This is a genomic window from Pseudomonas reactans, from assembly GCF_013385825.1.
Classification (GTDB): Bacteria; Pseudomonadota; Gammaproteobacteria; order Pseudomonadales; family Pseudomonadaceae; genus Aquipseudomonas; species Aquipseudomonas reactans.
This window is the reverse complement of record NZ_JACAPG010000011.1, coordinates 8950-124292: the sequence shown is the minus strand read 5'-3', so window position 1 is coordinate 124292 and position 115343 is coordinate 8950. Positions and strand designations below refer to the sequence as shown.

At 61.0% G+C, this 115343-nt stretch carries 95 protein-coding genes (1 of these 95 running past the window's edge); 51 read left to right on the top strand and 44 right to left on the bottom strand.

The annotated features are described in order from the left end of the window. Window positions 1-169: the final stretch of a GGDEF domain-containing protein gene (locus tag HX868_RS12010; RefSeq protein ID WP_016976404.1), read on the top strand. It extends 758 nt beyond the left edge of the window; the window shows 169 of its 927 coding nt (coding positions 759-927); its start codon lies beyond the left edge, outside the window; its stop codon occupies window positions 167-169. Window positions 170-314: 145 nt separating this feature from the next. Here HX868_RS12010 and HX868_RS12005 read toward each other — a convergent pair whose 3' ends face one another. The 5 genes from HX868_RS12005 to trhO form a co-directional block, all read right to left on the bottom strand. Then, window positions 315-1082, bottom strand: coding sequence for an iron-containing redox enzyme family protein (locus tag HX868_RS12005; RefSeq protein ID WP_218168663.1), 768 nt, complete (start codon window positions 1080-1082; stop codon window positions 315-317). Window positions 1083-1161: 79 nt separating this feature from the next. Beyond that, the gene (locus HX868_RS12000; protein WP_177003003.1) at window positions 1162-3624 is read right to left on the bottom strand and encodes an EAL domain-containing protein; all 2463 of its coding nucleotides are present in this window, start codon (window positions 3622-3624) and stop codon (window positions 1162-1164) included. Window positions 3625-3695: 71 nt separating this feature from the next. Then, the gene (locus HX868_RS11995) at window positions 3696-5498 is read right to left on the bottom strand and encodes an ABC transporter ATP-binding protein (RefSeq protein WP_033900940.1); all 1803 of its coding nucleotides are present in this window, start codon (window positions 5496-5498) and stop codon (window positions 3696-3698) included. Then, window positions 5491-6093, bottom strand: coding sequence for a DsbA family protein (locus tag HX868_RS11990; RefSeq protein ID WP_177003264.1), 603 nt, complete (start codon window positions 6091-6093; stop codon window positions 5491-5493). The genes HX868_RS11995 and HX868_RS11990 overlap by 8 nt, the downstream gene beginning before the upstream one ends. Window positions 6094-6129: 36 nt before the next feature. Further along, window positions 6130-7071, bottom strand: coding sequence for an oxygen-dependent tRNA uridine(34) hydroxylase TrhO (trhO, locus tag HX868_RS11985; RefSeq protein ID WP_122725778.1), 942 nt, complete (start codon window positions 7069-7071; stop codon window positions 6130-6132). Window positions 7072-7307: 236 nt separating this feature from the next. Between trhO and HX868_RS11980 the strand changes: the two genes are divergently transcribed. The 3 genes from HX868_RS11980 to HX868_RS11970 are packed head-to-tail and all read left to right on the top strand — an operon-like array spanning window position 7308 to window position 11812. After that, window positions 7308-9755: a Tc toxin subunit A gene (locus HX868_RS11980; RefSeq protein ID WP_177003002.1), complete on the top strand. Its 2448-nt coding sequence runs from the start codon at window positions 7308-7310 to the stop codon at window positions 9753-9755. Between the two features lie 36 nt (window positions 9756-9791). Next, window positions 9792-11075, top strand: coding sequence for a neuraminidase-like domain-containing protein (locus tag HX868_RS11975; RefSeq protein ID WP_177003001.1), 1284 nt, complete (start codon window positions 9792-9794; stop codon window positions 11073-11075). Continuing rightward, window positions 10988-11812, top strand: coding sequence for a hypothetical protein (locus HX868_RS11970; protein ID WP_177003000.1), 825 nt, complete (start codon window positions 10988-10990; stop codon window positions 11810-11812). The genes HX868_RS11975 and HX868_RS11970 overlap by 88 nt, the downstream gene beginning before the upstream one ends. Before the next feature lie 57 nt (window positions 11813-11869). Here the strand turns inward: HX868_RS11970 and HX868_RS11965 are convergent, their stop codons facing one another. From HX868_RS11965 to HX868_RS11955, 3 genes are all read right to left on the bottom strand, one after another. After that, window positions 11870-14575: an RHS repeat-associated core domain-containing protein gene (locus HX868_RS11965; RefSeq protein WP_177002999.1), complete on the bottom strand. Its 2706-nt coding sequence runs from the start codon at window positions 14573-14575 to the stop codon at window positions 11870-11872. Window positions 14576-14730: 155 nt separating this feature from the next. After that, a complete protein-coding gene (locus HX868_RS11960) occupies window positions 14731-15024 on the bottom strand; it encodes a BolA family protein (protein WP_177002998.1) in 294 nt (97 codons plus the stop codon). Window positions 15025-15030: 6 nt separating this feature from the next. Further along, on the bottom strand, window positions 15031-15549 hold the full coding sequence (locus HX868_RS11955; protein WP_016976397.1) for a DUF2059 domain-containing protein: 519 nt from the start codon (window positions 15547-15549) through the stop codon (window positions 15031-15033). Between the two features lie 193 nt (window positions 15550-15742). Here HX868_RS11955 and HX868_RS11950 point away from each other — a divergent pair, with 193 nt between their 5' ends. Continuing rightward, window positions 15743-17125, top strand: a complete 1383-nt coding sequence (locus HX868_RS11950) for a class II fumarate hydratase (protein WP_177002997.1) — start codon at window positions 15743-15745, stop codon at window positions 17123-17125. On the opposite strand, the gene HX868_RS11945 is transcribed toward HX868_RS11950, so the two are convergent. The 5 genes from HX868_RS11945 to HX868_RS11930 form a co-directional block, all read right to left on the bottom strand. Continuing rightward, the gene (locus HX868_RS11945) at window positions 17122-18078 is read right to left on the bottom strand and encodes a DMT family transporter (RefSeq protein WP_177002996.1); all 957 of its coding nucleotides are present in this window, start codon (window positions 18076-18078) and stop codon (window positions 17122-17124) included. The genes HX868_RS11950 and HX868_RS11945 overlap by 4 nt on opposite strands. A 70-nt stretch (window positions 18079-18148) precedes the next feature. After that, on the bottom strand, window positions 18149-19333 hold the full coding sequence (locus tag HX868_RS11940; RefSeq protein ID WP_177002995.1) for a thiolase family protein: 1185 nt from the start codon (window positions 19331-19333) through the stop codon (window positions 18149-18151). A gap of 206 nt (window positions 19334-19539) precedes the next feature. After that, window positions 19540-21054 carry a polyphosphate:AMP phosphotransferase gene (gene pap / locus HX868_RS11935; protein ID WP_177002994.1) on the bottom strand — a complete coding sequence of 505 codons (1515 nt, stop codon included), beginning with the start codon at window positions 21052-21054 and terminating at the stop codon, window positions 19540-19542. 100 nt (window positions 21055-21154) lie between these two features. Next, window positions 21155-21949, bottom strand: a complete 795-nt coding sequence (locus HX868_RS30730) for an NEL domain-containing protein (protein ID WP_246355519.1) — start codon at window positions 21947-21949, stop codon at window positions 21155-21157. 43 nt (window positions 21950-21992) lie between these two features. After that, the gene (locus tag HX868_RS11930) at window positions 21993-24638 is read right to left on the bottom strand and encodes a dermonecrotic toxin domain-containing protein (RefSeq protein ID WP_246355518.1); all 2646 of its coding nucleotides are present in this window, start codon (window positions 24636-24638) and stop codon (window positions 21993-21995) included. Window positions 24639-24828: 190 nt separating this feature from the next. On the opposite strand from HX868_RS11930, the gene mnmC reads away from it, so the two are divergent. Continuing rightward, window positions 24829-26811, top strand: coding sequence for a bifunctional tRNA (5-methylaminomethyl-2-thiouridine)(34)-methyltransferase MnmC2/FAD-dependent 5-carboxymethylaminomethyl-2-thiouridine(34) oxidoreductase MnmC1 (gene mnmC, locus HX868_RS11925; protein WP_177002993.1), 1983 nt, complete (start codon window positions 24829-24831; stop codon window positions 26809-26811). Window positions 26812-26823: 12 nt separating this feature from the next. On the opposite strand, the gene HX868_RS11920 is transcribed toward mnmC, so the two are convergent. After that, window positions 26824-27306, bottom strand: a complete 483-nt coding sequence (locus HX868_RS11920; RefSeq protein ID WP_343048157.1) for an NEL-type E3 ubiquitin ligase domain-containing protein — start codon at window positions 27304-27306, stop codon at window positions 26824-26826. On the opposite strand from HX868_RS11920, the gene HX868_RS11915 reads away from it, so the two are divergent. The 8 genes from HX868_RS11915 to HX868_RS11885 are packed head-to-tail and all read left to right on the top strand — an operon-like array spanning window position 27250 to window position 34595. Then, window positions 27250-27957: a metallophosphoesterase gene (locus tag HX868_RS11915; RefSeq protein WP_177002991.1), complete on the top strand. Its 708-nt coding sequence runs from the start codon at window positions 27250-27252 to the stop codon at window positions 27955-27957. The genes HX868_RS11920 and HX868_RS11915 overlap by 57 nt on opposite strands. A 35-nt stretch (window positions 27958-27992) precedes the next feature. Beyond that, window positions 27993-28148 (top strand): hypothetical protein, encoded by a 156-nt coding sequence (locus HX868_RS11910; protein ID WP_177002990.1) that lies wholly within the window; start codon window positions 27993-27995, stop codon window positions 28146-28148. Between the two features lie 35 nt (window positions 28149-28183). Next, on the top strand, window positions 28184-28528 hold the full coding sequence (locus HX868_RS31075; protein ID WP_343048156.1) for a hypothetical protein: 345 nt from the start codon (window positions 28184-28186) through the stop codon (window positions 28526-28528). Then, a complete protein-coding gene (locus tag HX868_RS11905; protein WP_343048192.1) occupies window positions 28423-29550 on the top strand; it encodes a tyrosine-type recombinase/integrase in 1128 nt (375 codons plus the stop codon). Before HX868_RS31075 ends, HX868_RS11905 begins: the two co-directional genes overlap by 106 nt. A gap of 38 nt (window positions 29551-29588) precedes the next feature. Further along, the gene (locus HX868_RS11900) at window positions 29589-31361 is read left to right on the top strand and encodes an N-acetylglutaminylglutamine amidotransferase (RefSeq protein ID WP_177002988.1); all 1773 of its coding nucleotides are present in this window, start codon (window positions 29589-29591) and stop codon (window positions 31359-31361) included. A gap of 3 nt (window positions 31362-31364) precedes the next feature. After that, a complete protein-coding gene (gene ngg / locus HX868_RS11895; protein WP_028617245.1) occupies window positions 31365-33098 on the top strand; it encodes an N-acetylglutaminylglutamine synthetase in 1734 nt (577 codons plus the stop codon). Between the two features lie 24 nt (window positions 33099-33122). Further along, the gene (locus HX868_RS11890; RefSeq protein WP_016976388.1) at window positions 33123-34307 is read left to right on the top strand and encodes an osmoprotectant NAGGN system M42 family peptidase; all 1185 of its coding nucleotides are present in this window, start codon (window positions 33123-33125) and stop codon (window positions 34305-34307) included. Between the two features lie 60 nt (window positions 34308-34367). Beyond that, a complete protein-coding gene (locus HX868_RS11885) occupies window positions 34368-34595 on the top strand; it encodes a YheU family protein (RefSeq protein WP_003192759.1) in 228 nt (75 codons plus the stop codon). Between the two features lie 7 nt (window positions 34596-34602). Here the strand turns inward: HX868_RS11885 and csrA are convergent, their stop codons facing one another. Together csrA and HX868_RS11875 are read right to left on the bottom strand one after the other, a co-directional pair. Beyond that, window positions 34603-34806, bottom strand: coding sequence for a carbon storage regulator CsrA (gene csrA / locus HX868_RS11880; protein ID WP_095017055.1), 204 nt, complete (start codon window positions 34804-34806; stop codon window positions 34603-34605). A gap of 129 nt (window positions 34807-34935) precedes the next feature. Further along, window positions 34936-35751: an SDR family oxidoreductase gene (locus HX868_RS11875; RefSeq protein WP_028617248.1), complete on the bottom strand. Its 816-nt coding sequence runs from the start codon at window positions 35749-35751 to the stop codon at window positions 34936-34938. 328 nt (window positions 35752-36079) lie between these two features. On the opposite strand from HX868_RS11875, the gene HX868_RS11870 reads away from it, so the two are divergent. Next, window positions 36080-36232 carry a DUF3309 family protein gene (locus tag HX868_RS11870; protein ID WP_015885095.1) on the top strand — a complete coding sequence of 51 codons (153 nt, stop codon included), beginning with the start codon at window positions 36080-36082 and terminating at the stop codon, window positions 36230-36232. Window positions 36233-36398: 166 nt separating this feature from the next. On the opposite strand, the gene HX868_RS11865 is transcribed toward HX868_RS11870, so the two are convergent. The 5 genes from HX868_RS11865 to HX868_RS11845 all read right to left on the bottom strand — a co-directional run bounded on the left by HX868_RS11865 (window position 36399) and on the right by HX868_RS11845 (window position 42060). Then, entirely contained in the window at window positions 36399-38486 is a 2088-nt protein-coding gene (locus tag HX868_RS11865) for an LTA synthase family protein (protein ID WP_016976384.1), read from the bottom strand. 288 nt (window positions 38487-38774) lie between these two features. Then, window positions 38775-38966 (bottom strand): PLDc N-terminal domain-containing protein, encoded by a 192-nt coding sequence (locus HX868_RS11860; protein ID WP_003172956.1) that lies wholly within the window; start codon window positions 38964-38966, stop codon window positions 38775-38777. Window positions 38967-39034: 68 nt separating this feature from the next. Beyond that, window positions 39035-39565, bottom strand: a complete 531-nt coding sequence (locus tag HX868_RS11855) for a hypothetical protein (protein WP_177002987.1) — start codon at window positions 39563-39565, stop codon at window positions 39035-39037. 41 nt (window positions 39566-39606) lie between these two features. After that, window positions 39607-40122: an ankyrin repeat domain-containing protein gene (locus HX868_RS11850; RefSeq protein ID WP_177002986.1), complete on the bottom strand. Its 516-nt coding sequence runs from the start codon at window positions 40120-40122 to the stop codon at window positions 39607-39609. Between the two features lie 111 nt (window positions 40123-40233). Then, the gene (locus HX868_RS11845; protein ID WP_177002985.1) at window positions 40234-42060 is read right to left on the bottom strand and encodes a long-chain-acyl-CoA synthetase; all 1827 of its coding nucleotides are present in this window, start codon (window positions 42058-42060) and stop codon (window positions 40234-40236) included. A 352-nt stretch (window positions 42061-42412) separates the two neighbouring features. Between HX868_RS11845 and HX868_RS11840 the strand changes: the two genes are divergently transcribed. Further along, window positions 42413-42691, top strand: coding sequence for a DUF3509 domain-containing protein (locus tag HX868_RS11840; RefSeq protein ID WP_010208870.1), 279 nt, complete (start codon window positions 42413-42415; stop codon window positions 42689-42691). Between the two features lie 60 nt (window positions 42692-42751). Here the strand turns inward: HX868_RS11840 and HX868_RS11835 are convergent, their stop codons facing one another. The 4 genes from HX868_RS11835 to aroC form a co-directional block, all read right to left on the bottom strand. Beyond that, window positions 42752-43021, bottom strand: coding sequence for a response regulator transcription factor (locus HX868_RS11835; protein ID WP_177002984.1), 270 nt, complete (start codon window positions 43019-43021; stop codon window positions 42752-42754). Window positions 43022-43231: 210 nt separating this feature from the next. Further along, on the bottom strand, window positions 43232-43762 hold the full coding sequence (locus tag HX868_RS11830) for a 1,2-dihydroxy-3-keto-5-methylthiopentene dioxygenase (RefSeq protein WP_177002983.1): 531 nt from the start codon (window positions 43760-43762) through the stop codon (window positions 43232-43234). Then, entirely contained in the window at window positions 43759-44919 is a 1161-nt protein-coding gene (locus HX868_RS11825) for an MFS transporter (RefSeq protein ID WP_177002982.1), read from the bottom strand. Before HX868_RS11825 ends, HX868_RS11830 begins: the two co-directional genes overlap by 4 nt. A 10-nt stretch (window positions 44920-44929) precedes the next feature. Then, complete coding sequence (gene aroC / locus HX868_RS11820) at window positions 44930-46021, bottom strand: chorismate synthase (protein WP_016976377.1); 1092 nt, start codon at window positions 46019-46021, stop codon at window positions 44930-44932. 143 nt (window positions 46022-46164) lie between these two features. On the opposite strand from aroC, the gene HX868_RS11815 reads away from it, so the two are divergent. Both HX868_RS11815 and HX868_RS11810 read left to right on the top strand, forming a co-directional pair. Next, window positions 46165-47127, top strand: a complete 963-nt coding sequence (locus tag HX868_RS11815; protein ID WP_016976376.1) for an alpha/beta hydrolase — start codon at window positions 46165-46167, stop codon at window positions 47125-47127. A gap of 99 nt (window positions 47128-47226) precedes the next feature. Further along, a complete protein-coding gene (locus HX868_RS11810) occupies window positions 47227-48033 on the top strand; it encodes a hypothetical protein (RefSeq protein WP_038847446.1) in 807 nt (268 codons plus the stop codon). A gap of 99 nt (window positions 48034-48132) precedes the next feature. Here the strand turns inward: HX868_RS11810 and prmB are convergent, their stop codons facing one another. After that, on the bottom strand, window positions 48133-49041 hold the full coding sequence (gene prmB, locus HX868_RS11805; RefSeq protein WP_016976374.1) for a 50S ribosomal protein L3 N(5)-glutamine methyltransferase: 909 nt from the start codon (window positions 49039-49041) through the stop codon (window positions 48133-48135). Between the two features lie 239 nt (window positions 49042-49280). Here prmB and HX868_RS11800 point away from each other — a divergent pair, with 239 nt between their 5' ends. From HX868_RS11800 to HX868_RS11780, 5 genes are all read left to right on the top strand, one after another. Then, a complete protein-coding gene (locus HX868_RS11800) occupies window positions 49281-49871 on the top strand; it encodes a cysteine hydrolase family protein (RefSeq protein WP_016976373.1) in 591 nt (196 codons plus the stop codon). 141 nt (window positions 49872-50012) lie between these two features. Continuing rightward, window positions 50013-50333 carry a hypothetical protein gene (locus HX868_RS11795; RefSeq protein WP_028617257.1) on the top strand — a complete coding sequence of 107 codons (321 nt, stop codon included), beginning with the start codon at window positions 50013-50015 and terminating at the stop codon, window positions 50331-50333. Window positions 50334-50408: 75 nt separating this feature from the next. Beyond that, entirely contained in the window at window positions 50409-50966 is a 558-nt protein-coding gene (locus HX868_RS11790) for a Smr/MutS family protein (RefSeq protein WP_177002981.1), read from the top strand. 78 nt (window positions 50967-51044) lie between these two features. Continuing rightward, on the top strand, window positions 51045-51590 hold the full coding sequence (gene folE / locus HX868_RS11785; protein WP_003236739.1) for a GTP cyclohydrolase I FolE: 546 nt from the start codon (window positions 51045-51047) through the stop codon (window positions 51588-51590). 101 nt (window positions 51591-51691) lie between these two features. Next, the gene (locus HX868_RS11780; protein WP_095017066.1) at window positions 51692-52063 is read left to right on the top strand and encodes a glutathione S-transferase N-terminal domain-containing protein; all 372 of its coding nucleotides are present in this window, start codon (window positions 51692-51694) and stop codon (window positions 52061-52063) included. 95 nt (window positions 52064-52158) lie between these two features. On the opposite strand, the gene HX868_RS11775 is transcribed toward HX868_RS11780, so the two are convergent. The 3 genes from HX868_RS11775 to HX868_RS11765 are packed head-to-tail and all read right to left on the bottom strand — an operon-like array spanning window position 52159 to window position 55092. Continuing rightward, window positions 52159-52476: an AtuA-related protein gene (locus tag HX868_RS11775; protein ID WP_177002980.1), complete on the bottom strand. Its 318-nt coding sequence runs from the start codon at window positions 52474-52476 to the stop codon at window positions 52159-52161. Next, entirely contained in the window at window positions 52473-53798 is a 1326-nt protein-coding gene (locus HX868_RS11770; RefSeq protein ID WP_177002979.1) for an acyclic terpene utilization AtuA family protein, read from the bottom strand. The genes HX868_RS11775 and HX868_RS11770 overlap by 4 nt, the downstream gene beginning before the upstream one ends. Window position 53799: 1 nt before the next feature. Next, a complete protein-coding gene (locus HX868_RS11765) occupies window positions 53800-55092 on the bottom strand; it encodes a CitMHS family transporter (protein ID WP_016976366.1) in 1293 nt (430 codons plus the stop codon). A gap of 125 nt (window positions 55093-55217) precedes the next feature. Between HX868_RS11765 and HX868_RS11760 the strand changes: the two genes are divergently transcribed. Continuing rightward, window positions 55218-56105: a LysR family transcriptional regulator gene (locus HX868_RS11760; RefSeq protein ID WP_177002978.1), complete on the top strand. Its 888-nt coding sequence runs from the start codon at window positions 55218-55220 to the stop codon at window positions 56103-56105. A gap of 74 nt (window positions 56106-56179) precedes the next feature. On the opposite strand, the gene HX868_RS11755 is transcribed toward HX868_RS11760, so the two are convergent. Both HX868_RS11755 and HX868_RS11750 read right to left on the bottom strand, forming a co-directional pair. Continuing rightward, window positions 56180-56782: a glutathione S-transferase family protein gene (locus tag HX868_RS11755; protein WP_095017071.1), complete on the bottom strand. Its 603-nt coding sequence runs from the start codon at window positions 56780-56782 to the stop codon at window positions 56180-56182. Between the two features lie 10 nt (window positions 56783-56792). Beyond that, the gene (locus HX868_RS11750) at window positions 56793-57959 is read right to left on the bottom strand and encodes an aminotransferase-like domain-containing protein (RefSeq protein WP_177002977.1); all 1167 of its coding nucleotides are present in this window, start codon (window positions 57957-57959) and stop codon (window positions 56793-56795) included. Window positions 57960-58040: 81 nt separating this feature from the next. On the opposite strand from HX868_RS11750, the gene HX868_RS11745 reads away from it, so the two are divergent. The 3 genes from HX868_RS11745 (at window position 58041) to HX868_RS11735 (ending at window position 60643) form a co-directional block, all read left to right on the top strand. Beyond that, window positions 58041-58472, top strand: coding sequence for a MarR family winged helix-turn-helix transcriptional regulator (locus HX868_RS11745; protein ID WP_177002976.1), 432 nt, complete (start codon window positions 58041-58043; stop codon window positions 58470-58472). Window positions 58473-58649: 177 nt separating this feature from the next. Further along, window positions 58650-59996: a solute carrier family 23 protein gene (locus tag HX868_RS11740; protein ID WP_177002975.1), complete on the top strand. Its 1347-nt coding sequence runs from the start codon at window positions 58650-58652 to the stop codon at window positions 59994-59996. 11 nt (window positions 59997-60007) lie between these two features. After that, window positions 60008-60643, top strand: coding sequence for a LysE family translocator (locus HX868_RS11735; RefSeq protein WP_177002974.1), 636 nt, complete (start codon window positions 60008-60010; stop codon window positions 60641-60643). Here HX868_RS11735 and HX868_RS11730 read toward each other — a convergent pair. Next, complete coding sequence (locus HX868_RS11730) at window positions 60630-65885, bottom strand: dermonecrotic toxin domain-containing protein (protein WP_246355517.1); 5256 nt, start codon at window positions 65883-65885, stop codon at window positions 60630-60632. The two genes, HX868_RS11735 and HX868_RS11730, sit on opposite strands and share 14 nt — an antisense overlap. A gap of 154 nt (window positions 65886-66039) precedes the next feature. Next, complete coding sequence (gene uraH / locus HX868_RS11725; RefSeq protein ID WP_028617268.1) at window positions 66040-66393, bottom strand: hydroxyisourate hydrolase; 354 nt, start codon at window positions 66391-66393, stop codon at window positions 66040-66042. A gap of 345 nt (window positions 66394-66738) precedes the next feature. On the opposite strand from uraH, the gene puuE reads away from it, so the two are divergent. From puuE to HX868_RS11685, 7 genes are all read left to right on the top strand, one after another. Then, window positions 66739-67665, top strand: coding sequence for an allantoinase PuuE (gene puuE, locus HX868_RS11720; protein ID WP_177002973.1), 927 nt, complete (start codon window positions 66739-66741; stop codon window positions 67663-67665). Continuing rightward, complete coding sequence (gene uraD / locus HX868_RS11715) at window positions 67662-68177, top strand: 2-oxo-4-hydroxy-4-carboxy-5-ureidoimidazoline decarboxylase (protein ID WP_177002972.1); 516 nt, start codon at window positions 67662-67664, stop codon at window positions 68175-68177. The genes puuE and uraD overlap by 4 nt, the downstream gene beginning before the upstream one ends. 41 nt (window positions 68178-68218) lie before the next feature. Next, entirely contained in the window at window positions 68219-69214 is a 996-nt protein-coding gene (gene alc / locus HX868_RS11710; RefSeq protein ID WP_028617271.1) for an allantoicase, read from the top strand. A 121-nt stretch (window positions 69215-69335) separates the two neighbouring features. Next, a complete protein-coding gene (locus tag HX868_RS11705; RefSeq protein ID WP_028617272.1) occupies window positions 69336-69839 on the top strand; it encodes an ureidoglycolate lyase in 504 nt (167 codons plus the stop codon). Window positions 69840-69890: 51 nt separating this feature from the next. Beyond that, on the top strand, window positions 69891-71192 hold the full coding sequence (locus HX868_RS11700; protein ID WP_177002971.1) for a urate hydroxylase PuuD: 1302 nt from the start codon (window positions 69891-69893) through the stop codon (window positions 71190-71192). Window positions 71193-71380: 188 nt separating this feature from the next. Further along, window positions 71381-72727, top strand: a complete 1347-nt coding sequence (locus tag HX868_RS11695; RefSeq protein ID WP_016976352.1) for a nucleobase:cation symporter-2 family protein — start codon at window positions 71381-71383, stop codon at window positions 72725-72727. 436 nt (window positions 72728-73163) lie between these two features. Continuing rightward, a complete protein-coding gene (locus tag HX868_RS11685) occupies window positions 73164-73949 on the top strand; it encodes an outer membrane protein OmpK (RefSeq protein WP_028617274.1) in 786 nt (261 codons plus the stop codon). Window positions 73950-74018: 69 nt separating this feature from the next. Here the strand turns inward: HX868_RS11685 and HX868_RS11680 are convergent, their stop codons facing one another. Both HX868_RS11680 and HX868_RS11675 read right to left on the bottom strand, forming a co-directional pair. Further along, a complete protein-coding gene (locus tag HX868_RS11680; protein WP_177002969.1) occupies window positions 74019-75152 on the bottom strand; it encodes a patatin-like phospholipase family protein in 1134 nt (377 codons plus the stop codon). A 30-nt stretch (window positions 75153-75182) separates the two neighbouring features. After that, entirely contained in the window at window positions 75183-76118 is a 936-nt protein-coding gene (locus HX868_RS11675) for a lipid A biosynthesis lauroyl acyltransferase (protein ID WP_177002968.1), read from the bottom strand. 119 nt (window positions 76119-76237) lie between these two features. Here HX868_RS11675 and minC point away from each other — a divergent pair, with 119 nt between their 5' ends. From minC to HX868_RS11635, 8 genes are all read left to right on the top strand, one after another. Further along, window positions 76238-76975 (top strand): septum site-determining protein MinC, encoded by a 738-nt coding sequence (gene minC, locus HX868_RS11670; protein WP_033900844.1) that lies wholly within the window; start codon window positions 76238-76240, stop codon window positions 76973-76975. Window positions 76976-77140: 165 nt separating this feature from the next. Then, complete coding sequence (minD, locus tag HX868_RS11665; RefSeq protein WP_034099397.1) at window positions 77141-77953, top strand: septum site-determining protein MinD; 813 nt, start codon at window positions 77141-77143, stop codon at window positions 77951-77953. A gap of 3 nt (window positions 77954-77956) precedes the next feature. Continuing rightward, window positions 77957-78211, top strand: coding sequence for a cell division topological specificity factor MinE (minE, locus tag HX868_RS11660; protein WP_010208824.1), 255 nt, complete (start codon window positions 77957-77959; stop codon window positions 78209-78211). A 95-nt stretch (window positions 78212-78306) separates the two neighbouring features. Beyond that, window positions 78307-78942, top strand: a complete 636-nt coding sequence (locus HX868_RS11655; RefSeq protein ID WP_017737534.1) for an RluA family pseudouridine synthase — start codon at window positions 78307-78309, stop codon at window positions 78940-78942. A 171-nt stretch (window positions 78943-79113) separates the two neighbouring features. Next, window positions 79114-80403, top strand: a complete 1290-nt coding sequence (locus HX868_RS11650; RefSeq protein WP_177002967.1) for a M18 family aminopeptidase — start codon at window positions 79114-79116, stop codon at window positions 80401-80403. A gap of 100 nt (window positions 80404-80503) precedes the next feature. Next, window positions 80504-80680 carry a hypothetical protein gene (locus tag HX868_RS11645; RefSeq protein WP_016976345.1) on the top strand — a complete coding sequence of 59 codons (177 nt, stop codon included), beginning with the start codon at window positions 80504-80506 and terminating at the stop codon, window positions 80678-80680. A gap of 52 nt (window positions 80681-80732) precedes the next feature. Further along, entirely contained in the window at window positions 80733-82898 is a 2166-nt protein-coding gene (locus HX868_RS11640) for a mechanosensitive ion channel family protein (protein WP_095017083.1), read from the top strand. 17 nt (window positions 82899-82915) lie between these two features. Further along, complete coding sequence (locus tag HX868_RS11635) at window positions 82916-84262, top strand: amidohydrolase (RefSeq protein WP_177002966.1); 1347 nt, start codon at window positions 82916-82918, stop codon at window positions 84260-84262. Window positions 84263-84387: 125 nt separating this feature from the next. On the opposite strand, the gene HX868_RS11630 is transcribed toward HX868_RS11635, so the two are convergent. The 5 genes from HX868_RS11630 to HX868_RS11610 all read right to left on the bottom strand — a co-directional run bounded on the left by HX868_RS11630 (window position 84388) and on the right by HX868_RS11610 (window position 89128). Next, window positions 84388-84612, bottom strand: coding sequence for an MbtH family protein (locus HX868_RS11630; RefSeq protein WP_177002965.1), 225 nt, complete (start codon window positions 84610-84612; stop codon window positions 84388-84390). Between the two features lie 82 nt (window positions 84613-84694). Next, on the bottom strand, window positions 84695-86089 hold the full coding sequence (locus tag HX868_RS11625; RefSeq protein WP_177002964.1) for an aspartate aminotransferase family protein: 1395 nt from the start codon (window positions 86087-86089) through the stop codon (window positions 84695-84697). Between the two features lie 141 nt (window positions 86090-86230). Further along, window positions 86231-87004, bottom strand: coding sequence for an N-acetylmuramoyl-L-alanine amidase (locus HX868_RS11620; RefSeq protein ID WP_177002963.1), 774 nt, complete (start codon window positions 87002-87004; stop codon window positions 86231-86233). 124 nt (window positions 87005-87128) lie between these two features. Next, complete coding sequence (locus tag HX868_RS11615; protein WP_095017087.1) at window positions 87129-88451, bottom strand: ATP-binding protein; 1323 nt, start codon at window positions 88449-88451, stop codon at window positions 87129-87131. Then, window positions 88448-89128, bottom strand: coding sequence for a response regulator (locus HX868_RS11610; protein WP_177002962.1), 681 nt, complete (start codon window positions 89126-89128; stop codon window positions 88448-88450). The genes HX868_RS11615 and HX868_RS11610 overlap by 4 nt, the downstream gene beginning before the upstream one ends. Window positions 89129-89289: 161 nt before the next feature. On the opposite strand from HX868_RS11610, the gene dsbD reads away from it, so the two are divergent. The 3 genes from dsbD to dsbG are packed head-to-tail and all read left to right on the top strand — an operon-like array spanning window position 89290 to window position 92597. Beyond that, window positions 89290-91017, top strand: a complete 1728-nt coding sequence (gene dsbD / locus HX868_RS11605) for a protein-disulfide reductase DsbD (protein ID WP_177002961.1) — start codon at window positions 89290-89292, stop codon at window positions 91015-91017. Continuing rightward, window positions 91018-91860, top strand: a complete 843-nt coding sequence (locus HX868_RS11600) for a TlpA disulfide reductase family protein (protein WP_177002960.1) — start codon at window positions 91018-91020, stop codon at window positions 91858-91860. Further along, entirely contained in the window at window positions 91836-92597 is a 762-nt protein-coding gene (gene dsbG / locus HX868_RS11595) for a thiol:disulfide interchange protein DsbG (RefSeq protein WP_177002959.1), read from the top strand. The genes HX868_RS11600 and dsbG overlap by 25 nt, the downstream gene beginning before the upstream one ends. Window positions 92598-92684: 87 nt before the next feature. On the opposite strand, the gene HX868_RS11590 is transcribed toward dsbG, so the two are convergent. Together HX868_RS11590 and HX868_RS11585 are read right to left on the bottom strand one after the other, a co-directional pair. After that, complete coding sequence (locus HX868_RS11590) at window positions 92685-105566, bottom strand: non-ribosomal peptide synthetase (RefSeq protein WP_177002958.1); 12882 nt, start codon at window positions 105564-105566, stop codon at window positions 92685-92687. 54 nt (window positions 105567-105620) lie between these two features. Beyond that, window positions 105621-106373: a thioesterase II family protein gene (locus tag HX868_RS11585; protein ID WP_177002957.1), complete on the bottom strand. Its 753-nt coding sequence runs from the start codon at window positions 106371-106373 to the stop codon at window positions 105621-105623. Between the two features lie 302 nt (window positions 106374-106675). Between HX868_RS11585 and HX868_RS11580 the strand changes: the two genes are divergently transcribed. Then, window positions 106676-107227: an RNA polymerase factor sigma-70 gene (locus tag HX868_RS11580; RefSeq protein WP_005789991.1), complete on the top strand. Its 552-nt coding sequence runs from the start codon at window positions 106676-106678 to the stop codon at window positions 107225-107227. A 104-nt stretch (window positions 107228-107331) separates the two neighbouring features. Here the strand turns inward: HX868_RS11580 and HX868_RS11575 are convergent, their stop codons facing one another. Both HX868_RS11575 and HX868_RS11570 read right to left on the bottom strand, forming a co-directional pair. Then, on the bottom strand, window positions 107332-108123 hold the full coding sequence (locus tag HX868_RS11575) for a substrate-binding periplasmic protein (protein ID WP_177002956.1): 792 nt from the start codon (window positions 108121-108123) through the stop codon (window positions 107332-107334). Between the two features lie 94 nt (window positions 108124-108217). Then, window positions 108218-108841, bottom strand: coding sequence for a TetR/AcrR family transcriptional regulator (locus tag HX868_RS11570; protein WP_095017095.1), 624 nt, complete (start codon window positions 108839-108841; stop codon window positions 108218-108220). Window positions 108842-108993: 152 nt separating this feature from the next. Between HX868_RS11570 and HX868_RS11565 the strand changes: the two genes are divergently transcribed. From HX868_RS11565 to HX868_RS11545, 5 genes are read left to right on the top strand one after another with little or no spacing between them, the layout of a single operon-like run. Next, entirely contained in the window at window positions 108994-110772 is a 1779-nt protein-coding gene (locus HX868_RS11565; protein ID WP_177002955.1) for an acyclic terpene utilization AtuA family protein, read from the top strand. A gap of 13 nt (window positions 110773-110785) precedes the next feature. Beyond that, entirely contained in the window at window positions 110786-111658 is an 873-nt protein-coding gene (locus HX868_RS11560; RefSeq protein WP_177002954.1) for an SDR family oxidoreductase, read from the top strand. Window positions 111659-111661: 3 nt separating this feature from the next. Further along, window positions 111662-113278 carry a geranyl-CoA carboxylase subunit beta gene (gene atuC / locus HX868_RS11555; RefSeq protein WP_177002953.1) on the top strand — a complete coding sequence of 539 codons (1617 nt, stop codon included), beginning with the start codon at window positions 111662-111664 and terminating at the stop codon, window positions 113276-113278. A 45-nt stretch (window positions 113279-113323) separates the two neighbouring features. After that, complete coding sequence (gene atuD / locus HX868_RS11550; RefSeq protein WP_177002952.1) at window positions 113324-114481, top strand: citronellyl-CoA dehydrogenase; 1158 nt, start codon at window positions 113324-113326, stop codon at window positions 114479-114481. Then, a complete protein-coding gene (locus tag HX868_RS11545; protein ID WP_177002951.1) occupies window positions 114478-115239 on the top strand; it encodes an enoyl-CoA hydratase/isomerase family protein in 762 nt (253 codons plus the stop codon). The genes atuD and HX868_RS11545 overlap by 4 nt, the downstream gene beginning before the upstream one ends. The last annotated feature ends 104 nt before the right edge of the window (window positions 115240-115343 follow it).

The following is a 115343-nucleotide window of genomic DNA, read 5'->3' as shown; positions in this document are numbered from 1 at the left end:
GCAGGCCCAGGATTATTGGGCGGATGACACGCGGATCGAATTGACGGTGAGCCTGGGTTGCTCGACCTTGCTGGCCGCCGAGTCTGCCGAAAGCCTGCTGCGTCGGGCCGACAGCGCCTTGTACGTGGCCAAGCGCGAAGGGCGCAACCGCCTGGCAATGGCGGGGTAACCCTCCTTTAGCTGTAGCGCACTGGACTACTGTGGCGAGCGGGCTTGCCCCGCGTTGGACTGCGCAGCAGTCCCCTGCTCTTGAATAAAAAGCGGGCCGCTTCGCGGCCCAACGCGGGACAAGCCCGCTCGCCACAACGGTTGCATCACGCTTCGCTGGCGACCCGCGCCTGGCGCTCGCGCACCACGGCTGGGGCTTTTTCTTTCTCCAGGCGCATGCAGCTTTCCAGGAACAGGTACATATAGTCGTAGCTCTTGCACACGGCTTGGCGCAGCTCGGCCTGCAGTGCCTTGGTCGGGTTCATTCCGGCCAGGGTGCAGATGATTTCCAGCGCTTCCCAGGGGTGAGCGTCATCATACTGCGCGTGCATCTTCAGCCACTTCATCGCACGCTTGCGCTCTTCCTCAGGGAAAGCCGCCGCGTAGACGCCGGTAGAACACACCACCGCGGACCATTCCCCGGTGGCGCCCTCGATCGCATAGTTGGTTGCGGCGATGGCCACGATCAGCGAATCGGCAGAGCTGGTGTGCCAGCACCAATGGCTCAGCGCGTGCAGTTCCGGTGGTACGTTCTGGGCCTGCAACTCCTCCAGGCTCACACCGTGGGCACGGGCCCAATGCACCCAGTAGTCGGCGTGGTTGAGTTCCACGCGAATATTGCGCATCAGCCAGCGGCGCGCCATGTCTTCCCCAGGATGGCGGGCAAATTTGGTCTTGGTGAGGTTCTGTGCCATGTACAAGGCAAACTGTTCCACCACGGGCCATCCACCGATCAGGTAGTGGCGCATGGTCTTGGCGCTGAGCGTGTTGTCGCGCATGCGCTGGTACAGTTCGTGTTCGACAACGCGGCGCTTGCTCTCGCTACAGTCCAGGATCAGTTTCTGAGCCCAGGCGGGGTAACTGGAGGCTTCCATAAGCGGGCCGGTTCTGATGAATGTGTCGATCACTGTTAAGGCTCCTTTTTAAGTGTGATTGTACAGACCAGCAAATGTTTCAGCGGAATGTGCCGGGCGCCTTGAATAACAGAGGCTGCGGCCGCACAGGTCGACACTGCAAGCTATCAAAGGTAAACAATTGCGGTCGTTCAATCAGGTAGCCCTGAGCGTAATCCACACCAATTTCGAGTAATGCCTGTTCGATTTGCGGTGTCTCGACAAATTCAGCAATTGTGCGCTTACCCATGACATGGCCGATGTGGTTGATCACTTCGACCATTGCGCGGTTAATCGGGTCGTCCAGCATATCCTTTACGAAACTTCCATCGATCTTCAGGAAGTCTACAGGTAAATGTTTAAGATAGGCGAATGAGGACATTCCGGCACAAAAGTCATCCAACGAAAAATGACAGCCTAAGGCTTTGAGTTCATTAATAAAGCGGATCGCACTGCCCAAGTTTGCGATAGCACTGGTCTCGGTTATTTCAAAACAGATCATGCCCGGCGGAATATTGTATGTATGAAACTTCTCACGCAAAAAGCCGAGAAAGTCATCGTCACCAATGGTGATGCCTGACAGATTGATCGCACACATGGCCATGGGACGACCCGGCCGCTCCTGCATACACCGGTTGATGATCTTGAACACATTCTCGACCACCCAACGGTCCAGGGACGTCATCAGACCGTAACGCTCGGCCGCCGGGATAAAGCTGTCGGGCAGGATGATACGGCCAGCCTCGTCATGCAGGCGCAACAGGATCTCGATATGCCCATTGCCCCCGTCGGTATGCCCCAGCGGTGAAATCTCCTGGGCGTACAGGCAGAAGCGGTTCTCCTCCAACGCCATGTGCAGACGCTGCACCCAAGCCATTTCGCCAAACCGCAGGGACAGTTCCGAGTCATCGGCGTGGTACACCTGCACGCGGTTGCGGCCTTTTTCCTTGGCCATGTAGCAGGCCATGTCGGCGGCGCGCAGTGAGGTTTCCAGCGTCGTCGGGGTTTGCCCCAGATGCACCAGGCCAATGCTGACGGTGGTCATGAACGGCCGGCCCTTCCACACAAAGTGCAGGCTTTGCACCGTGTGGCGCAGGCTCTCGGCGATCTTCTCTGCCACCGCCGCCGGGCAGTTCTCCAGCAGGATGCCGAACTCATCACCGCCCAGCCGCGCCAGGGTATCGCCCTCGCGCAGGTCCGACTGCAGCAGCGCACAGATATGCCGCAGCAATTCGTCACCGGCCGCGTGGCCACAGGTGTCATTGACCAGTTTGAATTGGTCCAAGTCGAGGAACATCAACGCATGCCGCTCGCCCAAATGCTGCGCTGTGGGATGCAGCACCTGCTCCAGACGGAATTCGAATTCGCGTCGGTTGGCCAGGCCGGTCAGGGCGTCGTGGGTCGCCTGCCAGGACAGGTTGGCGATGTATTGACGCTCCTGGGTCATGTCATGCAATACCAGCACCGCCCCCGTGACCTTGCCGGCGCTGCGGATCGGCGCACCCACCAGCGTCACCGAAACCGTGCTGCCATCCAGGCGCTGGATGGTTTTGGAATGCTCGCTGCCGCCACTGAGCTGGCCCTTGACGATGTGTTCAATAAGCGTAAAGCCGTCGGGCTGGGCGTTGTCGTCCAGCAGGTTGAACAGCCCCGCCAGGGGCAGCCCATGGGCCTGGGCCGAATTCCAATGGGTCAGCGCCTCGGCCGCAGGGTTCATGTAAGTGATGGCGCCGTCGACATCGGTGGTGATCACCCCATCGCCAATCGACTCCAACGTGATCTGCGCTCGCTCCTTCTCTTGCTGCAAGGCGTCGGCAAACGCGTGACGCTGGGTCAGCAGCTTATGGGTACGCAGCAGCGCCAATACGATCAGGCCCAGAGCCGTGGCCAGGTTGGTGGTGAGCAGCAACCGCAGGATCATCCGCGAGCCTTCGCCCAAGGCATCACTGAACGCCTTGGCCGCCGGTGTCACGCCTTCGTTGATGGCGGTGATATGGGCTTTCCACTGGCGCACGTCGTTGGCGCTCACCTGGTCGCGGGTGATCGCGCCGTGCATCTCACGGGCGAGATCATCCAGTTGCACCAGGTAGCCATCGCCGACTGTCCATAGTTCGATGGCTTTTTCCAGGTAGCTGAAATGACGGAAATTGAGGTACAGCCAGATCAGGCTGGAGACATCGTCCGGGTGGTTGCCACCTTTGAGGATGCCCAGGCGGGCAGCGCTGAGGTCTGGTGTGGGTTGGTCCAGCGCAACCCGCAATTCATGCCCGCCCTGGGGCACGGCAATCGCCTGCTGGTATTTGAGGTAGGTGGTTTCGTCACGGTTGTCGGCGTAGAGCGTCAGGTAATAGATGGCATCTTTCTGGCCCTTGGACCACAGACTTTCACCTGCCACATAGCCGCGCACTGCCGAGAGCACGTAGAGACTGACGCAGCCTAACAATGCCTGGAACAGTACGACGGCGATAAAAGGCCAGACAATGCCCAACAGCCGTGGCGTTCCGAGAGTCCGCTTTTGCTTCATGAAGCCCCTTGCACATGCACCGCTGGATACGCACGCGAAACACCGCTTCCGATAGCTCAGCCTAGGCTAAATCAACGAACTTGTTGCAAGTGCCCATAAAGTTTGGCGTACAAACCACCGTCAGCGATCAATTGCTGATGGTCACCGTCCTCGGCAATGTGACCGCCGTCGAACACCAATACTCGGTCAGCCTGCTTAACCGCCGACAGACGGTGGGCGATGATCAGTGTAGTACGGCCATTGAGGAACCGCGCCAGTGCCTGGTGCAGGTTGTACTCGGTGGCAGCGTCCAGGGCGGAAGTTGCCTCGTCGAGGATCACCACTTTCGGCTCGGCCAACACCATGCGCGCAATCGCCAGACGTTGGCGCTGCCCGCCGGAAAACCGCACGCCGGAACGCCCCACCACACTGTCCAGGCCCATCGGCAATGCCTTGACGGTAGCATCCAGCTGAGCGATTTCCAGTGCTTGCCAGCAGGCCTGGTCACTGCGTTCGCGACCCATGGTCAGGTTGGCGCGCACGGTGTCATTGAACAGTGCCGGGTGCTGCAGCACCACGGCAACGTTTTCGCGAATGGTCTCCAGGCCGATTTCCTGCTGGGTGGCACCGCCAAAGCGAATAGTCCCGGCTTGGGGCGTGTAGAGCCCGAGCAACAATTGCACCAGGGTACTTTTGCCGCCGCCGCTGGCGCCGACGATCGCGACCTTTTCACCCGGCGCGATAGCCAGGTTCAACTGATCCAGCACCAAATCTTCGCCATAACCGAAATTGAGGCCGCGCACTTCGATGCCGACGGTCTCACGCCCCACGAAGGGATCTTCGCCCCCGGCGTACTGCGGCTCATCGGCACGCGCCAGCAGTTCGTTGATCCGCGTCAGCGCCCCACCCGCCGCGTAGTAGGCGTATTGCAGGTTCAACAACTGCTCCACCGGACCGATCATGAACCACAGGTAGCTGAACACCGCGAGCATCTGGCCGATGGACAGGTCGGAGAACAGCACGGTGAGCATGGCGGCTGCGCGGAAAATGTCGATACCGAACTGAAACAGCAAACCACTGGCGCGGCTGGAGGCGTCGGTTTTCCACTGGGAATGGATAGCGTAGTCGCGCACTTCCTGGGCGCGTTGGCCCAGGCGTCCGAGAAAGAAGCCCTGGCGGTTGCCGGCGCGGACTTCCTGGATCGCGTCCAGGGTTTCAGTCAGGGCCTGGGTAAACCGTGAGGTGCTGTCGTTTTCCAGCTTCTTCAGGTGTTTGACGCGCTTGCCCAACTGCACCGTGGCGTAGATCACCAGCGGGTTGAACAACAGGATCAGCAGCGCCAGTTGCCAATGCATCCACACCAGGATCGCCGAGGTGCCCACCAGTGTGAGCATGGCCACCAGGAAGCGGCTGAGGGTTTCGCCGACGAATTTGTCCAGTGTGTCGAGGTCGGTGACCAGATGAGTCGTGACCGTGCCGCTGCCCAGGCTTTCGTACTCGCCCAGGGAAATGCGCTTGAGCCGCTCGATCAGGCGCACACGGATGCGGTACACAATGTCCTTGGCCAATCGCGCAAACAGCCGCGCCTGCACCACGTTGAACACCAACGCACCACAGCGCAGGAACAGGGTCACCAGCAGCATCAGGCCGATATAGCCGGCGGCTTTCTGCCAACCCAGCGGCAGCGCGTGGTTCATCACTTTGAGCGCCGCGTCGCCATGGCCCAGCAGGACTTCGTCCACCAGCAGCGGCAACAGCAACGGGATCGGTACGCTGCACAGGGTCGCCAGCACGGCGACGCCATTGGCGATCCACAGGGATTTCTTGTGACGCAGGGCCAGACGGCGAATTTCCGCCCAGGTCAGGCGATCGGTGCGCTGGGCGGGTTCATGCACAGGTGGCTCGCTCCAGCCATCGGCTCAACAAAGGCGATAGCTCGGACAGCGGCTGGTAACCGTTGGTCAGCAACGCCAACTGACCATTACGCTCGGCCAGCAGCGTCGGGAAACCGGCGATGCCCAGGTCTTGCACCCAGGTGAAATCAGCCGCCGTGGCGGCGTGCTGCTCGGCGCGGTCAAACTCGCCGGCAAACTCGATACGCGGGATACCCGCCTGCTCGGCCAGCTCCACCAGCACGCTGGCGAGGGTCACGTCGCGGCCTTCGACATAGAACGCACGCTGGATCAGCCCCAGCAGTTTCCAGGCGCAGTCCGGCGCCAGACTCCGGGCGGTGACGATGGCGCGGCACGCCGGCTCCGTGTCATAGACAAAACCGTCGGGCAATGCACCTTCACGCTTGAACGGCTGGCCGGTGGCGTCAGTGACCGCCTGCCAGTGTTCCAGGATATAGCGCCGAGTGGTCGGCTCCAGCGCTGCGCCGCTGCCGGTACGCAAGCCGCCTACCACCAGATGCAGCTCGACGCCGGCCGCCTGGGCCTGCTCCACCAACGCCTCGGCCACCGGGGCAAAACCCCAGCACCAGGAACACATCGGGTCCATTACATAGAGCAGGCGCGCAGACATGGGTCAGGCCTCGGAAGGGGTTTGCTTGTAGTTGAAGCCAATCGGGTGCGGCATGTTGCGGGCCTTGGCCAGCTCGATCTGCTTTTGGCGGTCGATCGCGCTGCGACGGGTCTTCTCCGGCAGCTTATCCCAGCAATGCGGGCAACTGATGCCGGCCACATAATGCTCGGAGGCGCGGTCTTCGACACTGACCGGTGTACGACAGGCATGACATTGATCGTAGTCGCCTTCGCTCAGGTCGTGGCGCACGGTCACGCGATTATCGAAAACAAAACAGTCGCCCTGCCATTTGGTTTCTGCCTGCGGCACCTCTTCGAGATACTTCAGGATGCCGCCCTTGAGGTGATAGACCTCGTCAAAGCCTTCGCTGAGCATGTAGCTCGACGCCTTCTCGCAACGAATGCCACCGGTGCAGAACATCGCGACTTTCTTGTGCTTTGCCGGGTCGAAGTTGGCTTTGATGTAGTCGGGAAATTCGCGAAAACTGGTGGTTTTCGGGTCGATCGCGCCTTCAAAGGTGCCGATGGACACTTCGTAGTCGTTACGGGTGTCGATCAACAGCACTTCCGGGTCGCTGATCAGCGCGTTCCAGTCCTGCGGGTCGACGTAGGTACCGACTTTCTTGTTCGGGTCGACGCCTTCGACGCCCAGGGTCACGATCTCTTTCTTGAGCTTGACCTTGGTGCGGTAGAACGGCTGGTCGTCGCAGTAGGATTCTTTGTGGTCGATGTCGACCATGCGCGGATCTTGCTTCAGCCAGGCCATCAGGCCATCAATGCCTTCGCGGCTGCCGGAAACGGTGCCGTTGATGCCTTCTTCGGCAATCAGCAAGGTGCCTTTGATGCCGTTGTCGACCATCGCCTGCAACAAGGGCTCGCGCAAGGCGACGTAATCTTCGAGGGTGACGAACTTATACAGTGCCGCCACGACAATCGGTTGAGTCATGGGTGTTCTCTCCAGGTGGCTACCCTCGTAAAGGGTGAACCGGATGCAAAAAAATGCAGGCCAGGCCGTGCGGCGCGCATTCTAACAAAACCGCGACGCCACTGCATCGACACTCAGTCGCCGATATTTCCTTGACACCCTCGCGGCATTGGCTGACCTCGGCCGGCAAGACTTGGGTGATAGCGTCTTTCGATGCCCATTGGATCCACCTGTGGGCTTACAGGAAGATCGTTACCATGACAAAAACCAGCAGTCTATTACTGCCCAAACTGGTGGAAAATCCCGTTGTGCCCCGTGAAGGTAAAGTCGACTTCATCGCGGCCGCGAGCATGCTGAATCTCACCTCCGTCTTCGACATCGCCGACATGCCCAAGGCCGAATTCATCAAGAAATTGGCCATGCTCAACGAGGATAATGGCGCGGTGATCCACAACGCCGCACTGGCCTACGCCAGCCAGTTGCAATGGCTATACGACCAGCAACTGCCAGCCCCCACCCAAACCCCTGCTCGCAGAAAACGCAGCGGGGAATTGGCCTATTCGACCCAGTTCGACGACGACTGGAGCAGCATCTGCGCACCTGACGCCATCGCCGCTATAGATTCTCCGGTAGCCTACCTGCGCGCGCTGTATCTGTTCGCCACACAATTGGAAAAAACCGGCGCGGGCCCAGGGACAAAAAACCTCTTGAGCAAACGGCGCCCGGATCTGAAAACACTGAAGATAGACCACGCGAGTACGTTTGGTCAGCGACCATTGCTCTCGCTCGTCGATGAGATGCTGCGCAAACAGATCGAACTCCATCATAGAAATGAGGAGCTGAACGCTCTGCTGACCAAGCAACACTACCCCTTGATGCTGCCTTACCACCATCATCACCATCAATGCCGCCTGGGGCTGTCAGGCACCCAGCACACCTTGGGTGAATTGAACTATCGAATCAGCTTGCAGCTGCCGTTTGACGAGACCAGCAGCGCACAGTACGGCACCACCAATGGTCATGCGCAATGTCTGCTCAGCGAATTGAGTCCCGAACAGCAAACACTGCTAACGCAGTCACCCATCACCGATGCAAAGCTGCTTGCAACTTACTTGGGCGGAAAAAGCGCACCAGAAAAACTCGACGACTTTCTGAAATGTACGGCGTTGGACAGTACCCAGCTGCAAGCGCTCCTGTCGCAAAACAGTTTCGCCCCCCATACCTCTCGCTCGGTCACAGAACAAGCGTTGGCCACCCATGGTGCCCGCTATATCAATGGCCCAACAAGTGATCCATCCACTAGGATTGAGGTGGGCACATCCGCCCACGAGCCCACCGCGAAACTGCTCAATACCACCCCCGATCGGTTCGACCGTCTGCACCGTATGATTCGCCTGCAAAAATGGCTCGATCTACCGTTTACCGACCTGGATACGCTGATCGTCAGCGCCATGGCCTGTGAGGGCACGGTCAATTTGCAGATAACCCGCAACACGCTGCGTGCCCTGGGGGTTTACCGCTACTTCAGTCGGCACTATCGGGTAAAACCGCTGGAATTTTCGGCATGGCTGGATCTCTTACCGGTGCAGGCCAGCGCCAACGAACAACCGTTGTTCGATCAGGTGTTCAATCGCACAGCGTTGTCCAAGCAACTGCTACCGCTGGACGGCCTGGTCTTCGATTCGCAGACCCGCCAACAGCTATGCACCGCGTTAGGGCTGAGTGACACACCAGATTCGCTGCAACTGCTGATAGAGGCGTTGCCTGTATCTGCCACCCGGAGTCTTGCTACGCACTCCGCGATCTATCGACAGGCACGAATCGCCCAGGTGTTCGGCCTGTCTGTCTTGCACTGCAAACAACTGGCCGACCTGCTCGGCCCGTCCACCTGGAGCACGCTGATCACCCCTGCATTGCGTGCCGGGAGCGGCGCCTCGGTGGATTTTCTCGATGTGCTCATGCAATTGGACTGGGCGGTCACCTGGCTCAAGGACAGCAACACCAGCGTAACGCAGCTGCGCCAGCAATTACTGCTGGAGCCTGTCACTGATAACCCCGCACTGCAACGCTGGAACGACTTGCTGGCTCTAGGAGCGCAGGCGAGCATCAAACAGTTCTTGGGGAGCGCGGTGCCGCCCCTCGACAGCACAGAGCTTATGTCCTACTACGAACGACACTTCATCAGCCCGCAGACTGCGCCCACACCCAAACAGCTGATCCTGCTCGCGCCGGATATCACCACGCTGTTGCGTTTGCCGGTGACCAGCACGTCACTGCGTCAATTGCTGCTCAACCCGCATTGGCTGGACAGCGACAAGCCCCGCCGATCACTGGTCGACCTGAGCCTAGGCACTCTCTATCTATTGCAGCGTTTCAAAGACTGCTGCGATACCTACGGCATGGCCCAGGAAAGCCTCTTGGCGTTTTTCCAGAGCGCCAACAGCAACACGCCTCAAAACATCAACGCCCGGCTAAGTCAATGGTTGGGCTGGAACGAAAAAGAGTTGCAGGTGCTCACCGACTCCTTGCCCCAAAAAAAGCTGACGTCCATGAAGCAGCTGGATTGGATCATGCGCTGCCGACAAGCCTGCACCATCACCCGCCTCTCCAGCCAAACGCTGCTCGACGCCAGCAAACTGGATACCGCCAGCAATTTCAGTCAATGGAAATCCGTGGGCGAAGCCATCATCGCCGCCCGTCAGTAACGGCGCACCCTCAACCGCCAGACTCAAGGAATGACCATGTCTGAGACCCTCGACCATCAGCTCAATGAAGCCTGCCGTGACGCAATGCTCGGCTATTATCTGGCTCACTGCATCGATGCTGACCTTAAAGACTCGCTACGCCCCCCCAACGACCTGTACGACTACTGGCTCCTGGACGTACAGGTCAGCCAGGCTGTACCGACCAGCCCGGTCGCCAGTGCGATCACCAGTCTGCAGCACTACATCAACCGGATCCGCTCAGGCCTCGAACCGGGTTATGAGACCCAGGGCATGTTGCCCCACGAAAGCCTGGCCTGGCAGGAGTCCCTGCACACTTACCCCCTGTGGAGCGCCAGCCAGCAACTGCGCTATCACCCGCAAAATTTCCTCGACCCCACACTGCGTGAGGACAAGAGTGAGAGCTTTGCGCAACTGGAAAACGAGCTCAACCAGCATCGGATGCAACCCAGCACTGTGCAAAACGCCATACAAGGCTATCTGTCACGGTTCGAAGGGATCGCCAGTATTCGTACGCTCAATGGCTATATTGACGGTGATGACTCACAGCTGGCCACCAGCACTTATTATCTCGTCGGCAAGTCGGCCACTGACAACCTCTATTATTGGCGCTCGCTGGACCTGTCCAAACGCTCCACCGTCACACCTAAGACGCCTGCGCCACTGGCGTGGACTGACTGGAAACAAATCCACCTGACGTTCTCCGCCGATACGCCCGACCACAGTATTCGTCCGGTCCTGTTCAATAACCGGCTATTTATTGTTTGGGCCGAGTGCGTCAAGCCTTCGCCCTACAACTCATTCGAGCCAGCGGAAAACGGCAAGGGTGATAACGGGGAGGAGGACGACGACGAAAAACAACGCCAGGCTGAGTGGTTGAGCAGCCAGTTCGTGAAGTTTCGCTTGTGCTTTTCCTATAAAAAACTGGATGGCACCTGGAGCCTTCCACACACGGGCGTGGAAGACTACTGCGTCCCCCGTAGTATCAACACGCTCACGTCGGCGCAACTTTACAGCATCACGCAGACCGTCGCCGTGGTCGATAGTCGTTCCGTTCCGACACTGTTCCTGGGTACTGGTGCCAGGTCATTCAGGTCAAACACCCTGACGACTGCGTCACGCAGGCCGAGCATGACTACCGCCTGCTCCAGCCGGTCAAAATCACCGACTCAAACGGCACAGTCGAGCAAGCCTTGTACGACGCATTCGGGCGATTGCTCGCCACCACCCTCCAAGGGCACGAGTCAGGCAAGACTGTCGGTTTTGGGCCTTTGTCGGCGTATCAACGACCGGAGGATTTAAGTGTCGACAGCGTCATTCAGGCACCCGCGGCACTCCTCGGCAAGGTTGCCAGTGCCTGGCTTCACGACCCGTTCAGTTGGATGGGCTGCATCGACACGGCAGACCGACAGGCAGCCTGGGTTAATAGTGGCTATCTATTGCCCGACGGCTACATACGCGCCACCGCCAGGCTGCGCTTGAAAAAAAACCCAGCGCTGCTGAGTACGAGTGAGAAAGCCTTGTCTGACTTGATCGCTAAGGCCCCACGGGAGCCCGCCCACAGCCTCAGGTTGAGCGCCGACCGCTACAACGAGGATGGGGAGCAACTTATCCAGATGACCCTGACCTGCTGGGATGGCGTTGGGCGCACGTTGCAAAGCAAACAAAAAACCGAGCCTGGACTCGCCTGCTCCGTGGCGGACAGCGGTGACCTGGTGGCCAAGGACGGCGCCATCCAACAGGTTCAGGCCGACCCGCGCTGGTGTGTCAACGAGCACAACGAATACAGCGCCAAAGGCTGGACCATTCGGATTTATCGCCCCTATTACGCCAACGCTCATCGTTATATCCACGGAGAGTCATTGCGCCAGTTCTGGCACAGCGATAAACAGTTTTATGACGCCTTGGGGAGGCCCACCCTAACCCTCACTGCCAGGGCCGCAATGCGACAAACCACCTACTGGGCCTGGTACACCGTCAGCGAGGATGAAAACGACACGCAGGGGAGCTCTCCCAATACCCCATTGACTGAACAGTAAAGCCTGGGCCACCGTGGCCGCCTCACCGTTGCGAGGCGGCCACTCTGATCCGTTCAGTCAGCGTGTGGCCCGCACTGCCCCCCTCGAGCTGTAAGGTTTATAGCGACGCCAAAGGGTCGGGTTGGACTTCCAAGGAGCTTCAACCTGTTGTCGCTGGCGATAGAACGTCACATGGCCTGGCACGCGCGATCGATGCCGATAAAGCCAGCGCAGCTCCGAACCGGCGAAAGAGGTCTCGGTCTTATTGATCACTCCGGCCATGTCCAGATGATCAAGAGCGAAATGCACCTGGCGAATACTCTGAGGGTCCGTCAGAGTCTTCAGAGCTGACTTACTGGCTCGGCTGACCAGCTTACGCTCGAAATTACTCAAGCTCATGCCATAGTCTAAAAGGGTTTCCTCGAACGAATAGGTACCAGAAGAATAGTCACTCACGAATTTCTTCGCGAACTCTCGGTTGGCCGCGGTCGACGTACAGCCCGCATACTTCGACTTAATGGCGTCATAGAACTGCTGTGCAATTGGTGCGCCATGCACCTGGAGTTGTTGCTCAAACTCATCGTCGGTGAGCCTGCCCTTCCCGTACTGAACGTATACGGGGGGGAGTGTTTTTTTCAACCTCGCCATCGCCGCCCCCATTTCTTCAACCCCGAAATAGGTGACCATTGCGTCCCCACGTGCCGTCAACTTTGACCAGAAGCTGCGGTAGCTAGTCACGGTACTCCCCTTACCGAAAATGATATCGCCTCGACTGGGTTGAAATTGTTCGCCAAACGACGCTTGCGTGCCATCGGCGTCGCTGAATCGCAAGGGGTTGCCCAGGGCCATCGTATACAGATTCAAACCGTCCACATCGCCCATGGGGTCCGGGCTGACCCAGCGTTGCAACCACGGCGCGTAATAGCGGGATCCGTAGTAGTACAACCCCGTCGCATCGCGTTCCTTGCCCGAGTAACGGCGTAACTTATAGTCGGCTGCCAGGGTACCGTTGGAAGCCCACCAGGCTGTTGCACCGTAAGGGTAGTAATACTCCTGGCTCAACAGCCGAGCCTGCTCGTCCAACTCCAATGAACTGCTGTTGAGGTGATCGAGGAGGCTGAACTGCAACTGCTCGGCGCTCATTTCACTGGGACGCCCGACTTCCCACTGCACCACCGTAACCTGCCCGCCGCCCGTTTCAATGTCCAGCAGATTGTAGCGTTTGCCCTTGTGTTGATGCAGTTGCACACCCGGCAAGTAAAAGGTGCGCTGGGTATGGGGCTTCCCACCGATCTCCTGGCTTCTGACCTTGATTGCCCGTTGGCCCTGGCCGTCGTAAATATAGCTTTCCACATCAGGGGTACCCTGCGCACGCGGCACCTGGGTCGCGTGGCTCAGTTGGTTGCGTACATTCCAACCAAGCTGCTGGCTGCCCAGCGCTTGTTGATTACCGTTGGCATCAAACAGCGTCGCCCATTGGCCGGAGGCGCCTTCGATAACGGACACGGCACGATTGCTTCCCGCAGCCACACCCATGTCCCGGGTATAGCCTGTTCCGCTGCTCGGTAGGTGGCTCAGACGCGTCAAGTTGCCACTTTCATCGTAGGTATACTGCTGGGTGTAATTGCGCCAGAGCCCACGGTCGGTGGCACCGAACCTCACCTGCCCCGGGTAGGCTTGAGCACCGCTGTTGCCGGCATTTTCCCGACCGCTGGCCTGGATCAATTGATACAGGCTGTCGTACTGGTAATTGCTGAACGCATTGATGAGGGTGTTGCTGTGCCATTGTGTCGGCTGAGCCAGGTCGCGCAGGCTGAGGATGTTGCCCACCGGGTCGTACGCGTACACCAGATCCTGCAAGGGCGTCGCAGCCTGGCCCTTGCGGTACACCGTCAATTGCAGCAAGCGGTTATCCTCAGCGGCGTATTTCGCGACCTTCGTCACTTCATTGCCCGCCCGCTCTGACTCCACTTGCCCGTTGGCGTTGTACACACGCTGGTCCATCAACACTTTGCGCGTCCCCTCCTTGAGGGTCAGCGCAACCTCCTTCAGCCGGCCTTGCATTCCGTAACGCCGATGCTGACGATTGCCTTTGGCATCCGTCTGCTCCAGCAGCGCTCCCACGGCATCGTAGCGCCACCGCGTGGTATGGGCTTGGGGCTCCAACTGCCCGACGTGTTCCTCATCACTCGATGGCCAGTCGCCAGGCGACGTGTCCGCGCGAAATTGTCGCGTCTGCTGGATGACGCTCCCGCCGACACCATACTCATCCATCCGCAGAACGCCGGCCGGGTCGGCATGACGAATCAGCCGACCACAGCGGTTGCCGGCTGTCTCAGCGGGCACCGCCGCCGCATAGGTGAGGCGCTCGACACAACGAGGTCGCGGCTCCTGTGCGGCCTGCTCAAACACCGCCACTGGCCGTAGCGAACGGTCGTAATGATACTCCTGATACGCCACGCGCGAATCCCAGGTATGCAACTGCTGCCCCGCTTCACCGCGCAAAACCAGGCGCCAGCCCGCGTCGGCGCTCTCGGTGCGCACGGCCTCGCCCGACAGGCTGTAAACACTTGAGCGCGACGCCACACCGGAAGTACCGCGTGCGAATTGACGCGGGTCCCACTGTTCAAGCAAAAAACCACTGGCCCCGTAAACCTGACGCGTAACCCGCGCTCGCGGGGTGTCTGTCACGTTCACGCGGTGATATTCAACGGTACGGACTGTCAGCCCGCGAGGATCAACAGCTTTCAAAGAGGGTGTATTTCGATGCAAAGAAGTCGACATGAACGAGTGACCTGATTGGCTAAGGTCAAAAAAGTCTAAGGCGGGCCTTCTCTGCAGAGGCGGTATTGCGAAGGGTTTTATGTATCCAAATACACGTTCGGAAAGGGGACACCTGCGGGCACAGACAACACGCGCCCGCAGGCTTCAAGCAAGACTCAACGCCCGCCGGCGCAGGTCGGCGAAGCCGGGGCTGCGTCGATTTTCGCCCATTCCTCAGGCGTGTAGGTATGCAGCGCCAGCGCATGAAACTCGCTCATCAGGTCACCCAGGGTGGCGTAGACCTTCTGATGGCGCTTGACGCGGTTGAGCCCCTCGAACTGCGGGCTGACCAGCACGGCCTTGAAGTGGGTCTGCAACCCACGGCTGTGCATATGGCTTTCGTCCAGCACGCTCAAGTGGTCGGTGCCCAGGACGGCAAGCGCCGTTTCGATACGCTGTTGCATGGTCATTCCTGCTTACTTCTTCTTGGCCGGAGCGGCGGCTTTAGGCGACAGCTCGTTGGTCATGTCTTCCAGCAGCTTGTTGACTACCGGCACGGCGCTTTCCAGCTTGGCCTGGGTCATCTGGGCCGATTGCTGGGTCAGCTGCGGCATTTTTTCCAGGACTTTCTTGCCCAGTGGCGACTGGTAGAAGGCAACCAGGTCCTTGAGCTCGGACTCGCTGAAGTTGGTGGTGTAGAGCTTGACCATGTCAGGTTTCAGCTTTGGCCAGCCGATGGCCTGGTCCAGGGCGGCGTTGGCCTTGGCCTGGTAGCTGTCCAGGACGGACTGCTTGGCGGCAGGCGCCTTGGTTTGTTCAAAACGCTGGGCGAACATTTGCTGCACTTGCATGTACACCGGGGTACCCAGCTTGTCGGCATGGGCCAGGGTAAGGAAGGCTTCGGCACTGGCGTTGTGGCTGGCGGTATCGGCAAGAACCTGGCCGCTGGCGCAAACCAAAGCAACCGCGGTACAGATGGCACGAAGACGAGTCATCGAGTTTCCTTTTCTAGCAGGCGAGGTCAGACCCCAAGGGCGCCCATTCTGCGCCTAAAAAACCTTATGGCTCAACCCCAAGCCATGTAGGACAAGGATTCTCGAGGGATGAACCCGATGAAAAGTCTTTTAGGGAACCCACTAGGCCGAACACGGCCTAAACTGCGCAAACAGACCTGAAGGAGTGTGCCCGATGAGCCGTATCGAAACCGACAGCCTGGGAGAAGTTCACGTCCCGGATGACGCTTACTGGGGCGCCCAGACCCAACGTTCGCTGGTTAACTTCGCCATTGGCGAACAGCGTATGCCGCTGGCGGTATTGCACGCCCTGGCCCTGGTCAAGAAGGCCGCAGCACGAGTCAATGACCGTAATGGCGACTTGCCCGCCGACATCGCCCGCTTGATCGAACAGGCCGCCGACGAGGTGCTCGCAGGGCAACATGACGACCAATTTCCCCTAGTGGTGTGGCAGACCGGCAGCGGCACCCAGAGCAACATGAACGCCAACGAAGTGATCGCCGGCCGCGCCAATGAACTGGCGGGTAACAAGCGCGGCGGCAAGAGCCCGGTGCACCCCAACGATCACGTGAACCGCTCCCAGAGTTCCAATGACTGCTTCCCCACCGCCATGAGCATCGCAGCAGTGCAGGCCGTGCATCAGCGTCTGTTGCCGGCGATTGCCACGCTTTCCGGCGGCCTGGCTGAACAAGCAGCCAAGCACATGAAGCTGGTTAAGACCGGCCGCACTCATATGATGGATGCCACGCCGATCACCTTCGGCCAGGAGCTTTCGGCGTTCATCGCCCAGCTTGATTACGCCGAACGCGCCGTTCGCGCCGCACTGCCCGCCGTGTGCGAGTTGGCTCAGGGCGGTACCGCCGTCGGCACCGGGCTGAATGCGCCCCACGGTTTTGGCGAGGCGATTGCCTCCGAGCTGGCGGCGTTGTCGGGCTTGCCGTTCGTCACCGCGCCGAACAAATTCGCCGCCCTTTCCGGCCATGAGCCATTGGTGACGCTACACGGCGCGCTGAAAACCCTGGCCGTGGCCCTGATGAAAATCGCCAATGACCTGCGCCTGCTGGGCTCCGGCCCGCGCACCGGGTTGGCCGAGGTGAAGTTGCCTGCCAATGAGCCCGGCAGTTCGATCATGCCGGGCAAGGTCAACCCGACGCAATGCGAAGCGCTGTCGATGCTGGCCTGCCAGGTGCTGGGCAATGACGTGACCATCGGCATCGCCGCCAGCCAGGGGCACTTGCAGTTGAACGTGTACAAGCCGGTGATCATCCACAACCTGCTGGAATCCATCCGCCTGCTGGCCGACGGCTGCAACAACTTCCAGGAACACTGTGTGGCCGGGCTTGAACCAGACCCCGTGCAAATGGCCGAGCACTTGGAGCGCGGGCTGATGCTGGTGACCGCGCTCAACCCGCACATCGGCTACGACAAGTCGGCGGAAATCGCCAAGAAGGCCTACGCCGAAGGGTTGACGCTAAGGGAGGCTGCGCTGGACCTGGGCTACCTCACCGACGCGGAGTTCGACCAGTGGGTTCGCCCGCAGGACATGCTCGGCGCCTAGGACGCCATGCGCAACCGCCGGGCCTTGAGCCCGGCGAGCAACGATGGCGCCAGCGCCACGGTCGCCGAACCCAGCACCACCACCAACGCCCCGGCATAGCCCAGGGCGTTGATCTCTTCGGCCTGCACATATTCCGGCCACAACCAGGCTGACAGGGCGACCGCCACGAAAGTCACCAGCGGTGTAAGCGCCAGGGTCGCACTGACCCGCGAAGCTTCCCAATGGGCAAGCGCCTCGGCAAAAGCGCCGTAGGCCACCAGGGTGTTCATGCAGCACGCCAGCAACAGCCAGCCTTGCAGCGGGCTCAGGTCCAAGGCCTCAAGGGGATGCGCCCAAGGCGTGAGCAACAAGGCGCAGGTGAGGTAGATCACCATCATCACTTGCAGCGAGTTCCACACCGTCAGCAACTGCTTCTGGCCCAGGGCGTAAAACACCCAGATTGAAGTGGCAAGCAGGATGGTCAGCACGCCGGCGGTATAGGCGCCAAGGGACGTCAGCAACTCCTCCAGACGCTGGTTGAAGAACAGCCCAAAGCCTGCAATCAACACGAATAACCCGAGCACCTGCCCGCGACTGAAACGCTCCTTGAACACAAACACACTGGCGATCATCAAGAAAATCGGCCCCATCTGCACCACCAGTTGCGCGGTGCCGGGACTGAGCATTTTCAGGCCCACCAGGTACAACACGTAGTTGCCCACCAGGCCGCACACCGCCATGCCCACCAGCCAACCGCCCTTGGGGCCCAATACCTTGCGGCTGGGCAAGCGTTTGGTCAACGCCAGGTAGATAAACAGGCAACTTCCGGCCACGATCAGGCGAAACCAGGTGACGGTGATCGGGTCCATCACCTGCAGCACCTGCTTGAGTTTGATCGGCAAGATGCCCCAGAGAAACGCGGTCAGCAGGGTCAGGAGAAAACCGTAGACCCAGCGGCCGGAAGAGATGTGCATGAGTGCCCCAGAAGCCAGAGGAAGTGGAGCAGCATTCTAGGGGCACCCGACGCACTTTGTGTAGCGAAGATCAGCGCACCGCTTCGAACAATCCGGTGGCGCCCATGCCACCGCCCACGCACATGGTGACGATGCCATAACGCAGATTGCGCCGCTGCAACTCACGTACCAGATGCCCCACCTGCCGCGAGCCGGTCATGCCGAACGGGTGGCCGATGGAGATCGAGCCGCCATTGACGTTGTACTTGGCGTTATCGATTTCCAGGCGATTTCGCGCATACAGGCACTGGGACGCAAAGGCTTCGTTGAGTTCCCACAGGTCGATGTCCGCTACTTGCAAGCCCTTGGCCTTGAGCAGCTTGGGCACCGAGAACACCGGGCCGATGCCCATCTCGTCCGGCTCGCAGCCGGCCACCGTAAACCCACGGAAAAACGCCTTCGGCTTGAGCCCCAGCGCTAGGGCTTTTTCCAGGCTCATCACCAGCGTCATCGAGGCGCCGTCGGAGAGCTGCGACGAGTTACCCGCCGTCACCGAGCCGTCCTCGGCAAATACCGGCTTCAAGCCTTGCAGGCTGGCCAGGGTGGTGTCCGGGCGATTGCAATCGTCACGGTCGACCACGCCTTCGAGCACCTGCACTTCACCGGTGTTCTTGTCTTCGACTTTGTACTTGACCGCCATCGGCACGATTTCATCGTTGAACAAACCGTCTGCCTGAGCCTGGGCGGTGCGTTGCTGGCTTTGCAGGGCGTACACGTCCTGCTCTTCGCGACTGACGTTGTAGCGACGCGCGACGATCTCGGCAGTCTGGCCCATGGGGAAATAGATACCCGGCACCTGCTCTTTCAGCAGCGGGTTGATCAGGTTGTCGGTGTTGACGCTTTTCATGGTCAGGCTGATGGACTCGACGCCACCGGCAACGATGATATCGCTGCAGCCCGACGCGATCTGGTTGGCCGCGATGGCAATCGCCTGCAAGCCCGACGAGCAGAATCGGTTGAGGGTCATCCCCGCCGTACCGGTGCCCAATTGCGAGAGCACCGCCACATTGCGCCCGATGTTGTAGCCCTGGGCACCTTCGTTGGAGCCGGCACCGACGATGCAGTCCTCCACCGTCGCCGGGTCGATGCCATTGCGGGTAAGCAACGCGTTGACGCAATGGGCCGCCATGTCATCCGGGCGGGTCTGGTTGAACTTGCCGCGAAAGGATTTGGCCAGGCCGGTTCGCACGCTGTCGACGATCACTACTTCACGCATGGGCTACCTCGATCTTGTGATTGTTGGGAGATGGATCGAGGATAGATCCACCTTCCGCCAACCGCGACGATCATTCACCCCGCCTATACAAAAGCATGGCGCCGAACCTATCTGTAGGAGCGAGCTTGCTCGCGAAAACTCGAGAGCACCTCGCTTACCCAGAAAACACGCGTCATCGTTGACGATTTTCGCGAGCAAGCTCGCTCCTACTTCTTGCCTTTCTTGTCGTGCTTGTCGGATTTGCCGAACGCGTCTTCCAGCGCCCGGTTGATCGTGCGCAGCACCTTGACCCGAGCCCAGCGCTTGTCGTTGGCTTCCACCAAGGTCCAGGGCGCGATTTCGGTGCTGGTGCGGTCGACCATATCGCCGACAGCGGCGCGGTAGTCGTCCCACTTGTCGCGGTTGCGCCAGTCGTCCTCGGTGATCTTGAAGCGTTTGAACGGGATTTCCTCGCGGGCCTGGAAACGCTCCAGCTGGGTCTGCTTGTCGATGGCCAGCCAGAACTTGACCACGATCACACCCGCGTCGCGCAGTTGCTCTTCAAAGTCGTTGATTTCGCCATACGCGCGCATCCAGTCCGCTGGGGTGCAAAAGCCCTCGATGCGTTCCACCAGCACGCGGCCATACCACGAACGGTCGAAGACAGTGAACATGCCCCGCGCCGGGATCTTCTGCCAGAAACGCCACAGATAAGGCTGGGCACGCTCGTCCTCGCTCGGTGCGGCAATCGGCACGATGTGGTACTGGCGCGGGTCCAGCGCCGCCGCGACCCGACGGATCGCCCCGCCCTTGCCCGCCGCATCGTTGCCCTCGAACACCGTGATCAACGCGTGCTTGCGCATGCGTTTGTCGCGCATCAGGCCGGAGAAGCGTGCCTGCTCGGTGATCAGCTGTTCTTCGTAATCGTCCTTTTCCAGGCGCTGCGTCAGGTCGAGGCTGTCCAGCAGGCTCTTCTTGTCCACGGAGGCGATCAACGGCGCCGGGTTCATGCCGCTGGCCTTGCCCTTGGGCAGCTTCAACGCATTTTGCAGGCCTTCAAGCAGCAGCTTGCCCACGGTAAGGCTGCGATAGTTACTGTCCACCCCTTCAATCACATGCCACGGTGCATAGTCGCGGCTGGTGCGGCGCAACACGCGCTCGCCGAAATGCACAAATTTGTCGTAGGTCTCAGACTGCTGCCAATCCAGCGGGCTGATGCGCCAGCTGTGCAGCGGGTCGTCGGCCAGGGCCTTGAGCCGCGCCTTCATTTGCTTCTTGGAGAGGTGAAACCAGAACTTGAAGATCAGCGCGCCTTCATCGCACAGCATTTTCTCCAGGCGCTCCGCACCGGCGATAGCCTGGTCCAGGCGCGCGTCCTTGATCTGCCCATGCACGCGGGCCTGCAGCATCTGGCTGTACCAGTTACCGAAGAAGATCCCCATGCGGCCTTTGGCAGGCAGTTGCCGCCAGTAGCGCCAGGCCGGTGGCCGGGCCAGCTCTTCGTCGGTCTGCTGGTCGAAGGTGCGCACCTCGATCAGACGCGGGTCCATCCATTCATTCAGCAACTTGACGGTCTCGCCCTTGCCGGCGCCTTCAATACCGTTGATCAGGATGATCACCGGGAAGCGCTTCTGCTGTTGCAGTTCGTACTGCACCTCCAGAAGCGCCTCACGCAGCGCAGGGACTTCGGCGTCGTAGGTGTCTTTGTCGATGGCGTGACCGATTTCGGCGGATTCGAACATGGGCAGCTCCGTTTCAAGATGGCTCAAGACTAGCGGATTGGGCAGCAACACGCGGGAGGAAATTCCATCGGTCCTTGCTCTGAGTCAATCCCACGGCCCTTTATCGCAGTTCCGGCACATGACAAATGCCCAGGTCCTGATTCCTCATCTGTTGCAGGGTCAGACGCTCAACCACTGCGTTGACCGCCCGACGCCTTGGTGAGCACAACGCTTCCATTTGCTGGAGGTAGTCGCCATCGGTGAGGTTCTGACTGTTTTCAAACAATGCCTGCTGTCGTACCTCAAACGGCTTGGTCGCCGCGCTGAATGAGTGGGGAAATTGCTGCTTGAGATGAGCCCTCCAAAAAGACAGTTGTGTGAGGAAACGCAAAAATGCCGGAGACATTTCGGCGCTGCGCACTTGTTGGTGCGCGGTGTCCAACACGCCTTGGGCAATCAATGCTCCGTAACGCAGGTACTTCGGCTGCCCTGGTAGCGCCAATACGTTAGCCAGCCCACTGCGGTAGGCCAGGCTGACCTCCAGGGGCTCCAGATCCGGATGCTCCGCGGCGTACGTAGCAGCGAGTTTCTCCAGCTCGCTCAGGCGAAACAAGCCGCGCCCCAACTGCAGCAACACGGCTGGGCTAGCCTGCGTCCGCCCAGCCAGGCGTGTTGCCTTTTCGATCTCCATCAACACCTCCAACTGGCTAAAAATGTGCGCAGCCCCATCCCCGCAGTTCACCGGATGGGCAGAGAGTTGGAAGACCTGCTCACGTAGCGCAACGCTCTCATGCGTCGACTGCAAAACTTCCCACACCCGCCGGGTCATATCTTCACGCACATGACGGCTGTCGGCTGTGCCCGACAACTCAGCCAGCAGCACGAACAAGGGTTCCGACTCGGGGTCATCGCGCAAGTTAGACCAAATGCTGCGTTTATTCTCATCCCTGCCGGCCACATCATCCGGTATCCCAACCGGCCAGACGAGGCAGTAGCCGCACAGCGACAGATTGGTTGTCGATGCCCGCCAGCTCCGGTAACTGGAAGCCCGCCAGAGCACGGTCCAAGCGCAGCTCTTCCAGAGCATTGCGCACAGACTCGGCCAAGGCCATAGGGATGCGCTGATGGGTACGCAAGATCTCAAGCTCCGCCGTCGAGGCTTCGGCCACCAACGCTCGCATCAGCGTGCGCGGCAACTGCGGCCACGCCTTGGCAAGCAGCTCCGACACCTGCGGGTTCGACCGGTCATAGGCCAGATACGCTAGTTCAAACAGCGGCCTGCGATCCGCTTTCAGGTGTGCTAGTAACCGGCTCACCAGGACGGCATGTTCCTGATCGTGGGCCACCCCGTCTCCCAGTAGTGCACGCTTTTGCGTGTCATCCATGGCTGACAACACCACATCAAATACCTCACCCGCTTTAAGGTTGTGCTCAGTCACCGTCAAGCGTTGAACCGCGTCAACAGACGTTGTTTCAGGATAACGCGCCGTGACGTTACCCTCAGCATCCAGGCACTCGAAAAAACGTGCCTTGGGCCACTCGGGCAGCAACGGTAGTGCCTGCATTTGCAACGTGGCGGTTTCAGCATTCAGGTAGACACCCCGCTCCAACTGCCAGATCAAGTCTCGAATGGACTGATCCAGTTTGAAGCGTTCGAACAAGTCGCGAAAACGCGCAGGCAATGGCAGGCACTCCTGAGCCAGGTAAATGCCCCAACCGTAAGGCTTGTCCATGATCGTGCTGACCATTTGCAACTTCCTGCTGTCGAGTACCGGTTGGTGGCTGCGCGGTTCCAGACGTGAGAACACATGTTGCGAATCTTCCCACTCTTCAGGGTGCTCAAGCGTAAAACGCCAGGCTCCCTCGCCGTTGTGCAGCAGGGTTGGACGATAGGCCGCCTGGCGCGTTGGATGGACGGCGCGCCACTGGCCCAGTTTTGCGTCGTAAACGACCCGATGGACGAAACCGTTGATCTTGATGCAAGCACCACCCTTCGCCGCATAGAACCCTTGGGCGTCAGGCTCCACCCCCTCGACCAGCGCTTGATCATGACCATAGGAGGAAAAGCTCGGGCGCCACAAACGCGGGCTGCCATCACTCGACTCCACAGATTCCAGCGCCCCGAAAAACTGGTCAAAACTTAACCGTGCTCGCCGCCACATCGGGCTGACGACCTTAACGCCTGCCGCAAACAGCGCCATAGACGTGAGGCTTTGCGCAACCGCGCCCAACTGCATGAGGGCTTCGTCCCGATCATTGCGGCGCCAATCCTCAATGCCTTCGAATACTTGCGACACGATCTGCCCTACGGCCACTCCAGTCATCAGTATGCCCAGCGCCGGCACGACAAAAGCGGCCAGGTTGAGTATCGTCAATCCGGCGTCCAGATACGCCAGCCTGCGCTGCGTTCGTTCTTGCTCATCAACATCCACCGTCGGTACTGCCAGGGTGCGTGCATCGATTTGCAGCTTGCCGACGCAGGTACTGAAAAAGTGGCTGGCCAGACTCGTCGTAATGGGCATGCCTTCAATCACACCCAGCGTGCGGTGCTGATCAAATGCACGGAAGAAGCTCAACCGGTCGACCTCCCCCAGGTAGCGCGTAAAAAACGTTCGGTACGTTGCCACTTCCAACTTCAAATCCAGGTACGTCACATAGTCCTTGAACGTCGGATACTCGAAAAACGGCCGCACCGGCTCGTTCGGCATGTAGACGATGCACGGTTCCAATGGATAGTCAGCAACCGGTCTGCCCGAAAACACCACTATCCCCCACAGGCAACTGTCCCTGGCATTCAGGCCTTGCCATATCACCGGGCGCCCGTTGAACTGCACCTCTTGGGCATTGCCCGGCGCAAGGTTTCTGTCCAGCAGCGCACACACCACCCCATGGGCATCCCGCGTGATATCTGCGCGCATGAGCGCAATATGCGCGTCGATTTTCATGTCCAGGGTTTTCATCCGGCCGATATCGACTGCAGCCGTGTTGACAAGCAACGTGTCATCGGAGTCCGGGGGCGGCAAGTTGAATACATCGCTGATGTGCTGTTGATACAAAGTGCCCAGGTCAAGGCTGCGGCAACCTTCGACGAACGCCTGGGGTGTGATCGCCAAGCGCCCCGTTACAGCCGACTGCAGCATCGACTCCGGCGAAAAATAGCCAACACGTGCCTCACTGAGGGAGAAATTCTGCATGGCCCTCTGCAACAGGCTTTGGTGTTCGAGCGTGAAGGTTTTCACGTAACTCAACGGCATTTGCTCGGTGTGATAGTTAGGTATCGCCACGATGAAAGTGTCTTTTTTTGGGCGCACGGTGATGTTCCAGTTCGCCTGGCAATACGTCGTCAAATGCGCCTCACAAAACGCATCCAGAGGCTGCAAGCGCGCCAACAACCGCGCAAACTCGGCCTTGGGCACCTCCACCAGTGCCGCGTCGCGCTCCAGGGCTGCCAATACGCTGTCTGGCGCATTGATCATCCAGCCAGGCATTTTCTTTTGCAGCACCTGAGCTTTGTCGAGGTCTGCGGTCATCTCCAGGAGCGCGCTTTGCAATTGCTGCTGAGTCAATTGGGTAAATACGTGAGTCAAGTCATCCTGTGTCGACATCGGCGAAGTCCATTTGCTTACTGATTCAGTACGCAGTATTTGCGCCATGGCGGCGAGGTTGGCGTTACCGGGCTAACACCGTGATTTTGCCCGCCAACGCCCGGTGCGGCGACAGGTCCACACCGCCGAGTATGTGATCAGCTAGAATGGCCGCCCTGCCTTTGCCTGCTGTTATTTTTATGAGCCACCCATGACCCCCATCATCCACGCCCAGCTTGACTGGGACGACCAAGGCCGCCCGCACTCGCGAGTGTTTGACGACGTGTACTTTTCCGACAAGTCGGGCCTTGAAGAAACCCGCTATGTGTTCCTGGAACAGAACCGTTTGCAGGAACGTTTTGCCGCCTTGCCGGTGGGTGGTCGGTTGGTGATTGGCGAGACCGGCTTCGGTACGGGCCTGAATTTCCTTTGCGCCTGGCAGCTGTTCGAGCAACACGCCGTGGCCGGCGCACGGCTGCATTTTGTCAGCGTGGAAAAGTACCCGCTGAGCCACGCCGACCTGCAACGCGCCCTCGCCCTTTGGCCCGAGCTTGCGCCGTTTTCAGAACCACTGCTGGCGCAATACATCGTCATCCACCAAGGCTTCCAACGCTTGGTATTGGATAACGGCCGCGTGACCCTCACCCTGTTGATCGGTGACGTGCTGGAACAGTTGCCGCAGCTGGACGCGCAGATTGATGCGTGGTTTCTCGACGGTTTCGCCCCAGCGAAAAACCCGGACATGTGGACCGCCGAACTGTTCGCCGAACTGGCACGGCTGGCCGCACCGGGGGCAACCATCAGCACGTTTACCAGCACCGGTTGGGTGCGCCGACTGATCAATGCCGCCGGCTTCAAGATGAAGCGCACGCCGGGTATTGGGCATAAATGGGAGATCCTGCGCGGGGAATTCCTTGGTTGGCCAACCGATGCGCCTGTGCCGCCTGCCGCCAAGCCGTGGTTCGCACGGCCGCCTGCCATTGATGGCGAACGCCACGCAATGGTGATCGGTGGCGGCCTCGCCGGGTGCACCACCGCAGCAAGCCTGGCCGCGCGCGGCTGGCGCGTCAGCCTGCTGGAGCGTCACGCGGGCCTGGCCCAGGAAGCGTCGGGAAACCCGCAAGGCGTGCTGTACCTCAAGCTATCGGCCCACGGCACAGCCCTGTCGCAGTTGATACTCAGTGGTTTCGGCCACACCCGACGCCTGCTGGAGCACCTGCACCGGGGCATCGATTGGGACGGTTGCGGCGTGCTGCAACTGGCCTTCAACGCCAAGGAGGCCGAGCGCCAGGCGCAGTTGGCCGCCGCCTTTTCGCCCGGCTTGCTGCACCTGCTGGACCCGGCCCAGGCCCAAGCGCGCGCGGGCGTGGCGCTGGAGCACGGCGGGCTGTTTTTCCCCGAGGGGGGCTGGGTGCATCCGCCGGCGTTGTGCGAGTGGCAGGCACGTCATCCGTTGATCACGGTGTTAACACATCACGAAGCCCTTGAGCTGCAACGCGTCGACGGCCAGTGGCACGCCCTGGCGGGTGACACCCGGCTGGCCAGCGCGCCGGTGGTGGTGTTAGCCGGTGCGGCCGAGATCAAGCGTTTTCCGTTCAGCGCCGACCTGCCCCTCAAGCGTATTCGCGGGCAGATCACCCGCCTGGCGCAAACCCCGCAGAGCGAAGCCCTGGCCACCGTGGTCTGCGCCGAAGGCTACGTGGCCCCGGCGCGCCTGGGCGAGCACACCCTGGGCGCCAGCTTCGATTTCAAGAGCGACGACCTGACGCCCACCGTCGCCGAACACACCGGCAACCTGGAGATGCTGCGCGAGATTTCCGTCGACCTGGCGCAACGGTTGGGTGCCGACGCATTGGCCCCCGAACAGCTGGAAGGCCGTGCCGCCTTCCGCTGCACCAGCCCCGACTATCTGCCGATTGTGGGGCCGCTGGCCGAACGCACAGCGTTCGACCAGGCCTACGCAGCGCTGCGCAAGGACGCACGCCAGATCCCAGAGGCCGCCTGCCCGTGGCTTGACGGCCTGTACATCAACAGCGGCCACGGCTCGCGCGGCCTGATCACTGCGCCACTGTGCGCCGAACTGCTGGCGGCCTGGCTCAACGACGAGCCGTTGCCGGTGCCCGCCAGCGTGGCAGAGGCGTGCCACCCCAATCGGTTCGCCCTGCGGGCGTTGATTCGCGGCACGGGTGGGTGATAACACGGGCACCTAGCAGACATTCAACGCGCCGGGTTTGAGTGCGTCCTCGGTCTGGCGCCTGATTTCAGCCGCTTCAACCGGCGTGCGCTCACTGGTAATCGCGTTCATTTGCTCGACGTAGTCGGTATCGGTCAGTGTCTGGCGTTGATCGAATACCCGCTGCGCGCGTTCGTGGAAAGAACCCAGTACGTCTTCAAACCGTCCGTGAAAGCGTCTTTTCAAATAGTCGATCCAGAACGGCAACCCGACTACAAAGTCCAACAACTCGGGTGAAAGCTCGGCCAGCCGGACCTTGTCAGCGGCAGCGACCAAATCCTTATTCGTCACCTCGGCCAATTGCTCAAAGCGCATGTGCCTGGGTTGGCCGGGCAAGTCTAACTTGTCGGCCAGACCTATGCGAAACGCCAGGCTCACTTCCAACGGGTCGGCGCTGGGATGAAGCGCTTCGCCGCAAATACGGCTGGCCGGGACTTCGCGGTTGGCGACATTCACGGGCACTTCACCCGGCTACAGATGGCGCTCGATGCGACCGGGTTCGATCCTGCCGTTGACCGACTGTTCAGCGTAGGCGATCTGGTTGACCGAGGGCCCGAGTGTCGAGCTGTGATCGACTGGCTGGCAAAGCCTTGGTTTCATCCAGTTCGCGGCAACCATGATGACTACGTGGTGCGCTTCGATACCTGCGACGCAGACAACTGGGTCTACAACGGCGGCTCGTGGTTCGCCGGGCTGGCCTGGGACGAGCAGCGTGAGTTCGCTGTGCAGTTCCGCGATATCCCTATCGCCATCGAGGTCGAGACGGCCGGCGGCTTGATCGGAATTCTGCATGCTGACTGCCCGTTCCCGTCATGGGACCAACTTCGCACTGAGCTGGAAGCCCCGGAGAGCAACAAGCGGCTGAAGCTGGTGCAGAACTCCTGCATGTGGTCGCGCAGCCGAATTCAGGATGCTGACTCCTCATTGGTTGCAGGGATCCTCGCCCTGGTGGTCGGGCACACCCCGCTACGTCAGCCGGCAGTCCTCGGCAACGTCTACCACATCGACACTGCTGGATGGATGGACGGGCACTTCACGCTGCTGGATCTCGCCACTCTTCAGTGCACACCACCAATCAACCCGAAGCTCGGCTACGACTGGGACTAACCACCTTCTGCCGCCCAGCGCGGCAAGGACTCCCCATGACCATCACCAAAATCATCAAAGGCCCACACCGCTTTGGCGGTTATTGGTGGGTCATCGCGGATTGCAACGGCATCAAGCAGCACATGTCCTTCCGCACCGAACAGCAGGCACGCGCCGTAGCCCCAGGGCAGGACAGCGTGACCATCCACTGAACACTCTGCCGCCGCGCGCGGCATGGAGCACCACCATGGCAACAGCCGAAAAGCTGGGCGATGAGTCCGGACACGACAAGGTCACCGAAAAGAGGATGGCCGAACTGCTGGGCACCACGCCGAAAGCCCTGCAACGCAAACGAGAACGTAACATCATCCCCGCCGGCGTCTGGTCGAAAATCGACGGACGAATCATGTACAGCAAATGGAGGTACGACGAATGGCTAGAGAGCCAATGGAGCTACCCACCGGAGTTGAGCTTGTCGGGAAATCGATCAGGATCAGGTTCTCCTGGAATAAGAAGCGCCACTGCGAAACGCTCGCTCTCCCGCAAACCGCAAGGGGAATCGCAGCAGCCGAGGCTTTACGTTCTCAAGTGATCCAGCTTGCCAGGCTCGGGGCTCTAACGCAGGAAAAGTACAGGGAGTTGTTCCCAAATAGCCGGCGCGACTCTACCGGGCACATGCCGATATTTTTCGACTACGCCCAGGACTGGCTGAATAGCCTTCAAATCGAAGACAGCACCCGCAAGAACTACCGCAGCACCATGCAGACATACTGGGTGCCTCATCTGGCCACATACCCACTCGACAAGATCACACCGGTCCTGATGCGGAAAATAGTCAACGGCATTACGTGGACATCACCCGTCCGGAGGAAGGGCGCCATCAGGCTAGTGACAGGCTTGCTTACCCAGGCTGTGAACGATGAGCTGATACTGAGGAATCCGGCAAACTCGATCCCGGCGACCAGAGTGACCAAGCGCGAGATCGATCCGTTCAGCCGTGAAGAGGCAGACGATTTGATCGCCAAGCTGTACGAAGTGACGAGCGGTTTGCAGGCTATTTACGCGTGTTTTTTTGAGTTTTCTTTCTATACAGGAATGCGTCCAGGCGAGGCGATGGCCCTGCGGTGGAGCGAGGTTGATACGCGCTCTAGGCGCGCCAAGGTATGCCGAATCAGGCTGTACGGCAAGATCAAGGAGAGGACCAAAACGAAGGTCTCGCGGGAAGTTTTATTGAACGATCGGGCTTTGCAGGCACTCGAAAAAGCCAGACTTCTTACGGCGGCGCGCTCTGATTATGTGTTTGCGCCGGAAGGATCGGGTGAAAGATCAGAGCTGTACATCCGTTCCGAAACAGGGGCCAAGCGTTATTGGTTGGCAGCATTGCGCAAGAGCGGCATTCGATATCGTCGGATGTATGACACCAGGCACACCTATGCAACGATGTGTCTGATGTCTGGGATGAATCCGGCGTTCATCGCTGCGCAGCTTGGGCACAGTGTTCAGGTTTTGCTTTCAACCTATGCCAAGTGGATCAGCTCTTCGAGTGATTTCGCGGAGCTTGAAAAGCTGGATTTACCGAAAAACGGTACGAAACTGGTACTTGATTCACGGTAGATGCGCTTAGGCCCAGTGATTACAAGGCCTTTAGTACTATGTGCGGATTAGCTGGAGAATTACGTTTCGATGCCCAACCTGCCGACCTGGCTGCGATTGAGCGCATCACCCATCATCTGGCCCCCCGTGGCCCCGACGCCTGGGGCTTCCACGCCCAAGGGCCGATTGCCCTGGGCCATCGACGCCTGAAAATCATGGACCTATCGGACGGCTCGGCCCAACCGATGGTCGATGCGCACCTGGGCCTTTCATTGGCCTTCAACGGCGCGATCTATAACTTCCCGGAACTGCGTGAAGAGCTGGAAGCCATGGGCTACGCCTTTTATTCCGGCGGCGACACCGAAGTTCTGCTCAAGGGCTATCACGCCTGGGGCGAAGCACTGCTGCCCAAGCTCAACGGCATGTTTGCCTTTGCCATTTGGGAACGTGACGCCCAGCGCCTGTTTATCGCTCGTGACCGCCTGGGCGTGAAGCCGCTGTACCTATCGCGTACCGGCCAGCGCTTGCGCTTTGCTTCGGCACTGCCGGCGCTGCTTAAAGGCGGCGACATCAATCCGATCCTGGATCCAGTTGCGCTTAACCATTACCTGAACTTCCACGCCGTGGTGCCCGCACCGCGCACCTTGCTCGCCGGCATCGAAAAAATGCCGCCGGCCAGTTGGATGCGCATCGACGCCAGCGGCAAGACCGAGCAGAAAGTCTGGTGGACCCTGCCCTACGGCCCACACGACGACGAAAAAAACCTGACCCTGGAAGACTGGACCGACCGCGTGCTCGACAGCACCCGCGAAGCCGTGGCCATCCGCCAACGGGCGGCGGTGGATGTGGGCGTGCTGCTTTCCGGCGGCGTCGATTCGAGCATGCTCGTCGGCCTGCTGCGCGAAGTGGGCGTACAAGATCTGTCGACGTTTTCCATCGGCTTTGAAGATGCCGGCGGCGAGGCTGGCAACGAGTTCCAGTACTCGGACCTGATCGCCAAGCACTACGGCACCCGTCACCACCAACTGCGCATCGCCGAAAGCGAGATCATCGAGCAACTGCCGGCCGCCTTCCGTGCCATGAGCGAGCCGATGGTCAGCCATGACTGCATCGCCTTCTACCTGCTGTCGCGGGAAGTGGCCAAGCATTGCAAGGTGGTGCAGAGCGGCCAGGGCGCGGATGAACTGTTCGCCGGTTACCACTGGTACCCGCAGGTGGACGGCGCCAGCGATCCGTACGCGGCTTATCGCGATGCGTTTTTTGACCGCAGCTACGACGATTACGCGGCCACTGTCGCGCCGAAATGGCTGACCGCCAACGACGCCGCCGGCGATTTTGTGCGGGAACATTTCGCCATGCCCGGCGCCGACGCCGCCGTGGACAAGGCCCTGCGCCTGGACAGCACGGTGATGCTGGTGGACGACCCGGTCAAACGTGTCGACAACATGACCATGGCCTGGGGCCTGGAAGCGCGCACGCCGTTCTTGGATTACCGCTTGGTGGAACTCTCGGCCCGCGTACCCGGCAAATTCAAGCTGCCCGACGGCGGCAAGCAAGTCTTGAAAGAAGCCGCGCGTCGCGTGATCCCGAGCGAAGTCATCGACCGCAAGAAAGGTTATTTCCCGGTGCCGGGCCTCAAGCACTTGCAGGGCGATACCCTGAACTGGGTGCGCGAACTGCTGCTCGATCCGAGCCAGGATCGCGGGCTGTTCAACCCCACCATGCTCGACCGCTTGCTCACCGACCCGCAAGGCCAATTGACCCCGCTGCGCGGCTCCAAGCTATGGCAGTTGGCGGCGCTGAACCTGTGGCTCAGCGAACAAGGAATCTGATCGATGAAACCCCATGCAGCGGCTTACAGCCAACGCTTGCTCAAAGGCCAGGCGCCCACTTATGAGCGCCTGCAAGCCCGCCTGGCGGAAGATGGCAGCCCCTTGGCTGCCGAACCCATTGCCGTGCATTGCGGTTGGGGCCGGCTGTTGATCGGTCATACATTCCCAGACCCTGCCAGCCTCGCCCAGGAATTGCTCAACGAGCAGCCGGGCGAACGGGATATCGCCCTGTACGTGGCGGCGCCCCAGCAGATTCTGGGGATTGATCCGCAGCAGTTGTTCCTCGATCCGTCCGATACCTTGCGTTTATGGTTCAGCGACTATCGCCCGGCCACTCGGGTGTTTCGCGGTTTCCGCATTCGTCGCGTGCAAACCGAGGCGGACTGGCTGGCAGTGAATCAGCTCTACCAAGGGCGTGGCATGTTGCCGGTTGACGCCGAACGCCTCACCCCGCGCCATCAAGGTGGTCCGGTGTATTGGTTGGCGGAAGATGAAGACAGCGGCGCAGTGATTGGCAGCGTCATGGGCCTGAATCATCAAAAGGCCTTTCACGACCCGGAAAACGGTTGCAGCCTGTGGTGCCTGGCGGTCGACCCGCAATGCACGCGGCCCGGCGTGGGCGAGGTGTTGGTGCGCCATTTGGTGGAGCACTTCATGAGCCGTGGCCTGAGCTATCTGGACTTGTCGGTGTTGCACGATAACCGCCAGGCCAAGAACCTTTACGCCAAGTTGGGCTTTCGCGCGCTGACCACCTTTGCGATCAAGCGCAAGAACGGCATCAACCAGCCGCTGTTTCTGGGCCCGGGCCCGCAGGCGGGGTTCAATCCCTATGCGCGAATCATTGTCGAGGAAGCCCATCGGCGTGGCATCGACGTGCAAGTGGATGACGCCGATGCGGGCTTGTTCACCCTGAGCCATGGCGGGCGTCGCGTGCGTTGCCGTGAATCCTTGAGCGATTTGACCAGCGCCATCAGCATGACCCTCTGCCAGGACAAGAGCCTGACCCATAAAGTGCTGAAAGCCGCCGGTTTGAAACTGCCTTCACAGCAACTGGCGGGCAGCGCGGATGACAACCTGGAGTTTCTCGACGAACACCAGCGCATCGTGGTCAAGCCGCTGGACGGCGAGCAAGGCCAAGGCGTTGCGGTGGATCTGCAGAGCATCGAAGAGGTGCAGCAGGCGATTGAAGCCGCGCGGCAGTTCGACAGCCGTGTGTTGCTGGAGAGCTTTCACGAAGGGTTGGACCTGCGCATCCTGGTGATCGGTTTCGAGGTGGTCGCCGCCGCAATCCGTCGCCCTGCCGAAGTGACCGGCGATGGCCACCATTCCATCGGCGCGTTGATCGAAGCCCAGAGCCGTCGCCGCCAGGCCGCCACCGACGGTGAAAGCAAAATCCCCCTGGATGCCGAAACCGAACGCACTTTGAAAGCCGCCGGTTTCGACTACAGCAGCATCTTGCCCCGTGGCCAGACCCTGGCCGTGCGACGCACCGCCAACCTGCACACCGGCGGGTGCCTGGAAGATGTCACCGCGATCCTGCACCCCACGCTGGTGGACGCCGCCGTGCGTGCCGCCCGCGCCCTGGACATCCCCATGGTGGGCCTGGACCTGATGGTGCCCGCCGCCGATCAACCCGAGTACGTGTTTATCGAAGCCAATGAGCGGGCCGGCCTGGCCAATCATGAACCGCAGCCTACCGCGGAGAAATTTGTGGATTTGCTGTTTCCCCATAGCTGAACGATCCGAACCCCAGGAGTCTTTATGAGCCGAACCATCCCCGAACCGGATCTGAATTACCTGCAAAAAGTCCTGTTGGAAATGCTCGCCATTCCCAGCCCCACCGGGTTTACCGACACCATCGTGCGCTACGTGGCCGAGCGCCTGGAAGAACTGGGCATTCCCTTCGAAATGACCCGGCGCGGCACCATCCGCGCAACGTTGAAAGGCCAGAAAAACAGCCCCGACCGCGCCGTGTCCGCGCACCTGGACACCATCGGCGCCGCCGTGCGGGCGATCAAGGACAACGGTCGCCTGAGCCTGGCGCCGGTGGGCTGCTGGTCGAGCCGGTTTGCCGAGGGCAGCCGCGTCAGCCTGTTTACCGATAACGGCGTGATCCGTGGCAGCGTGTTGCCGCTGATGGCCTCCGGGCATGCCTTCAACACCGCCGTGGATGAAATGCCGGTGAGCTGGGACCACGTGGAACTGCGCCTCGACGCCTACTGCGCGACCCGCGCCGATTGCGATTCCCTGGGGATTGGCATCGGTGACTATGTGGCCTTTGACCCGTTGCCAGAATTCACCGAGAGCGGCCACATCAGCGCCCGCCACCTGGATGACAAGGCCGGTGTCGCCGCCCTGCTCGCCGCGCTCAAGGCGATCGTCGACAGTGGCGAGCCCCTGCTGATCGATTGCCATCCGCTGTTCACCATCACCGAGGAAACCGGCAGCGGCGCGGCTGCCGCCCTGCCCTGGGACGTCAGTGAGTTTGTCGGCATCGATATCGCCCCGGTCGCCCCCGGCCAGCACTCCAGCGAGCACGCGGTGAGCGTGGCGATGCAGGATTCCGGCGGGCCGTATGACTATCACCTGTCGCGGCATCTGCTGCGCCTGGCGTCGGAGAATGAACTGCCCGTGCGCCGCGACCTGTTCCGCTATTACTTCAGTGACGCACACTCGGCGGTCACCGCCGGCCACGATATCCGCACCGCCTTGCTGGCCTTCGGGTGCGATGCGACCCATGGTTACGAGCGCACCCACATCGATAGCCTCGCGGCGCTGAGTCGTTTGTTGGGCGCTTACATCCTCAGCCCACCGGTGTTCGCCAGTGATGCGCAACCGGCCCAGGGCTCCCTGGATCGGTTCAGTCATCAGATCGAGCATGAGACACAAATGGAGAGCGACACACGCGTGCCGTCGGTGGACAGTCTGGTGGGCAACAAGTCCTAGAGGCTGGCAACTCTGATCCCGGCGCAGTAGCATCGCCGGGATCCATCACCCGAGGCCTGTATGCTGATTCCCTACGACGCACTTGAAGTCGACACTCTCACCCGCCTCATCGAAGACTTCGTCACCCGTGACGGCACCGATAATGGTGACGACACGCCCCTGGAAACCCGCGTGCTGCGCGTGCGCCAGGCATTGACCAAGGGCCAGGCACTGATTGTGTTCGACCCGGAGAGCGAGCAGTGCCAGTTGATGCTCAAGCACGACGTGCCCAAGCATCTGTTCGACTGACCGGGTTTCAGGGGTTGGGCACAGGCACCGGATGGGTTCTGGCGTCTTGGCGTTCGAGGATTTTCTGGTACACCTCCGCTCGATGAACCTGCACCCCGGCCGGCGCGCCAACGCCGAATTTCACCTGGTTACCGTTCAACTCAAGGATGTGCACGGCGATGTCATCGCCGATGGAAATGACTTCGCCTACAGCGCGGCTCAATACCAGCATGGCGGTTGTCCTTTTAACAATGAAAGGACCTCGACCATGCGCGCACGAGGTGGGCCGCAGCAATGGCTCGCGGCGAAAACAGGCACTACCTACAACGACAGGTAAATTGCCTGACAGACCACTACCTGATCAGCCCTTTGCCGCCTGCGCTTTGGCGCGCATTTTGTCGGCCATGGTGGTCATCTCGTCATAGAGCAACTGCGGGTTCTTCTGCTTCAATGCCCACGCCATCCGCCCTTGTTCATGGGGTAGGATCATGAACTCGCCCTCAGCCACGCGCTGGTAGATGTAATCGGCAATCTGCGCCGCCGAGATTGGCGAACTCTCAAGCAACTTGCCTACCTGGGCCTTCATCGCCGGGGTTGGCCCACGAAACGAATCGAGCAGGTTGGTCTGGAAGAACGACGGGCACACCACGTGCACGCCGACTTCCTGCTGCTTGAGCTCCACCAGCAGGCTCTCCGACAGCGCGACCACGCCGGCCTTGGCCACGTTGTAGTTGCTCATCGCCGGGCCCTGCATCAACGCGGCCATGGACGCGATGTTGATAATGCGGCCCTTGCTCTTTTCCAGCAGCGGCAGGAACGCCTTGCAGCCCTTGACCACGCCCATCAGGTTGATCGCGATTTGCCAGTCCCAGTCTTCCAGGGACAGTTCGGCAAAGAACCCACCGGAGGCCACGCCGGCATTGTTGACGATCACATCGATGCCACCCAGTTTCACTTCGCACGCCTGGGCGAACGCGGTGAGCTGACTGTAGTCGCGCACGTCGCAACGCTGGATAAACCCGTCGCCACCCGCCTCGCGTACGAGCTTGAGCGTTTCCTGCAAGCCAGGTTCGCTGACGTCCGACAAGGCCAACTGCCATCCTTCACGGGCCCAGCGCAAAGCGATTTCGCGGCCCAGGCCCGACCCGGCGCCAGTGATCATCATGCGATTTTGCATAGAAAGTAGCCTTGTGGTTCACGGAAGAAGTGACCGGCAGTGTAGCGAAGGTTTTTCCTACACCCATCCACCATCAGATTGATGAATGCCCCTGGCAAACCGGGGGCCGGGTCGGAGGTTCGCGTATAGCCTAAGTTCAATATTTTTCAACTAACAACGCGCATTTGCGAACGCATTAAAAGAAATAAGCAAGTTCGCGAAATGCTTTAAAAAAATACTGAATTTTCCGCAGCGGGCAACAGTCGGAGTTGTTAAGGCGTTCGTGAATCAACTAGCGGGCCTATCGTTAATAACCGGTCTTTGCAGAAGGCCAATAAGGAAAAAAACCATGAGCCTCATTCTGATCATTATCCTGATCCTCCTGCTGGTCGGTGGTCTGCCAGTATTCCCTCACTCGCGTAACTGGGGTTATGGCCCGTCGGGTATTCTCGGTGTTGTCCTGGTAGTACTGCTGGTGCTGTTATTGCTCGGCCGGATATAAAAGCCAACCCCTGTAGGAGCGAGCTTGCTCGCGAAGATCGTTAACGGTGACACGGCGTTTCTGAATAAACGCGTTGCCCTTGCGTTTTTCGCGGGCAAGCCCGCTCCTACAGAAAACCAAGCAAAAAAAAGAGGCCTTTAAAGGCCTCTTTTTTATTGCCGGTTAATTAGTCCGGCTTACCGTCAACTACGCCGGCAGTGTTATCCAACAGGCTCTTGGTCGCCGTCTGCAGGAACGACTCCAGTTTCTGTCTTAGTGCACCTTCGTCCGGCGATTCGGCAATCACCTTACCGGTCGGGTTGGCGCCCAGCTCATATTCCCACAGCTTCGGCGGCATTTCCTTCGGCAGTACCAGGATGCGATCGCCGGTGACCAGCGCCACAGTCTGATCGCTGCCCGACGGCTTGATCACACCAAAGCCCTTGTCGCCTTCCGGCAGGTTCAGCAGGTCGCGGCCCCAGCACTGGTGCAGGGTCTCGCCACCGAGGCGGCCCATGATGGTCGGCACGATGTCGATCTGCGTACCGACGGTGTGGTCACGCTCGCCGAACTTCTCCTGCATGCCCGGTGCGATCATCAGCATCGGCACGTTGAAGCGGCCCAGGTCCATTTCAGTAATTTGTTGCTCGTTACCGAAACCGTGGTCACCCACGATCACAAACAGGGTTTCCTTGAAGTATGGCTCCTTGCGGGCCTTTTCAAAGAACTGGCCCAGGGCCCAGTCGGAGTAGCGCATCGCCGTCAAATGCTCGTCGAGGCTGCCACGACCCGTGACCTTCTCCACCGGCAATGGCGTCGGCAAGGCATACGGCGTGTGATTGGACAGCGTTTGCAGCAGGGCATAGAACGGCTTGCCGCCTTCACGGGCTTTCAACTCTTCCAGGCCACGGTTGAACATGTCCTGGTCGGACACGCCCCACGTCGGGTCGGAGAACACCGGGTCGACGAAGTCGTTACGACCGATGAAGTTGGTCATGCCCTGGTTGCTGAAGAAGCCCGACTGGTTGTCCCAGGCGAAATCGCCGTTGTACACATACACATCGTCAAACTTGCGTGCGCTGAGCAACTGCGGCAGGCCCGACAGCTTGTGGCTGCCTTCCGGGGTCTGCATCAGGTATTCGAACGCCGGCAGGTTCGGGAAGCACGCCATGGTGGCAAACATACCCTGGTGGGTGTGGGTGCCGTTGGAGAAGAAGCGGTCGAACAGCAGGCCTTCCTTGGACAGTTTGTCGAAGTACGGCGTGATATTGCCCGGACGGCCCAGGGCGCCTACCGAGTGACCGGCGAAGCTTTCCATCAGGATCACGACGACGTTCTTGATCGGCAGGGTTTTCTCGGCCGGCGGGGTGAACTCACGGCGCACGGCGGCGGTGTCGGTATCCACCAGTTTTTCGGTCGGCAGCACCAGCATGTCACGAACGGTCTGGGTCGCCAGCGGCTGCTCCAGTGTGGCTTTCCAGGTGTTGTCACGGTGCTCGGAGAAACGTGCCTTGGCCGCGCCGATCAACGACAGCGTGCCATTGAGGCCCAGCTGGTTGGCGAAGTTCGAGTCGGTGGTGTACACGTCACCCCAACGCAGCGGCGGGCCCTGGCGCAGGGTGCCACGGATGGCGACCACGGCGATCAGCAGGCAGACCACAAACACCGCAATGCGGGTGTACCACGGCGCCACTTGGCGGGTGCCGATACTGCCACCGCTGAACGGCCCGCGTGGGCGCGTTGCGCGGTCGGCGCCTTTGAAGGCCATGCTCAGGATCAGCGTACCTACGGCCCAGGCCAGCAGGTAGCGCACCACCGGGAAACCGTACCAGAGCATGCTCATCACGGTTTTCGGGTCTTCCTTCACATACTGGAAGACCAGGCCGTTGAGGCGCTGGTGGAATTCACGGTAGAAGTCCATTTCCATCAGGCCCAGGAACAGGGCAATGCTGGACGCAACGGTCAGCCACAGACGGAAGAACCCACGCGCGGCCATGGCGCGGACGCTGAACAGCGCCAGCAGCAGCGGGATCAGCGCGTACATCACGAAGCGGATGTCGAAGCGCGTGCCATTGGCGAACGCTTCCAGGAAGGTCGAGGCCGGCGTGTCGAGGATCATTTCGCGGTTGTACACCAGCAGCGCCAGGCGCAGCAGGGAGAACATCACCATCATGACCAGTGCGCAAAGCAGCGTGTACGCCAGATGGGATTTGACGGTCGGTTGCAGCAAGCGATTTGAAGCTCGCTGCTGATTCAGGGCGTCCGGGTTTGCCATGTCGTTTTAGGACCCATTGGAAGTTTAAGTGACAAAGTAGTGCGGTGGCGCGAATGGTGCCCGATCAATGGCAGCAAGGCTATTAATTACTGAACGCACACCGCAGCCCCGCCTTTAGTGGCGCTTGGAGTAGAGCCCTGGCAGGGAAATAAAGCCGGCGAATTGTCTTGGATGGGATGTGAAAATTCTGTGCAGCGAATATTTCGATACACAAAATGAATTGAAGTGATAAGCCGTGGCCTGGCAACTGTCGAGGCAAGGCTCGAGGTTGCCAGGCCAGGCGTAAGATCAGATCCGCACGTTGCCCCGCGGCCCGGCAATTGCCCAGATGATCAGCCCCAGCACCGGCAGCAGCAGGATCAACAGGATCCACAGCACCTTGGCGCCCGTGCTCGCGCCGCTTTTGAACACGTTGATGATCGCCCAGATATCCAACGCCAGGATGATCAGCCCGATCAAGCCATTAAAAGTGGAACCCATGGTGTTGCTCCTAAAGTGAGGGCATGCACTTGTAGGATAGCCAGCCCTGGTGGGGGTTCCGTTTTATTTCAGACGTGAACGGCGATCTTCAGCGCTTCCAGGGACGGCTCGCCCTTGATGCCCACTTCGGCGCACAGCGCCAGCACGCGTGGCAGATCGTTACCGTACACCAGCACGGCCTGGATCTCGTCATCCAGCAGTTGGCTGAAATTGAGCAGCACATAGCCACCGTCTTCGGGGCTCAGGGCACTCATCTGGATCTGGATGCGGTTCAGCGCCGTGAGGTCCTCAGTCTTCGCAAGCTGTTTGGGCTTGAGGTTGAACGCCACGCCCGGACCGAACGAGGCGACGATCTGCGCGAACAGGTCGCCGTAGGTGTCGGCCTGGAACAACACGGTCTCCGGCAGGCTGCCGACGACGACCCACTCCCCTAACGGAATCGGGAAGCTGTCGTCGTAGTTGATATCGGGGTTGGCCGCCAGAAACGCCACAGGGTCCGCGTAGGCCTGGGCCGCCTCATCGGCAATGCGTGCCACTTCGTCCTCGCTCATGACACCGGCGCTGATTTTGCTGATGAGTTCGACGAGGGCGGTTTTCATGGGTGTTGTCCTGTGGCGGGCGGTTTTCGAGGGCGGGTAGCCTACACCAGTTTCTGCAACTTCGCCGCCGTATCCACTGCGCCCATGGTGTGTGCTGCCGCCAACGCGGTTGCGCCTTGGGCATCAATCGCCTTGGGGTTGGCGCCCTGGCCAAGCAGGTAGTCGAGCATTTCCACGCGGTTGAACATCGCCGCCATCATCAATGCCGTACGGCCATCGGAGGACGACGCATCCACTGGCGCGCCGCCTTCGATCAGTGCCTTGACCACCTCCAGGTTGCCCTTGAAGGCTGCGCCGGCCATTGGCAACTGGTTCTTGTCATTGGCAATCAGCGGATCAGCCTTGAACTCCAGTAGCACTTTTACCGCGTCGGCATGACCGTGATAGGCCGCGAGCATCAGCAAGGTATCACCATTGTGATTACGGAAGTTTGCCGGCAAGCCCTTGGCCAATAGCGCGGCAAGCATGGCGGCGTCGCCTTTGCGGGCGACGTCGAACACCTGCTCGGCAAATTCTGCAGCTTCGTCATCGGTCATCTGTTTGGCTTGGTCTGACATGTGGGGCTCCTTGTCTGGTCCTCTATATGGCGCCCAGTGTCGCGACGGAGTTCCCGCCTGTCATGGCTTTTTTGTCAAAAGGCGCCATAGCCAGAATCAATAACGCTGCTTTTAATAACGGAACTGGCCACCTTGGATCTGCGCCAACAACTGCTCCGTCACCGGCACATAGCAGTCCGAACCTGGCAACCAGGCGTAGACCGGATCATTGCCCGCTTTTTCAGGGTCGAACGCCTCCTCCTTGAGCTTTACCTTCTGGTATTTGAACGTACCGGTGGTTTCCATCTTGACCTTGATACGCAGGAACAACGGCACCGCGTAGTGCGGCAACTGGCCGTGGGCGAATTGCAGCAACTCACGCATATCCAACGAGGCCAGGGATTCGCTCGGGGTGATGGCAACCATGCCGGCGCGGCCGTTGGTGTTTTCGATTTCCACACCGTAGGCCACCACTTCAGCGATCTGCGGGTGCTGCAGCAGCACGTTCTCGACTTCGGTCGTCGAGACGTTTTCGCCCTTCCAGCGATAGGTGTCGCCCAAGCGGTCGACAAATTGCGCATGACCGAAGCCGATGCTGCGCACCAGATCGCCGGTATTGAAGTAGCGGTCGCCTTTCTCGAACACGTCGGTGAGGATCACCTTGCGGTTCTTTTCCGGGTCGGTGTAGCCGTCATAGGGCGACTTTTCATCGATCCTGGCCAGTAGCAGGCCTTGTCCACCCGTCTTCACTTTATTCATGAAGCCATCGCTGCCACGAATCGGCTCACCGCTGTCGTGGGCGTAGTCCACCAGCGCCCAGTGCTGAAGGCAAAAGCCGACGGTGTTATCGAAATTCAGAATGTTGGTGAACCCGATATTGCCGTCACTGGCGGCATACAACTCGCAGACATGCTCAACACCGTACCGCGCCTTGAACTGCGCCCACACGCCAGGACGCAGGCCATTGCCAACCATCTTGGTCACACCGTGATCACGGTCGTTGAGGTTGGCCGGTTGATCGAGCAAGTAACGGCACAATTCACCGACATAACCCAGGGTGGTCGCCTTGAACCGGCGGGCGTCATCCCAGAACTGGCTAGCGCTGAACTTGCGCCGGATGGCGAACCCTGAGGCCCCGACAATCGCCGAGCCCCAGCACACGCAGAGGCCGGTGGCGTGGTACAGCGGCAAGGTGCAATAAAGGACATCGTCCGGGCCCATGTCCAGGGCGATGCTGCCGAAGCTGACGGCGGTCTTGGTCCAGCGGCCATGCTTCATGATGCCGGCCTTGGGCAGGCCCGTGGTGCCGGAGGTGTAGATATAGAAGCAGGGATCGTTGAAGAAGATCTGCGCGGTGCTGGCCGGGTTATCCACCGGGGCGTCGGCGCTGGCGGCCATCAGATCGGAGTACCCATCCGGCAGCGTGCTGGCCTGTTGGTCAGCGACAAACCAGGTGCGCTCGACGGGAATTTCCACTTGATTGCGTACGGCCTCGTATGAAGCCACCAATTCCGCGCCCACCACGATCGCCGCCGGGCTCACCAGGTTCAGGCTGTGCACCAGCGCCGCTTGGGTCTGCGCCGTATTGAGCATGGCGCAGATGCCGCCCAACTTGGCCACAGCCAGCACATTCAGCAGCAACTCGGGACGGTTTTCGATAAACATCGCCACCACATCGCCCTTGCGAACGCCCTGGGCTTGCAAGTGGTGGGCGATACGGTTGGCGGACTGGTTGGCTTGCGTGTAGGTGAGCACGCGGTCGGCGTACAACAAGGCGGTGCCCTGTGGATTGCGCAGGGTGGCTTGCTCGAAGTGCCAGCCCAGGCCGCAGGGCTGCTGAGGGTCGGTGACGTTGGCGGCACGCATGCCGCGCACCACCCGTGGCAGCGCCCGAACAATGGCGGGCACCTTACGCAGCATCATGCCCCAGGTGATCATGTCGTTTTGCGAATGGCTCATGGGAACGTCCTTTTTCTTATTCTTCGTAAACCTTGCAGGAAAGTACGTCAGCCTCTCTTCGGCTGTACACGCAGGATTTGAAAAGTTTTGTATCCCGATGAACGCACGCTGAAAAAAGGAATTCAGCGACGCGGATGCAGTCTTTAGGAATAAGGGCGGGCCCGTTCGGCGCCGTCGAGCCACGCAAAATGCAGGATGCATGATGGCCATTCATGCAAATTGCACGAAACTGAAAATTTGTAATTTTTATATCTTATTGATTTATAACGATATTTTATAAAACCAATAGCTGGCACAATCACTGCACCTATCTCTCCATGCTTGCCAACTTGAGCCAACGGAGCTGATAGACATGAGCCTGATCCAAGATAAATTCGCTTCAGTATTCTCCAACTACGACGTCACCACCCAGCCACGTCCTGACGGTGGCATCCTGTTGACCCTGCGCAACAGCGAAGGCAAGCAGGTCAAGCGCTCGATCTCCTACCAGCAGCTGCACACGGCCGACCAATTGACTTGGGTGATCAGCGCCATTCGCCGCGACCTGGCCGAACAAGCCAGCGACCTGCCACAGATTTCGATGCTGCAAAGCCAGAACCGCTTTGCCCTGCCGACCTACCACTCGGCCTAAGCAGCAGATAAAGCAAAGGGCCGCGACACCCTAGGGTGTCGCGGCCCTTTTTTCATGTATTCAGCAAAGCCCCTTGCGCGCCGCTTCGTTCATAGCCTGGACACGGTTATTGACCTCCAACTTGCCGTAGATATTGCGCAAATGGAATTTCACCGTGGCTTCAGACGTGGCGCGTATCTGGCTGATCTCCCATACCGTCTTGCCTCCCGAGGCCCAGCGCAGTATTTCCAGTTCCGTGGGCGTCAGGCTCTTGCCCGCCAGATTAATGCGCCGCCTGACAGCGTTGGGCACCGAATATGGTGCCTGCAACGATTCCCGTGGGCCTCTCATTGGTTACTCTCCTTTTTATTGGCTGACGCCCTATCACCCTTCGGATTCCTCCTATTGACGGATGATATAAACGTTATTGCCGAAGAGAGTTACATAAGACGTGGGATTAAGGCGCGCGCCCCACAATAAACAGCAAGACCCTACAGGAGCTTAAGTTTCTTCCCACAACAACTTCCAACATGCGGGATTGAAGTTTTTGGTAGCTAGCGATTAATCATCCAAACCGGGAAAACGCCGGGCAATGTTGTCACCGGTGAATTCAGGAATCCACCCTTTCGCGGTATTGAATAAACGCAACGCCACGAAGTACGGGTTATCACCCATGTCAACCCAGTGCGCCATACCGGCTGGGACCACCAGCAAGTCGTTTTTCTCGCAGCGTACGGCGTATACGTAATCGCCAATGTGCAGCGCGAACAGGCCCTGGCCGGCGAGGAAAAAACGCGCATCGTCTTCGCTGTAGCGGCGCTCATCAAGAAACTGCCCACGTAACTCGGCGTTCTGCGCAGGGTCTGCGGCATTCCTCAGCACCTCGGCGGCGCTGTAGCCGAGCTTATCGATCTGCGCCTGGCAGGCGGCGATCAGCTCGGCATCGCTGGCGCCCCTCTCGACCGAACCAGGCTGCCAGCGCTCAAAACGCACGCCCTGCTCGGCCAAGGTGGCGGCGATGTCCTCGAAATGGGTCAGGACCTTGTTCGGCGTATCCGGTGTAGCGACGGAGTAGACAGCGACATAACTCATTGAAGGGTTCCTTGGTTCTGCTCTTGCAATCGAAAACCGATGATAACGGCGGCCGCCAGGGCGGCGATGCTGGCGATGCTGAAGGTCAGGGTCGGCCCCAACAGGTTCCAACTGTAGCCTGAATACAGGGCGCCCAATGCGCCGCCGGTGCCGGCCAGCGCTGCATACAGCGCCTGGCCCTGGCCTTGTTGCCTGTCACCGAAACTGCGCTGCACAAAGGCTATCGCCGCCGCATGAAAGCTGCCGAAGGTAGCGGCGTGCATCACCTGCGCCAGCAACAGCACCCAGAAAAACTCGGCAAACGAGCCCAGCAGCAACCAGCGCAGCGCCGCCAGCAGGAAACTCGCCAGTAGCACCCGACGTACAGAAAAGCGCGAGAGGATGCGGCTCATCGCGAGGAACATCAGCACTTCCGCCACCACGCCCAACGCCCACAACATCCCGATCACACCACGGCTGTAGCCCAAGTGTTCGAGGTGCAAGGTGAGAAAGGTGTAGTACGGGCCATGGCTCATCTGCATCAGCGCCACGCAGGCATAAAACGCCAGGACGCCGGGGCTGCGCAATTGCTTGAGAAAACCGTCACCCGCCAGGCGATTGCCGTGGCTGGCAGGTTGCGCATTCGGCACCCACAGGCTGGCACCGATGATGCCGGCCATGATCACCACGACCACTACCGGGTAGATGTCCAGGCTCAGCCAGTCGAACAGGCGGCCCATGATCACCACGGTGAGAATGAAGCCGATGGAGCCCCACAGGCGGATCTGGCTGTAGCGCGAGGTCTGTTTTTGCAGGTGCGCCAGGGTGATCACTTCAAACTGCGGCAGCACCGCGTGCCAGAAGAACGCATGCAGCGCCATGACCAGTGCCAGCCAGGCGTAGGTATGGCTGATGAAGATCAGCGAAAAACTCGCCAGGGTGCACACCGCGCCAAAGCGCACGATGGCCAGGCGCTGGCCGGTGTAGTCGCCCAGCCAGCCCCACAGGTTGGGCGCCACGCAGCGCATCAGCATAGGGATGGCCACCAGCTCGCCGATCCGCGCGCTGGAGAACCCCAGGTGGTCGAAGTACAGCGCCAGGAAGGGCGCCGTCGCCCCCAGGAGGGCGAAGTAGAACAGGTAGAAGCTGGAGAGGCGCCAGTACGGGAGGGCTGTCACAGCCGAACCGTCACAGCTGGCCCAGCACCGGCGTACTCACGCGAACATCGGCATTCTGCCCGCGGTTGCGCAGCAGGTGATCCATCAACACGATGGCCATCATTGCTTCGGCGATCGGTGTGGCACGGATGCCGACGCAAGGATCGTGGCGCCCCTTGGTGATCACGTCCACCGGGTTGCCATGTACGTCGATCGAACGGCCCGGTGTGGTGATGCTCGACGTCGCCTTGAGCGCCAGGTGCGCCACAATCGGCTGACCGGAAGAAATGCCACCGAGGATGCCGCCCGCGTTGTTGCTGAGAAAACCTTCCGGGGTCAGCTCGTCGCGGTGCTCGGTGCCGCGCTGGGACACACACGCAAAACCGGCGCCGATTTCCACGCCTTTCACCGCGTTGATGCTCATCAGCGCATGGGCCAGTTCAGCGTCGAGACGGTCGAAGATCGGTTCACCCAGGCCAGGCTTCACGCCCTCAGCGACCACGGTGATCTTGGCGCCGACGGAGTCCTGGTCGCGGCGCAACTGGTCCATGTAGGCTTCCAGTTCCGGCACCTTGTCCGGGTCGGGGCTGAAGAAGGCGTTGTCTTCCACGCTGTCCCAGGTCTTGAACGGGATTTCAATCGGGCCCAACTGGCTCATGTAGCCACGGATCACAATGCCCTGGGTCGCCAGGTATTTCTTGGCGATGGCACCGGCCGCCACGCGCATCGCGGTTTCGCGCGCCGAGCTGCGGCCGCCACCACGGTAGTCGCGCTCGCCGTATTTGTGGTGATAGGTGTAGTCGGCGTGGGCCGGGCGGAACAGGTCCTTGATCGCCGAGTAGTCCTTGGACTTCTGGTCAGTGTTGCGGATCAACAGGCCGATGGCGCAACCGGTGGTGCGGCCTTCGAACACGCCGGAGAGGATCTCGACTTCGTCGGGCTCCTGGCGCTGGGTCGTGTGGCGGCTGGTGCCGGGCTTGCGGCGGTCGAGGTCGCGCTGCAGGTCTTCCAGGGACAGCTCGAGGCCTGGCGGGCAGCCGTCGACGATGGCGACCAACGCTGGGCCATGGCTTTCGCCCGCGGTGGTGACAGTGAACAGCTTGCCGAAGGTATTGCCGGACATGCAGGGCGCTCCGTGAAATCAGTTGAATCAAGTCAACCGTAATAACTTAAGGCGGCCAGTATACGCAGGCTAACCGAGTAGTTCATCCTCGAAACCTTAGCGGTAGACCTTGGTCCAACCGGCACCTCTCTCATAATGGCGCGATGATGCTGCGAGTTCTGCTTTTGACCCTCACCCTGTTTTCCAGCCTGGGCTTCGCCGCCTCCCCTGTGGTGCTGCAACGGCCTATCAGCCTCGACACCGGTAGCGGCGAGCTGTTTGGTTCGCTCTTGCTACCCAAATCCGACAAGCCAGTACCGGTGGTGCTGATCATCGCCGGTTCCGGCCCTACCGACCGCAACGGCAACAGTGCCGACGGCGCGCGCAACGACAGCCTCAAACGCCTGGCCTGGGTGCTGGCGCGGCATAACATCGCCAGCGTGCGCTACGACAAGCGCGGCGTCGCGGCCAGCCTGGCGGCCACCCCCGACGAACGCAACCTGACCCTGGACGCCTACGTCGCCGACGCCGTGGCCTGGGGCAAATTGCTCAAGGCCGACAAACGCATGGGCCCGCTGATTGTGCTGGGCCACAGCGAAGGAGCGTTGGTAGCGGCCCTCGCCGCGCCGCAATTGGACCCGGCGGGCGTGGTCTCGCTGTCCGGCAGCGCGCGCCCGGTGGATCAAGTCATCCGCCAACAACTGGCCGATCACCTGCCCCCTGCCCTGCTGCTGCGCAGCAACCAAATCCTCGATCATCTCAAGGCCGGCCAAGTGGATGCGGATGTGCCCGGGCCACTGGAAGGCATTTTCCGACCCAGTGTGCAGCCGTATCTGATCAGCCTGTTCCGGGCCGATCCTTCGGCAGCCTTTGCCAAATTGAACATGCCGGCACTGATCATCCAGGGCACCAACGATATCCAGGTCGGCGTCGGCGATGCCCAGCAACTGAAAAAGGCCAAGCCCGACGCGCAGCTTGTGCTGATCGAGGGCATGAACCACGTGATGCGCATCGTGCCCAACGATGTGAAACAGCAATTGGCCTCCTACAACGACCCGCAACTGCCCCTTGCCGCCGAGCTGGGCAACCGTCTGGTGCGCTTTATCGACGGACTTCAACCCCGTTAAGCGACAATTTGCCTCCAGTCCTGGGGAAAGCGGCCGATAAGCCCAGAGTCGACAGTAAAAAGACTGTCGACTCGCTGGGCTTGGACAGGATCGCGCCGCATGACAACCACTGAAGCAACACCGGAATCCACCGCCGACACCCCGGCTGACAAAACCGAGGCCGTCGACGCGGCGCCCCTACCGTGGGCGGATGTCCAGGCCGAGCATTTCAAAATGCTGCGCCTGGCGCCCCTGGCCACCGACCGCGCCACTGGCGTGCGGCCTTTGCGCTTCGTGCAGTTCGGCTATGCCGAGCGTAATGACAAACACCACAGCCTGTTGCGCATGGTCATTCAGTTGCCCGGCCAGCGCGTGCGCCGTGAACAGAATCACCTGGATATCTGGGTTGATCACGACACGCACCGCGTGCACTTCGGCCCCGGCAACAGCCTGGAAATCGAACCGGCCAACCGTGGCATCGGGCGCTTCCTGGTGGCCCAAGGCGCTGCCTGGGCGAAAAAGAAATGGTCGCACTACCGCGTCGATGGCGTTGACCTGGCCAACAAAGATGCGCTGAACGAAGCCACCCGCCTGCGCCGCGATCACTTCCTGCGCATCCAGGGTTTTGATGTGGCTTACGCCGATGTGCAGCACCTTAAGGGTAACGTGCAGCCGGGCAAGGTCAGTGATGTGCTGGACAGTTGGAACACTGAAAAAGTGCAGTTCGTGGAGATTCTGGAAGCGGCGCAAATGCTGCAACAGGCCGAACAGAACCTGGCGGAGCAGGAAGTGAAGCTGCGCAAGGAAGAGGAAAAGGTCACCAAGTTCAAGCGTGAGGACAGCGGCTTGCGCTTTACCATCACGTGCCTGGTGGCGTTTACGGTGTTTCAGGCGGGGTTGTTGATCTGGATTGCTACACACCGCTAATCCAAATGCATGATTGATTCTCCTGTAGGAGCCGGCTTACCGGCGATGGTGTCTGCAAGATCGCCATCGCCGGCAAGCCGGGCTCCTACAGGGTGTGCGTCACACTCGGGCGGCGAACACCGCCTGATGCTGGCGGCACTGCTCAGCCGTCAACATGAACACCCCGTGACCACCGCGCTGGAAGTCCAGCCACGCGAAGTCCACTTCCGGGTACAACGCCTCCACGTGCACCTGACTGTTACCCACTTCAACAATCAGCAACCCCTTCTCGGTCAGGTGGTCCGCCGCTTCGGCCAGCATGCGCCGCACCAGGTTCAAACCGTCGTCGCCACACGCCAGGCCCAGTTCCGGCTCGTGCTGGTATTCGTCGGGCATGTCGGCGAAGTCTTCGGCATCCACATACGGCGGGTTGGACACGATCAGGTCAAAGCGCTGGCCCGGCAGGCCATCGAATCCGTCACCCTGCACGGTGTAGACACGCTCATCGACGCCATGGCGTTCGATGTTCTGGTTGGCCACTTCCAAGGCCTCGAAGGACAAGTCCCCCAGCACCACTTCGGCGTCCTGGAACTCATAAGCGCAGGCGATACCAATGCAACCGGAACCGGTGCACAGGTCGAGGATGCGTGCCGGTGGCTGCGCCAACCAGGGTTCGAAGCGGTTTTCGATCAGTTCGCCGATCGGTGAACGCGGAATCAGCACGCGTTCATCGACGATAAACGACATACCACAGAACCAGGCCTCGCCGATCAGGTAAGGTGTCGGCACCCGTTCGTGGATGCGGCGATGCAACAAACGTTGCAGGTGGGCGACTTCCTCTTCTTCCAGGTTGCAGTCGAGGTAGCTGTCGGCAATTTCCCACGGCAAGTGCAAGGCACCGAGCACCAGTTGCCGGGCATCATCCCAGGCATTATCGGTGCCATGGCCAAAAAACAGGTCTTCCCCATGGAAACGGCTGACAGCCCAACGGATATGGTCGCGCAAGGTGCGCAGGCGGGAAGTGGTCACGGGGGCAAGCTCCTGGAAAAAACGACTGGCGATTCTAACAGCCTTCACCTGTACCGACGATGTACGAAAACCCTTCGCCACCCGTCGGATTTCATCCAAATTGCCATCATTGTGTTAAACAGGCCCACCTCTTGACATGGCTGCACGTCAACAACGGCGTACCTTACGATGGTAGCGATTCACAGAACCGCTCAGCCAGTGGACAATGTCGCAAAAGCCCCCCTCACAGGAGCCCCAGAATGTCCGTTCCAAAGACGATGTTTCAACTCAGCGGTCGTGGTTACGCAGCAGCGAACCTCAGCCATGCGACCCTCGTGATCATCGACGCCCAGAAGGAATACCTCAACGGCCCGCTCGCCCTCTCGGGCATGGACGCGGCCGTCGGCAACATCAAGCAACTTGTGTCAGCCGCCCGCAACGCCGGGCGCCCGATCGTGCATGTGCGTCACCTGGGCACCGTGGGCGGCCTGTTCGACCCACAGGGCGAACGCGGCGAATTCATTCCAGGGCTTGAGCCGGAAGGCGACGAAACCATCATCGGCAAGCTGCTGCCCAGCGCCTTTCATGGCACCGGCCTGGAAAAACACTTGCAGGACCTCGGCTCCCTGGACCTGATCGTCTGCGGCTTCATGAGCCACTCCAGCGTCAGCACCACCGTGCGCGCCGCCAAGAACCTGGGCTTTCGCTGCACCCTCGTGGAAGACGCCTGCGCCACCCGCGACCTGCCTTACAAAGGTGGCATCCTCAGCGCCGAGCACGTGCAACAAACCGAAATGGCCATCATGGCCGACAACTTCGCCACCCTGGCGTTGACCAAAGATCTGATCTGATCGACCTTCTGATGAGCGGCGCGGCCTGTTTACGGCCCCGCTCATCTGCAAAGCCCTCTCATTTGGCGCATTTACCCCTCCCCCCGGAACAACCTGTGTATTGTCCGGTCGAAGGGCCGATACCCTGGAGGAAAGGTCGGAATGAAGATATCCGATGGTTTTGACGCTCGTCGCTTGCGCCCCAAGGGCCCGAGCAACTGGCGTCTGCGCCTGGTAGCCGGCATTGCCGCGTTGCTGGCGATAGTTGGTTTGCTGTTGGCCGGCGCTGGTGGCGCCGGTTTGTTTGGTCACTCGCCAGCCCTTGGTGAATTGAATGCCAGCCCTGGCGGCTCGGCGATTTTGTTGGTGATCGGGCTGCTGGTGCTGTGGTTGGGCGTATGGTTATGGCGGCGCAGCCGTCGGAAGATGCGTCAACCGTTGTCGCTGAACATCGCTTCACACCTGATGAAAAAGCACGACTGATGGCGCTTGAATAGCGTTTCCTGCGCCCTGGCCGCCGCGATTTAGGTAAACTGCCCGCCCTTCGCGGAGGCCAACATGCAAGACGACGATTTTTCCCTGTTCAAAAACGAGCTGCGCGGCGTCAAGCCGATCAAGCACGACCGCGCCGACACCGGCAAACCCAAGGCCGACCGCGCGCAGATCGCCAAGCTGCGCCAGGCCGCGACCGTGCGCACTGACGCCACCACCGTGGACGGCCTGTCGGACCAGTTCGTGATCGACGTCGGCCCGGAAGACGAGCTGATGTGGGCCCGCGACGGCGTGCAGGAAAGCCAGATGCGCAAGCTCCAGGCTGGCCAGATCCCGTTCGAAGGCAGCCTTGACCTGCATGGCATGAATGTCGAAAAAGCCCGGGAAACCCTATGGGCCTTCCTGGCTGAAGCCACCAAGTTCGAAATCCGCTGCGTACGCGTCACCCACGGCAAGGCCGTGCGGCTGGACGGCAAGCGCCCCATGATCAAAAGCCACGTCAACACCTGGCTGCGCCAGCATGCCCAGGTGCTCGGCTTTACCTCATGCCAGGCCCGCCATGGCGGCGCGGGGGCGGTGTATGTGATGCTCAAGCGCACCATGATGGAAGGGCGCGACGAGTAACAAGTGCCATCGTCAGGCTTGCAGCGATGTGCCCGCCACCGTAACCTTGCGCTTTGCGAAAATCCCACAGGTAGTTTCATGTCCCTGGAACAGAATTACACCGCGATCCTCGGCCAACTCGGCGAGGACGTTTCCCGCGAGGGCCTGCTCGACACGCCAAAGCGTGCCGCCAAAGCGATGCAGTACCTCTGCCGCGGCTATGAGCAGACTCTGGAAGAAGTCACCAACGGTGCCTTGTTCAGCTCCGACAACAGCGAAATGGTGCTGGTCAAGGACATCGAGTTGTACTCGCTGTGCGAACACCACCTGCTGCCGTTCATCGGCAAGGCCCACGTGGCCTATATCCCGAGCGGCAAAGTGCTGGGCCTGTCCAAGGTTGCGCGGATTGTCGACATGTACGCACGCCGCCTGCAGATCCAGGAAAACCTCAGCCGCCAGATCGCTGATGCCGTGTTGCAAGTGACCGGCGCCCTGGGCGTTGCCGTGGTGATCGAGGCCAAGCACATGTGCATGATGATGCGCGGTGTGGAGAAGCAGAATTCGTCGATGATCACCTCGGTGATGCTGGGTGAGTTCCGCGAAAACGCGGCCACCCGCAGCGAATTCCTCAGCCTGATCAAGTAACAGGCTGCGCACAAAAAAACCGGCGTTCATCGCCGGTTTTTTTTCGCCTGCAAAATTGAGGTAAGCTGCGGCCCCTTCTTCATGGGCAAGAGGTTTCAGCCATGTTCGTCAAAGCACTTCGAGTGGGCCTCGGCCACGTCATCATCGCGGGCGACTTTCTTACCCGCCCACGCAAAAAGCAGCGTTCCGCCGAGCAACAGGCACAGGTGAATGCAGCGGCCAAGGAGCTGACGCTGTATCAGTTCCACGCTTGCCCATTCTGCGTGAAGACGCGCCGTACCCTGCACCGCCTGAACGTACCGGTGGCGTTGAAAGATGCGAAGAACAACGAACAGGACCGTCAGACCCTGCTGGAGCAAGGCGGCAAGATCAAGGTGCCGTGCCTGCGTATCGAAGAGAATGGCCAGACCACCTGGATGTATGACTCCAAGGTGATCATTGATTACCTCGATAAGCGTTTCGCAGCAGTCTGACAGCCCCCCCACCTGTAGGAGCCCGGCTTGCCGGCGATGGCGTCCGAAAAGATCGCCGCCTGCCGGTGGGGCCTCATCGCCGGCAAGCCGGGCTCCTACAGATCGTTGATATCCAGATCCAGCAGCGCAGACCCTAGGCACTTGCCATGGGCATCCAACGCCAACGAACGGGTGACGCCACTGCGCAGGATGCCCGGCAGCACGAAGTTGAGCGCCTGCACATTCGGCAATGCATAGCGCCGAACAGGCGCTGCGCCGGGCTCACGCAACCCCGCGAAAAACTCGGCCACACGCTCGGCTGTCAACTGTTCGCAGAGCAGTGGGTAATCCTCGACACGATAGGCAATGATCGAAATGTTCGACGTATCGCCCTTATCCCCAGTGCGGGAATGGGCCAGCATCTGCAGCTTCATGCTTCGATCCTCGGGTTGACCTTATCGCGCGGCAGCAACAACGACGCCACCGCCACCACCTGACGCACGCTTTTGCTGGCGCCGCCGCCGCCCGACGGGCCGTTGGTGTAGAGGGTTTCCACTTCATTGCCCACGCGTATCGCCTCACCGCGATCGTCACAGCGAGCCGCCACGCGCAGGCGCACTTCCCAAGGCTCGACTGTACTGCGCGGGCCGTGGAGCGAGTCCACGCCAATCAGCTCGGCACGCACCTCCTGCATCCTTACGCCCATCAACTCGAGCCGCTTGAGGACGACATCCCGCGCCAGCTGCGCCCGTGCGACAGCACCGGGACCACCGTAGGACATCTGCCCCTCTCCAATCCAACCGTCCAGATAGCCGACGCTGACCTTTAGCTGTTCGGGGCGCGCACGACCGTCTGCACCTTGGGCGCGAACGCGATCAACGCCCTCCGCCACAAACCCCACTTGGGAAAAATCCGCCGTTACGTCAGGCGTGAGATAAGCCGCCGGGTCGTGCACTTCATAGATAAGTTGCTCCGTGCACGTCGCACAGCTGACCCGCCCGCCGGACCCACCCACCTTGGTAATCACCGCCTCACCGTCCTCAGCGATCTCGGCCAAGGGGAAACCCAGGCGCGCCAAGTCCTCCACATCCTTGAAACTCGGATCGGCGAAATAGCCGCCGCTGACTTGCCCGGCGCATTCAAGCAGATGCCCCACCAGCGTGCCACGCCCCAAACGCTGCCAATCGTCCGCTGCCCAGCCGAATTCAAACATCTGTGGCGCAAGGAATAGCGAAGGGTCGGCAACGCGCCCGGTGATCACCACGTCGGCATCCGCGTGCAACGCCTGCAGAATGCCGTCGACGCCCAAGTAGGCATTCGCGGAAATCAGCCGCTCACCCAAGGCGCCGACCGTCTGGCCGTTATCCAGCAGAAAGTCAGGCTTCAACACATCCAACACGTCATCGCCGACCACCGCGACCACCTTGAGCGCAAGGCCCAGTTCACGCGCAATTCGCCGCACTTCATTGGCCGCCGACACCGGATTGGCCGCCCCCATATTGGTGATCACCCGCAGGCGGCGACGCCCGGCCTTCACGCCCACAAACGGCAGCACGCGGCGCATGCGCTCGCTCAGCAACGGGTCGTAACCGCCCTCGGGATCGCTGATCCGCGCCTGTTGCGCCAAAGCAATCGTGCGTTCGGCCAGGCATTCGAACACCAGGTAATCCAGGTCGCCCTGCTCGGCCAGTTCCACGGCAGGTTCGATACGATCGCCGGAATAGCCGGCGCCGGAACCGATGCGCAAGGTTTTCATCTCAAATAACTCCCAGGAGCAACGCGGTCAGGGTCATCAACACCGACGCGGCAAACAGAAACGGAATGGTGAAGCGCTGGTGATCAGCCAGCTCGATCTTGCACAGGCCCACCAAAAGGAAGGTCGCGGGGGTCAGCGGACTGACCGGGAAGCCAGTGGTGTGCACGCCCAGCAGCGAGGCCTGGGCCACTTGCAGCGGGTCCACGCCCAAGGCCTTGCCGACTTCGGCGATCACCGGCATCACGCCGAAATAGTAGGAATCCGGGTCAAACAACATGCTCAGCGGCATGGAGATAAAGCCCACCACCGCCGGAATCAACTTGCCGTGGCCGGCCGGAATCTGCGCTACCGCCACTTCGGCAATCGCCTTGAGCATGCCGGTGCCCTGCATGATGCCGGTGAACACCCCGGCGGCGAGCAGAATGCTGGCCATGGTCAGGGCGGTCTTGGCGTGGGCGTCGATGCGGGCGCGCTGGGCATCAACGTTCGGGTAGTTGATGCACAGCGCCACCACGGTGCCGAGCATGAACATCACCACCGGATCGACCCAGCCGGCAATCATCACCACCATCACCAGCACGGTCAGGATCAGGTTCACCCAGAACAGGCGCGGGCGACGCAGCTTGATGTCATCGTCACTCAGTACCCGTTGCGGCACCGCATCCACAGTAGAGCCGGCGCCGAGACCCAAGCGTTTTTCTTCGCGACGGCCGAGCCACCAGGCGCAGGCGAAAACGAAGATCAGGCCGACGATTTGCACCGGGATCAGTGGTTGGAACAAGTCCGCCACCGGCACATGCAGCGCGGCCGACGAGCGCAGCACCGGGCCGGTCCACGGCAAGAAGTTGACCCCGGCCGCCATCGCGCAAACACAGGCGAGGATACGTTTGTCGATGCCCAGCCGCGTATACAGCGGCAGCATTGCCGGCACCGTCACCAGAAAGGTCACCGCACCAGAGCCATCCAAATGCACCAGCAGCGCCAAGGTCGCGGTGCCTACGACAATGCGTGTAGGACGCGTGCCGACCGTGCGCAGGATGCGATCAATGATGGGGTCGAGCATGCCGGCATCGGTCATGATCCCGAAAAACAGGATCGCGAACACAAACATGCCCACCACAGGGGCGACGTTCTTGATACCGGTGATGATGAAGGCGCTGGTTTGCAGGCCGAACCCGCCGAGCAACGCGGCGATGATCGGCAAGGCGATCAGGGCCACCAGTGGCGAGAGGCGTTTGCTCATGACGGCAGCGAGCAGGCACAGGATGGTGATGACACCCAGGGTAGCGAGCATGGGTTACTCCAGAGCGGCCTTGGTGGCCGGTTATTGTTTTACCCGGAGTATTGGAAGCGGGTTAGTCTTTGTAAATTGGAATATTCACCCGCTAGTGTTCGGAAAAACAAAATGAAGCTGCTCTTATGAAAAACAGCATCCAACACATTCAGTCGTTTCTTGCAGTGGCTCGCACCGGCAGCTTCACCAAGGCTGCCAATGAGCTGCATCTGTCACCTTCGGCGCTGACGGTGCAGGTGCAGCAACTGGAAGACTGGCTTGGCGTCGCCCTGCTCGACCGCAGCCCGCGCCACGTCAGCCTCACCGCCGCCGGCCAGGACGCGCGCGGCCCCATGGAAAAACTGCTGCTGGACCTGGACAACATCGTCACCGGCTCCCGCGACCTCGCCGCCCTGCGCCGGGGCGTGGTCACCATCGCCGCCCTGCCCTCGGTGTGCGCCGGCAGTTTGCCGCCGGTTCTACGCTTGTTTCGCGAGCGCTTTGCCGGAATCGAAGTGCGCCTGCATGACCTGGTGGCCCATCGCATTCATGCCCAGGTGCGCTCCGGCGAGGTGGATTTCGGTATCGGCGTGCGTGCACGGCTCAGCCATGGCCTGGAATTCGTGCCGGTGTTGAATGATCGCCTGTGTGCGTTTGTGCCGGTGGACCATCCTCTCAGCCGCCACCGCCAACTGACCCTGGAGCAATTGGCCGACCAGCCGATCATCCTCACCGGCCGCGACAGCAGCGTGCGCGAGCAAGTGGATGCGTTGTTCGATGAGACGCGCCTGACAATGAACGCCGGGATGGAGGCCAACTACATGTCCACGGTGTTGGCCCTGGTGCGCCAGGGGCTGGGGATCAGTGTGCTGCCGGAATCGGCGGCAGACAGCCTGGAAGGATTGAAGCGCATCCACATCGATCATCCCGGCGTGAACCGGGAGATCGGGTTGATCACACGTAGCGGGATGAGCCTGAGCCCGGCGGCGCAGCGGTGTTTCGACCTGCTGAATACAGAGTTGCGATCCCTGTAGGAGCCCGGCTTGCCGGCGATGGCGCCCCTGAAAACGCTATCGCCGGCAAGCCGGGCTCCTACAGATCAGGGTGCTCAGTCCAACATGGCGACATGCTTGGGATGGCTGGCCACTCGCGCCAACCAGGCTTGAACACCCGGATAAGCTTCCAACTCAAAACCACCCTCATTCGCCACATGGGTGTAGGCATACAAGGCTACATCGGCGATGGAGAACTGATCGCCCACCAGGTACGGCGTCAGCTGCAATTGACGCTCCATGACCTTGAGCGCTTTGTAGCCGCCCTTGTGCAGCTTCTTGTATTCCTCCAGGCGATCCTCGGGCAGCCCCAGGTAAAACTGGATAAACCGCGCCACCGCAATGTACGGCTCGTGGCTGTACTGCTCGAAGAACTGCCATTGCAGCACTTGGGTGCGCAGGCGCGGCTCGGACGGCAGGAATTCACTGCCATCGGCCAGGAAGTTGAGGATCGCGTTGGACTCCCACAGGCAGGTGCCGTCTTCCAGTTCCAGCACGGGGATCTTGCCGTTGGGGTTCTTCGCCAGGAATTCGGCGGTCTGGGTGTCACCCTTGAGGATGTCCACATCGATCCATTGATACGGGATGCCCAGCAGGCTGAGCATCAATTTGATCTTGTAGCAGTTGCCCGACTTGTAATCGCCATAAACCTTGTACATGGGGCTCCCCTTATGCCGCTTGCGCGTGCTGTGCTTGACGGACCACCGCGGCCAGGCGCTTGAGACCTTCGTCGAGGCGGGCCGGGTCGATATGGCTGAAATTGAGGCGCAACGAACCGTGATGCTGGTCCGGCTCGGAAAAGAACGGTTCACCGGGCATGAACGCGACATTCTGTTCCAGCGCTTGCGCCAACAAGGTGCGGGTGTCGAGTGGCTGTTTCAAGGTCAGCCAGAAGAATAATCCACCTTGGGGCACTTGCCAGTCGGCCAGATCGGCGAAGTGACACTCTAGCGCAGCCTGGAATGCATCGCGGCGCTGGCGGTAAAAACTGCGCAGCTCCACCAGGTGCTCCTGGTATTTTTCGCTGCCGATCCACTGCATCGCCTGCCATTGGCCGACGCGGTTGGTGTGCAGGTCGGCCGATTGCTTGAGCTTGAGCAGATGCGGGAACAGGTCCGGGCTGGCGATCAAGTAGCCCACGCGCAGGCCGGGCAACAGGGTCTTGGACACGGTGCCGGTGTAGATCCAACTGGCTTTTTTCAGGCGCCCGACGATGGGTTTGGCGCTGCCGCCGTCGAAGGTCAGTTCGCGGTAGGGCTCGTCTTCGATCAGGGTCACGCCGAACTCATCGAGCAACGCGGCGACGGCTTCGCGCTTGGCTTCGCTGTAGCGCACGGCGGAAGGATTCTGGAAGGTCGGGATCAGGTAGATGAATGCCGGGCGATGGCGTTCGAGGTTGGCGCGCAACGCGGCCAGGTTCGGGCCATCGGCTTCCAGTTGCACGGTAAGGCAATCGGCGCCGAACAGTTGGAAGATCTGCAACGCGGCCATGTAGGTCGGGCCTTCCAGCAGGATCTGCGTGCCTTTGTCGATGTACAGCTTGGCCGCCAGGTCCAGTGTTTGCTGGGAACCGCTGACCACCAGCACCTGGCTTGCCTGGCACGGCACGCCGAGTGCGCGCGCTTCGGCGGCAAGCAATTCGCGCAACTGTGGCTCGCCTTCGCTCATGCCGTATTGGCCGATGTTGAGGGGCATGTCGTCCCAGTTCAGCGCGGGCAGCACGGCTTCGGCCGGCAGGCCACCGGCGAACGACATCACTTCCGGGCGCTGGGCTGCCGCGAGGATTTCACGGATCAAGGAGCTTTTGAGGCGCGTAACACGTTCAGAGAAGGCCATAAGGTCACCGGTAGCGAAGCCTGTGGGAAATACGTCAAACTGGTTGACCGAAATTACGACGACTTATACGGATACGTCAATATGCTTGACCTTAAAAACCCCACCGCCCAGCAAGCCGCCATGGAAGCGTTCTTCTTCGGCTACCAGGCGTTTACCGCCAAGGCCGACGAAATGCTGGAGCGCCGTGGCCTGAGCCGGGTGCATCAGCGCATTGTGTTTTTTATCGCGCGCTACCCGGCCTTGAGCGTGAAACAACTGCTGGAATTGCTCGGCGTGAGTAAACAAGCACTGAACATTCCGCTGCGCCAATTGCAGGAAATGCACCTGGTGAACAGCGTTGCGTCCGAGACCGACAAGCGTAAACGCCTGCTGGAATTGACCGAGGAAGGCCTGCGCTTCGAACAGTCACTGCGCCGCGAACAGGTGAAACTGTTGCAACGCGCCTTCAGCGAGGCGGGCGAAGAAGCGGTGACAGGATGGCTGGCTGTCAATCAGGCATTGAGCGCGAACTAGCCCTTCACACCGCTATTCGAAAACATTATTTGCTTTATTTGTATACAAAAGCATAATTCGCCTCGTGCGAGTTCCTGACCTATTGGTCAACAAAACCCGCCAGTACCTCAAAGCGCTGTTGCCCACATCCGTGACCTGCGCTGGAAATAACAATAAAACTCTTGAGGAGTACTCGCTGTGGATAGCCGCAAATCCGAAGCCCCTACGCTGGACATCGCCCCGCCTAATAACAGTTGGCTAGAACGCCTGTTCAAGCTCAGCTTGCATGGCACCACAGTGAAGACCGAGCTGATCGCCGGCCTCACCACCTTCATCACCATGGCCTACATCATCTTCGTCAACCCCAACATCATGGCCGACGCCGGCATTGACCACGGCGCGGCGTTCGTCGCCACCTGTATCGCCGCCGCGCTGGGTTGCCTATTGATGGGCCTGTACGCCAACTGGCCGGTGGGCCTGGCGCCGGGCATGGGTTTGAACGCGTTCTTCACCTACACCGTGGTCGGCACCATGGGTTACACCTGGGAAACCGCGTTGGGTGCGGTGTTTATCTCCGGCGTGCTGTTCATGGGCCTGACGCTCTCGCGGGTGCGTGAATGGTTGCTCAACAGCATTCCCGTCAGCCTGCGTCATGCCATGGGCGCGGGCGTGGGCCTGTTCCTAGGGGTGATCGGCCTGAAAACCGCCGGCATCATCGTCGACAGCCCGGCCACGCTGATCAAGCTCGGTTCACTGCATGAACCCGCGCCACTGCTGGCGGCCGTATGCTTTCTGCTGATCGCCATCCTCAGCTACCACCGTGTGTTCGGCGCGATCCTGATCAGCATCATCGCCGTAACACTCGCTGGTTGGGGGCTGGACCTGGTGCATTACAACGGCATGGTGTCTACACCGCCGAGCCTGGCGCCGACCTGGATGGCCATGGACATTAATGGTGTATTCAATGTCAGCATGATTAGCGTGGTATTTGCCTTTCTTTTTGTACACATGTTCGATACTGCAGGTACACTGATGGGCGTCGCGCAACGGGCCGGGCTGGTCAATGCCGAGGGCAAGATCGATAACCTCTCCCGTGCATTGAAGGCCGACAGTGCCTCCAGTGTGTTTGGTGCGATGGTCGGTGTGCCACCGGTCACCAGCTATGTGGAAAGTGCTGCTGGCGTGGCCGCTGGCGGTCGCACCGGGCTCACCGCCGTGACCGTGGGCGTGCTGTTTGTGGCGGCGATGTTTTTTGCACCGCTGGCCGGCATGATCCCGGCATATGCCACCGCCGGTGCGCTGATTTACGTTGCGATGCTGATGATGGCGAGCATGGCCCATATCAATTGGGATGAAGCCACCGACAGCATTCCCGCGATCGTCACGGCAATCATGATGCCGCTGACGTTTTCGGTTGCTGACGGTATTGCCCTGGGCTTTATCACGTACGTGGCGCTCAAGGCCGGCACTGGCAAGTACCGTGAGATTTCCGTCAGCCTATGGGTGCTGTGCGCGATCTTTATCGCCAAATTCATATTTCTATAAAGGAGTAACGGATGAACCTGGAAACCTGGCTACTGTTCAGCGGCGCGGCATTGGTGGTGATCCTGATCCCGGGGCCCCTGTCATTGCTGATGATCAGCAACAGTCTCAACTTCGGCCTGCGCCGTTCGTATCCAGCGTTTCTCGGTGGGGTGTTTGCCTCGATCTGCCTGTTGAGCGCCTCGGCCCTGGGCCTGGGCGCTCTGCTACTGGCCTCCGAGCAGGTGTTCAGCGCCTTGAAAATTGTCGGCGCGCTCTACCTGTTTTACCTCGCCTGGCAGAGCTGGCAGCAATCGCGTCAGCCGGCGCAAGGCGCGGTAGTGCCCCAGGCCATTGCGACGCCGCGTTTTCGCGCCTTGTTTGGCCGCGCCTTTGTACTGGGCGCCAGTAACCCCAAGGACATTCTGTTCTTTGCTGCCTTCCTGCCGCAGTTTCTCAGCAATGAGCTACCGTTCCTATCGCAACTGCTGCTCATGATCGCCACTTGGACCGTGCTCGATTTGCTCTGCAAATTGGCCTATGGCTTCGGTGCACAGGGCGCTGCGCGCTACCTGCGCAGCGGCGATGGCCAGAGCTGGTTCAACCGCGTCAGTGCCGGGTTATTCGGGGGCGCCGGCGCGATGGCGTTGCTCAAGGCTAGGATGGACTGACTTTGGCGAAATAAACAGTGGGTCGGCTCGCTCCTTCGTTGCTCCACTGAATGCCTGCAACGATCCGGATCAGACGCTTTTCCCTCATGGCGGTTTTGACGCCTGCCAATGCCTGCACACCCGGGTTGCGCTTGAATGTCTCATTGAACCACTGATTCGTCAGCCGCGTGTCCAACTGGATCGACCCTCCGTAAACCCAATGGACGGACACGTAGTAGAGATTGTTTGAATTGGAAAGAGGATGAGTCGCGATTAATTCATGCGTGGACATTTTATGATGCATCACCAACACCTCCTCCACATCGAAACCCTGCTGCTGCAGGACGCGCGTGATTGCCTCGCGCATTTTAACGGCACGCTGAACTGCCAGCGTGGAGTGATCGGGACGTAGTATGGGATCTAGGTCGGAGATCCTGAAGTCAACTCGTGTGAAGGCAGATGCCTTGTCTTCTCGACTGATGAATATCGTTCGGCGTCGCCTGTCGGTGGGCCGTAGCATTCTCAGTAAATCATCCGTCTGGCCAGACCAGGCAGGCGCCGGGGGCAGCCAACTGTCTAACGTCGCACGGACATTGAGCATGTGGGTTGCCGTTGGCGAGTACTCGGGGTCAGCTAACTGAATCATTCTTTGAGCTGCCAAATGGCGGCTTCTGCGTGTCATGGTGGGAAACGCTGTGCGCACATACTCCGACAAAGGCCGATCGAACAACGGTTCATGGATCTGCCAGTCACCCGCAGCGGTACGTGACGCCGGAAAAGGCTGCTCAAGCAACCTCGTGCTTGTCCAACCTTCGATAGTTAAACTGGCCGATGAAACCAGTGGCTCATTCCTGTGGATAAACACGATGCGGTCCAACGGCGCCTGATCACCTTGCGGGAGCAGCCTGTAATAACCGCTCCACAGATCTGGCAAGCCGGTATCAGGGGGGGCTATCCGCAGGAGATTGTGCGGATATCCTCGGGTATCCAACGCATTGTAAAACACCCCAGGCGCTGGGGAAGTCATCTGCGTATTCTGAGGCTGGGTACGCCAGTCTAACCAATGGTCAGACGTCGCCATTGACTGACGAATGGCGTCTTCCGTAACACTGCGAACGGCCGCTGGCTGCCAATCCGGCGGCGGCGGCACGGGCGGCCTCCATGGGTTGAGAACGCCCGAACTCGGCCCCGCCACTGGCTGCGGGGCATCCGCACTGAGTAGCCATTGTTTGGGTTCATGGATGTTCAGAATCAGTTCATCCTGCCCCGCTGCCTGCGTATTCTTGAACCGCAATGACTGTTCGTTGCCGCGCCGGTAGAGCGGATAGTGATGAGTATCATCGGCCATAAACAGCTCGCCATTTTTCACATATACCCCGCTTTCACCCGGCCCTCTCAATGCCACTGCACCTTCGGGCACCCCCTCGACTTTGAACCGCTGCAACGCCGTCAGCTGGGTCGCAGGGAGCGCAGACCCGGTGTGCGCCTTCATCCGTGAGCGGTGAATGCGCCCCAACACAGCTGTCAATGCGGGCCGCCCAACACGAACTGCACCGCGCCACACTTTTTTAGGGCCGGGTACAACGCTCATTAATATGTCGATCACCAGAAAAGTAGTTCTGAAAGCCACTTCGGCGGCATCGTTAGGATCGCCATAGTGGTGGTAGCGCCGCGAAACGAGCAATAACTCATAGAAGTCATTAAACAATGCGTAGAACGGAAAGATTAAACCCACCAATGCCCTTGCGCGGGCTTCGCTTTGCTCCCCCAGGCGACTGGCTCGATACTGCTCCAATGCCTTGCCGGAATGGCTCATCGCTTGAGTCCGGCTTTGCAGGCCGAACACGCTGGCGCGAAACAACAATGCCTGGGTATCGCTGTGGGGGATGGGAGTAACAGCCAGCCAGGCTTGCGGATCACTGGCAATCTGTTCGCGGACGACGGCTTCAATTTCATCAAACTGCACCGCTGGCTCAAGGTGCTTGATGGAGAATGAGCGAATAATCTTGAGCCCCGCCACAATTGCATGTCTCACACGACTTCCGGGCGACATCATGTAAAGATAGTTTCCTGCTTCGGCCAACAGATCAACTTCCTGTACAGGCAGCGGGAGCGCCTCAAACGCCCAGCCGGGGGCGACCTGCTGCGCCAGTGCCTTGAGGTTTTCCGGCAATGCGCCAAGACGGTTCAACGCCTCAGTGGCCTGTTGCAGGCTGTTGTATTCGGTGAGGGCCAAGGTGCCCGGCGCTTCGGGCCAGTAGACCACGCACAGCTCGGAGTGCTTGTCCTGAACAACCACTATCCCGGCGATATAGCGGTCGTGCTTCATCGTGTGCCCTACCAGATAAACCACGTGCAGTTGCAACTGGTGCTGGTTTTTCAACAAATCCTGTGGCGTGCGTGCAGCCATGGCGGTGTTGAATATGCTCTGTGCATCCGGCGTCAGCCCTTGTTGGATCGCACAGAAAAGATGGTATTTGAAACCGGCCCTCAGCGTACGATTCAATAATCGGGGTATGCGCCCTGCGGCGTCTGCACGTGGGTAAAAGACCTCGTTGATCAATGCGTCGTATTGGCCGCCGATATCCAACGAGGAGACCATCGAGATCAGATAATCCGCATTGAGCCTTTTTTTCCAATCGGGCTGCAGGTAGCGAGCACGGTTGAGTCTCCAGCGCGTCCAAGGCGCCAAGGGGTCGAGGTTATGCAGCGTCAATTGCAGCAGACTGAAGGTCGTACGTGTAGCACTAGGCGTATATTTTATACTCCGATCTCCCACGGGGCAGCTGCTGCTATACCACCCACAGAAGGAGCCGGACACATCATCGGGCATCTCAATAAAAGGTAGATCGATATCCAAGTCCGCAGGAAAGCCGTCCTGGCCCAAACGGGTGATCAGGCGGCGGCGGGCGAACGTTTCCAGATCCGGCAAGTCGTGTTCAAGGCGAGTGTTAAATGCAAAGGCGCTGATGAGATACACCCGTTGCCAGTGCTTGAAGTGTTTACGCTGGACACGCGTCGCCTGGATCAACCATGGAGGAAACTGCTTTGCTTGGGCGTGTGCGGTGCGCAGCAACTCAACATTGGCCTGAGCCTGGCTGAAGGCGTTATTGGCGGGAACCTTCAATTGATCTTCCAGCTCAAGTATCAACAACGAGCGGCTGACCTCGGCATCCGTCACTTCACTGAAAATTCGCGTGATGTCTTCGCGGCTCTTAAGCAGGCGGTCGCAGGAGCCAAGCAGTTTTTTCAGCATCATCAGCGCAGGCTTGCCGTTCATTTCAACGTAGCGCACACCCAGCGTTTCTCGGGCCGCATGGCGACGCAGGTCGGCGCGCTTATCGCGGTCTACACAGCCCCATAGTACGGAGTCGTCAAGGCTGCGCAAGCTCGCCTTCAGGCTGCGCGTCAGCGCATCGAGCCCGGCAAAAGCCAGTACTCCGCCATCCTTGCCGAACGCATAGAGCACCACCGCATGCTGGCGCGTAGGAACCCGCACCGCCGCCGCCGTGGTCACCACCCACACGTTTAGCAGCGTACAAAACGCGTCTGGCTCGCTGCCCACGGCAATCGACAGCACTCGGGTTTCGCTGCCCGCGCGTTTGGTAGGCAGAGGCTGGTTCAGCACCTCGGTCATCAAGTCCCGATGCGCCGTATGGATCAGCTTGAGCCGATAGTGCAGCTCAACCTCATGACGCAGGGCCTCGGTTTGCGCGTGTATGAACAACGACGCGCGCCTGGGAGTACCCGCCCCCCCGGGACGCTCAACCCAAAAAGCCAACTCTAACAGCCGCTGGCCGGCGTCTTGCAGCAGTGCATTCAAGGCCTGGGTATGTTCTTTGATTTGACGCCCGAGCAACAGGACTACGTTATAGGCCACCGTATCCGCACTGGGGTCATCTGGGGTCAGCAGCGCGACCAGGCCTTTCTCGTAGCGCTTGGCCTGACGCTCTGCGGTACCCAACGCCAGGTCGAACACCGCACTGCCAAAAATGATTTCTTCATGCCGTCTCTGCCGGTCCCATATGAGCAATTGATCACCCACGTCGCTAAGCCTAGAAGTGCCGATCAGTTGCCTCCTGGCCCCCTCCACCTGCGTCAGAAAAGATTCGGCGCCAGGTGGTTGCGGCCGCGGCCGTACTGTGGAGAACACGAACGCCTCGTTGATCTTCACGGCGCAGGCCAGCTCGTTGCTCCATTGCCCGGTCAACAGCGCCTGGGCTCCGACCGCCAGCGCATCGTCCAACACCTCCAAGCCGCGAACAATCCCCGCCATCGGCGGCAATTGCGCCGGACGGCACAGCGTATTACGACGGCTTAGCGGCAAGCATTGCCAAAGGTCGTGGAACCGTGAGTTCCCCAACTCCAGCGCGCCGCACTGAAGCGCCTCAAAGGATGAGTACTCATAAAAGTTGCGCGCCACACCCGGCAGGTACATGACATGGGGGGTATCGGTCGGGTCACCCTCACAGAACAGGTGCAATGCCCCGGGGATTATTACCGCAGGCGTCCCCGGCCACATCAGTTGACCCACTCGCACACTGGCCCATTGCCCACCGGCACGCTGGCGCGCGCTTGCCGTGGGGGCATCGATGAGGGCTTTGACCATGGTCATGGCGGCAGTTGACAGCTCGTCCAACTGTCGGGCCAGAAAAGCCCGGTCTGCGAACAGCTCTTTGTGCTGCTCCACCCATAGCTCCCGGCGCGTGCGCCAGGAACCTTGCGCCAGGGTGTCCCAATACGCAGTCGCCGCGTAGGCCAACCGCTCTGGAAGCCTCATCGCAATCACACGGCGTATTGCATCCAAGGGGGTATAGGGCAACTTGCTGTTCGGTTCGTCTTTAATGCTGAGCGCAGTGAATTGATTGAGGTTGATCACCACAGTGGGCATTACCAGTAACTGCAGCGCCCGATCAGTCAGGCTGTCGACCCGGTTGGGTAGGGACGGCGGCTTGGGTTCGGTAAACAATAGGGTATCCGGGTCCAACGCGAATGCTTCGCGCAGTGCAGTGCGAATGACGGTCAAGACTTTGGGCGAACGCCCGATCAAGTGGGCAAGCACCTTCGCCCTCTCGTCAATCCGCGCATCGGCACGCACGATTTGATTGATCAACCGACTGGGGTAGGCATGCGCGTTAATCCGTCGGGTCAGTTGGTCACGCATAGCCTGTGACGCGGCTTCGGCAGCGACCAACGGGTCATCGGGATCGGACAAGGGGCCCGCTGGTTCTGGAGTGATCGGTGAGACGAACGGCGAGGTCATGATGTTTTCTACTTGATGATGAAAACACTCAGCCTAGGCATCGCCGATAGTCAAAAGGCGCTAAATAATTCACTGCACAACATGCATAAAAAAGCCCGCAGTGTGGGCGGGCGAAAACCAACGAAGAGCTTTGGGGGTGTGAAGCGAGGTGACGCTAGCTACCGCGATAGGTGGAGTAGCTGTAGGGCGAAATCAGTAGCGGGACATGGTAGTGATCCTGTTCGGCGCTGATGCCAAAGCGCAGGACCACCACATCCAGGAAGGCCGGTTCAGGCAGCTGCACGCCACGGGCGCGGTAGTAGTCGCCAGCGCTGAATTGCAGTTGGTACACACCACTGCGGTAATCATCGCCCTGCAACAAGGGCGCGTCGCAACGGCCGTCGCTGTTGGTGACGGCGGTGGCGACCAGTTCCAGCTGCGCGCCTTCGACGCGGTACAGCTCAACCTTGATCGCGCTGCCGGGGCAGCCGTGTGCAGCATCCAAAACGTGTGTGGTCAAACGTCCCATGGCGTCTACGCGCCTCCCATAGTCAGTAGAAGAGTGATCCGCACTTTTTCAGGGCAGCGAAAAAGCCGGCGATGGCTGATTAAGACACTTTTTAAAAAAATTGTACACAATAAAAATCACAAACCTTTGAAGTCTCCCAGCGTCATTGCTTAATGGAGCAATCGGCCAGTCATCCTTGCTTTTGAACGACCTTTTGTCCATTAGCTGACCAACCAGGCAAGTTTCTTGCTACACCATTCATCTAGAGCCCTGCCGAAAAAATGCAGAAATGTAGGCTTACAAAGTGCGCGATAAGTTGTATACAATCACTCATCGCTAACACGACGAACAAGAAGGAAGACTGCAGTGAGCGCTGACTACCCACGCGACCTGATCGGTTACGGCAGTAACCCTCCTCACCCCCACTGGCCGGGCAAGGCGCGCATTGCGCTGTCTTTCGTACTCAACTACGAAGAAGGTGGCGAGCGCAACATCCTGCACGGCGACAAAGAGTCCGAAGCCTTCCTCTCGGAAATGGTCTCGGCCCAGCCGCTGCAAGGCGCACGCAACATGAGCATGGAGTCGCTGTACGAGTACGGCAGCCGTGCTGGCGTGTGGCGCATCCTCAAATTATTCAAAGAATTCGATATCCCGCTGACCATCTTCGCCGTGGCTATGGCCGCTCAGCGCCATCCGGATGTGATCCGCGCGATGGTCGAGGCTGGCCATGAGATCTGCAGTCACGGCTACCGCTGGATCGACTATCAGTACATGGACGAGGCCCAGGAACGCGAGCACATGCTCGAAGCCATCCGCATCCTCACCGAGCTGACCGGCGAACGCCCACTGGGCTGGTACACCGGCCGCACCGGCCCCAACACCCGGCGCCTGCTGATGGAGGAAGGCGGCTTCCTCTACGACTGCGACACCTACGACGACGACCTGCCCTACTGGGAACCCAACAACCCCACCGGCAAGCCGCACCTGGTAATCCCTTATACCCTGGACACCAACGACATGCGCTTCACCCAGGTGCAGGGTTTCAACAAGGGCGATGACTTCTTCGAATACCTCAAGGACGCGTTCGACGTGCTCTACGCCGAAGGCGCCGAGGCACCGAAGATGCTTTCCATTGGCCTGCACTGCCGCCTGATCGGCCGCCCGGCGCGCCTGGCGTCGTTGAAGCGGTTCATTGAATACGTCAAAGGTCACGAACAGGTGTGGTTCACTCGTCGCGTGGACATTGCCCGTCACTGGCACGACACCCACCCGTACACGGGAGCCGCGAAATGACTGCGTTTCACACCTTGAAACCGTCGACCCTGAGCCGCGATGCATTCGTCGCAGCCTTCGCCGATATCTACGAACATTCGCCATGGGTAGCCGAAAAGGCCTACGACCTGGGCCAGGACGCCTCGATCGACCAGATCGAAACCCTGCACCAGCGCATGAGCGACATCCTGTTGAGCGCCGATCATGCCAGCCAGTTGGCGCTGATCAACGCTCACCCGGACCTGGCCGGCAAAGCTGCCGTCCAGGGCCAACTCACCCAAGCCAGCACTGATGAACAGGCTGGCGCGGGGATTCACCAATGCACGGCCGAAGAGTTTTCTCGCTTCACCGAGCTGAACGATGCCTACAAGGCCAAGTTCAAGTTTCCCTTCATCATGGCGGTAAAAGGCAGCAACCGGCACCAGATCCTGGCCGCGTTTGAAACGCGCATCCACAACTCGGTGGACACCGAGTTCAAGTGCGCACTGGCCGAGATCAACAAGATCGCGTTGTTCCGATTACTGACCCTCTAAACGACCATCCCCAGCCACTCTCTTTAAGGCAGACAAGAAGAATGAAAGCTTACGCCGTACCTTTCGAAAAGTTCGTCAACCTGGCCGACGCCCGCCTGGGCACCAAGATCATCTCCGTCACCGATGACTGGTTCGCCGACGCCAACCGCCTGTTCCAGCCGACCCCGGCCGTGTGGAAGGAGGGCGTTTTCGATGACAACGGCAAGTGGATGGACGGCTGGGAGTCGCGCCGCAAGCGCTTCGAAGGCTACGACAGCGCTGTGATCCGCCTGGGTGTGCCGGGCAGCATCAAAGGCGTGGACATCGACACTTCATTCTTCACCGGCAACTTCCCGCCGTCGGCTTCCCTGGAAGCTTGCTTCCTGGCGTCGGGCGAGCCGGATGACAAGACCCAGTGGGTGGAAGTGCTGTCGGCCGTCGAGCTGCAAGGCAACAGCCACCACTACCACGAGATCAACAACGACCAGGCGTTCAGCCACCTGCGTTTCAACATCTACCCGGATGGCGGCGTGGCCCGTCTGCGTGTGTACGGCGTGCCGTTCCGCGACTGGTCCTCGGTGGGCGACAACGAACAGGTCGACCTGGCTGCCGCACTCAACGGTGGTCGTGCCCTGGCCTGCTCCGATGAACACTTCGGTCGCATGAGCAACATCCTCAACCCAGGCCGTGGCATCAACATGGGCGACGGCTGGGAAACCGCGCGTCGTCGTACACCTGGCAATGACTGGGTGATTGTGGCGCTGGGCCATCCGGGCGAGATCGAGAAGATCATCGTCGACACCCTGCACTTCAAGGGCAACTACCCGGACACCTGCTCGATCCAGGGCGCCTTCGTGAAGGGTGGCACCGACAGCCAGATCGAAACCCAATCGCTGTTCTGGCGCGAACTGCTGCCGGCGCAGAAACTGGAAATGCACGCTGAACACACGTTTGCCGAGCAGATCAAGGCGCTGGGCCCGATTACTCACATCCGCCTGAATGTGTTCCCGGATGGTGGCGTGAGCCGCCTGCGGGTCCTCGGTAAAGTAGCCAAGTAAGCACTGACCCCGAACCTGTAGGAGCCCGGCTTGCCGGCGATGGCGTCCTCAAGATTGCAATCGCCGGCAAGCCGGACTCCTACACAGAAATCACACCATTCAAAAGATTAAGAAGACAGCCATGCGCACACTGATGATCGAACCCCTGACCAAAGAAGCCTTCGCCCCTTTCGGAGACGTTATCGAAACCGACGGCAGCGATCACTTCATGATCAACAACGGGTCGACCATGCGCTTTCACAAACTGGCCACGGTGGAAACCGCCAAGCCTGAGGACAACGCCATCATCAGCATCTTCCGCGCCGACGCGCAGGATATGCCGCTGACCGTGTGCATGCTGGAACGACACCCGCTGGGCAGCCAGGCTTTCATTCCGCTGCTCGGCAACCCCTTTCTGATCGTGGTCGCGCCACTTGGCGATGAACCTGTATCGGGCTTGGTCCGCGCCTTCGTCACCAACGGCAGGCAGGGCATTAATTACCATCGCGGCGTCTGGCACCACCCGGTGCTGACGATCGAAAAGCGGGATGACTTCCTGGTGGTTGATCGCAGTGGCACAGGCAATAACTGCGATGAGCATTTTTTCAAAGAGGATGAGCGGTTGATCCTCGCCCCCCACCAATAAGAGAAGGTCTGATCACCCGACAACAAGGGTGACAGGCGAGAGGTAAAGACTGTGGAAGCACATTTGATGGAATGGCTGAACCTGAGCGTGCGCTGGGTTCACATGATCACGGGCGTCGCGTGGATCGGCGCTTCTTTCTACTTCGTCTGGCTGGAAAACAACCTCAATCGCGTCAACCCCAAGAGCGGCCTGGCCGGTGACTTGTGGGCGATCCACGGTGGCGGTATCTACCACCTGGAAAAATACAAACTGGCCCCGCCGACCATGCCGGACAACCTGCATTGGTTTAAGTGGGAAGCCTATTTTACCTGGATGTCCGGTATTGCGCTGCTGTGCGTGGTGTTCTACTGGAACCCGACCTTGTACCTGCTGGCCCCGGGCAGCAGCCTCAGTGGTCCGGAAGGCGTATTGCTGGGCATTGGCTCATTGTTCGCCGGCTGGTTCATCTACTCCTTCCTCTGCGACTCGGCCCTGGGCAAACGCCCTGCCCTGCTCGGCTTCATCCTGTTCGTGCTGTTGATTGCCGCCGCGTACGGCTTCAGCAAAGTGTTCAGTGGCCGTGGCGCCTACCTGCACGTGGGGGCGGTGATCGGCACCATCATGGTCGGTAACGTGTTCCGCATCATCATGCCGGCGCAACGCGCGTTGGTGGCGGCAATCGCCGAGAACCGCACGCCAGACCCGGCACTGCCGGCCAAAGGCTTGTTGCGTTCACGTCACAACAACTACTTCACCTTGCCGGTGCTGTTCATCATGATCAGCAACCACTTCCCGAGCACCTACGGCAGCCAATACAACTGGCTGATCCTGGCGGGTATCGCGGTGGCGGCGGTGCTGGTACGGCACTATTTCAACACCCGTCACAACAGCCAGAAATATGCGTGGACGTTGCCGGTAGGCGCGTTGGCGATGATCAGCCTGGCGTACGTCACCGGACCAAAACCGGTGTCGACCGCCCCGGAAGTGGCCAAGGCGCCCGCTGCCATCGAGTACCAGCCATTGCCGGAAACGGCGTTGGGTGGTGGCTTGAAACCCGCTGCACCGGCCGCACCCGCCGCTCCGGCGGCTGAACCGTCACCGGCCCAGGCCACCACGGATTTCGGCCAGGTCCACAACGTGATCGAGCAGCGCTGCACCGTCTGCCATTCGGCCAAGCCCACCAGCCCGCTGTTCAGCACCGCACCGGCTGGAGTGATGTTTGATACACCGGCACAGATCCAGCAGCAGGCCGCGCGCATTCAAGCGCAAGCCGTGGCGAGCCAGATCATGCCGTTGGGCAACATCACCCAGATGACCCAGCAGGAGCGGGATCTGATTGGGACCTGGATCAATCAGGGGGCTCGTACCAACTAGCTCTGACGCATCCCCTCTGTAGGAGCGAGCTTGCTCGCGAAGAACGTCAACGATAACGCGTACATGTTGAATGAACGCGGCGCTCTTGGGTTTTTCGCGAGCAAGCTCGCTCCTACAGGGATTGAGAACAGCTCTACCGGCAATTGAATGCCAAACAACACAAAAATAAAAAAGATCCGAGGTGTTGCATGACCGAGTTAGCCGAACCGCAGATTCCTGCCGCGCCCGCCATGGTGCGGCTGCCCCTCTTGCAACTGATTCTGGTAGGCCTGCAACACGTCTTGCTGATGTACGGCGGCGCCGTCGCCGTGCCCCTGATCATTGGCCAAGCCGCCGGCTTGAGCCGTGAAGAAATCGCATTCCTGATCAACGCCGACCTGCTTGTCGCCGGTATCGCCACCATGGTGCAGTCGTTCGGCATCGGCCCGGTGGGCATTCGCATGCCGGTGATGATGGGCGCCAGTTTTGCCGCCGTCGGCAGCATGGTCGCGATGGCCGGCATGCCCGGCATCGGCTTGCAGGGAATCTTCGGCGCGACCATCGCCGCCGGGTTCTTCGGCATGCTCATCGCGCCCTTTATGTCCAAGGTCGTGCGCTTTTTCCCGCCGCTGGTGACCGGCACGGTGATCACCGCGATCGGCCTGTCGCTGTTTCCGGTGGCCGTGAACTGGGCCGGTGGCGGCAGTGCTGCCGCCACATTTGGCTCGCCGATCTACCTGGCGATTGCCGCACTGGTACTGGCCACCATCCTGCTGATCAACCGCTTCATGCGCGGCTTCTGGGTGAACATCTCGGTGCTGATCGGCATGGGCCTGGGTTACGCCTTGTGCGGCGCGCTCGGCATGGTCGACCTCAGTGGCCTGGCAATGGCGCCGTGGGTGCAGGTGGTGACGCCGTTGCACTTCGGCATGCCCAAGTTCGAGTTGGCGCCGATCCTGTCAATGTGCCTGGTGGTGGTGATCATCTTTGTCGAATCCACCGGAATGTTTCTCGCCCTGGGCAAGATCACCGGCCAGGATGTCACGCCGAAGATGCTGCGCCGTGGCCTGCTGTGTGATGCCGGCGCGTCGTTCTTCGCCGGTTTTTTCAACACCTTCACCCACTCCTCGTTCGCCCAGAACATCGGCCTGGTGCAGATGACCGGTGTGCGTTGCCGCTCGGTGACGATCATGGCCGGGGTCTTCCTGATTGTGCTGAGCCTGTTGCCCAAGGCCGCCTACCTGGTGGCGTCGATACCACCGGCGGTGCTGGGCGGCGCGGCCATCGCCATGTTTGGCATGGTGGCGGCGACCGGGATCAAGATCCTGCAGGAAGCGGACATCGCCGACCGTCGCAACCAGTTGCTGGTGGCGGTGAGTATAGGCATGGGCCTGATCCCCGTGGTGCGCCCGGAGTTCTTCGCGCAACTACCGTTGTGGATGAGCCCGATTACCCACAGTGGCATCGCCATGGCCACGCTCAGCGCGTTGTCGCTGAACATCCTGTTCAATATTCTCGGTGGCGCTGAACGCCCTGAAGTCGCTCATACGCATTGATTCCTTCGTTCAAACAAAAACAATAACGAAACGGGAATAACCACATGCACACCCTTCACCTGGGGCCGGCCACAAGCCGTGCCCCATTCTCGCCCCACGCGCGCTTTAACAGCGCACTTGAGCCACGGCCTGGGAGCCAGTATTCTCCGCGCCCGCTCGAATCGACTCAAAAAAAAACAGCGAATGTAAAAGCTGACTGCAAGGCCAACTTATCCCGGCCTTATGTCTGCGGCCAAAGTGCGCAAACGTCCTCTGAATTCGACTGCATCCGATGCAGCCGACGGGGATTTTTTGGCTTTTTAAACACCTTGGCGCAGCTCTTGCTAAATGCACTAAAGCTGACCGAACAGACGATTTTTGCAGCGAACCAAAAGGCGCCACACCAGAGCGCCTGCGTAGAAGAAAAACCATAAAACTTTAACTCGGGAGCAACCGAATGAAACCTATGTTCAAAGGCCTGATGCTGGCGGGATCCCTGCTGGCCGGTGGCCAAGCCGTGGCCGGTGACCTGTTGCAGTGGCAGAACAACAGCCTGACTTACCTGTGGGGCAAGAGCTTTACCGTCAACCCGCAAATCCAGCAAACGGTCACGTTCGAACATGCCGATGCGTGGAAGTACGGCGACAACTTTATCTTCGTCGACCGCATCTTTTACAACGGCAAGGAAGACGGCAACGTCGGCCCCAGTACTTATTACGGTGAAATAAGCCCGCGCCTGTCGTTCGGCAAGATTTTTGATAAAGACCTGTCGTTCGGCCCGATCAAAGACGTGCTGTTGGCCTTCACTTACGAGTTTGGCGAAGGCGATAACGAGTCGTACCTGCTCGGTCCAGGCTTTGACCTGAACATCCCCGGCTTCGACTACTTCCAGTTGAACTTCTACCAGCGCCAGACCGAAGGCAATCGTCCGGGTGACGGCGTTTGGCAGATTACTCCGGTCTGGTCCTACACCATTCCCGTGGGCAACTCTGACGTGCTGATCGACGGCTTCATGGACTGGGTCACGGACAACGACAAGAACGCCCGTGGCACTTACCACGCCAACCTGCACTTCAACCCACAGGTCAAATACGACCTGGGTAAAGCGCTGCATTGGGGCGATAAGCAGCTGTATGTCGGCTTTGAATACGACTACTGGAAGAACAAGTACGGGATCGAAGATTCGGGCGCGTTCAAGACTAACCAGGACACCGCAAGCTTCCTGGTCAAGTATCACTTCTGATTGAACACTGTAGGAGCCGGCTTGCCGGCGATAGCGATCTTGAGGACGCCATCGCCGGCAAGCCGGCTCCTACAGGGTCGGTGTGAGGCCAAGAAAGCGTGACAATTCCTCGCGCTTGGCCAACGCGTCGCGCCGCCCCAATTCGATCAACTCACTGCAATACCCCGCCTCGAACAGCAAGTAGCTCAATACCCCCGCCCCGCTCGTCTTGGTCGCCCCCGGCCCACGCAAGAACAAGCGCAATGCCGCCGGCAATTCCTGGCGATGCCGTGCCGCGATTTCGTCGATTGGCTGACTCGGTGCAATCACCAGCACTTCCACCGCCGCCACGCCAGGCGCGGCGTGGCTGTACTGATTCAAGCGCTCCAGCAACTCGATATCGCTTTCCAGGCTGTCAATGAACGTGCTGTTGAGCATATGCCCGCCAATCTGCGCCAGAGTCGGCTCCTGGCCGGTGTAGGTACGCTGCGCCGCCGGTTCATTGCCGCGCGGGTTGCCGCTGACGCCGACCACCAGCACACGACTGGCGCCCAGGTGCAACGCCGGGCTGATGGGCGCCGACTGCCGCACGGCGCCGTCGCCGAAATACTCCTGATCGAGTTTGACCGGGGCGAACAGCAAGGGAATCGCAGAACTGGCCAGCAGGTGTTCAACCGTCAATTGAGTGGGCATGCCGATACGACGGTGGCGCAACCAGGCATCGATGGTGCCGCCCCCCTGGTAGAAGGTCACTGCATGGCCGGATTCGTAACCGAAGGCCGTGACCGCTACTGCATGCAGATGTTTGTTGCGAATCGCTTCATCAATGCCAGGCAAGTGCAGCTTGTCCTTGAGCAGCGCTTTCAGCGGCGTGCTGTTGAGCAGCGCCACCGGCACCTGCGCACCAAGACCGAGGAGGCTGTGGATAAAGAAACGGCTCGCCTGGCGAATCACTCCCGGCCAATCACTGCGCAGCACTAGATGACTGCGAAAGCCCTGCCAGAAGGCGGTAAGACGTTGGATCGCGGCCCCGAAGTCCGTGGCGCCACTGGCCAGGCTCACCGCATTGATCGCGCCGGCCGAGGTGCCGACGATCACCGGAAACGGATTGGGTGCCCCCGGCGGCAACAGCTCGGCAATCGCCGCCAGTACCCCCACCTGATACGCCGCTCGCGCCCCGCCGCCGGAAAGAATCAAGCCTGTAACCGGTTCAGCTGGGCGCATTGCGTCACTCCATGTGGGGAAATGTCGGTTTTATCGGCGGCGTTTTTCGTACAGCTTAGGCTCACCCGGCGGCCGGCTCTTGAAGCGGCGATGGGTCCATAGGTATTGCTCAGGGCATTCACGCACGGAGGCTTCGACCCACTGGTTGATGCGCAGGCAGTCAGCCTCATCGCTCTCGCCAGGAAAGTCGGTGAGCGGCGGATGGATCACCAGACGATAACCGCTGCCATCAGCCAGACGCTGTTGGGTGAACGGCACCACCAGCGCCTTACCCAGCTTGGCGAACTTGCTGGTGGCCGGCACCGTGGCGGCCTGGACGCCGAACAGCGGCACGAAAATGCTTTGCTTGGCGCCGTAGTCCTGGTCCGGTGCATACCAGATGGCACGCCCGGCGCGCAGCAGCTTGAGCATGCCCCGCACGTCTTCGCGCTCCACGGCCAGGGAATCGAGGTTGTGACGCTCGCGGCCTCGGCGCTGGATGTAGTCGAACAACGGGTTGCCGTGCTCGCGGTACATGCCATCAATGGTGTGCTTCTGCCCTAGCAGCGCGGCGCCGATTTCCAGGGTGGTGAAGTGCAGGGCCATGAGGATCACGCCCTTGCCATCCAGTTGGGCCTGCTTGAGGTGTTCCAGGCCTTCGACGTGGGCCAGGCGCGCCAGGCGCTGGCGCGACCACCACCAACTCATGGCCATTTCAAAGAAGGCGATGCCGGTGGAGGCAAAGTTTTCCTTAAGTAAATGTTTACGCTCTTTGGCGGATTTTTCCGGGAAGCACAGTTCCAGGTTTCGCGCGGCAATGCGGCGACGTTCGCCGGCCACGCGGTACATGCCGGCACCTAGCAGGCGACCAATGGTCAGCAGCGCGCGGTAGGGCAGTTGGGTGACCAGCCACAACAGGCCGAGCCCCAGCCATAGCAGCCAAAAGCGCGGGTGAAAAAATACAGCTCGAAAACGCGGGCGATCCATTACAGATTCCGGTAAAGACAAGGGCCGCGCATTCTACAACGGTTCGACTCGGCTTGCGGCGGGTGAGTGTTCTCGTTATAAGTCTCGACACTTTTCGTGACAAGCCGCTTTTGCCGACCATGAGCCAAACCGAACCGCTAGACCAAGATCCCGTGTTCCAGCTGAAAGGCAGCATGCTCGCCATCACCGTGCTGGAACTCGCCCGTAACGACCTCGACGCCCTGGACCGCCAGCTCGCTGCCAAGGTCGCCCTGGCACCCAACTTTTTCAACAATGCTCCGCTGGTGCTGGCGCTGGACAAACTGCCGGCCGGCCAGGGCAGCATCGACCTGCCCGGCCTGATGCGTGTATGCCGCTCCCATGGCCTGCGTACCCTGGCGATCCGTGCCAGCCGTATCGAAGACATTGCTGCGGCCATCGCCATTGAACTGCCAGTACTGCCACCGTCCGGCGCGCGCGAGCGTCCGCTTGAACCATTGGTCGGCGAAGAGAAGAAAAAACCGGAAAAACCACCCGAACCTGCGATCAAGCCTACAAAGATCATCACCTCGCCCGTACGCGGCGGGCAGCAAATTTACGCCCAGGGTGGCGACCTGGTGGTGATCTCTTCTGTCAGCCCGGGGGCGGAACTTCTCGCCGATGGCAACATCCATGTATACGGCCCGATGCGCGGACGTGCCCTCGCCGGCATCAAGGGTGATACCAAGGCCCGTATTTTTTGCCAGCAGTTGACCGCTGAGCTAGTGTCCATCGCAGGCCAGTACAAGGTTTCAGAAGATTTGCGCCGTGATCCGCTGTGGGGGGCTTCGGTGCAGGTCAACCTGTCGGGCGATGTGTTGAACATCATCCGTCTTTAACGGATACTGCCGCATTTTCCAAGCATCTCTAGACTCTGATAGCACAGCGAAACCGGCATTACTTATGTAGGAATTTTTTTTCCTACAAGGCTGTCCGCCTGCAGCGAGTTCCAAGAGATGTTTTTCAGGGACCGAAATGTCCTTCTTCCTTAGGGGTGAAACACCTTGGCCAAGATTCTCGTGGTTACATCCGGCAAGGGTGGTGTGGGTAAGACCACCACCAGCGCCGCTATCGGTACCGGCCTCGCTCTGCGCGGCCACAAGACAGTTATCGTCGACTTCGACGTCGGCTTGCGTAACCTCGACCTGATCATGGGCTGCGAACGCCGCGTGGTGTATGACTTCGTCAACGTGGTCAACGGTGAAGCCAACCTGCAACAGGCCCTGATCAAGGACAAGCGCCTTGAGAACCTGTACGTGCTGGCCGCCAGCCAGACCCGTGACAAAGACGCGTTGACCAAAGAAGGCGTAGGCAAAGTCCTGGCCGAGCTGAAGGAAACCTTCGAATACGTGGTCTGCGATTCGCCGGCCGGTATCGAAACCGGTGCTCACCTGGCCATGTACTTCGCCGATGAAGCCATCGTCGTGACCAACCCGGAAGTCTCCTCCGTACGTGACTCGGACCGTATGCTCGGCCTGCTGGCCAGCAAATCCAAGCGCGCCGAAGAAGGCCAGGACCCGATCAAGGAGCACCTGCTGCTCACCCGTTACAACCCTGAGCGCGTCAGCAACGGCGAAATGCTCGGTGTTGAAGACGTGAAGGAAATCCTCGCCGTGACCCTGCTGGGCGTGATCCCAGAATCCCAGGCCGTCCTGAAGGCTTCCAACCAGGGTGTTCCGGTGATTCTTGACGACCAGAGCGACGCCGGCCAGGCGTACAGCGATGCCGTCGATCGCCTGCTGGGCAAGTCCGTGGAACATCGCTTCCTCGATGTCAAGAAGAAGGGATTCTTCGAGCGTATCTTTGGAGGCAACTAAACAATGAAATTTCTCGACTTCTTTCGCGCCAACAAAAAGCCTACGACCGCGTCGGTCGCGAAAGAGCGTCTACAGATCATCGTGGCGCACGAACGCGGCCAACGCAGCACGCCGGATTACCTGCCAGCCTTGCAGAAGGAACTGGTCGAGGTGATCCGCAAGTACGTCAATATCGGCAACGATGACGTGCATGTCGCCCTGGAAAATGACGGCAGCTGCTCGATTCTGGAACTCAATATCACCCTGCCTGATCGTTGATCGAACAGGCGGCCGCCACGGCGGCTCGTTCACCCTGATCCCTTTTTGGGGTCGGGTGGGCGAGCCGCCGTTGGCGTTTGTTACGAGGCTGTTTAATGCCGCTGTCCAACATCCACATCATCCATCAGGACGACGCCGTCCTGGTGGTGAACAAGCCCACCCTGCTGCTCTCGGTGCCTGGCCGCGCCGACGACAACAAGGACTGCCTGATCACCCGCCTGCAGGAAAACGGCTACCCCGAAGCCCGCATCGTGCATCGCCTGGACTGGGAAACTTCAGGCATCATCCTGCTGGCCCGTGACGCCGACACCCACCGCGAGCTGTCCCGCCAATTTCACGACCGTGAAACCGAAAAGGCCTACACCGCCCTGGCCTGGGGCCAACCGGAACTGGACAGCGGCAGCATCGACCTACCCCTGCGCTACGACCCGCCGACCAAGCCACGCCACGTGGTGGACCACGAATTCGGCAAGCACGCACTGACCTTCTGGAAAGTGCTGGAGCGTTGTGGCGACTGGTGCCGCGTCGAGCTGACGCCGATTACCGGGCGTTCGCACCAGCTGCGCGTGCACATGCTTTCCATCGGCCACCCCTTGCTGGGTGATGGCCTGTACGCCCATGAACAAGCCCTGGCCGCCTGGCCGCGCCTGTGCCTGCACGCGAGCATGTTGAGCTTCACCCACCCCCAAAGCGGCGAGCGCCTGCGCTTCGAGTGCCCTGCCCCTTTCTAAGGCAAAGACGCTTACCTGTAGGAGCGAGCTTGCTCGCGAAAAACCAGAGAACGCCACGTTCATCCAGAATGCCCGCGTTATCGTTGACGTTTTTCGCGAGCAAGCTCGCTCCTACAATGAATCGGCGGAGCCAATACGGTAAACTCCGCGCACTGCTGTCTGGAGCTATTTATGCGCGAAGCGTTGAATCAAGGCCTGATCGACTTCCTCAAGGCCTCCCCTACTCCTTTTCATGCCACTGCTGCCCTGGCCCAGCGCCTGGAAGCGGCCGGTTACCAGCGTCTGGACGAGCGCGAGACCTGGACTACCGAGGCCAACGGGCGCTATTACGTGACCCGCAACGACTCCTCGATCATCGCCTTCAAGCTCGGCCGCCATTCGCCGCTGCAGGGCGGTATCCGCCTGGTTGGCGCCCACACCGACAGCCCGTGTCTGCGAGTCAAGCCGCAGCCTGAGCTGCAACGCCAGGGTTTCTGGCAACTGGGCGTGGAAGTCTACGGCGGCGCGCTGCTGGCCCCATGGTTCGACCGCGACCTGTCCCTGGCCGGCCGCGTGACCTTCCGCCGCGACGGCAAGGTCGAAAGCCAGTTGATCGACTTCAAGCTGCCCATCGCCATCATCCCCAACCTGGCCATTCACCTGAACCGTGAAGCCAACCAGGGATGGGCGATCAATGCCCAGACCGAACTGCCGCCGATCCTGGCGCAATTTGCCGGTGACGAGCGCGTGGACTTTCGCGCCGTGCTTACCGAGCAGCTTGCACGGGAACATGGCTTGAACGCCGACGTGGTGCTCGACTACGAGCTGAGCTTCTACGACACGCAAAGTGCTGCGGTCATCGGCCTCAATGGCGACTTCATCGCCGGCGCCCGTCTCGACAACCTGTTGTCGTGCTACGCTGGTCTGCAAGCCTTGCTCACCAGCGACAGCGAAGAAACCTGCGTACTGGTGTGCAACGACCACGAAGAAGTCGGCTCCTGCTCGGCGTGCGGTGCCGATGGCCCGATGCTGGAACAGACCCTGCGCCGTCTGTTGCCGGAAGGGGATGAATTCGTACGCACCATTCAGAAATCCCTGCTGGTGTCTGCGGACAACGCCCACGGCGTGCACCCAAACTACGCCGAGAAGCACGACGCCAACCACGGCCCCAAGCTCAACGCCGGACCTGTGATCAAGGTCAACAGCAACCAGCGCTACGCCACCAACAGCGAAACCGCCGGGTTCTTCCGCCACCTGTGCATGGCCCAGGAAGTACCGGTGCAGAGCTTCGTGGTACGCAGCGACATGGGCTGCGGCTCCACCATCGGGCCGATCACCGCCAGCCACCTGGGCGTGCGCACCGTGGACATCGGCCTGCCGACGTTTGCCATGCACTCCATTCGTGAACTGTGCGGCAGCCATGACCTGGCGCATCTGGTGAAGGTGCTGGGCGCGTTTTACGCGAGCCAGGACTTGCCCTGATGTGGCATGGGGTTGATGTGTTTCTGATACACATCAACTCCAATTTCTGCAATCCGACCTAGACTTGTCAGTATTCCCACTCCGACAAGGCCGTCGCACCATGATCTCCATGTCCTCCTTCCACGCCATGCTGATTCCGATCCTGATCGGCATGATCATGCTCGCCGTGGGCTTCAACTTCCGTGACAAACCCCTCGGCGTGTTTGGTATGTGGATCGGCATGCTGCTGATCCTGGCCACCGTGGTGTACAAGATCCTCGCAAAACTGGCTGAATGACGATTGCGCTCGTACACTCGGTCAACTCGTCGTTTCCAAGGTTGACCGCCTCGTGCTTTCCCGTCTGTTTGCCCTGCCCTGCTACTGCCTGATCGCCCTGCTGACGCTGCTGCCGCTGACGCCTGCCCACGCCGTGGGCTTGCCCGGCCTGCTCGGCAACACCAACAAGACCCAGCCCCAGGCCGAAGTGCCGCTGGGGCAGTCGTTGGACGAGGTGATCAAGACCCTGGAAAACGACCAGCAGCGTACCCAGTTGCTGAGTGACCTGAAAAAGCTGCGCGAAGCCACGAAAAAAGCCCAGCCAGCCGCCGAAGAAGGCGTGCTGGGGTTGATCGGCGGCACCCTGGCCAACCTGGAAGCGCAGTTCTCCGGGGCCGACAGCCCGCTGGGGCGCTGGTCCAATGAAGTCGACCAGGCCAAGGAAGAACTCAGTGCGCTGATACTGCCCGCCAACGAATGGTTGCCGATCATTTTCGGTTTTGCCCTGATCCTTGCGGTGTGGAGCCTGCTCGCCGCCGCGCTGATCTGGCTCAGCCACCGCGTACGCGAACGCTTCGGCCTGCCTGAAGAGTTACCGCAACACCCACGCACCTGGGACATGGTGCGTTTTGCCCTGCGTAAACTCGGCCCATGGCTGATCGCCCTGGTGATCACGGTGTACCTGAGCTACGCCCTGCCCTCATCCCTAGGCAAATCCCTGGCGATGGTATTGGCCTATGCGTTGGTGGTGGGCACCTGTTTCTCGGCGATCTGCGTGATTGCGTTTTCCGTGCTCGACGGTCCGCATCGCCATCGCGCGCTGTATATCCTGCGTCACCAGGCTTTCCGCCCACTGTGGTGGATCGGCAGTTTTGCCGCCTTCGGTGAAGCCCTGAGCGACCCGCGACTGGTCGCAGCACTGGGGCAACACTTGTCCCATACCGCCGCGACCATCGCCAATGTGATGGCGGCGTTGTCCACCGGCGTGTTCATCCTGCGTTTCCGCCGGCCCATCGCCCACCTGATCCGCAACCAGCCACTGTCGCGGCGCCTCACACGCCGCGCCCTCAGTGACACCATCGAAATCATCGGCTCCTTCTGGTACATCCCCGCGCTGCTGTTGGTGGGTATTTCGCTATTCGCCACCTTCGTCTCGGCCGGCGATACCAGCACGGCCTTGCGCCAGTCGCTGCTGTGCACGGTGCTGCTGGTGTTGTGCATGGTGATCAACGGCCTTGTGCGGCGTCACGCTCTCAAGCCGCAACGCGGGCACAAGCGCCATGCGTTGTACTCCGAACGTCTGAAAAGCTTCGTCTACACCCTGGCCCACCTCATCGTTTGGCTGGTGTTTATCGAGCTGGGCCTGCGGGTGTGGGGCCTGTCGCTGATCCGCTTTACCGAGGGCGATGGGCATGAAGTCAGCGTCAAGCTGTTCGGCCTGGCCGGAACCTTGCTGTTTGCCTGGTTGATCTGGATCCTCAGCGACACCGCGATCCATCACGCCCTCACCCGCTCGCGCAAAGGCCTGGCCAACGCCCGCGCGCAGACCATGATGCCGCTGATCCGCAACGTGCTGTTCGTGACCATCTTTATCATCGCCGCCATCGTCGCCCTGGCGAACATGGGCATGAACGTCACGCCGCTGTTGGCAGGTGCTGGTGTGATCGGCCTGGCCATCGGTTTCGGCGCCCAGTCGCTGGTGGCGGACTTGATCACCGGCCTGTTCATCATCATCGAAGACTCCCTGGCCATCGATGACTACGTGGACGTCGGCGGTCACCTCGGCACCGTCGAAGGCCTGACCATCCGCACCGTGCGCCTGCGCGACATCGACGGCATCGTGCACACCATTCCGTTCAGCGAGATCAAGAGCATCAAGAACTACTCGCGGGAGTTCGGCTACGCGATCTTCCGCGTGGCGATCCCCTACAACATGGAGATCGACGACGCCATCAAGCTGATGCGCGATGTCGGCCAGAAAATGCGCAACGACCCGCTGCAGCGCCGCAATATCTGGTCGCCGCTCGAGATTCAAGGCGTGGAGAGTTTCGAGTCGGGCAGCGCGATTCTGCGCGCGCGCTTCAAGACCGCGCCGATCAAGCAGTGGGAAGTGTCGCGGGCGTTCAACCTGTCGCTCAAGCGTCATCTGGATGAGGCCGGGCTGGACCTGGCCACGCCGCGCTTGAGTGTGCAGGTGGTGACCGCCGGCACTGTGCAGGAGAAAGATCAACAACAATAAATTCAGGAGAGGTCCTTATGCGTTTAACCGGTCTGACACACCCGTGGATTGTTGGCATGTTGTGCGGGGTCGCCAGCAGTGCCGTGATCGCCGCCAGCAGCGGCCAGGACAGTGCCCGGGAGGAAATCGCCGCCCAAGCCAAAGCCCTTGAGCCGGCGTTGCTGGAAACCCGACGCGACATCCACGCCCACCCTGAATTGGGCAACACCGAAACGCGCACGGCGGAGCTGGTCGCCAAACAACTGCGCGACCTGGGCCTTGAGGTGAAGACCGGTGTCGCACGCACCGGCGTCGTGGCGGTGCTGAAAGGCGCCCTGCCCGGCCCCACCGTCGCCCTGCGCGCCGACATGGACGCGCTGCCGGTGAAGGAAGTCGCCGACCTGCCCTTCGCCTCCAACGCCAAAGGTACCTACCTGGGCAAGGAGGTGGACGTGATGCACGCCTGCGGCCACGACGCCCACGTCGCTATCCTGCTGAGCACGGCGAAAATCCTGACCGGCATGCGCGAACGCCTGCCGGGCACTGTGGTGTTCTACTTCCAACCGGCCGAGGAAGGCCCGAGCGACTTCATCCCCGACGGCAAAAACACCTGGGGCGCCAAAATGATGGTGCAGGAAGGCGTGATGAAGGCGCCCAAACCGGACGCGGTGTTCGGCCTGCACGTGTGGGCCGGCGTGCCCGCCGGACAGATTGCCTACCGTCCTGGACCGACCCTGGCCAGCTCGGACGATTTGCGCATCAAGATCCTCGGCAAACAGACCCACGCCGGCCGCCCTTGGGATGGCATCGACCCGATCACCGTGGGCGCGCAGACCATTGTCGGCCTGCAGACCGTGGTCAGCCGCCGCACGGATATCTCGTCATTTCCGTCGGTGGTGAGCATCGGCACCATCAATGGCGGCACACGTTACAATATCATTCCGGAGTCGGTGGATATGACTGGCACCATTCGCTCCTACGACTACGGCATCCGCCAGAAGCTGCACGCGGACGTGCGCCAGACCGTAGAAAAGATCGCCGAAAGCGGCGGCGCCAAGGCCGAAGTCACCATCATCGAGAAGTACGATCCCACCATCAACAACCCGGCGTTGACCGAGAAGATGCTGCCGAGCCTACGCTGGGCGGCCAAGGATGACGTGGTGCAGGGCCCACTGGTGGGCGGTGCCGAAGACTTCTCGTTTTATGCCAAGGAAGCGCCGGGGCTGTTTGTGTTCCTGGGTGTGACGCCGAGGGATCAGGACATGAGCAAGGCAGCGCCGAACCACAATCCGGGGTTCTTTGTGGATGAGTCGGCGTTGGTGGTGGGGGTGAGGACGCTGGCGTCGTTGGCGACGGATTATCTCTACACCCATCAACCTCAATAACATACCTTCCTGTAGGAGCGAGCTTGCTCGCGAAGAATGTTAACGAATACGCGGGCAGGCTGAGTGCCCGCGGTGCCCTTGCGATTTTCGCGAGCAAGCTCGCTCCTACAGAGAATCTTGGCGGATCAACCGGTCAGCGCAGCCCCGTCCATCTTCTGACGCAAGCTCAACGGACGCATATCCGTCCAGACTTCTTCGATGTAGGCCAGACACTCTTTCTTCATGCCGCTCTTGCCCACGGTGCGCCAGCCTTCCGGCACAGCTTTGTAGTCGGGCCAGATGGAATACTGTTCTTCGTGGTTGACCACTACCTGAAACAGGATGTCGTCGCGGTCAAATACTGAGGTCATTGCTGTTCTCCATCGCTAAAAGGCTGGCCGCGCACCGTGCGCAGCACTGATATCTGTAGAAACGTACCAAGCGTGCAAAAAATTAGAGGCTGGCGACTGCGGCGGCCAGCGCGCGCCCGAAGATGTCGGCTACCCGATCCACCTCGGCGGCGGTGATCACCAGCGGCGGCAGGAAACGCACCACGCTGCCATGCCGACCACCCAGCTCCAGGATCAACCCGCGCTTGAGGCATTCACGTTGCACCAGTGGCGCCAGTTGGCGATGCACGGGGGGGTGGCCCTGGATGTCTGGCGCGCCCTTCGGGTCCACCAACTCCACACCGAGCATCAGCCCGCGACCGCGAATATCCCCCAGGTGCGGGAAATCGCGCTGCAGGACGTTCAGGTGTTCGCCAAGGCGCTCGCCCATGGCGGCAGCGTGGCCGGCCAGGTCATGGTCCTTGAGGTAGCGCATCACCGCCGAACCCGCCGCCATCGCCATCTGGTTGCCTCGGAACGTCCCGGCATGGGCGCCCGGCAACCAGGTGTCGAGCCAGTCGCGATACACCACCACCGCCAGCGGCAGGCTGCCGCCGATGGCTTTGGACATCACCACCACATCCGGGATGATGCCCGCGTGTTCGAAAGCAAACATCTTGCCGGTGCGACCGAAACCGCTCTGGATTTCATCGACAATCAAGGCCACGCCCGCCTGCTCGGTGATACGGCGCAGGCCGCGTAGCCAATCCAGGTCCGCCGGGATCACACCGCCCTCGCCCTGCACCACTTCGACAATCACCGCCGCCGGCAGCAATACACCAGCCTCGGGGTCATTCAGCAGGTTTTCCAGGTAATGCAAGTTGACCCGCACGCCCTCCGCGCCGCCCAGCCCGAACGGGCAACGGTAGTCGTAAGGGTATGGCAAAAACTGCACGCCATTGCCGAGCAAGGCGCCCAAGGGTTTCTTCGGCCCCAGGCTGCCCATCAGGCTCAGTGCGCCTTGGCTCATGCCGTGGTAACCGCCCTGGAAGGACAGCACGGTGCTGCGGCCGGTGGCCGTGCGCACCAGTTTCAACGCGGCTTCCACCGCATCGGTGCCGGTGGGCCCGCAGAACTGGATTTTCGCTTCCCGCGCCAGTGCCGGCGGCAACAGGCCGAACAGGTCCTGCACAAACTGGTCCTTGACCGGGGTGGTCAGGTCCAGGGTGTGCAGGGGCAATTCATCGGCCAGCACTTGCTGGATGGCCTCGATCACCACCGGGTGGTTGTGCCCAAGCGCCAACGTGCCAGCACCGGCCAGACAGTCGATGAAGCTGCGGCCTTCCACGTCCTCCACATAAATGCCCTTGGCACGCTTGAGCGCCAGGGGAATGCGTCGAGGATAGCTGCGAGCGTTGGACTCCTGCTGGCGCTGACGGGCGAGCAACGGGGTTTCGTCGAACTGGTAAAGCGTTTCATGCACCGGGGCGTCTTCGATACGGCTGGTAGCGACTGACATTTCTCGATCCCTCAATACGCTGATGATGGTGACCAAACTGCCGATCCGCTGGCGTCTGGCCCAAGGGGCATGCGCACGGATTTCCTGTTCTGGAAACGCACCAGCGTCAGGAGGATTTACTCCTCCGGTCGCGAAAATCCCTCAACCGCATAGCCCCTGGTACTTTTCATTCAACGCATAAAGAATCGCGCAGGTTTCAGCATCCAGAAACCCACGATAATCCCGTGGACGAAAGTGCATCTGAAACGCTCGCGTGCGCTGTTCAAACCCCTGCCGATTCTTTGCAGGCGCATACCCATAGCGCTGAAACGCACGCTCCACCTCGACTTCCGACGGCAGCCCGAGGCAAAAGCGGCGTTGATACATCGCCTGGGACGCTTCATCAAACCAGGCCCCTATCCCCGCGTCATACAAGCGCCGCCACGGCAGACGCGGCCCCGGATCACTCTTGCGGCTGAACGCCACGTCCGAATGCCCGAGAATGTCGGTAGGTCCAATCTGCGGATAACGCCCGAGAATGTCGCGAACCAAGGCAATCAACACCTCGACTTGTTCCTCAACATAGGCGGGAAAGGTGAACACGCCGCCGTCATCCCGTGCCAGGTTGACGATTTCGATGCCAACCGAGCGGCTGTTGAGGTTGTCGCGCCCCGCCCAATGGCTCACCCCGGCATGCCAGGCGCGCTTGTCCTCTTCCACCAACCGGAATACCCGCAACTCTTCATAGCCTGCGGCGCAGTAGCTGGGATCGTCAGGGTCGGGTAGCAAATAGTGTGCACTCACGCCATCCTGGGTCAGGGTGCGCAGGGATGAGCCAAAAGGTGCCGCGGTGTAATGCAGGATCACCTGCCGCACGGGTTCGCCGTTACGTTCGTTGAAGCCTGTGGCAGGGAAGCTTGTATCGATGACCAACATGAGAACCATCCTTTTCAATACAGGCCGAGTCGTTCAGCCCGTTCAAGCGCAAAAAAATTACCGCCATCCTGAAGGCTTGATCCTTAGGAGGGCGGTAACTATGTGGCACTTGAGAGAAAAGTGATCAGCGCCGCAGTGGCATGCCCAATTCGACGCGCAGGCCATCCGGCTGGCTGTCGAACTTCAGCGAGCAGGAGCAGCGCTGCACGATCGCTTGCACGATCGCCAGGCCCAGGCCGCAGCCTTCGCTGTTGCCATTACGCCAGAAGCGTTGGGTCAGGTATTGCAGGTCCTCCGGCGAAATCTGCTTGCCGTGGTCACGCACGCAGAACACCACGCTATCCGCCTCAATCAATACGCGCAGTTCCACCCGCGTGTCCGCCGGCGTGTGGCGCAGGGCGTTGTCCAGCAGGTTGCGCAGGGCCGCGACCGCCAGGCCCACCGGCATTTCCACCGGGGTAACCGAGAGGTTATCCGGCAGGATCAGGTCGATGCGCGAGTTATCCCCGGCATTGGCATCCTGGATGGCCAGCCGTGCCACGTCCTCGGCACTGGAGTGCATGCCATCGTCAAATGACAGGTTGCCCTCCACCCGCGCCAGCAGCAGCAATTGCTCCAGGGTGCGATGCAGGCGGTCGGCGCCCTCCTCGGCGTGGGCCAGGGATTGGTCGCGGGCTGCGCCGTCGGTCATGCGCGCCACTTGCAGGTGGGTCTTGATCGCTGTCAACGGGCTGCGCAGTTCATGGGCGGCGTCGCCGGTCAGGCGGCGCTCGCGCTCGATGGTCTTGGCGATGCGTTGCAACAGTTGGTTCTGGGTGTCGAGCAGTGGCTTGAGTTCGCTGGGCAATGGGTGGATCTGCAGCGGTTCCAGGGAGTCCGCACTGCGCCGCATCAGAGCGTCACGCATGCGGTTGAGCGGCAACAAGCTCTGACCGATGCCCAGCCACAGCAGGCACAGGCAGCCAAGCATTGCCACACCCACCGGCACCGAAGCGGCCAGCAGGATCGACAGGTTCAACGCCTCACGCTCCACCTGACGGTCGGCGGTGGTGATCAACAGGTCACCACGGGATAGCGTGAAGCTGCGCCAGTTCACCCCATCGATCACCTGATCACGAAACCCACTCTGGCGCGACTCCAGGCCTTCATCCGGCGTGGCATGACTGCGCGCCAGCACTTCGCCGCGCAAGGAACTGACCTGGCACGCCATGCCACCCGGCACGTTGAGTTGTGTTCCATGGAAATGCGCACCGCCGCTCACACTGGCCAGGCCCGGCATCTGCTCGGTCAGCCCCGCCACCATACGCGCCGACGCCACCAGGCGTTGGTCGAGGGAGAACATCATCTGGTTGCGCAGATCGTTGAGCATCCAGGCGGCCGCCAGGGCCCAGATCAACACAAAAGCGGCGCCCAGCTTGAACGTCAGGCGCAGGCGCAGGCTTTTCACGATGCGTCCTCGCCCCCATCCGCAGGGCCCAGGCGATAGCCGAGGCCGCGCACGGTCTCGACGATGCCATTGCCCAATTTGCGCCGCAGGTGGTGGATATGCACGTTGAGGGCGTTGCTTTCCAACTCGTCGTTGAAGCCGTAGACGCTGTCCTTGAGCTGTTCGCTGGACAGCACCCGGCCTTTGTTGTGCAGCAGGGCTTGCAGCAGCGCCTGTTCGCGGCGCGACAGGTCCACCGGCTCGCCGCCCAGGAAGGTTTCGCGGCTGCTGGGGTCGTAGGCCAGGCGGCCATGTTCGATCAGGTTGACGCTGCGTCCCGCCACACGGCGCAGCAGGGTTTGCAGGCGGGCAGCGAGTTCGCGCAGGTCGAAGGGTTTGAGCAGGTAGTCATCGGCGCCGGCTTGCAGGCCGTCGACACGGTTGGTTACCGAGTCGCGCGCGGTGAGGATCAGCACCGGGATTTCCAGACCCTGGCTGCGCTGTTGCTGCAACAGCTTGAGGCCGTCTTCGTCCGGCAGGCCGAGGTCGAGCACCATGATGTCGAACGTGGCCGCCCTGAGCATGGCGCGCGCGGCGCTGGCCGAGGCCACGCGCTCCACGGTAAAACCTTGTGCGGTCAGGCCGGCCACGATGCCGCTGGCGATCAGTTCGTCGTCTTCACAGACCAGTACGTGCATGGTGAACCCTTCATGAAAGATGGGGTGATTAAAAGTGCCGTGGATTAACTGCAGATTATGCCGCTAAACCACCCACACTCAATCTAGAATAGCCTCGGTTAATCATCGGTTAATCAACGCCACACATTGTGTGCCTACTTGCATCGAACTAAGGCTTGACCATGCGGCATCTGTTTACCTTTCTGCTGGTGTTGTTCGCGGGGTTCGCCCAGGCCGCGCCGGGCAACCCGTTTGAGACCAAACCCGATTTCCTGCCGGTGGGCAAAGCCTTCACCTTTACCTCCGAACGTCTTGAAAGTGGCGAGACCCAGCTGTATTGGCAGATTGCCGACGGTTATTACCTCTACAAGCAGCGCATGAAATTCGACGGACTGGCGGAAAAACCCGCGTTGCCGCAAGGCGAGGCCCATAGCGATGAATTCTTCGGCGACCAGGAGGTGTATCGCCAGGGCCTGGAGGTGAAGATCCCGGCCGGCGCCACCGGCCAGGTCAAGCTCGGCTGGCAGGGCTGTGCCGACGCGGGCCTGTGCTATCCGCCGCAGTCGATCACCGTGGACCTGGGCGGCAACCCGGCCGTCGCCGCGACCGCCGAAGCCCAGGATCAGAGTCTGGCCAGTGGCCTGCAACAACGCAGCCTGGGTTGGAGCCTGCTGATATTCTTTGGCTTGGGACTGCTGTTGGCCTTTGCCCCGTGTTCATTGCCGATGCTGCCGATTCTCGCCGGTTTGGTGGTAGGCAGTGGCGCCAGCCCGCGTCGCGGGTTTGCCTTGGCCAGCAGCTACGTCGTGTGCATGGCGCTGGTGTATGCCGCGCTCGGCGTATTGGCTGCGTTGCTTGGCGCCAACCTCGCCGCGCTCCTGCAAACCCCATGGATCCTCGGCAGTTTCGCTGCGCTGTTCGTGATCCTCGCCTTGCCGATGTTTGGCTTCTTTGAACTGCAACTGCCGGCCTTCCTGCGTGATCGCCTGGACAACGTCAGCCGCCAGCAAAGCGGCGGCAGCCTGGTCGGCGCGGGAGTTCTTGGCGCTCTGTCCGGCCTGCTGGTGGGCCCGTGCATGACCGCGCCCCTGGCCGGCGCCCTGCTGTACATCGCCCAGAGCGGCAATGCGCTGCACGGTGGCCTGATCCTGTTCGCCATGGGCATCGGCATCGGCATTCCGCTGTTGCTGCTGGTGACCGTGGGCAATCGCTTCCTGCCCAAGCCGGGCACCTGGATGAATGTGCTCAAGGGCATCTTCGGCTTCCTGTTCCTCGGCACCGCCGTGCTGATGATCCGCCCGGTGCTCGATGAAAGCCTGTGGATCGGCCTGTGGGGCGCATTGGCCCTGATCATGGCCTACTGCGGCTGGACCCTGGCCCGCGAATACGGCCTGGCCGCCAAAGTGTTTGGCGCCGGTTCCCTGGTGCTGGGCCTGTGGGGCGCGGTACTGGTGGTGGGCGCAGCGGGTGGCAGCGATGACCTGTGGCAACCGTTGAAGGTCTACAGCGGTTCGCGGACCGCCGCCGCGCCGAGCGCCCACGACGCGTTCATGACCATCAGCGACCCCGCCGTGCTGCAGAGCCAGCTCGACAGCGCCAAGGCCCAAGGCCAGTGGGTGCTGGTGGACTATTACGCCGACTGGTGCGTGTCGTGCAAGATCATGGAAAAACAGGTGTTCGGCAAGCCCGAGGTGATGGCTGCCCTGAAAGACGTGCGCCTGCTGCGCCTGGACGTCACCGCCGACAACGCCGCCAGCCGCGAGCTGCTCGGCCGCTACAAAGTCCCCGGCCCTCCGAGCTTCGTGTGGATCGGCCCGGACGGTGAAGAACGCCGTGCCCAACGCATCACTGGCGAAGTGGATGCCACCGCCTTCCTGCAACGCTGGACGCACACCCGGGACGCCCTCTGAATGCTGACCCTGACCATCGGCACCTTCGCCATCGCCCTGAATCACATCCTGCTGATCAGCGCGCTGATTCTCGCCACCCTGGTGGGCTGGCGCGTGGCCAAGCGCGGTGGTGAAAACCCGGAATCGGTGCTGTTCAGCCTGTTCCTGCTAGGCATGCTGGTGGCCCGCGTCAGCTTTGTGCTGATGTACTGGAGTGATTACAGCCACGCTCCGCTGCAGATGGTCGACCTGCGCGACGGCGGTTTCCTCGCCTGGCCGGGTGTGATCGCGCTGATCCTGGGTGCGCTGCTCTACGGCTGGCGCCGCCCTGCCCTGCGCACACCGCTGGGCGCCGGGGTGATCACCGGCCTGGTGTTCTGGGGCCTGACCAGTTTGTCCCTGAGCCTCTACGACAAAGGCTCGCAACTGCCAGACATCACCCTGCGCAACGCCAATGGCGACGTGGTGCAACTGGCCGATTACAAAGGCGGCCCGCTGGTGATCAACCTGTGGGCCACCTGGTGCCCGCCGTGCCGTCGCGAGATGCCGGTGTTGGAACGCGCTCAGCATCAACGCCCCGACGTGACCTTCCTGTTCGTCAACCAGGCCGAAAGCATGCAGAGCGTCAGCACCTTCCTCGCCACCCAAGGCCTGACCCTCGACAACGTTTTATTCGATGCCAGCGGCCGTCTCGGCCAGGCTGTGGGCTCGATGGCCTTGCCTACCACCCTGTTCTACCAAGCCGATGGGCGCCTGATCAACAGCCACCTCGGTGAACTGTCCCAGGCCAGCCTGGCCCGTGCCATGGAACCCTTCGACGCCACAATAAGGAAACCGACATGCCAAGCCTCCGCCACCTGCTGATCTCGCTGCCGCTGACGCTTGCGGCCACCCTGGCCCACGCCGAAGACTGGCCGGCGCCGATCAAACAGATCGAAGCCAAGGGCGCCAAGATCCTCGGCAAATTCGACGCCCCCAGCGGCCTCACTGGCTACGCCGCCCAGTACCAGAACCGTGGCATGGCCCTGTACCTGACCGCCGACGGCAAAAGCGTGATCGCCGGCAACCTGTACGACGCCCAGGGCAACGACCTGAGCAGCGCGCCGCTGGAGAAACTGGTGTACGCGCCGATGGCCAAGGAAGTCTGGGCCAAGATGGAAAAAAGCAGCTGGATCCAGGACGGCGACGTTAAAGCCCCGCGCATCGTCTACCTGTTCAGCGACCCCAACTGCCCTTACTGCAACATGTTCTGGGAACAAGCCCGTCCGTGGGTAAAGGCCGGCAAAGTGCAGCTGCGCCACATCATGGTTGGCATCATCCGCGAAGACAGCCCAGGCAAATCCGCCGCGCTGTTTGCCGCCAAAGACCCACAAAAAGCCCTGGAAGAACATGAAGCCGCCGGCAAAGGCAGCAAGTTGCAGGCGCTGGAGAAGATTCCGGCGGATATCGAGGCCAAGCTTGATGGGAATATGAAGTTGATGGATGAGCTGGAGTTGTCGGCGACGCCGGCGATTTTCTATCTGGATGACAAGGGAGGCTTGCAGCAACAGCAAGGGGCACCGTCGCCGGAGAAGCTGGTGAAGATTCTTGGGCCGAAGTAAGCGGCGCCCGGTCTGACGCCATCGCCGGCAAGCCGGCTCCTGTAGGAGCCGGCTTGCCGGCGATGAGGCCCTGACAGACAACGAAGCTTAAAGCCCCTCCAACTCCGCCATCAAATCACTCAACCGATCCACCTTCTCGGCGCTGATCTCATTAGCCGCCAACCCATCGATATACTCAGCCAATTCCCCCACCGTGCTGCACTCGAACATCGCTCGCAGCGGCACATCCCGCTGCAACGTCTTCTGCACCCGCGAGGCAATCTGCGTCGCCAGCAACGAATGCCCGCCCAGTTCGAAGAAGTTGTCTTCGACCCCTACCCGCTCAACCTTCAGCACTTCGGCCCAGATCGCGGCCAATGTGCTTTCCAGCTCGTTGCGCGGCGCCAGGTAGTCCTGGCTGTGCAACTGGCCGATCTCCAGGGCCGGGAGTGCCTTGCGGTCGAGTTTGCCATTGGCGTTGAGCGGCAGGCGGTCGAGCCAGAGCCAGTGCAGCGGCACCATGTATTCCGGCAGTTCGGCACGCAGGCGTTGCTTGATGCGGTCGAGGCGTTCGCTTGGGTTCAGTGCCTCATCCGCCGCCACCAGGTAGCCGACCAGGTGCTTGCCGTTGACGCCTTCCTGCACCCCTACCGCCGCATCGCGCACTTCCGGTTGTTCGTGCAGGCGCGCTTCGATTTCACCCAGTTCGATGCGGTAGCCGCGAATCTTCACTTGATGGTCGACACGCCCGACGTATTCCAGCACTCCGTCACTGCGACGGCGCGCGAGGTCGCCGGTGCGGTAGAGGCGTTCGCCCGCTGCGCCGAACGGGTTGGGTACAAACACGGGAGCGGTGCGCAGCGGGTCGCTGACGTAGCCGCGACCGACGCCGGTACCGGCGACGCACAACTCGCCAACTGCGCCTTGCGGCACCAGTTCCAGGGCGCCATCGAGCAGGTACAAACGGTTGTTGTCGGTCGGTGTACCAATCGGCAGATAGGTGCCACGGGTAGACGCCAGGTCGACGCGGTAGAACGCCACATCGTCTGAACATTCCGCCGGGCCGTATGCATTCACCAGCCCAATCTCCGGATAACGCAGCAACCACTGGTGCGCCAGCTCCGGCGGCATGGCTTCACCGGTCGGCAACATCCAGCGCAAGCCATCCAGGCTGATGCGGTCCTGGGCAAGCATGCCCTGAATCAGCGAAGGAACGCTCTCCAAAACGGTGATCCCTTGAGCCTGGACATGCTCCAGCAACCCCTGCGGATCATGCGCGATGGTGTTCGGCACGATATCCACACGTGCGCCAAACAGCGGCGCCGCCAGGAACTGCCATACGGAAATATCAAAACTCTGCGACGCGGTTTGCGCAATGACATCCGCGTCGCTCAAGGCCAGGTACGGCACCTTGCTCAATTGGTTATTGAGCATGCCGCGCTGTTCCACCATCACGCCTTTGGGCAGGCCGGTGGAGCCCGAGGTGTAGATCACATAGGCGAGGTTGTCCGGGCGACTGTAGACGCCGGGATTTTCGCCACGTGCCGGAATCTCTTCCCACACCAGCAACTGGCAGTCGAAACCCTCCAGCAATTCGATGGCCTGCTCGCGGGATGCTTCGGTGCAGACCAGCAATGGCGTGCGGCTCAAATCGATGATGCTGCGCAGGCGCTGGCTTGGCAGGCCTGGGTCCAGCGGTAGGTAGCCGGCACCGGCCTTGAAGCTGCCGATGATCATGCCCAGCAGGTCGAGATTACGCTCAGCCAGCAATGCCACCGACTGATCCAGACCGACACCCGCGGCTATCAGCGCATGGCCGAGGCCGTTGCTGCGGCGGTTCAGTTCGTCATAGCTCCATTGCTGATCAAGGCAACTGGCGGCAATGCGCTGCGGGTGCGCGGCGACCTGCTCTTCGAACAGTTCGACGTAGCTGCGCTCCAGCGGATAGCCGTGCTCGCTCTGGTTACATCCGTCCACCAGGAACTCACGCTCCTGCTCGCCAATCAGCGGCAGGTCGGCCATGTCGCCGTGGAAGCCTTGGACCAACGCCAGCAGCAGGCGCTTGAACTCGCCGAGCATGCCTTGCACGGTGGTTTCGTCGAAGTAGCGCTGGTCGTAAGACAGGTGCAGGCCCAGGTCATCACCCGGATAACACACGGCCGTCAGCGGGAAGTTGGTGTGGGTGCGGCCGGAGTCCGAGGTGGCGTTGAGGCTTTGTGCGCGGTCCAGCACCGAGACTTCCACCGGGGCGTTTTCGAACACGAACAAGCTGTCGAACAGTGGCTGGCCCTTGGGCAGTTCGCTGTGTTCCTGGATCGTCACCAGCGGCAGGTATTCGTACTCGCGCAGTTGCATATTGCTGTCGAGCAAGCCGCTCAGCCACTGGCGCACGCTGCAACGCTGGTCGTCCTCGGGCAGTTTCACCCGCAGCGCGATGCTGTTGATGAACAGGCCGACGGTGCGCTGCATCTCCGGCATTTCCACCGGACGACCGGCCACGGTCACACCGAACAACACGTCGCGATCGCCACTCAAACGGCGCAGCACCAGCGCCCACGCCGCCTGGGCAAACGTGTTGACGGTCAGTTGGTGAGCCTGGGCAAGCTCGCGAAGTTGCGCACCGTCGCGGGCATCGAGACGGGTGTAGCAGTCGCCCACCACCATGCCGCCGCTGTGGCCCGCGTGCTCACGCAGGAACGGTCGGTCGCTCGGGATCGGCGTGGTGCGTTCGAAGCCTTGCAGGTTCTGCTGCCACCATTGGCGTGCCTCATTCAGGTTCTGGCGTTGCAGCCAGGCGATGTAGTCGCGATAACGCGGCGGTATGGCCAATTGCGCGTCGCGGCCTTCACCGAGGGCCATGTAGAGCTCGAAGAAGTCATTCATCAGCAACGAACGGCACCAGGCATCGATAAGGATGTGGTGGTTGCTCATCATGAACCAGTAGCGCTCGGCGCCGACGCGGATCAGGCGCAGGTGGAACGGCGCCTGGTTGAGCAGATCGAAACCGGCTTCGCGCTCTTGCTTGAGCAGCGCTTGCAGGCGTGGTTCCTGTTCGCTTTCCGGGTCGTTGCTCCAGTCCAGGTACTCAATCGGCGTGCTGCCCGGCTTGTGGATCACTTGCAGCATGTCTTCGCCGACGTTCCAGCAAAACGAGGCGCGCAGGGCTTCGTGACGGGCGATCACCGCCTGCCAGGCCTGGTCGAAACGCTCGGGGTCGAGCGCGCTGTTGATGCGGTAGCGGTCCTGCATGTAGTAGAGGCCGGTGCCGGGCTCCAACAAGGTGTGCAGCAGCAGGCCTTCCTGCATTGGGGTCAGCGGGTAGACGTCTTCGATGGCGCTGGCGGCAATCGGCAGGCTGTCGAGTTGCGACTGGGTCAGGTGTGCCAGCGGGAAGTCGGACGGCGTGAGGCCACCGGCATCGTCTTGCAGGCAATGCGCGACCAGGCTTTGCAGCTCAGCGAGATAGGCATCGGCCAGTTCATGGATGCTCTGTTGATCATGGCGTTCGCGGCTGAAGGTCCAGCGCAGCACCAGTTCACCGCCGTACACCTGGCTGTCGACGCTCAACTCGTTGGGCAGCGGCGCGTTCGGGTCGTGGGCCAGGCCGGCGGGCTCCTCCAGCGGATGGAACAGCGCGTCGGCGCCGAAGCTCTGGTCGAACTGACCGAGGTAGTTGAAGGTGATCTGTGCGCTCGGCAGCGCAGCCATGCTCTGTTTGCACAGGTCATCGGCCAGGTAGCGCAGCACGCCATAGCCCAGCCCTTTGTGTGGCACGGCGCGCAGTTGCTCCTTGATCGCCTTGATCGAATCGGCCTGCCCGGCGTGCGGGGTCAGGCGCAGCGGATAGGCACTGGTGAACCAGCCGACGCTGCGCGTCAGGTCGATTTCATCGAACAGGGTTTCGCGGCCGTGGCCTTCCAGTTGGATCAGCGTCGAAGCGTGGCCGCTCCAGCGGCACACCACGCGGGCCAAGGCGGTCAGCAACAGGTCGTTGACCTGGGTGCGGTAGGCACTTGGCGCCTGTTGCAGCAACTGGCGGGTGTGTTCGGCATCCAGGCGCACGCTGACGGTGTCGGCATCGCGGTTGCGCAGCGAGCCTTGTGGACGGGCCACTGGCAACGCGGTCTCAGCCCCGGCCAACTGGTCCTGCCAGACGCTCAACTCTTCACGCAGGGATTCGCTGCCGGCGTAGGCTTGTAAACGCGCAGCCCAGTCACGCAAGGCGCTGGTCTTGGCCGGCAGGCTGACGGACTGACCGTCGCTGAGTTGGCGGTAGACGTTTTGCAGGTCTTCCAACAACACGCGCCACGACACGCCGTCCACCACCAGGTGATGGATCGCGATCAACAGGCGTTGCTGCCCCTCTGGGCCGTCCACCAACAAGGCGCGCAGCAACGGGCCGTGTTCCAGGTCGAGGCTGCGTTGGGTGTCGGTGAACAGCGCGGTGCAGTGCGCCATGTCGCGCACTTGCGCCTGCATCAACACGCCGCCTTCCGGCACGGCCAAATGCTCAGCGTGCCATTGCGCGTCGCGCTGGCAGAAGCTCAGGCGCAGGGCGTCGTGGTGTTCCAGCACTGCCAGCAGCGCTCGCTCCAGGCGATGGGGATCGAGCAGTTGCAGCGGCTTGAGGACCAGCGCCTGGTTCCAGTGCTGACGGTTTGGGATGTCGGTATCGAAGAACCAATGTTGGATTGGCGTCAGGCCCGAAGGGCCGGTAAGCACGCCTTGCTCTGCGGTGATTTGCTCGGAGCGCGTGGCCACGGCGGCCAGGGTCTGCACGGTCTGGTGCTGGAACAGGTCACGGGGGCTGAAGTGAATCCCGGCCTGCCGCGCACGACTGACCACCTGGATCGACAGGATCGAGTCGCCACCCAGCTCAAAGAAGTTATCGTCCAGGCCGACTTGCTGCACGTTGAGCACGGCGCACCAGATCGCCGCCAGGGTGCTTTCAAGTTCGTTGCGTGGCGCCACATATATTTGGCGGTTTGCCTCAGGATCTGGTTGCGGCAGGGCACGGCGATCAAGTTTGCCGTTGGCGGTCAGCGGCATGCTGTCCAGCACGATCAGGTGCGCGGGCACCATGTAGTCCGGCAGTTGCGCCTTGAGATGGGCCTTCAGCGCGTCACGCAGCGCGCCGTGCTCGGCATCGCTGACCAGATACGCCACCAGCTGTTTGCCGCTCGGCGAATCCAACGCCAGCACCACCGCTTCGCGCACGGCTGCATGTTCCAGCAGACGGGTTTCGATCTCGCCCAGCTCGATACGGAAACCACGGATCTTCACCTGATGGTCGATACGTCCCAGGTACTCCACCAGGCCGTCGCCGCGCTGGCGCACCAGGTCGCCGGTGCGGTACAGGCGCCCGCCATTGCGCGCAAACGGGTCCGCGACAAAACGCTCGGCGGTCATGCCCGGACGCTGGTGATACCCCTGCGCCAGGCCTGCGCCGCCGACGTACAGCTCGCCGGTCGCGCCTTGCGGCACCAGGGCCAGGTCGGCGTCGAGAATGTACGCCACGCGGTCACCGATGATGCTGCCGATCGGCACGCTGGCGGCGCCCTCCTCCAACTGCTCCGGTGCAAGGCTGGCCAGCGGCATCACCACGGTTTCAGTCGGGCCATAGGCGTTGAAGAACACCTGCGGCTGGAACGCGGCACGGATGCGCTGCAAGTGTTCGCCGGTGAGGGCTTCGCCGCCGGTGATGCACATGCGCACCGGCAAGGTCTGTTGCTGAGTGGCCAACCACTGCGCCAACTGGCTGCCGTAGCTCGGGGTGAAGCCCAGGATGTTGATGCCATGGGTGCGGATCAATCCGCAGATTTCTTCTGCATCCCACTGGCCCTGAGCCCGCAACACCACCTGCGCGCCGCTGAGCAGCGGCACCAACAGGCGCTCGGTGGCGGCGTCAAAGTTGATCGAATAGAAGTGCAGCTCGCAGTCCTCCGCGCGCATGCCAAACCGCTCGATCACTGCCGCGCAATGCATGGCGATTTCCCCGTGGGACACCACCACGCCTTTCGGCTTGCCGGTGGAGCCGGAGGTGTAGATCAAGTACGCCTGGTGTTGCGGCAGGCTGATAAGCGGCAGCGCATCGGCCGGGTAGTTGGTCAGCACCGGCAAATCATCTTCCAGGCACCAGCAGGCCACGGTGGCCGGCAACTCGCCGAGGGCTTCGAACATCGCCGCATCGCTGAGCAGCAGGCCGATGCCGCTGTCTTCGATCATGTAGTGCAAACGGTCCAGCGGGTACTCCGGATCCAGCGGCACGTAGGCGCCGCCGGCCTTGAGGATCGCCAGCAAGCCGATGACCATTTCCAGGGAACGCGGCAACGCCAGGCCGACACGCACCTGCGGGCCAACGCCACGCTCGCGCAGCATCCAGGCCAGGCGGTTGGCGCGGGTGTCGAGTTCACGGTAGCTAAGAGTCATGCCAGCAAAGGTCAGCGCCGGCGCATCGCCACGGGCTGCCGCCTGCTGGCTGAACAGTGGGTGGATGCACTGATCGAGACGGTGCTCACCTTTCTCGATGCCCAGGCTGTCTTGCAACACACGCTGTTCATCGGCGCCCAGCAACGGCAATTCGCTGAGACGCTGCTGCGGATCCGCGATCAAGGCTTCCAGCAGGTTGCGCCAATGCTCGGCCATGCGCGCAATGCGTGGTTCGTCGAACAGGTCGGTGCTGTAGGTCAGGCAGCAACCCAGGCGATGGTCGAGGTCGGTGACTTCCAGGTTGAGGTCGAACTTGGTCGCGCGGGCATCGTTGGCCAGGTATTCGACGGTCATGCCAGCCAGTTGGCGGCTTTGCTGGAACTCCCAGCGCTGCACGTTGCACATCACCTGGAACAGCGGGTTGTACGCCGCGCTGCGCGGGGGTTGCAGGGCTTCCACTAAATGGTCGAATGGCAGGTCTTGATGGGACTGCCCCTCGATTACGGTGTGACGTACCTGTTCGAACAACTGCGCGACATTCATCTGCCCATTGAGCTGGCAACGCAGCACCTGGGTGTTGAGGAACGCGCCGATCAGGCCTTCGCTTTCCGGGCGAATGCGGTTGGCGACCGGAGCGCCGATGCGCAGGTCGGTCTGGCCGCTGTAGCGGTAGAGCAACACGGCCAGGGTGGCGGTCATGGTCATGAACAGGGTCAGGCCGCGCTCGGCATTGAAAGCACGCACGCGGGCTGCGAGGTCGTCGCTTAAATCGAAGCGGTACAGCTCGCCCTGGTGGCTTTGCACCGGTGGGCGTGGACGGTCGCCGGGCAGTTCCAGCAGCGGGTGTTCATTGCCCAGTTGCGCAGTCCAGTAATCCAATTGGCGTTGACGCTCGCCGGATTCCAGCCACTGGCGCTGCCACACGCTGTAGTCCAGGTATTGCACGGGCAGCGGCGCCAGCGGCGAGTCGCGCTCATCGATAAAGGCTTCGTACAACGCGCTGAGTTCACGGGCAAAGATGTCCATGGCCCAGCCTTCGGTGACGATATGGTGCAGGGTCAGCACCAGGTAGTGTTCCTGCTCGCCGGCCTTGACCAGACACGCACGCAGCAGCGGCCCGCTTTCCAGGTTGAACGGCGTGTGAGCCTCGTGATCGGCCAGTTGTTGCAGGCGCGGTTGGCGTTCGGTTTCGCTCAGCGCGGAAAAATCCTGCCAGTCCATGCGCAGTCCGGTTTGCGGTGAAACCTTCTGATAGGCCACACCGTCGACGCTCGGGAACGTCGTGCGCAAGGTTTCGTGGCGCATGATCAGCGCTTGCAACGCTGCTTCGAAACGCCCCACATCCAGCACGCCGCGCAAACGCGCCATACCGCCGACGTTGTAGGCCGGGCTGTCCGGCTCCATCTGCCACAGGAACCACATGCGCTGCTGGGAATAGGACAACGGGACCGGCTGGCTGCGGTCGACCTTGGCGATGGCAGTCTGTTGGTTGCGCTGGCCCGACGCTTGGATCAGGCCGACCTGCTCGACAAACGCCCCCAACTCACTGGCTTCAAACAAGGTGCGCAACGGCAGCTCGACGTCACAGGCCTGGCGGGTGCGGGAGATGATCTGCGTGGCCAGCAACGAGTGGCCGCCGAGGGCGAAGAAGTCATCGCGCAGACCAATGCCTGGCAGGCCGAGGACTTCGCGCCAGATGGCGGCGATCTGCTGTTGCAGCGGGGTTTCGGGTTCGACATGTTCACGCACTTGCCACACCGGTTCCGGCAATGCACGGCGGTCCAGTTTGCCGCTGGGGCTCAGCGGCATGGCGTCCAGACGCATCAGCAGCGCGGGCACCATGTACTCCGGCAGCTCGGCGGCCAGGGCGGTTTTTACAGCCTCCTCATCCAGTTCGCCCTGGGCGGTGAAGTAACCGATCAACTGCCCGTCACGCACCCGCACCACAGCTTGGGCGATACCCTCCAGGGCGAGCATGCGCGCTTCGATTTCTTCCGGCTCCACACGGAAGCCGCGCAGTTTGATCTGCTGATCGAGGCGACCGAGGTACTCGATCACGCCGTCGGCGCCCCAGCGCGCACGGTCGCCGGTGCGATACAGGCGCGCCCCCTGCTGGTCGGCAACAAAACGCTCCGCCGTCAACCCGGCACGCCCGAGGTAACCGCGGGCCAGGCCGATGCCGCCGATGCACAGCTCACCCGGCACGCCCAACGGCACAGGGTTGAGCTGTTCATCCAGCACACGGCAGATCACATTGCCCAGCGGCCGGCCAATCGGCGAACGCTCTCCGTCTTCGGCGTGGCAGTGCCAGTGAGTCACGTTGATCGCGGTTTCGGTCGGGCCATAACGGTTGTGCAATTGCACCGCTGGCAACTGTGCCAACACGCGATTACGCAACTCGGCGGGCAAGGCTTCGCCGCCGGAGAACAGGCGACGCAGGCTGGTGCATTCAGCCACCAGCGGCTCGTCGACAAACAACTGCAACAGCGGCGGCACAAAGTGCAGCGTGGTCACGCCGTGTTCCTGCACCAGTTGCGCGATGCGATGCGGGTCGCGATGCTCACCAGGGCCAGCCAGCACCAGGCGGCATCCGGTAATCAGTGGCCAGAAGCATTCCCACACCGACACGTCAAAACTGATCGGCGCCTTTTGCATCAGCACGTCGGTTTCATTGAGTTGATACGTAGCCTGCATCCACTGCAAGCGCTCGGCCAACGCCGCATGCGTATTGCCCACGCCTTTGGGCTGGCCGGTGGAGCCGGAGGTGTAGATCACGTAGGCGAGGTTATCGCCGTGCAGGTGCAGGCCGGGCGGCTGGGTTGGCCAGCTATCGAGGTGCAGGCTGTCCATGGCGATCACGCAAACGCCGTCGCTACTCGGCACCTGTTCCAGCAGCGCAGTCTGAGTCAGCAGCAGGTGTACGCCACTGTCCTTGAGCATGTAGGCCAGGCGCTCGGCGGGGTAATCCGGGTCCAGCGGCACGTAGGCGCCACCGGCCTTGATGATCGCCAGCAAGCCGACCAGCAATTGCGGCGAACGCTCGGCGGCGATGGCCACGCACACATCCGGGCCGACGCCTTTGTCGCGCAGGTAATGGGCCAGGCGGTTGGCCTGGGTGTGCAGTTGGGCGAAGGTCAGGCTGCCGCCATCCCAGACCAGCGCGGTGGCGTCCGAGGTCTGCTGGTTGAGCAGTTCGGGCAGCCACACTTGGGCCGGTGCGCAGGGTGCTTCGCTGTAAAGCGCCTGTTCGTCGTGCTGCATCAGCGCAAGGTCGCCGATGGCTTGGTGGGGCTGCTCGCAGACGGCGTGCAACAGGTTGATGTAGTGCTCGGCCAGGCGCTGGATGGTCGCGTTTTCGAACAGTTCATCGGCGTAGTCGAACGACAGGCTCAGGCGCCCGTTGCGGTCTTCTTCGGTGTGCAGTTGCAGGTCGAACTTGGCTTCGCGACTGTGCCACGGCAACTCGTCGGCGAGCATGCCCGGCAGGCGGCGCAAGGCGCTGAGGTCGCGTTGCTGGTGGTTGAACATGACCTGGAACAGGCCCTGCTCGCGGGCCTGCGGGAAGGCTTCCAGCAGTTGTTCGAACGGCAGGTCCTGATGGGCTTGGGCACCCAGCGCCGCCTGGCGTGTCGCGGCTAATAGCGCGTTGAACGGCAGGCGTCCATGCAGCTCGGCACGCAATACCAGGGTGTTGATGAAGAAACCGACCAGGCCTTGGGTTTCCTGGCGCGGGCGGTTGGCGTTGGGCACGCCGATGCGGATGTCGCGCTGTCCGCTGTAGCGATGCAGCAGGCTTTGGAATGTCGCCAATAGCAGCATGAATGGGGTTGACTCGTTGGCCTGGGCGGCGTGGCGAATCGCTTCGCTGAGGCTCGCGCCAAGGCGCACGGTGTGGCGTGAGGCACTGTGACGGTGGTGTGCCGAGCGCGGGTGGTCGGTCGCCAGGCTGAGGGTGGGATGCTCCTCACCCAACTGCGCTTTCCAGTACGCCAGTTGACGCAGGGCTTCCCCTTCGGCCAGCCATTGACGCTGCCAACTGCCGTAGTCGGCGTATTGCAGCGCCAGGGGCGGAAGTTCCAGGGTTTGGCCCTGGGCTGCGGCGGCGTACAGGCGCGAGAATTCGTCGATCAAAATGTTCAGCGACCAGCCGTCGGCGATGATGTGGTGCAGCGTCACCAGCAGTTGGTGATCTTCATCGTCCAGGCGCACCAGCGTCACCCACAGCAGCGGGCCTTTTTCCAGGTCGAACTGGGTACGCGCTTCGTCTTCGCGGATCTGTTGCGCACGGGCTTCGCGCTCGGCAACGGGCAGGTCACTGAGGTCGATGACTTGCAGCTCGAAATCCGCTTTGGCGTCGACACGCTGGAAAGCCTGGCCGTCGCGCTCATAGAAACGCGTACGCAGCGCTTCGTGGCGCTGGATCAATTGCTGGAAGCTGGCGCGCACGGCGTCTTCATCCAGCTCGCCGCGCAGGCGCAGCGCGCCGGGGATGGTGTAGGCGCTGCTGTGCGGGTCCAGTTGCCAGGTGATCCACAGGCGGTTCTGCGCCAAGGATTGGGGCAATTCCTCCTGGCGCGACAGGCGGTGAATCGCGCCTTGGGCGACACCACCGTCCTGCTGCAACTGCGCGACATTGGCGGCAAAGCCTTCCAGGGTCGGCGCTTCGAACAACATGCGCAGGTTCAGTTCAAGGCCGAGGGTTTCGCGCAGGCGTGCGACCACCTGAGTGGCGGTGATGGAGTTGCCGCCGAGCAGGAAGAAATGATCATCGGCGGCAACACTTGCGATGTGCAGTTGCTCACACCAGATCGCCGCGATCTGGTTGTGCAGCTCGGATTCCAGCGCCCCATCGCTCACCTGCGTTTGCAGGTCGGGGAACTGGGCATAGCTGTCGAGGCTGCCATCCTTGTGACGCAGCGCACAGGCTGCGCGCTGCACCTTGCCGCTGGAAGTCTTCGGCAAGGCGCCGGGGTTGAGCAGCACCACCACGCTTGGCGCCTCTTGATACGCCTCGGCGACGGCCTGGCGGATCGCCTTGATCAGCGCTTCAGGCGGCAGGATTTTCTGCACGCTGCGGCTGATTTCGGCGGCAATGCCGATACCTTCCAGGCCCTGTTCATTTACCGCAAAGGCCGCAACCCGGCCTTTGCGCACCACTTCCACTTCGCGCTCGATGGTCTGCTCGATGTCCTGGGGATACAGGTTGTGGCCGCGTACGATCAGTAAATCCTTGAGGCGACCGGTGATGTACACCTCGCCGTCACGGATGAAGCCCAGGTCGCCCGTGCGCAGCCAGGTGCGACCCGCGTGCTGCACAAAGGTCTTGGCGGTGGCTTCAGGGTTGCGCCAGTAGCCGTGGGCGATGCTCGGGCCAGTGGCCCAGAGTTCGCCGACGCTGTTGTCGCCCAGCTCGGTGAGGGTGTGGGGGTCCGCGATCAGCACCGCGTGTTCCGGCTGGCTGGTGCCGCAGCTCATGATCGCGCTGCCCTGCCCCGGTTCGGCGCGGTTGGCGGCCAGGGCCTGCTCGTCGACGCGCAGCGCCGGGATGCCTTGGCCACGGGTGCCACCGGCGACAAACAGGGTCGCCTCGGCCAGGCCGTAGGAGGCAAAGAAATTGTTCGGGGTGAAACCGCAGGCGGCGAACTTCTCGGCGAAGCGCTCCAGGGTGTCGAGGCGGATCGGTTCGGAACCGGAATAGGCCACGCGCCATTGGCTCAGATCCAGGCGCTCCAGGGCCGTCTCACTGACCCGTTCGCTGCACAGGCGATAGGCGAAATCCGGGCCACCGCTGATGGTGCCGCCGTATTCGCTGATCGCTTCCAGCCAGCGCAAGGGGCGACCGAGGAAGTAAGCCGGCGACATCAGCACGCAGGGCACACCACTGAAGATCGGTTGCAGCAGGCCGCCGATCAGGCCCATGTCGTGGTACAGCGGCAACCAACTGACGATCACGTCATCCGGGTTCAGGTCGATGCCAAAACCGCGACGGATCAACACTTCGTTGGCGACCAGGTTGCCGTGGCTGACTTGTACGCCCTTGGGCAGCGCGGTGGAGCCAGAGGTGTATTGCAGGAACGCGATGTCGTCTGGATGCAGGTCTGGGGCGACCCAATGCCCGAGGCTTTCCAGGCGATCGACGCTCAATACCGGCGGCGCGTTTTCGATCTGCGACAAGCCATCGGCGAGGCTGGCGATGGTCAGCAACAGGCGCGGCTCGGCATCACTGATGATCGACAGCAGGCGCTCCTGATGGTGACGACGGGTGGACTCCGGTGGATAGGCCGGCACTGCAATCACACCCGCGTAGAGGCAACCAAAGAACGCCGCGACGTAATCCGGACCGCTGGGAAACAACAGCACGGCACGGTCGCCCAGGTCCGCATTGGCTTGCAAGGCGGCAGCGATGGTGCGAGCGCGCTGGTCCAGGTCGCGGTAACTGAGCACAACATTGTGCTCGGCGGATTCGGCGAGGAAGCGCAGGGCGACCTGGTCCGGGGTCTGCGCGGCGCGACGTTGAAGGGACTGGACCAGGGTGCGGGGAAGTTCGAAGGCGTCCATCATGGGGTTCCTGCCTGAAATCGGCTTACGGGAAATTCAAGAATTCGGGGGGCTTGTTCAGCCGACGGCGAGTGACCGTGCGGCGCCATTGCGCCAGCGGGCCAGGTGTTCGTCGGCGTAGCGCCGGATGCAGCGCAGCACGGCGCTTTCGTGTTGCATGAGGAAGAAGTGGTGGCCGTCGAACATGTCCAGGGAAAAGCCGCTGGCGGCGTCGAGTTGCCAGTCGAGCAGCTGGTCGGCGCGCACGCTGTCCTGCTTGCCGCCGAACACGTGGATCGGCATGCCCAGCGGTGCGCGCTCGCCGTAGGTGAAGCTGCCGCACAACAGGAAATCGGCGCGCAGGATCGGCAGCATCAACTGCATCAACTCGGGGTTGGCCAAGGCCTCTTCGGCCGTGCCTTGCAGCTCGCGCAGGCGGGCGATCAGTTGTTCATCGGTCTTTTCGATGGCGTACTCGCTGACGTCGCGACGCGCCGGCCCGGCCGTTCCGGAAGCGAACAGGGCCAGCGGCGGCGGCACATTGCGCGCATGCAACGCATGCGCCAATTCGAAGGCGAGCAGGCCGCCAAGACTGTGACCGAACAAGGCGTAGGGGCCGCTCAAGTCGTGGCTGATTTCGTCCGCGAGCTGGGCCGCCAAGGCCTTGATATCGCGCTGCAACGGCTCGTCCATGCGCATGCCACGCCCTGGCAATTCCAGCGGACACACCTGCAACCATTCAGGCAGGGCCCGGCGCCAGCGCGCGTAAACCATGGCGCTGGCGCCCGAATAGGGCAGGCAGAACAGGCGCAGTCGGGTCGGCGTACTCATCGAGTGACGACTCCAAACTGAAACACGCTGTATGCACGATAGAAACCCATTTCGTCCTCCTGCGGGTGCTGATCCTTGGCCGTATTGCTAACGGACCTGTCACCCAGAAGAACGGACGGCACCGGCAAATAATTAGTCGCCGGGTACGAGCGAGACGTGGTTCACACCTAACAAGAAAGCATAAGATTAGTTCGCCTTCTCATTTGACAATCATTATCATTCAGCATAATTTGTTGCCCGATGTGTAGGAGGCCTCAGCAAGGACGCCCTCCCCTAACCTCTTTTGCGACAAGGTGATTTCCATGACGGAACAAGTATCCACAGGCAGGTGCGACTCACCGCTTCTCCAGGCATTCGTCGATAATCGGCTGATTCTGGTGAAGATCGCGGCACGCATTACCGGCTGCCGCTCCCGTGCCGAAGACGTAGTGCAGGACGCCTACTTCCGGCTGCAGTCGGCACCGACGATCACGTCATCGTTCAAGGCTCAATTGAGTTATCTGTTCCAGATCGTGCGCAACCTGGCCATCGATCACTACCGCAAGCAGGCCCTGGAGCTCAAATACTCCGGGACGGAAGAGGAAGGCTTGAATGTGGTTATTCACGGCGCTTCACCGGAAACCTCGCACATCAATTTCAACACCTTGGAAAACATCGCCGACGCCCTGACGGAGCTGCCGCAACGCACCCGCTACGCGTTCGAGATGTACCGCCTGCACGGCGTACCGCAAAAGGACATCGCCAAGGAACTCGGCGTCTCGCCGACCCTGGTGAACTTCATGATCCGGGATGCGCTGGTGCACTGCCGCAAGGTGTCGGGCAGCCATAGCGATACGTTTGCACGTCGGGTCTGATGACCGTCATTGTAGGCGCGAGCTTGCTCGCGAAGAACCTGAACGCGCCGCGTTGATTCAGCATTGACGCGGTGTTCTTGCGGTCTTCGCGAGCAAGCTCGCTCCTACAGAGGCACTGCGGTTACATCAATGCGATACGGCTCGAAAATCTTCAGCATCTCTCCATCATCGCGCAAGCGCTTGAGCAACGCGGCAAACGCTTCCCCCGTAATCGGCGCTTTCGGGCGCAGCAAGGCGTAGTGGTGATAGACCTGGTCAATGCGTTCCGACACCAGGAACTGCCCGGCCAAATCCGCATTGCGCACCATGAAATCACTCAAATACGAACGCGTCACCAGGGCGATGTCGGCACGCCCGCGCGCGACCATCAGCAAGTTGCTGTCATGGGAGTAGGTCAATGTGGCGTTGAAGTGCTCGGCCATGTGCTTGGGGTCGGGGTTGAAGTTGGCGAAGGCGTAGTGATAACCGCTGAACACGGCCAGACGTTTACCTTTGAGGTCAGCGAAGTAAGCCTGATCGCGACCAGGCTTGCGTTGGGCGACGAAGATTTCCGCGTCTTCCAGGCCCATGTCGACGGTGGTGTGAGGAATTTCCTGCCAGCCCCAGTCGGGATTCTCAAAGATCGCCATATCGACCCGGCCCTGCTCGAAATCGCGGAAACGCCGAGGGATAGAGGTGGGCACCAACACAAACTGGTAATCGGTTTGCGCGGCGTTCAACGCCTCGACCAGTTGCGGCAGCAAACCCGTATCGGCACCCTGCTCCGGGCGCACGGTGTAGGGTGGAAAATGCGCCGCGCCGATGCGCACCAATTGCGCAGCCGAGGCTGGCATCCACCACGCGGTGCCCAGTGCCCAAAAGGTAAGTCCTGCAGCCAGCCGCCATGGCGAAAACATCAAGGCACACACCGTTCAAAAACGCTAATGGCGATAAGCTAGGCGTTTTTGTCTGGCGAGACAACTTTCTACCGCCAAATTAATAGCTTGCACTTCAATCGGCCTTCAAAACCATCAACAGGGCTTCTTCAGCCAACTGTTCGAGAGTCATGCTGCCTTCTGCGCGGAACCAGGTGGTCGTCCACGACAACGCTCCGGTCAGAAAACGTCGGGTGATGAATACATCGCCCTTGATGTAACCGGCGTCCTTGGCCTCGCCCAGCACCTGCAGCCACAGTGCCTCATACACGTCACGCAGAGCCAGCACCTGGGCCTGCCCATCGGCCGACAGCGAGCGCCATTCGTACACCAGCACCGCCATGGCCTCGCCGCTGCCGCCCATGATCGACTGCAGTTCGCAGCGGATCAGCGCCAGCACCCGCTCGCGTACGTTAGTGGCTTCCTCAAGGGACGCGCGCATCATCGCGGTGTTGTAGTGGATGGTTTCTTCCATCACCGCGCGTAGGATCTCGTCCTTGCTCTTGAAGTGGTGAAAGATGCTGCCGGACTGAATGCCCACGGCGCTGGCCAGGTCGCGCACGGTCGTGCGCTCGAAGCCCTTGTTGCGAAACAAGTGGGCCGCCGTCTGCAGCAGCTTGCCCCGGGCGCTGTCGGGGTCGGTCAATTGGCCGCCGTCGACCATGGTGCGCATCACCCGCAGGGCTTTATGCTCATCCATGCCTCTCTCCTCTACTTCCACGGACGTCTTGGCCGGCAATTTAGGCCGTGGCGGCCACCCAAGCAAGCGCTTGGCTAAAACTTGTGACTGGAGTTTACAAACCAAGCGCTTGCTTGGTAGTCTCGCCCCAGCCATTCGAGGAAGGATTTCTCATGAGCAAGACGGTTCGTATCGGCTGTGCCAGCGCCTTCTGGGGCGACACCTGCACCGCCGCCGCCCAGTTGGTGCACGGCGGCACGCTGGATTACCTGGTGTTCGACTACCTGGCGGAAGTCACGATGTCGATCCTCGCTGGTGCGCGCATGAAGGACCCCCAGGCGGGTTACGCCACGGATTTTGTCGACGTGCTCACGCCGTTGCTGGCGGATATCCAGCGCCAGGGTATTCGCGTGATCAGCAACGCCGGCGGCATCCATCCCCAAGCCTGCGCCGCCGCCCTGCAAGCGGCGTGCGACAAAGCCGGTGTCGAACTCAAAATCGCCGTGCTGCTGGGCGATGACCTGCAACCCCAACTCAAGCATCTGCACGACATCACCGACATGTTCAACGGCACGCTGTTGCCTCCCGTGTGCGTGTCCGCCAATGCCTACCTCGGCGCACCGGGCATCACCCAGGCACTGGCCCTGGGCGCGGATATCGTCATCACCGGCCGCGTGGTGGACAGCGCCGTGGTTAGCGCGGCGCTGGTGCATGAGTTCGACTGGTCCTGGCAGGACTACGATCGCCTCGCCCAAGCCGCATTGGCCGGGCATATCATCGAATGCGGCGCGCAGTGCACCGGCGGTAATTTCACCGATTGGCGCGACGTGCCGGACTACGCACACATCGGTTTTCCGATTGTTGAAGTCAGCGCCGACGGCCAGTTCACCGTGAACAAAGTCGACGGCACCGGTGGATTGATCAGCGAACTCAGCGTGGCCGAACAGTTGCTGTATGAAATCGGCGACCCGCGCGCCTATCTGCTGCCGGATGTGATCTGCGACTTCAGCCAGGTCAAATTGCAGCAGCAGGGCAAAAACTGCGTGCGCCTGCACGGCGCCAAGGGTTTACCGCCCACCGATCAGTACAAGGTCAGCGCGACCTACCTGGACGGTTTCCGCTGCACCGCCAGTTGCCTGATCGCCGGAATCGACGCGGTGGCCAAGGCCGAGCGGGTCAGCCAGGCGATCATCGACAAGACCTCGGAGTTATTCAGCCAACGTCGCTGGGCGCCGTACACCGAGGTGAATATCGAACTGCTCGGCAGCGAAGCGACCTATGGCGCCCACGCAATGCGCCGGGACTGCCGTGAAGTGGTGGTAAAACTGGCAGTGCGTCACCCGAGCAAATCGGCGCTGGTACTGTTCGCCCGAGAGATCGCCCAAGCTGCGACCGGCATGGCGCCGGGCCTGACCGGGATTGTCGGCGGACGACCGAGCGTGTACCCGGTGATCCGGTTGTTTTCATTCCTGATCGATAAATCCGCCTGCGAGCTGCTGATCGACTATCAGGGCGAACGCCACGCCTGCCCCCTACCAGTTGCCGACGCCCCCACCCTGCCCGATGCACCGATTGACCCGCCCAAACCCCAAGGCCGCGCCGACGCCAGCGTGCCACTGGTGAAACTGGCCGTGGCGCGCTCCGGCGACAAGGGCAACCACAGCAATATCGGCGTGATCGCCCGCGATCCCGAGTATTTGCCATGGATCGCCGAAGCGCTGACCCCGGAAGTGATCGTCGACTGGATGGGCCACGTGTTGGACCCCGTGCACGGTCGCGTCGAGCGCTGGTATTTGCCCGGCAGCCGCAGCCTCAACTTCCTGCTGGAAAACGCCCTGGGCGGCGGCGGCATCGCCAGCCTGCGCATCGACCCGCAAGGCAAGGCCTTTGCCCAGCAACTGCTGGAAATCCCCATCGCCGTGCCGCAGCACATCGCAGATTCACTCACCTGACAGGAGCATTGCCGTGGCCTTCGACTCGATCTTCAAAGCCGACCTGTTCCAGGGTCACACCGTGATTGTTACCGGCGGCGGCAGTGGCATTGGCCGCTGCACCGCCCATGAACTGGCGGCCTTGGGCGCCAAGGTGATTCTGGTGGGACGCAAGCCGGAAAAACTGCAAAACGTCGCCATCGAGATCGCCGAAGATGGCGGCAGCGCCGCGTGGCAGGCCTGCGACATTCGCGATGAAGAGGCGGTCAAGGCGCTGGTCAAACACATCATTCATGAGCACGGCCCGATCCACGGCCTGGTCAACAATGCGGGTGGCCAATACCCGTCGCCGCTGGCCGCGATCAATCAAAAAGGCTTCGAAACCGTACTGCGCACCAACCTGGTCGGCGGTTTCCTGGTGGCGCGGGAAGTGTTCAACCAATCCATGAGCAAGCACGGCGGCGCCATCGTCAACATGCTCGCCGACATGTGGGGCGGCATGCCCGGCATGGGCCACTCGGGCGCAGCACGCGCCGGCATGGACAACTTCACCAAGACCGCCGCCTTCGAGTGGGGTTATGCGGGCGTGCGGGTCAACGCCGTTGCGCCGGGCTGGATCGCCTCCAGCGGCATGGACACCTATGAAGGCGCGTTCAAGGCGGTGATCCCGACGTTGCGCGAACACGTACCGCTCAAGCGTATCGGCACCGAATCGGAAGTCAGCGCGGCCATCGTGTTCCTGCTCAGCCCCGCCGCCGCGTTTATCAGCGGCAGCACCCTGCGCATCGACGGCGCCGCCAGCCTGGGCAGCCGCGCCTGGCCGTTGCTTAAGGCGCAGGCACCGAGCGAGCCCTTCAATGGCTTTCACCGTGCCTACCTGCCGGATGTACTCAAGGCGGAGCAATAGACCATGCCGGTGATTGAATCCCTGATCGACGCTCACAGCGCTCAATTCGCACAAAACCGTGACGCGATGCTGACCGCCATCGTCCAACTGCACCAGTTGGAAGGCAACCTGCTGAGCAAGGCCCAGGAAGCCAAACCCAAGTTCGACAAACGCGGCCAACTACTGCCCCGCGAGCGCCTCAACCTGTTGCTGGACCCCGGCGCGCCGTTCCTGGAGCTGGCCAGCCTGGCCGGCTACAAGCTGCACGATGACAAGGACGGCAGCGCCGCCGGCGGTGGGCTGATCGCCGGCATCGGCTACGTCAGCGGCGTGCGCATGCTGGTGGTAGCCAACAATAGCGCGATCAAGGGCGGCACCATTTCCCCCACCGGCCTGAAGAAGTCCCTGCGCCTGCAACAGATCGCCATGGAGAACAAACTGCCGGTGGTGACCCTGGCCGAAAGCGGCGGCGCCAACCTCAACTATGCCGCCGAGATTTTCGTCGAAGGCGCGCGCAGCTTCGCCAACCAGGCGCGCATGTCGGCCATGGGCTTGCCGCAGATCACCGTGGTACACGGCTCGGCCACGGCCGGCGGCGCGTATCAGCCAGGGCTGTCGGATTACGTGGTGGTGGTGCGTGGCCGGGCCAAGCTGTTCCTCGCCGGGCCGCCGCTGCTAAAGGCCGCGACCGGCGAAGTGGCGACGGATGAAGCACTCGGCGGCGCCGAGATGCACGCGCAAACCGCCGGCACTGCCGAATACCTGGCGGAAAACGATGCGGACGGTGTGCGTATCGCGCGGGAGATCGTCAGCCTATTGCCCTGGAATGATCGCCTGCCATTGGCGCCCAAACGCACCTACGCAGAGCCGCTGTATCCCATCGAGGAACTGCTGGGCCTGATCCCCGACGACCCGAAAAAACCCTACGACGTCCGCGAAATCCTCGCGCGCCTGGCCGACGGCTCGCACTTCCTCGAATTCAAAGGCGAGTTCGATGCCCACACCGTCTGCGGCCACCTGCACATCCAGGGCCGCGCCGTCGGTGTGATCGGCAACAACGGTCCGATCACGCCCAAGGGCGCGAGCAAGGCCGCGCAATTTATCCAACTGTGCGACCAGAGCCGCACGCCGCTGCTGTTCCTGCACAACACCACCGGTTTCATGGTCGGCACCGAGTCGGAGCAGCAAGGCGTGATCAAGCACGGCGCGAAGATGATCCAGGCTGTGGCCAATGCACGGGTGCCTAAACTGACGATAGTGGTGGGCGGTTCTTATGGCGCCGGCAACTATGCGATGTGCGGCCGTGGGCTCGACCCGCGCTTTATCTTCGCCTGGCCCAACAGCCGCACGGCGGTGATGGGCGGTGCGCAGGCGGGCAAGGTGCTGCGCATCGTGACAGAGGCCAAACAATTGAAGGACGGCCTGGTGCCGGACCCCAAAGTGCTCGACATGCTGGAACAGGTCACCGCACAGAAGCTCGACAGCCAGTCCACCGCGCTCTACGGCAGCGCGAATCTATGGGACGACGGGCTGATTGATCCACGGGATACACGAACCTTGCTGGGCTTTCTGCTGGATATCTGCCACGAGGCCGAGGTGCGTGAGTTGCAGGCCAATACCTTCGGTGTAGCACGCCTCTAAATTTCGCCCGAGACGCTCCGCGTCGCGATAAGGAGAACAATAAAAATGATCTTTACCCAGGAACACCAGGAGCTGCGCCGCACCGTCCGCGCCTTTGTCGACCGCGAGATCAACCCCCATGTGGACGAATGGGAAAAAGCCGGGCGCTTTCCCATCCACGAGATCTTCCGCAAGGCCGGCGACCTCGGCCTGCTGGGCATTTCCAAGCCGGAGCAATTCGGTGGAATGGACCTGGACTACAGCTACTCCATCGTCGCCGCCGAAGAGTTCGGCACCATCCGCTGCGGCGGCATCCCCATGTCCATCGGCGTGCAGACCGACATGTGCACCCCCGCCCTCGCCCGCTTCGGCAGCGATGAACTGCGCGACGAATTCCTGCGCCCGGCCATCAGCGGCGAGCAGGTCGGTTGCATCGGCGTCTCGGAAACCGGCGCCGGCTCCGACGTGGCCGGGCTCAAGACCCATGCGCGCAAGGACGGCGACGACTACGTGATCAACGGCAGCAAAATGTGGATCACCAACTCGCCCAGCGCCGACTTCATCTGCCTGCTGGCCAACACCTCCGACGACAAACCGCACATCAACAAATCGCTGATCATGGTGCCGATGAACACCCCCGGCATCAGCGTCAGCCCGCCCCTGGAAAAGCTCGGCATGCACAGCTCCGAGACTGCCCAGGTGTTCTTCGACGGCGTGCGCGTGCCCCAACGCAACCGCATCGGCCACGAAGGCGCGGGGTTCATGATGCAGATGCTGCAGTTCCAAGAAGAACGCCTGTTTGGCGCGGCCAACATGATCAAGGGCCTGGAGTACTGCATCGACAGCACCATCGAATACTGCAAAGAGCGCCAGACCTTCGGCAAGGCGCTGATCGACAACCAGGTGATCCACTTTCGCCTGGCCGAACTCGCCACCGAAATCGAATGCCTGCGCGCGCTGGTCTACCAGGCCACCGAGCAATACATCAAAGGCCAGGACGTGACGCGACTAGCCTCCATGGCCAAACTCAAGGCCGGGCGCCTGGGCCGTGAAGTCAGCGACAGCTGCCTGCAATACTGGGGCGGCATGGGCTTCATGTGGGACAACCCAGTGGCCCGCGCCTATCGCGATGTGCGCCTGGTCTCGATCGGCGGCGGCGCCGACGAAATCATGCTGGGCATCATCTGCAAATTGATGGGCACCTTGCCGGGGAAAAAATCATGAACACCCTGCTGCTTGAACCGCATAACGGCGTGCTGCACATCACCCTCAACCGACCGGAAAGCCGCAACGCGATGAGCCTGGCAATGGTCAATGAACTGCGCAACGTACTGGCGCAGTTGGACAGCCAGACCCGGGCCGTGGTGATCAGCGGCGCGGGCGGGCACTTTTGCGCCGGGGCGGATGTGAAGGACCTGGTCACCGCAAGCAATCAACTCCACGCACTGAACCGGGCATTCGGCACCTTGCTGCAAGCAGTGGAAGCCGTGCCGCAAGTGGTGATCGTGGTGCTGCAAGGCGCGGTGCTGGGCGGCGGTTTTGGCCTGGCGTGCGTGAGCGATATCGCCATCGCCGATCACCAGGCGCAATTCGGCCTGCCGGAAACCAGCCTGGGCTTGTTACCGGCGCAGATAGCGCCGTTTGTGGTGAAGCGAATTGGCCTGACCCAGGCACGCCGCTTGGCACTCACCGCCGCGCGCTTTGATGGCGTAGAGGCCGAGCGACTGGGCGTCGTGCACTTTACCGAGCGCGATCCGCAGGCGCTGGCAGAACGATTGGATGAAGTATTGGGCCAGGTACTGAAGTGTGCGCCAGGCGCGAATGCACGGACCAAAGCGCTGCTGCTCGCGAGCGTGGATGAGCCACTTGAAACGGTGCTGGATCGCGGCGCGCAGTGGTTTGCCGAGGCAGTGAGGAGTGAGGAAGGGATTGAGGGGACGCAGGCGTTTGTGCAGAAGCGAAAGCCACGGTGGTGCAGATGACGTCATCGCCGGCAAGCCAGCTCCTACAAGGGACCGCATATCCACGATGCGAAGCGAGTCGCTCTTGATCTTGCTTTGGCTTTTGATCTGAGGCGCCCCGTCAA

Coding starts and splice junctions, on each gene's coding strand:
- HX868_RS12005 (WP_218168663.1), bottom strand. CDS start 1,082: ATGGAAGCCTCCAGTTACCCCGCCTGGGCTCAGAAACTGATCCTGGAC.
- HX868_RS12000 (WP_177003003.1), bottom strand. CDS start 3,624: ATGAAGCAAAAGCGGACTCTCGGAACGCCACGGCTGTTGGGCATTGTC.
- HX868_RS11990 (WP_177003264.1), bottom strand. CDS start 6,093: ATGTGTTCCTGGTGCTGGGGTTTTGCCCCGGTGGCCGAGGCGTTGGTG.
- trhO (WP_122725778.1), bottom strand. CDS start 7,071: ATGACTCAACCGATTGTCGTGGCGGCACTGTATAAGTTCGTCACCCTC.
- HX868_RS11980 (WP_177003002.1), top strand. CDS start 7,308: ATGACAAAAACCAGCAGTCTATTACTGCCCAAACTGGTGGAAAATCCC.
- HX868_RS11975 (WP_177003001.1), top strand. CDS start 9,792: ATGTCTGAGACCCTCGACCATCAGCTCAATGAAGCCTGCCGTGACGCA.
- HX868_RS11965 (WP_177002999.1), bottom strand. CDS start 14,575: ATGTCGACTTCTTTGCATCGAAATACACCCTCTTTGAAAGCTGTTGAT.
- HX868_RS11960 (WP_177002998.1), bottom strand. CDS start 15,024: ATGACCATGCAACAGCGTATCGAAACGGCGCTTGCCGTCCTGGGCACC.
- HX868_RS11955 (WP_016976397.1), bottom strand. CDS start 15,549: ATGACTCGTCTTCGTGCCATCTGTACCGCGGTTGCTTTGGTTTGCGCC.
- HX868_RS11950 (WP_177002997.1), top strand. CDS start 15,743: ATGAGCCGTATCGAAACCGACAGCCTGGGAGAAGTTCACGTCCCGGAT.
- HX868_RS11945 (WP_177002996.1), bottom strand. CDS start 18,078: ATGCACATCTCTTCCGGCCGCTGGGTCTACGGTTTTCTCCTGACCCTG.
- HX868_RS11940 (WP_177002995.1), bottom strand. CDS start 19,333: ATGCGTGAAGTAGTGATCGTCGACAGCGTGCGAACCGGCCTGGCCAAA.
- pap (WP_177002994.1), bottom strand. CDS start 21,054: ATGTTCGAATCCGCCGAAATCGGTCACGCCATCGACAAAGACACCTAC.
- HX868_RS11930 (WP_246355518.1), bottom strand. CDS start 24,638: ATGTCGACACAGGATGACTTGACTCACGTATTTACCCAATTGACTCAG.
- mnmC (WP_177002993.1), top strand. CDS start 24,829: ATGACCCCCATCATCCACGCCCAGCTTGACTGGGACGACCAAGGCCGC.
- HX868_RS11915 (WP_177002991.1), top strand. CDS start 27,250: ATGAAGCGCTTCGCCGCAAATACGGCTGGCCGGGACTTCGCGGTTGGC.
- HX868_RS11910 (WP_177002990.1), top strand. CDS start 27,993: ATGACCATCACCAAAATCATCAAAGGCCCACACCGCTTTGGCGGTTAT.
- HX868_RS31075 (WP_343048156.1), top strand. CDS start 28,184: ATGGCAACAGCCGAAAAGCTGGGCGATGAGTCCGGACACGACAAGGTC.
- HX868_RS11900 (WP_177002988.1), top strand. CDS start 29,589: ATGTGCGGATTAGCTGGAGAATTACGTTTCGATGCCCAACCTGCCGAC.
- ngg (WP_028617245.1), top strand. CDS start 31,365: ATGAAACCCCATGCAGCGGCTTACAGCCAACGCTTGCTCAAAGGCCAG.
- HX868_RS11890 (WP_016976388.1), top strand. CDS start 33,123: ATGAGCCGAACCATCCCCGAACCGGATCTGAATTACCTGCAAAAAGTC.
- HX868_RS11885 (WP_003192759.1), top strand. CDS start 34,368: ATGCTGATTCCCTACGACGCACTTGAAGTCGACACTCTCACCCGCCTC.
- csrA (WP_095017055.1), bottom strand. CDS start 34,806: ATGCTGGTATTGAGCCGCGCTGTAGGCGAAGTCATTTCCATCGGCGAT.
- HX868_RS11875 (WP_028617248.1), bottom strand. CDS start 35,751: ATGCAAAATCGCATGATGATCACTGGCGCCGGGTCGGGCCTGGGCCGC.
- HX868_RS11870 (WP_015885095.1), top strand. CDS start 36,080: ATGAGCCTCATTCTGATCATTATCCTGATCCTCCTGCTGGTCGGTGGT.
- HX868_RS11865 (WP_016976384.1), bottom strand. CDS start 38,486: ATGGCAAACCCGGACGCCCTGAATCAGCAGCGAGCTTCAAATCGCTTG.
- HX868_RS11860 (WP_003172956.1), bottom strand. CDS start 38,966: ATGGGTTCCACTTTTAATGGCTTGATCGGGCTGATCATCCTGGCGTTG.
- HX868_RS11855 (WP_177002987.1), bottom strand. CDS start 39,565: ATGAAAACCGCCCTCGTCGAACTCATCAGCAAAATCAGCGCCGGTGTC.
- HX868_RS11850 (WP_177002986.1), bottom strand. CDS start 40,122: ATGTCAGACCAAGCCAAACAGATGACCGATGACGAAGCTGCAGAATTT.
- HX868_RS11845 (WP_177002985.1), bottom strand. CDS start 42,060: ATGAGCCATTCGCAAAACGACATGATCACCTGGGGCATGATGCTGCGT.
- HX868_RS11840 (WP_010208870.1), top strand. CDS start 42,413: ATGAGCCTGATCCAAGATAAATTCGCTTCAGTATTCTCCAACTACGAC.
- HX868_RS11835 (WP_177002984.1), bottom strand. CDS start 43,021: ATGAGAGGCCCACGGGAATCGTTGCAGGCACCATATTCGGTGCCCAAC.
- HX868_RS11830 (WP_177002983.1), bottom strand. CDS start 43,762: ATGAGTTATGTCGCTGTCTACTCCGTCGCTACACCGGATACGCCGAAC.
- aroC (WP_016976377.1), bottom strand. CDS start 46,021: ATGTCCGGCAATACCTTCGGCAAGCTGTTCACTGTCACCACCGCGGGC.
- HX868_RS11815 (WP_016976376.1), top strand. CDS start 46,165: ATGATGCTGCGAGTTCTGCTTTTGACCCTCACCCTGTTTTCCAGCCTG.
- HX868_RS11810 (WP_038847446.1), top strand. CDS start 47,227: ATGACAACCACTGAAGCAACACCGGAATCCACCGCCGACACCCCGGCT.
- HX868_RS11800 (WP_016976373.1), top strand. CDS start 49,281: ATGTCCGTTCCAAAGACGATGTTTCAACTCAGCGGTCGTGGTTACGCA.
- HX868_RS11795 (WP_028617257.1), top strand. CDS start 50,013: ATGAAGATATCCGATGGTTTTGACGCTCGTCGCTTGCGCCCCAAGGGC.
- HX868_RS11790 (WP_177002981.1), top strand. CDS start 50,409: ATGCAAGACGACGATTTTTCCCTGTTCAAAAACGAGCTGCGCGGCGTC.
- folE (WP_003236739.1), top strand. CDS start 51,045: ATGTCCCTGGAACAGAATTACACCGCGATCCTCGGCCAACTCGGCGAG.
- HX868_RS11780 (WP_095017066.1), top strand. CDS start 51,692: ATGTTCGTCAAAGCACTTCGAGTGGGCCTCGGCCACGTCATCATCGCG.
- HX868_RS11775 (WP_177002980.1), bottom strand. CDS start 52,476: ATGAAGCTGCAGATGCTGGCCCATTCCCGCACTGGGGATAAGGGCGAT.
- HX868_RS11770 (WP_177002979.1), bottom strand. CDS start 53,798: ATGAAAACCTTGCGCATCGGTTCCGGCGCCGGCTATTCCGGCGATCGT.
- HX868_RS11765 (WP_016976366.1), bottom strand. CDS start 55,092: ATGCTCGCTACCCTGGGTGTCATCACCATCCTGTGCCTGCTCGCTGCC.
- HX868_RS11760 (WP_177002978.1), top strand. CDS start 55,218: ATGAAAAACAGCATCCAACACATTCAGTCGTTTCTTGCAGTGGCTCGC.
- HX868_RS11755 (WP_095017071.1), bottom strand. CDS start 56,782: ATGTACAAGGTTTATGGCGATTACAAGTCGGGCAACTGCTACAAGATC.
- HX868_RS11750 (WP_177002977.1), bottom strand. CDS start 57,959: ATGGCCTTCTCTGAACGTGTTACGCGCCTCAAAAGCTCCTTGATCCGT.
- HX868_RS11745 (WP_177002976.1), top strand. CDS start 58,041: ATGCTTGACCTTAAAAACCCCACCGCCCAGCAAGCCGCCATGGAAGCG.
- HX868_RS11735 (WP_177002974.1), top strand. CDS start 60,008: ATGAACCTGGAAACCTGGCTACTGTTCAGCGGCGCGGCATTGGTGGTG.
- HX868_RS11730 (WP_246355517.1), bottom strand. CDS start 65,885: ATGACCTCGCCGTTCGTCTCACCGATCACTCCAGAACCAGCGGGCCCC.
- uraH (WP_028617268.1), bottom strand. CDS start 66,393: ATGGGACGTTTGACCACACACGTTTTGGATGCTGCACACGGCTGCCCC.
- uraD (WP_177002972.1), top strand. CDS start 67,662: ATGACTGCGTTTCACACCTTGAAACCGTCGACCCTGAGCCGCGATGCA.
- alc (WP_028617271.1), top strand. CDS start 68,219: ATGAAAGCTTACGCCGTACCTTTCGAAAAGTTCGTCAACCTGGCCGAC.
- HX868_RS11705 (WP_028617272.1), top strand. CDS start 69,336: ATGCGCACACTGATGATCGAACCCCTGACCAAAGAAGCCTTCGCCCCT.
- HX868_RS11695 (WP_016976352.1), top strand. CDS start 71,381: ATGACCGAGTTAGCCGAACCGCAGATTCCTGCCGCGCCCGCCATGGTG.
- HX868_RS11685 (WP_028617274.1), top strand. CDS start 73,164: ATGAAACCTATGTTCAAAGGCCTGATGCTGGCGGGATCCCTGCTGGCC.
- HX868_RS11680 (WP_177002969.1), bottom strand. CDS start 75,152: ATGCGCCCAGCTGAACCGGTTACAGGCTTGATTCTTTCCGGCGGCGGG.
- HX868_RS11675 (WP_177002968.1), bottom strand. CDS start 76,118: ATGGATCGCCCGCGTTTTCGAGCTGTATTTTTTCACCCGCGCTTTTGG.
- minC (WP_033900844.1), top strand. CDS start 76,238: ATGAGCCAAACCGAACCGCTAGACCAAGATCCCGTGTTCCAGCTGAAA.
- minE (WP_010208824.1), top strand. CDS start 77,957: ATGAAATTTCTCGACTTCTTTCGCGCCAACAAAAAGCCTACGACCGCG.
- HX868_RS11655 (WP_017737534.1), top strand. CDS start 78,307: ATGCCGCTGTCCAACATCCACATCATCCATCAGGACGACGCCGTCCTG.
- HX868_RS11650 (WP_177002967.1), top strand. CDS start 79,114: ATGCGCGAAGCGTTGAATCAAGGCCTGATCGACTTCCTCAAGGCCTCC.
- HX868_RS11645 (WP_016976345.1), top strand. CDS start 80,504: ATGATCTCCATGTCCTCCTTCCACGCCATGCTGATTCCGATCCTGATC.
- HX868_RS11635 (WP_177002966.1), top strand. CDS start 82,916: ATGCGTTTAACCGGTCTGACACACCCGTGGATTGTTGGCATGTTGTGC.
- HX868_RS11630 (WP_177002965.1), bottom strand. CDS start 84,612: ATGACCTCAGTATTTGACCGCGACGACATCCTGTTTCAGGTAGTGGTC.
- HX868_RS11625 (WP_177002964.1), bottom strand. CDS start 86,089: ATGTCAGTCGCTACCAGCCGTATCGAAGACGCCCCGGTGCATGAAACG.
- HX868_RS11620 (WP_177002963.1), bottom strand. CDS start 87,004: ATGTTGGTCATCGATACAAGCTTCCCTGCCACAGGCTTCAACGAACGT.
- HX868_RS11610 (WP_177002962.1), bottom strand. CDS start 89,128: ATGCACGTACTGGTCTGTGAAGACGACGAACTGATCGCCAGCGGCATC.
- dsbD (WP_177002961.1), top strand. CDS start 89,290: ATGCGGCATCTGTTTACCTTTCTGCTGGTGTTGTTCGCGGGGTTCGCC.
- HX868_RS11600 (WP_177002960.1), top strand. CDS start 91,018: ATGCTGACCCTGACCATCGGCACCTTCGCCATCGCCCTGAATCACATC.
- dsbG (WP_177002959.1), top strand. CDS start 91,836: ATGCCAAGCCTCCGCCACCTGCTGATCTCGCTGCCGCTGACGCTTGCG.
- HX868_RS11590 (WP_177002958.1), bottom strand. CDS start 105,566: ATGATGGACGCCTTCGAACTTCCCCGCACCCTGGTCCAGTCCCTTCAA.
- HX868_RS11585 (WP_177002957.1), bottom strand. CDS start 106,373: ATGAGTACGCCGACCCGACTGCGCCTGTTCTGCCTGCCCTATTCGGGC.
- HX868_RS11580 (WP_005789991.1), top strand. CDS start 106,676: ATGACGGAACAAGTATCCACAGGCAGGTGCGACTCACCGCTTCTCCAG.
- HX868_RS11575 (WP_177002956.1), bottom strand. CDS start 108,123: ATGTTTTCGCCATGGCGGCTGGCTGCAGGACTTACCTTTTGGGCACTG.
- HX868_RS11570 (WP_095017095.1), bottom strand. CDS start 108,841: ATGGATGAGCATAAAGCCCTGCGGGTGATGCGCACCATGGTCGACGGC.
- HX868_RS11565 (WP_177002955.1), top strand. CDS start 108,994: ATGAGCAAGACGGTTCGTATCGGCTGTGCCAGCGCCTTCTGGGGCGAC.
- atuC (WP_177002953.1), top strand. CDS start 111,662: ATGCCGGTGATTGAATCCCTGATCGACGCTCACAGCGCTCAATTCGCA.
- atuD (WP_177002952.1), top strand. CDS start 113,324: ATGATCTTTACCCAGGAACACCAGGAGCTGCGCCGCACCGTCCGCGCC.
- HX868_RS11545 (WP_177002951.1), top strand. CDS start 114,478: ATGAACACCCTGCTGCTTGAACCGCATAACGGCGTGCTGCACATCACC.